Annotated in this window: 94 protein-coding genes, 3 tRNA genes, 1 pseudogene and 1 CRISPR repeat array (1 of these 99 running past the window's edge); of the genes and pseudogenes, 31 read left to right on the forward strand and 67 right to left on the reverse strand. The window is 51.4% G+C overall.

What is annotated here, in order from left to right; translation table 11 throughout:
- From I2D94_RS01730 to I2D94_RS01790, 13 genes are all read right to left on the reverse strand, one after another.
- Window positions 1-409, reverse strand: partial view of an SDR family NAD(P)-dependent oxidoreductase gene (locus I2D94_RS01730; protein WP_200798802.1) — the 5' portion only. Its footprint begins 359 nt before the window's first position; the window shows 409 of its 768 coding nt (coding positions 1-409); it begins with the start codon at window positions 407-409; the stop codon falls past the left edge of the window.
- An 80-nt stretch (window positions 410-489) separates the two neighbouring features.
- Window positions 490-2,097 carry a mannitol dehydrogenase family protein gene (locus tag I2D94_RS01735; protein WP_195395403.1) on the reverse strand — a complete coding sequence of 536 codons (1,608 nt, stop codon included), beginning with the start codon at window positions 2,095-2,097 and terminating at the stop codon, window positions 490-492.
- Window positions 2,088-3,167 carry a mannonate dehydratase gene (gene uxuA / locus I2D94_RS01740; RefSeq protein WP_195395404.1) on the reverse strand — a complete coding sequence of 360 codons (1,080 nt, stop codon included), beginning with the start codon at window positions 3,165-3,167 and terminating at the stop codon, window positions 2,088-2,090. The genes I2D94_RS01735 and uxuA overlap by 10 nt, the downstream gene beginning before the upstream one ends.
- A gap of 61 nt (window positions 3,168-3,228) precedes the next feature.
- On the reverse strand, window positions 3,229-4,293 hold the full coding sequence (locus tag I2D94_RS01745; RefSeq protein ID WP_195395405.1) for an iron-containing alcohol dehydrogenase family protein: 1,065 nt from the start codon (window positions 4,291-4,293) through the stop codon (window positions 3,229-3,231).
- A gap of 3 nt (window positions 4,294-4,296) precedes the next feature.
- Window positions 4,297-4,974, reverse strand: coding sequence for an RpiB/LacA/LacB family sugar-phosphate isomerase (locus I2D94_RS01750; protein WP_195395406.1), 678 nt, complete (start codon window positions 4,972-4,974; stop codon window positions 4,297-4,299).
- Between the two features lie 258 nt (window positions 4,975-5,232).
- Entirely contained in the window at window positions 5,233-6,243 is a 1,011-nt protein-coding gene (locus tag I2D94_RS01755; protein WP_195395407.1) for an ATP-binding protein, read from the reverse strand.
- A gap of 19 nt (window positions 6,244-6,262) precedes the next feature.
- Window positions 6,263-6,460: a hypothetical protein gene (locus I2D94_RS01760; protein ID WP_195395408.1), complete on the reverse strand. Its 198-nt coding sequence runs from the start codon at window positions 6,458-6,460 to the stop codon at window positions 6,263-6,265.
- Window positions 6,461-6,661: 201 nt separating this feature from the next.
- Window positions 6,662-7,546 (reverse strand): class II fructose-bisphosphate aldolase, encoded by an 885-nt coding sequence (locus I2D94_RS01765; RefSeq protein ID WP_195395409.1) that lies wholly within the window; start codon window positions 7,544-7,546, stop codon window positions 6,662-6,664.
- Between the two features lie 60 nt (window positions 7,547-7,606).
- Window positions 7,607-8,701, reverse strand: coding sequence for a PTS fructose transporter subunit IIC (locus tag I2D94_RS01770; RefSeq protein ID WP_072684993.1), 1,095 nt, complete (start codon window positions 8,699-8,701; stop codon window positions 7,607-7,609).
- Between the two features lie 18 nt (window positions 8,702-8,719).
- The gene (locus I2D94_RS01775; RefSeq protein ID WP_072684992.1) at window positions 8,720-9,031 is read right to left on the reverse strand and encodes a PTS fructose transporter subunit IIB; all 312 of its coding nucleotides are present in this window, start codon (window positions 9,029-9,031) and stop codon (window positions 8,720-8,722) included.
- A 143-nt stretch (window positions 9,032-9,174) separates the two neighbouring features.
- The gene (locus I2D94_RS01780; protein WP_072684991.1) at window positions 9,175-9,627 is read right to left on the reverse strand and encodes a PTS sugar transporter subunit IIA; all 453 of its coding nucleotides are present in this window, start codon (window positions 9,625-9,627) and stop codon (window positions 9,175-9,177) included.
- A gap of 40 nt (window positions 9,628-9,667) precedes the next feature.
- Window positions 9,668-11,635, reverse strand: a complete 1,968-nt coding sequence (locus I2D94_RS01785; protein ID WP_195395410.1) for a transcription antiterminator — start codon at window positions 11,633-11,635, stop codon at window positions 9,668-9,670.
- A 278-nt stretch (window positions 11,636-11,913) separates the two neighbouring features.
- Window positions 11,914-12,666: a DeoR/GlpR family DNA-binding transcription regulator gene (locus I2D94_RS01790; RefSeq protein ID WP_195395411.1), complete on the reverse strand. Its 753-nt coding sequence runs from the start codon at window positions 12,664-12,666 to the stop codon at window positions 11,914-11,916.
- Between the two features lie 75 nt (window positions 12,667-12,741).
- On the opposite strand from I2D94_RS01790, the gene I2D94_RS01795 reads away from it, so the two are divergent.
- The 5 genes from I2D94_RS01795 to I2D94_RS01815 all read left to right on the forward strand — a co-directional run bounded on the left by I2D94_RS01795 (window position 12,742) and on the right by I2D94_RS01815 (window position 19,327).
- Complete coding sequence (locus I2D94_RS01795; RefSeq protein WP_195395412.1) at window positions 12,742-13,530, forward strand: 5-deoxy-glucuronate isomerase; 789 nt, start codon at window positions 12,742-12,744, stop codon at window positions 13,528-13,530.
- A gap of 167 nt (window positions 13,531-13,697) precedes the next feature.
- Window positions 13,698-14,753, forward strand: coding sequence for a transaldolase family protein (locus I2D94_RS01800; protein ID WP_195395413.1), 1,056 nt, complete (start codon window positions 13,698-13,700; stop codon window positions 14,751-14,753).
- Between the two features lie 12 nt (window positions 14,754-14,765).
- Window positions 14,766-15,917 (forward strand): iron-containing alcohol dehydrogenase, encoded by a 1,152-nt coding sequence (locus I2D94_RS01805; protein ID WP_195395414.1) that lies wholly within the window; start codon window positions 14,766-14,768, stop codon window positions 15,915-15,917.
- A 93-nt stretch (window positions 15,918-16,010) separates the two neighbouring features.
- On the forward strand, window positions 16,011-16,970 hold the full coding sequence (locus tag I2D94_RS01810) for an aldo/keto reductase (protein ID WP_195395415.1): 960 nt from the start codon (window positions 16,011-16,013) through the stop codon (window positions 16,968-16,970).
- Window positions 16,971-17,536: 566 nt separating this feature from the next.
- Window positions 17,537-19,327 (forward strand): flavocytochrome c, encoded by a 1,791-nt coding sequence (locus tag I2D94_RS01815; RefSeq protein WP_195395416.1) that lies wholly within the window; start codon window positions 17,537-17,539, stop codon window positions 19,325-19,327.
- Between the two features lie 395 nt (window positions 19,328-19,722).
- On the opposite strand, the gene I2D94_RS01820 is transcribed toward I2D94_RS01815, so the two are convergent.
- Complete coding sequence (locus tag I2D94_RS01820) at window positions 19,723-20,091, reverse strand: inorganic diphosphatase (RefSeq protein WP_195395417.1); 369 nt, start codon at window positions 20,089-20,091, stop codon at window positions 19,723-19,725.
- 264 nt (window positions 20,092-20,355) lie between these two features.
- Between I2D94_RS01820 and I2D94_RS01825 the strand changes: the two genes are divergently transcribed.
- The 6 genes from I2D94_RS01825 to dcd all read left to right on the forward strand — a co-directional run bounded on the left by I2D94_RS01825 (window position 20,356) and on the right by dcd (window position 26,400).
- Window positions 20,356-21,792, forward strand: a complete 1,437-nt coding sequence (locus tag I2D94_RS01825; RefSeq protein WP_195395418.1) for a tagaturonate reductase — start codon at window positions 20,356-20,358, stop codon at window positions 21,790-21,792.
- On the forward strand, window positions 21,789-23,264 hold the full coding sequence (locus I2D94_RS01830; RefSeq protein WP_195395419.1) for a UxaA family hydrolase: 1,476 nt from the start codon (window positions 21,789-21,791) through the stop codon (window positions 23,262-23,264). Before I2D94_RS01825 ends, I2D94_RS01830 begins: the two co-directional genes overlap by 4 nt.
- Window positions 23,265-23,879 (forward strand): hypothetical protein, encoded by a 615-nt coding sequence (locus tag I2D94_RS01835; RefSeq protein WP_195395420.1) that lies wholly within the window; start codon window positions 23,265-23,267, stop codon window positions 23,877-23,879. It abuts the gene before it with no gap.
- Between the two features lie 136 nt (window positions 23,880-24,015).
- Window positions 24,016-24,195 carry a hypothetical protein gene (locus I2D94_RS01840; RefSeq protein ID WP_072684976.1) on the forward strand — a complete coding sequence of 60 codons (180 nt, stop codon included), beginning with the start codon at window positions 24,016-24,018 and terminating at the stop codon, window positions 24,193-24,195.
- A gap of 137 nt (window positions 24,196-24,332) precedes the next feature.
- Window positions 24,333-25,694: a hemolysin family protein gene (locus tag I2D94_RS01845; protein ID WP_195395421.1), complete on the forward strand. Its 1,362-nt coding sequence runs from the start codon at window positions 24,333-24,335 to the stop codon at window positions 25,692-25,694.
- A 166-nt stretch (window positions 25,695-25,860) separates the two neighbouring features.
- A complete protein-coding gene (gene dcd, locus I2D94_RS01850; protein WP_072684974.1) occupies window positions 25,861-26,400 on the forward strand; it encodes a dCTP deaminase in 540 nt (179 codons plus the stop codon).
- A 187-nt stretch (window positions 26,401-26,587) separates the two neighbouring features.
- On the opposite strand, the gene I2D94_RS01855 is transcribed toward dcd, so the two are convergent.
- Both I2D94_RS01855 and I2D94_RS01860 read right to left on the reverse strand, forming a co-directional pair.
- A complete protein-coding gene (locus I2D94_RS01855) occupies window positions 26,588-27,937 on the reverse strand; it encodes a four-carbon acid sugar kinase family protein (RefSeq protein ID WP_195395422.1) in 1,350 nt (449 codons plus the stop codon).
- Window positions 27,934-28,596: an aspartate/glutamate racemase family protein gene (locus I2D94_RS01860; RefSeq protein WP_195395423.1), complete on the reverse strand. Its 663-nt coding sequence runs from the start codon at window positions 28,594-28,596 to the stop codon at window positions 27,934-27,936. Before I2D94_RS01860 ends, I2D94_RS01855 begins: the two co-directional genes overlap by 4 nt.
- 274 nt (window positions 28,597-28,870) lie before the next feature.
- On the opposite strand from I2D94_RS01860, the gene I2D94_RS01865 reads away from it, so the two are divergent.
- The 7 genes from I2D94_RS01865 to I2D94_RS01895 all read left to right on the forward strand — a co-directional run bounded on the left by I2D94_RS01865 (window position 28,871) and on the right by I2D94_RS01895 (window position 32,924).
- Window positions 28,871-29,020, forward strand: coding sequence for a hypothetical protein (locus tag I2D94_RS01865; protein ID WP_195395424.1), 150 nt, complete (start codon window positions 28,871-28,873; stop codon window positions 29,018-29,020).
- A 275-nt stretch (window positions 29,021-29,295) separates the two neighbouring features.
- Window positions 29,296-29,982: a TM2 domain-containing protein gene (locus I2D94_RS01870; RefSeq protein WP_229056717.1), complete on the forward strand. Its 687-nt coding sequence runs from the start codon at window positions 29,296-29,298 to the stop codon at window positions 29,980-29,982.
- Between the two features lie 101 nt (window positions 29,983-30,083).
- Window positions 30,084-30,173: transfer RNA gene (locus tag I2D94_RS01875), tRNA-Ser, on the forward strand.
- A 135-nt stretch (window positions 30,174-30,308) separates the two neighbouring features.
- Complete coding sequence (locus I2D94_RS01880; protein ID WP_072685064.1) at window positions 30,309-30,839, forward strand: phosphatase PAP2 family protein; 531 nt, start codon at window positions 30,309-30,311, stop codon at window positions 30,837-30,839.
- Window positions 30,840-30,892: 53 nt separating this feature from the next.
- Window positions 30,893-30,979: transfer RNA gene (locus tag I2D94_RS01885), tRNA-Leu, on the forward strand.
- 358 nt (window positions 30,980-31,337) lie between these two features.
- A complete protein-coding gene (locus tag I2D94_RS01890) occupies window positions 31,338-32,081 on the forward strand; it encodes a hypothetical protein (RefSeq protein ID WP_195395425.1) in 744 nt (247 codons plus the stop codon).
- Between the two features lie 348 nt (window positions 32,082-32,429).
- On the forward strand, window positions 32,430-32,924 hold the full coding sequence (locus tag I2D94_RS01895) for a CarD family transcriptional regulator (RefSeq protein WP_072684968.1): 495 nt from the start codon (window positions 32,430-32,432) through the stop codon (window positions 32,922-32,924).
- Between the two features lie 9 nt (window positions 32,925-32,933).
- Here I2D94_RS01895 and I2D94_RS01900 read toward each other — a convergent pair whose 3' ends face one another.
- The 12 genes from I2D94_RS01900 to I2D94_RS01955 form a co-directional block, all read right to left on the reverse strand.
- Window positions 32,934-33,254 (reverse strand): helix-turn-helix domain-containing protein, encoded by a 321-nt coding sequence (locus I2D94_RS01900; RefSeq protein ID WP_072684967.1) that lies wholly within the window; start codon window positions 33,252-33,254, stop codon window positions 32,934-32,936.
- A 797-nt stretch (window positions 33,255-34,051) separates the two neighbouring features.
- Window positions 34,052-35,275, reverse strand: coding sequence for a phosphopentomutase (locus I2D94_RS01905; protein ID WP_195395426.1), 1,224 nt, complete (start codon window positions 35,273-35,275; stop codon window positions 34,052-34,054).
- Between the two features lie 17 nt (window positions 35,276-35,292).
- The gene (locus I2D94_RS01910) at window positions 35,293-36,393 is read right to left on the reverse strand and encodes an aminotransferase class V-fold PLP-dependent enzyme (RefSeq protein WP_195395427.1); all 1,101 of its coding nucleotides are present in this window, start codon (window positions 36,391-36,393) and stop codon (window positions 35,293-35,295) included.
- A 10-nt stretch (window positions 36,394-36,403) separates the two neighbouring features.
- Window positions 36,404-37,372 (reverse strand): amidase family protein, encoded by a 969-nt coding sequence (locus tag I2D94_RS01915; protein WP_195395428.1) that lies wholly within the window; start codon window positions 37,370-37,372, stop codon window positions 36,404-36,406.
- A 6-nt stretch (window positions 37,373-37,378) separates the two neighbouring features.
- A complete protein-coding gene (locus I2D94_RS01920; RefSeq protein WP_072684962.1) occupies window positions 37,379-38,548 on the reverse strand; it encodes an alanine racemase in 1,170 nt (389 codons plus the stop codon).
- Between the two features lie 3 nt (window positions 38,549-38,551).
- On the reverse strand, window positions 38,552-39,463 hold the full coding sequence (locus tag I2D94_RS01925; protein WP_195395429.1) for a phosphotriesterase: 912 nt from the start codon (window positions 39,461-39,463) through the stop codon (window positions 38,552-38,554).
- 57 nt (window positions 39,464-39,520) lie between these two features.
- Window positions 39,521-39,901 (reverse strand): DUF2620 family protein, encoded by a 381-nt coding sequence (locus I2D94_RS01930; RefSeq protein ID WP_072684960.1) that lies wholly within the window; start codon window positions 39,899-39,901, stop codon window positions 39,521-39,523.
- 24 nt (window positions 39,902-39,925) lie between these two features.
- A complete protein-coding gene (locus I2D94_RS01935) occupies window positions 39,926-41,239 on the reverse strand; it encodes a YhfT family protein (RefSeq protein ID WP_072684959.1) in 1,314 nt (437 codons plus the stop codon).
- 35 nt (window positions 41,240-41,274) lie between these two features.
- Window positions 41,275-41,649, reverse strand: coding sequence for a hypothetical protein (locus I2D94_RS01940; protein WP_072684958.1), 375 nt, complete (start codon window positions 41,647-41,649; stop codon window positions 41,275-41,277).
- A gap of 5 nt (window positions 41,650-41,654) precedes the next feature.
- A complete protein-coding gene (locus I2D94_RS01945) occupies window positions 41,655-42,023 on the reverse strand; it encodes a hypothetical protein (protein ID WP_139248634.1) in 369 nt (122 codons plus the stop codon).
- Between the two features lie 308 nt (window positions 42,024-42,331).
- Window positions 42,332-43,255, reverse strand: coding sequence for a GntR family transcriptional regulator YhfZ (yhfZ, locus tag I2D94_RS01950; protein WP_072684956.1), 924 nt, complete (start codon window positions 43,253-43,255; stop codon window positions 42,332-42,334).
- Window positions 43,256-43,525: 270 nt separating this feature from the next.
- On the reverse strand, window positions 43,526-45,022 hold the full coding sequence (locus tag I2D94_RS01955) for a CdaR family transcriptional regulator (protein WP_195395430.1): 1,497 nt from the start codon (window positions 45,020-45,022) through the stop codon (window positions 43,526-43,528).
- Between the two features lie 159 nt (window positions 45,023-45,181).
- Here I2D94_RS01955 and I2D94_RS01960 point away from each other — a divergent pair, with 159 nt between their 5' ends.
- Window positions 45,182-47,398 (forward strand): FAD-dependent oxidoreductase, encoded by a 2,217-nt coding sequence (locus I2D94_RS01960; RefSeq protein ID WP_072684954.1) that lies wholly within the window; start codon window positions 45,182-45,184, stop codon window positions 47,396-47,398.
- Window positions 47,399-47,617: 219 nt separating this feature from the next.
- Here I2D94_RS01960 and I2D94_RS01965 read toward each other — a convergent pair whose 3' ends face one another.
- The 4 genes from I2D94_RS01965 to I2D94_RS01980 all read right to left on the reverse strand — a co-directional run bounded on the left by I2D94_RS01965 (window position 47,618) and on the right by I2D94_RS01980 (window position 51,655).
- A complete protein-coding gene (locus I2D94_RS01965) occupies window positions 47,618-48,526 on the reverse strand; it encodes a DNA alkylation repair protein (RefSeq protein WP_195395431.1) in 909 nt (302 codons plus the stop codon).
- A gap of 45 nt (window positions 48,527-48,571) precedes the next feature.
- Entirely contained in the window at window positions 48,572-50,239 is a 1,668-nt protein-coding gene (locus tag I2D94_RS01970; protein ID WP_195395432.1) for a M14 family metallopeptidase, read from the reverse strand.
- Window positions 50,240-50,372: 133 nt separating this feature from the next.
- Window positions 50,373-51,299 carry a CPBP family intramembrane glutamic endopeptidase gene (locus I2D94_RS01975; protein ID WP_195395433.1) on the reverse strand — a complete coding sequence of 309 codons (927 nt, stop codon included), beginning with the start codon at window positions 51,297-51,299 and terminating at the stop codon, window positions 50,373-50,375.
- Window positions 51,296-51,655, reverse strand: a complete 360-nt coding sequence (locus tag I2D94_RS01980; protein ID WP_195395434.1) for a VOC family protein — start codon at window positions 51,653-51,655, stop codon at window positions 51,296-51,298. Before I2D94_RS01980 ends, I2D94_RS01975 begins: the two co-directional genes overlap by 4 nt.
- 411 nt (window positions 51,656-52,066) lie before the next feature.
- Here I2D94_RS01980 and I2D94_RS01985 point away from each other — a divergent pair, with 411 nt between their 5' ends.
- The 7 genes from I2D94_RS01985 (at window position 52,067) to I2D94_RS02015 (ending at window position 58,738) form a co-directional block, all read left to right on the forward strand.
- On the forward strand, window positions 52,067-53,845 hold the full coding sequence (locus tag I2D94_RS01985; protein WP_195395435.1) for a MutS family DNA mismatch repair protein: 1,779 nt from the start codon (window positions 52,067-52,069) through the stop codon (window positions 53,843-53,845).
- Window positions 53,846-53,896: 51 nt separating this feature from the next.
- Window positions 53,897-55,060 carry an amidohydrolase gene (locus I2D94_RS01990; protein ID WP_195395436.1) on the forward strand — a complete coding sequence of 388 codons (1,164 nt, stop codon included), beginning with the start codon at window positions 53,897-53,899 and terminating at the stop codon, window positions 55,058-55,060.
- On the forward strand, window positions 55,057-56,220 hold the full coding sequence (locus I2D94_RS01995; protein WP_072684947.1) for an amidohydrolase: 1,164 nt from the start codon (window positions 55,057-55,059) through the stop codon (window positions 56,218-56,220). The genes I2D94_RS01990 and I2D94_RS01995 overlap by 4 nt, the downstream gene beginning before the upstream one ends.
- A gap of 476 nt (window positions 56,221-56,696) precedes the next feature.
- Window positions 56,697-57,014 (forward strand): PadR family transcriptional regulator, encoded by a 318-nt coding sequence (locus I2D94_RS02000; protein WP_072684946.1) that lies wholly within the window; start codon window positions 56,697-56,699, stop codon window positions 57,012-57,014.
- Window positions 57,007-57,597 carry a DUF1700 domain-containing protein gene (locus I2D94_RS02005; RefSeq protein ID WP_072684945.1) on the forward strand — a complete coding sequence of 197 codons (591 nt, stop codon included), beginning with the start codon at window positions 57,007-57,009 and terminating at the stop codon, window positions 57,595-57,597. The genes I2D94_RS02000 and I2D94_RS02005 overlap by 8 nt, the downstream gene beginning before the upstream one ends.
- Entirely contained in the window at window positions 57,591-57,809 is a 219-nt protein-coding gene (locus I2D94_RS02010; RefSeq protein WP_072684944.1) for a hypothetical protein, read from the forward strand. Before I2D94_RS02005 ends, I2D94_RS02010 begins: the two co-directional genes overlap by 7 nt.
- A 20-nt stretch (window positions 57,810-57,829) precedes the next feature.
- Window positions 57,830-58,738 carry a CPBP family intramembrane glutamic endopeptidase gene (locus I2D94_RS02015; protein WP_195395437.1) on the forward strand — a complete coding sequence of 303 codons (909 nt, stop codon included), beginning with the start codon at window positions 57,830-57,832 and terminating at the stop codon, window positions 58,736-58,738.
- Window positions 58,739-59,180: 442 nt separating this feature from the next.
- On the opposite strand, the gene I2D94_RS02020 is transcribed toward I2D94_RS02015, so the two are convergent.
- Entirely contained in the window at window positions 59,181-60,422 is a 1,242-nt protein-coding gene (locus I2D94_RS02020) for an AraC family transcriptional regulator (RefSeq protein ID WP_159432808.1), read from the reverse strand.
- Between the two features lie 130 nt (window positions 60,423-60,552).
- On the opposite strand from I2D94_RS02020, the gene I2D94_RS02025 reads away from it, so the two are divergent.
- Complete coding sequence (locus I2D94_RS02025; RefSeq protein WP_195395438.1) at window positions 60,553-62,466, forward strand: FAD-dependent oxidoreductase; 1,914 nt, start codon at window positions 60,553-60,555, stop codon at window positions 62,464-62,466.
- A gap of 263 nt (window positions 62,467-62,729) precedes the next feature.
- On the opposite strand, the gene I2D94_RS02030 is transcribed toward I2D94_RS02025, so the two are convergent.
- The 6 genes from I2D94_RS02030 to I2D94_RS02055 form a co-directional block, all read right to left on the reverse strand.
- The gene (locus I2D94_RS02030) at window positions 62,730-63,518 is read right to left on the reverse strand and encodes an HAD-IIB family hydrolase (protein ID WP_195395439.1); all 789 of its coding nucleotides are present in this window, start codon (window positions 63,516-63,518) and stop codon (window positions 62,730-62,732) included.
- Window positions 63,519-63,652: 134 nt separating this feature from the next.
- Entirely contained in the window at window positions 63,653-64,135 is a 483-nt protein-coding gene (pssE, locus tag I2D94_RS02035) for a PssE/Cps14G family polysaccharide biosynthesis glycosyltransferase (RefSeq protein WP_072684940.1), read from the reverse strand.
- Window positions 64,135-64,605 carry a PssD/Cps14F family polysaccharide biosynthesis glycosyltransferase gene (pssD, locus tag I2D94_RS02040; RefSeq protein ID WP_072684939.1) on the reverse strand — a complete coding sequence of 157 codons (471 nt, stop codon included), beginning with the start codon at window positions 64,603-64,605 and terminating at the stop codon, window positions 64,135-64,137. Before pssD ends, pssE begins: the two co-directional genes overlap by 1 nt.
- Before the next feature lie 54 nt (window positions 64,606-64,659).
- Window positions 64,660-66,366: a phosphoenolpyruvate--protein phosphotransferase gene (gene ptsP, locus I2D94_RS02045; RefSeq protein WP_195395440.1), complete on the reverse strand. Its 1,707-nt coding sequence runs from the start codon at window positions 66,364-66,366 to the stop codon at window positions 64,660-64,662.
- Between the two features lie 11 nt (window positions 66,367-66,377).
- A complete protein-coding gene (locus I2D94_RS02050) occupies window positions 66,378-66,605 on the reverse strand; it encodes a phosphopantetheine-binding protein (protein ID WP_006059269.1) in 228 nt (75 codons plus the stop codon).
- 32 nt (window positions 66,606-66,637) lie between these two features.
- Window positions 66,638-66,970 (reverse strand): MG284/MPN403 family protein, encoded by a 333-nt coding sequence (locus I2D94_RS02055; RefSeq protein WP_195395441.1) that lies wholly within the window; start codon window positions 66,968-66,970, stop codon window positions 66,638-66,640.
- A 235-nt stretch (window positions 66,971-67,205) separates the two neighbouring features.
- Here I2D94_RS02055 and I2D94_RS02060 point away from each other — a divergent pair, with 235 nt between their 5' ends.
- Both I2D94_RS02060 and I2D94_RS02065 read left to right on the forward strand, forming a co-directional pair.
- Entirely contained in the window at window positions 67,206-67,856 is a 651-nt protein-coding gene (locus I2D94_RS02060; protein WP_195395442.1) for a hypothetical protein, read from the forward strand.
- A 171-nt stretch (window positions 67,857-68,027) separates the two neighbouring features.
- A complete protein-coding gene (locus tag I2D94_RS02065) occupies window positions 68,028-71,048 on the forward strand; it encodes an EAL domain-containing protein (protein WP_195395443.1) in 3,021 nt (1,006 codons plus the stop codon).
- A gap of 244 nt (window positions 71,049-71,292) precedes the next feature.
- Here the strand turns inward: I2D94_RS02065 and nudC are convergent, their stop codons facing one another.
- The 8 genes from nudC to I2D94_RS02105 form a co-directional block, all read right to left on the reverse strand.
- Window positions 71,293-72,123, reverse strand: coding sequence for an NAD(+) diphosphatase (gene nudC / locus I2D94_RS02070; protein ID WP_195395444.1), 831 nt, complete (start codon window positions 72,121-72,123; stop codon window positions 71,293-71,295).
- A 53-nt stretch (window positions 72,124-72,176) separates the two neighbouring features.
- Window positions 72,177-72,620 (reverse strand): hypothetical protein, encoded by a 444-nt coding sequence (locus tag I2D94_RS02075; protein ID WP_195395445.1) that lies wholly within the window; start codon window positions 72,618-72,620, stop codon window positions 72,177-72,179.
- A gap of 152 nt (window positions 72,621-72,772) precedes the next feature.
- Window positions 72,773-73,120, reverse strand: coding sequence for a DsrE family protein (locus I2D94_RS02080; protein WP_195395446.1), 348 nt, complete (start codon window positions 73,118-73,120; stop codon window positions 72,773-72,775).
- 77 nt (window positions 73,121-73,197) lie between these two features.
- Complete coding sequence (locus tag I2D94_RS02085; protein ID WP_072684932.1) at window positions 73,198-73,737, reverse strand: ClbS/DfsB family four-helix bundle protein; 540 nt, start codon at window positions 73,735-73,737, stop codon at window positions 73,198-73,200.
- A gap of 349 nt (window positions 73,738-74,086) precedes the next feature.
- Entirely contained in the window at window positions 74,087-75,538 is a 1,452-nt protein-coding gene (locus I2D94_RS02090) for a glycoside hydrolase family 1 protein (RefSeq protein WP_195395447.1), read from the reverse strand.
- A gap of 21 nt (window positions 75,539-75,559) precedes the next feature.
- Window positions 75,560-75,928, reverse strand: coding sequence for a PTS lactose/cellobiose transporter subunit IIA (locus tag I2D94_RS02095; protein ID WP_229056718.1), 369 nt, complete (start codon window positions 75,926-75,928; stop codon window positions 75,560-75,562).
- Window positions 75,929-76,013: 85 nt separating this feature from the next.
- A complete protein-coding gene (locus I2D94_RS02100) occupies window positions 76,014-77,258 on the reverse strand; it encodes a PTS sugar transporter subunit IIC (RefSeq protein ID WP_195395448.1) in 1,245 nt (414 codons plus the stop codon).
- Window positions 77,259-77,280: 22 nt separating this feature from the next.
- Complete coding sequence (locus I2D94_RS02105) at window positions 77,281-77,610, reverse strand: PTS sugar transporter subunit IIB (RefSeq protein WP_195395449.1); 330 nt, start codon at window positions 77,608-77,610, stop codon at window positions 77,281-77,283.
- Between the two features lie 195 nt (window positions 77,611-77,805).
- On the opposite strand from I2D94_RS02105, the gene I2D94_RS02110 reads away from it, so the two are divergent.
- Entirely contained in the window at window positions 77,806-79,701 is a 1,896-nt protein-coding gene (locus tag I2D94_RS02110; RefSeq protein WP_195395450.1) for a PRD domain-containing protein, read from the forward strand.
- A gap of 343 nt (window positions 79,702-80,044) precedes the next feature.
- Here I2D94_RS02110 and I2D94_RS02115 read toward each other — a convergent pair whose 3' ends face one another.
- The 14 genes from I2D94_RS02115 to rimO all read right to left on the reverse strand — a co-directional run bounded on the left by I2D94_RS02115 (window position 80,045) and on the right by rimO (window position 95,470).
- Window positions 80,045-80,629, reverse strand: a complete 585-nt coding sequence (locus I2D94_RS02115) for an AAA family ATPase (RefSeq protein WP_195395451.1) — start codon at window positions 80,627-80,629, stop codon at window positions 80,045-80,047.
- A gap of 134 nt (window positions 80,630-80,763) precedes the next feature.
- Window positions 80,764-81,267, reverse strand: a complete 504-nt coding sequence (locus tag I2D94_RS02120) for a MarR family winged helix-turn-helix transcriptional regulator (RefSeq protein WP_195395452.1) — start codon at window positions 81,265-81,267, stop codon at window positions 80,764-80,766.
- Between the two features lie 65 nt (window positions 81,268-81,332).
- Window positions 81,333-82,031 (reverse strand): RNA polymerase sporulation sigma factor SigK, encoded by a 699-nt coding sequence (gene sigK / locus I2D94_RS02125; RefSeq protein WP_072684925.1) that lies wholly within the window; start codon window positions 82,029-82,031, stop codon window positions 81,333-81,335.
- A 1-nt stretch (window position 82,032) separates the two neighbouring features.
- The gene (locus I2D94_RS02130) at window positions 82,033-82,773 is read right to left on the reverse strand and encodes a sigma-E processing peptidase SpoIIGA (protein WP_195395453.1); all 741 of its coding nucleotides are present in this window, start codon (window positions 82,771-82,773) and stop codon (window positions 82,033-82,035) included.
- A gap of 257 nt (window positions 82,774-83,030) precedes the next feature.
- Window positions 83,031-83,564, reverse strand: a complete 534-nt coding sequence (locus I2D94_RS02135; protein ID WP_195395454.1) for a VanZ family protein — start codon at window positions 83,562-83,564, stop codon at window positions 83,031-83,033.
- A 161-nt stretch (window positions 83,565-83,725) separates the two neighbouring features.
- Entirely contained in the window at window positions 83,726-84,262 is a 537-nt protein-coding gene (gene hpf, locus I2D94_RS02140) for a ribosome hibernation-promoting factor, HPF/YfiA family (protein WP_072684922.1), read from the reverse strand.
- Window positions 84,263-84,398: 136 nt separating this feature from the next.
- The gene (locus I2D94_RS02145) at window positions 84,399-85,340 is read right to left on the reverse strand and encodes a dipeptidase (RefSeq protein WP_195395455.1); all 942 of its coding nucleotides are present in this window, start codon (window positions 85,338-85,340) and stop codon (window positions 84,399-84,401) included.
- On the reverse strand, window positions 85,327-86,871 hold the full coding sequence (locus I2D94_RS02150) for a DUF2779 domain-containing protein (protein WP_229056719.1): 1,545 nt from the start codon (window positions 86,869-86,871) through the stop codon (window positions 85,327-85,329). Before I2D94_RS02150 ends, I2D94_RS02145 begins: the two co-directional genes overlap by 14 nt.
- Window positions 86,872-87,094: 223 nt before the next feature.
- A CRISPR array of direct repeats spans window positions 87,095-87,590; the repeat unit is 20 nt; unit sequence ATTTCAATCCACGCAAGCAT.
- A 156-nt stretch (window positions 87,591-87,746) separates the two neighbouring features.
- The gene (locus tag I2D94_RS02155; RefSeq protein ID WP_195395456.1) at window positions 87,747-89,462 is read right to left on the reverse strand and encodes a DUF2075 domain-containing protein; all 1,716 of its coding nucleotides are present in this window, start codon (window positions 89,460-89,462) and stop codon (window positions 87,747-87,749) included.
- Window positions 89,463-89,475: 13 nt separating this feature from the next.
- Window positions 89,476-89,790, reverse strand: coding sequence for a nucleotide pyrophosphohydrolase (locus I2D94_RS02160; protein WP_195395457.1), 315 nt, complete (start codon window positions 89,788-89,790; stop codon window positions 89,476-89,478).
- A 120-nt stretch (window positions 89,791-89,910) separates the two neighbouring features.
- On the reverse strand, window positions 89,911-91,149 hold the full coding sequence (locus I2D94_RS02165; protein WP_195395458.1) for an aminopeptidase: 1,239 nt from the start codon (window positions 91,147-91,149) through the stop codon (window positions 89,911-89,913).
- A 23-nt stretch (window positions 91,150-91,172) separates the two neighbouring features.
- Entirely contained in the window at window positions 91,173-92,072 is a 900-nt protein-coding gene (locus I2D94_RS02170; RefSeq protein WP_195395459.1) for an ROK family protein, read from the reverse strand.
- Window positions 92,073-92,376: 304 nt separating this feature from the next.
- Complete coding sequence (locus I2D94_RS02175) at window positions 92,377-93,750, reverse strand: alpha/beta fold hydrolase (RefSeq protein ID WP_195395460.1); 1,374 nt, start codon at window positions 93,748-93,750, stop codon at window positions 92,377-92,379.
- Window positions 93,751-94,147: 397 nt separating this feature from the next.
- On the reverse strand, window positions 94,148-95,470 hold the full coding sequence (gene rimO / locus I2D94_RS02180) for a 30S ribosomal protein S12 methylthiotransferase RimO (RefSeq protein WP_195395461.1): 1,323 nt from the start codon (window positions 95,468-95,470) through the stop codon (window positions 94,148-94,150).
- Window positions 95,471-95,701: 231 nt separating this feature from the next.
- Between rimO and I2D94_RS02185 the strand changes: the two genes are divergently transcribed.
- Window positions 95,702-96,046, forward strand: a complete 345-nt coding sequence (locus tag I2D94_RS02185; RefSeq protein WP_195395462.1) for a nucleoside triphosphate pyrophosphohydrolase — start codon at window positions 95,702-95,704, stop codon at window positions 96,044-96,046.
- Window positions 96,047-96,132: 86 nt separating this feature from the next.
- Here the strand turns inward: I2D94_RS02185 and I2D94_RS02190 are convergent.
- The 6 genes and pseudogenes from I2D94_RS02190 to I2D94_RS02215 all read right to left on the reverse strand — a co-directional run.
- Window positions 96,133-96,209 (reverse strand) — tRNA-Pro (locus I2D94_RS02190).
- A 113-nt stretch (window positions 96,210-96,322) separates the two neighbouring features.
- Window positions 96,323-97,135, reverse strand: coding sequence for a PHP domain-containing protein (locus I2D94_RS02195; RefSeq protein WP_195395463.1), 813 nt, complete (start codon window positions 97,133-97,135; stop codon window positions 96,323-96,325).
- A gap of 172 nt (window positions 97,136-97,307) precedes the next feature.
- A complete protein-coding gene (aroQ, locus tag I2D94_RS02200) occupies window positions 97,308-97,751 on the reverse strand; it encodes a type II 3-dehydroquinate dehydratase (RefSeq protein WP_072684913.1) in 444 nt (147 codons plus the stop codon).
- An 11-nt stretch (window positions 97,752-97,762) separates the two neighbouring features.
- On the reverse strand, window positions 97,763-98,611 hold the full coding sequence (locus tag I2D94_RS02205) for a prephenate dehydrogenase (protein WP_195395464.1): 849 nt from the start codon (window positions 98,609-98,611) through the stop codon (window positions 97,763-97,765).
- 1 nt (window position 98,612) lies between these two features.
- A complete protein-coding gene (gene aroA / locus I2D94_RS02210; protein ID WP_195395465.1) occupies window positions 98,613-99,881 on the reverse strand; it encodes a 3-phosphoshikimate 1-carboxyvinyltransferase in 1,269 nt (422 codons plus the stop codon).
- Window positions 99,881-100,071, reverse strand: a pseudogene (locus tag I2D94_RS02215) (3-deoxy-7-phosphoheptulonate synthase); the annotation flags it as partial. The pseudogene I2D94_RS02215 and the gene aroA, both read right to left, overlap by 1 nt.

Below are 100,071 nucleotides of genomic sequence, written 5' to 3' on the forward strand. Positions count from 1 at the left end.
CCTGCTTTACCATCTGGTTGGCTGCACTTTGTGAAAGCAAAAAGACCTGCTTCAGATTCAAATTCAGCGTGTAATCCCAATCCGCTTCGGCGTATTCCAGAAACGGTGCGCGGCGGTTGACGCCGGCGTTGTTCAGCAGAATATCCAGATGACCATAAACGTTGACGACTTCCGCGACGATCGCATCGGTCAGCGCTTTGGTCGGCTTCGATAAATCTGCCTTCATGTAATGATAACCGCGGCCGATCTTTTCAATCGCTTCCCGGATATTCGCATCGTCGCCATGGCCGATGTTGAAAATATCCGCGCCGTTTTCCGCCAGACCAACGCACATCGCATAGCCTAAGCCTCGATTTGCCCCGGTCACTAATGCGACCTTGCCCTTTAGCAATCCTTCTTTATAAATCATATTCATCCTCCTCACTCGTTACCCTAACAATAGCACAAATTCCGTGTTTTGTATCCTTCATTTATTTTTTCACAAGTCGCTCAATCCAACTGTTCATGCAAAATCCGCCGCACAGCGCCCGGACCTTGCAGCATTGCGGTCAACAAATCTTCCACCCGTTCGATAAGACCTGCATCTTCCAGATCCAGTCCGAAAATCGCGGAATTCTTTAAAATAGCGCGAACGCCGGTAAGCGGCGGGCAGGTCTGACCCAGCGTAATGCCTTCCAGCAGCGGCCGCAGCGTGTCCAGCAATGGGTCCGGGCTTAACGACATCGGCTGCCCCTGATCATCAATCCCCAACAGATAACGCAGCCATCCGGCATAGACCAACGGGATCGCCTTTAAATCGGAAAGCGGGCGGCCTTCCTTCATATACGCCTTGACGGTTTCGCCAAACCGCACGCCCAGCTTCTGTGAGGTATCGGTCGCAATTCGCTGCGGCGTATCCGGCATAAAGGGATTCGGGATGCGCAGTGTCAGCACTTCGTCAAGAAATTGTTCAGGCGCCAGAATTTTCGGGTTTGTCACAACCGGCAGCCCTTCCACCCGGCCGATCCGTTCCGCCAGCCGCTTTAAATCCGGATCCTGCATTTCCGCACTGATCTTGGTGAAGCCGAGCAGACAGCCGAACACCGCCAGACCGGTATGCACCGGATTCAGACAGGTCGAAACCTTCATCCGCTCCACCTGTTCCACCGTCTGCCGGTCCGCGAACATCACGCCGGCTTTTTCCAGCGGCGGACGGCCGTTGGGGAAGCGGTCCTCAACGACGAGATACTCGCACTCCTCGGCGTTGACAAACGGCGCGATGTAGGTATGCCTGGCCGTGACGATCGGACTGACATCCTCCACCCCATCCTGCTTCAATAACGCTTCAATCGCCGGATCCGGCCGCGGCGTAATCTTGTCGATCATCGTCCATGGGAAACTGACCTGGCCTTCATCCTGCACATAGTCCAGAAAGCCCGCTTCAGTCTTGCCTGCGCGCGTCCAGCCTTCAGCCATTGTCACAATCGCCTGTTTCAGCTTTTCGCCGTTGTGCGAACAGTTGTCCATACTGACCAGCGCGATCGGCAGCGCCCCGTTTTGATACCGCGCGGAAAGCAGCGCGGCGACTTTGCCAATATAGCTGAGCGCCGCCTGCGGCCCCCGTTCAAACTCAGCAGCGATCTCCGGCAGAATCTGGTCCTTTTCATCGCGGACACGATATCCTTTTTCCGTGATCGTAAAGCTGGCCAGCTGCAGGCTCGGCTGGATGAACAAGTTTCTTAACATCGTGAAATCCGCGCTGGCCGGATCGAGCTTCAAGGCGGCGGCCAGACTGCCGATCACCGTTTTTTCCACGCTGCCTGAGGCTTTCAGCGTGACCAGAATATTCAGATCATCGTGCGGATTGAGCATTCCGTCGACGATTTCATCATCATATCCTTCCGCCGCGATCAGACCTTCCGAAACTTCCCCGTCTTCAATCAGCTGCTGCATCAGCCGCGTCTGATACGCGCGGAAGATATTCCCGGCGCCAAAGTGAATCCAGCGCGGCGTTGCCAGCGTTGCCTGACGCATCCGCTCGCGGTCGTATTGCGGCAGCGTGTAGCCATGATCCAGCCAGCCTTGCCGGTCTTTCAGTCCTTCATCAGTTAATCGCATACGCATCCCTCGCTTTTGACAATCGCTTCCCACAAACCGTTAAGATAAGCCGCACCCAGCGCCCGGTCATACAGACCATAGCCCGGCATCGCTTTCTCGCCCCAGATCATCCGGCCATGGTCCGGACGGATCGGACCGTCGAAACCGATATCGAACAGCGCTTTCATAATTTCATACATATCAAAGCTGCCGTCGCTGGACAAATGGGCGCTTTCCTCAAAATCATCCGGCGTATTAAACTTCAGGTTGCGGACATGCGCGAAGTGAATCCGACCTTTTAACGAGCGGATCATATGCGGCAGATCGTTTTCCAGATTTGTTCCATAAGAACCGGAACAAAACGTCACGCCGTTGTGCGGATTGTCGACCATCTTCATCATCCGCTGAATGTTGCCCTCGTTAATAATAATCCGCGGCAGACCGAACACGCTCCAGGCCGGATCATCCGGGTGGATCGCCATGTTGATATCATACCGGTCGCAGACAGGCATGATCGCTTCCAGGAAAATCCGCAGATTTTCAAACAGCTGCTGCTCATCGACGCTGCGGTACAGCGCAAACAATTCCTTGATCCGGTCCATCCGTTCCGGTTCCCATCCCGGCAGGATAAAACCGTTGGTATCCGCGCCGATCGAAGCGAACATCTTTTCCGGATTCAATTCGTCCACCGCTTTCTGCGTGTACGCCAATACCGTCGAGCCGTCCGGACGCTTGCGGGCCAGTTCGGTCCGCGTCCAGTCAAAAACCGGCATGAAATTATAACAGACCATGTGGATGTCCGCTTTGCCCAGGTTTTCCAGCGTCTGAATATAATGATCGATCATTTCGTCGCGCCGCGCCGTTCCCGCCTTGATCGCATCGTGAACGTTGACGCTTTCAATTCCGCTGACGCGCAGTCCGGAAGCCTCGACCTCATCTTTCATCGCCGCGATCCGCTCCGGCGTCCAGATTTCACCCGGCAGCGTGTCATACAGCGTCGTGATGACGCCGCGGACGCCCGGAATCTGACGGATTTGTTCAAGCGTTACGGAATCGTAGCCGGTCCCATACCAGCGTAATGTCATTTCCATAGGTTTTATTTCCTCCTTTACCTAAAAGAAAAGGGACGGCTTGTCCCTTTGTTCAGACTGTTTAGCCTGCGTAGTTTTCAAGATCGTCGATCGCCTTGCGGATCAGCGCCTGGGTGACCGGATACGGAACATGGTTGAGTTCCTGATTCTTTTCCGCCATTTCCAGCACGTCGCTTAACGGATCGTCCTTGCTCAACTCTAAATCCGCCAGACAGACCGGCAGCCCGATTTGACGGTGGAAGGCGTAAGCTTTTTGAAGCATTTCCTTCTGACCGTCCATCATCAGCTGCACCAGCGTGCCGTAGGACACAACCTCGCCATGCAGATGGTTCTTCTCGATATGCTCGCGCACCGTCAACCCGTAGAACAGAGCGTGCGCCAGTGCGGAATTGTAATTGGGATGGACAAGCAGTGAAACGCTGCCGGTGGAAATCAGGATATTCTGGATGATCTGTTCGAGATCGTCGCTGACTTCCTGATTTTTCGCTGCGCGCAGCGCGCTGACGCCGTGGGCGATCACCGGCTCAAAGCACATCGCGCTGATCGTACGGCCCAGTTCGCTGGCATAATCCAGTGAATCGTTGCGGGCGGAGAACGTACACTCCACATGCTTCGCCATCGTATCGCCGATACCGGCCCATAAATACTGAATCGGCGCTTCGGCAATGACCGAAGTCGGGATCAGACAGTGTACCGGCGCGGCCTTCAGCTTTGGAATATCCTTGAACGAACCGTCGGCGTTATACATGATGCTGATCTTGGTTACTGCCGCGCAGGTGGAGGCGATCGTCGCAATCGTGACGACCGGCTTTCCCAGCTGATCGCCGGCCAGCTTCACCGTGTCCAGACATTTGCCGCCGCCGATGCCGACCAGCACGTCTGCCCGCCGCACATCCGGATCCTCTGTCAGCCTGGCGACGTTCTCATAGGTTGCCTCATGCCCATAGCAGACTTCTCTGACAACGTCCAGCGAACCCAGCGCCGGGGTTAACAGCGCCTGACAGGCGGCATAGGCTTTCGCACCATGAATCAGCGCCACTTTGCGTCCGTAAGCGGAAACGACACGTTCCAGATCATTCAGTGCGTCCGGGCCGATCGTATAGCGCGGAAGGGTCACGTTTTTCATACTTTATTTGCCTAAGACTTCACGTACATACGCTTCCAGCTCGGCGTTCTGGCAGCCGGCAAAGAAGCAGTCCTGGAACCGCTGCGTCAGCGCTTCCTTAACCATGTTCTGATCAAGCGCCTTCAAGCCATCCAGAACCGGCTTGCCCACCGCGGCCTTCACTTCGTTTAACAGCGCGGCGTTGCGGTTCTGCGATTCCTTGCGGCCCGGCTCATTCGGATAGCCCATGCCCTTCGGAGAACCAAATGCTTTTTCAAAAATCGTGTGGATGTTCAGCTCGCCGCCCCAGCCGAAGCCTTTGGCATAAGGGATCGACAGTGCGTTGCCGTTGTTGATCTGCAAGAACAGGTAGGCGTCTGACGGTTCGATGCAATAGCCGCAGACAACGCCCGGATACGCGTTCAGCGACATCAGCGCGCCCTGGCCGGTGCCGCAGCCGGTAACGACGAAGTCCACCGCGCCGCTGTTAAGCAGCAGGCAGGCCTGAATGCCCAGATGCAGATAAGTCAGACGTGGATTTTCTTCCGTATACGCTTCCGGAACGTCCTTGTCCAGCAGCGGTTTTGCCATCGCGGTGTTATAAACGGCATGACCCATCGGTTCGACGACGTCTTTCAGCTGTTCCAGAATAATCGTGTTTTTCGGGGCCTGGCTGAATTCATTCATTAATGCAATTTTCATGTGTTTGTTTCTCCTTTTCTTCTTTTTAACAGGAACATCAATTTCCTGTTCCTGTCTATAAAAGTATCATAAACGATTCGTTCCGGATTATCAATCCTCGTCATTTTAATGTGGTAAATTGTCGTTTATCCGCCCTGCCAAAATGGAAAAGCAAAATAATGTGATCCAATAAAACTTCATTCTGTAATTTTTCATCCTGTTTTCCAGCTAGGGTGATCCGATCAATACCCCCTGTCCAGGTCATTGTTTTCAGTTTGACTACAGTACTGATACAGGACAGTACCAGGACTGGCGGTTAAACGGAATCAGCTCGTCGCTCAAACATAGAATGATTCCCGGCTGAACGTCGAGATGAAACTGCTGCAGAACATTAAAATTCTTATCCGGTTTCGAAGGTTCCTTGCCTTTCTTAATCTCGATCGGCGTGATCTGATCCCCATTCACAACAAGCAGGTCGATCTCCTTCTTATCCGCATCCCGGTAATAGAACAAATCGACAGGTTTGCCGGCATTGTAATAACTCTTAACAATTTCCGTAACGACATAAGTTTCAAAGAAGACACCATCCATCGCACCGTTCGCCAAGGTCTCCGCATTCGGCCACCGGCATAAATAAGCCGCAAGTCCTGTATCCATAAAATAAACTTTAGGAGTTTTGACCAACCGTTTGGAAATGTTGGAAAAATAAGGACGCAGAATAAAAATCACGCCGGACCGCTCCAGAATGGATATCCAGGATTTAGCGGTCGGCAAGGAAACGCCAATCGTCTTAGCGATTTCATCATATTTCAACTCCTGCCCCGTCCGGGCAGCTACAAAGACTAGAAAATCATAAAACTCATTCAGTTTTCCAACCTGCGCCAAGTCTTGAATGTCACGTTCAAGATAGGTATTGATATAATCCATATAGTAACGATCGTTGTCAAGATCACTAACACGCAATTTAGGCATGCCTCCACGATAGATATCCTCATAAATCGTATGGATATCCTTCTTCACGCTGGTTTTCAGGCGTTCCCGCAAAGATTTTAGATCCGGCTGAAAAAGTCCGACGGGACGTCCCTCGATCTCAGCCGCCGACAATCCGGCCATATCAAAAACGGCAACCCGGCCTGCCAGAGATTCAGAAACACCCTGCATCATTTTAAATTTCTGCGATCCGGTAATCCAAAACATCCCGTTGTTATCTTCGCCCGCAAGCGCCTTCTCATCGACAATCTTTTTCATTTCTAAAAGAAGCGAAGGAACACGTTGGATTTCGTCGATCAACAGCGGTGATCCATAAGTTTCAAAAAAAAAGGGCAGGATCCTGAATTGCCAGTCTGCGGGCATTGCCGTCATCCAGTGTGACATAGCGCCGATCCGGTTCCTTGATATGATTCAGCATTGTAAGTTTTCCCACCTGACGCTGACCGCAAACCATGATGACAGGATAATAGCGAGAGGCATTTAAAATCTGATTTTCTAAGTGTCTTTGAATATACATGAAAGCACCTTCTTTCGATATTTTTAAAGTATAACTTTACTTTATCCGTATTTTCCGAATAAATCAAATATAGAAAATTGTATTTTCATCTGCTTAATAACCTTCATTAGATATCGACTCCTGGTCATATAAAAAATCACACAAACAACAAACGAGCACCTTGGGTAAGATGCTCGCTTATTTACTTATAAATGGGAGAATTTATTCGTTGCCGGTCGAAACCGATTCACCGTAGAAATACTGGTTGTTGGACCCGATCACCCGGATATATTCCTTCACGAACTGCTTCACAGCGGCTTCCGCCGTCATGCACAGTTCCAGATAATCCGCGTTCGGTTTGCACTCCAGCTTCTTTAGCATCGCGTTTTTCGCGGCATGGAAAGCGTCGGTGCAGACGTTGATCTTGTTGATGCCTCCGGCGACGGCCTTGCGGATGTTCTCTTCGCCGCTGCCGCTTCCGCCGTGCAGAACCAACGGCATATCCAGCGCCTTTTTCAGCTCGGCCAGACGTTCAAAGTTCAGCACCGGCACATAGCCCTTCGGATAATCCCCATGCGCCGTGCCGATCGCCACCGCCAAAGCGTCGCAGCCGGTGTCTTTCACAAACTTCTTTGCTTCTTCGACGTTAGTATACAGGTCGACCTTACTGTTGTCGCCGTCCGCCGCCTGCCCAACATGACCCAGCTCCGCTTCAACGCAAATTCCGTGCGGATGCGCCAGCGCGCAGACAACCGAGGTCCGCTTGACGTTTTCTTCATAAGGATAGGAAGAAGCGTCGATCATCAGGCTGGTGAAGCCGTTGTGGATGGCCGTGACCATATCTTCCAGCTTTCCGCCATGATCCAGGTTCAACGCGACCGGAATGCTGGCGCGTTCAGCCAGTTCCTTCACCAGTGGAACGATCTCCGTCAGATGCGCATGCTTGCCGATCTGACCCGGACCCATCTGGACGATAATCGGGGAATGTTCTTCCTCGGCGGCGCTGATCACCGCGCGGGCCATTTCCATATTGATGCTGTTGACTGCCATCACCGCGTAATTATGCTTGTGCGCGTGCTGCAGAATATCCTTCATCGAAACTAACATAGGACTCCTTCTTTCTTTCCTTAATATAATTGCGAATGTCTTAGAAATTGAGGGTGAAGCTTACAGGTTGATGTCCAGGTCGACGATTTCTTCTTCCTCTTCCTGACCTTCCTCGCTCGGCTTCTTGATCGCCGAATAGATGACGCCAGTCGCAACCGAGCCGACAATCAAGGCGATCACCGCCCACATCCAGTTGGTCATCATCGGGAAGACGAAGATTCCGCCATGGCCGGCAACGGATTCAACACCCATCGCTACGGCGATGCCGCCGGCTAACGCTGAACCGATCATGGAAGCGGGGATGAAGCGGGCCGGATCTGCCGCCGCAAATGGCAGGACACCTTCAGTAATGAAGCACAGGCCCATCGGGAATGCGGTTTTCGCGGTTTCTTTTTCCGTCAGCGAGAATTTTTTCGGTGTTAACAGAGTGGAAACGAAGACGCCGCATGGTGGCGTCATGCCGCCGATGATCTTGGCTGACATTGGTCCGTAGATGCCATCAGCACCCAGCGCATTGGCTGCCATGGAAGCCGTCTTGTTGACCGGGCCGCCCATATCGAAGCCCATGCCCGCGCCGATAACCGCGCCGATGATGAACTTGGAACCACCGTTGAGGCTCATGATCCAACCCTGCAGAGCATTCATGGCAATCGCCATCGGCTTCGCCACGATCGCGAAGAAGGCCACGCCGCAGACAAAGGTCGCGATGACTGGAATAATCATAACCGGCATCAGGCCGACCATCCACTTCGGAAGCTTCCAAGTCTTCATCCACTGGATGAAATAACCGATCACAAACGCCATCAGCAGACCGCCTAAGAAGCCCGCTTTCGACTGGTTTGCCGCATAACCGATGACGAAGCCCGGCACGATGCCCGGACGTTCAGCGATCGAGTAGCAGACGCCGGCCGTCATGACCGCAACGCCGAAGCTCATCGCGTAGTCAGATAATTTGGAAATCATCCACCAGAACTGTTTCCAGTCGAAGCAGTTCAGGTTGCTGAAGAGGGTCGCGCCCGCTTCCGGCGCATAATTGCCGACTTCCCATCCGCCGAAGCCTTTCGCTAAGGCGCCCAGGATACCGCCGGCCACGATCATCGGAATCATGTACGAGATGCCGGTCATCATGTGTTTTTTAAAGTTCAACTTTTTCATGGATTCATCTACCCCTTTTTATTTTTGGATTTTCTTTTCGATCGTGGCGATCAAGCTTTTTGGATTCTTCATCGCGACGCTGATCGGAATGTCAACGGTCGGCTTGCCGGCGAAACGTTCCATTCCGCCGACAGCGATATCATGCGCGATGATGACAACATCCGCCGCGGCGATATCTTCCGCTGTCAGTTTGTTCTGTGCGCCGATCGTCCCCTGCGTTTCGATCTTGCACTGATGGCCCGCGGCCTCCGCTGCGTTCTGAATCTTTTCCGCAACGATATAGGTATGCGCGATGCCTGCGGTACAAGCTGTAATTCCTACAATCTTCATTTGGGTTCACCTCCCATCCGTCTTTGTTCTTTTGGCATGATCATAATTTATCATGTTGCAAGCGCTTTAGTTTAACAACTGCGGGAACTTTATTACGGTAATTTTTTGATTAAGTAACGATTAAATTACGGTAATTTTGGTCATTAGTTGAGGAATAAATTAATCAACTCCTGCTTTGTTGTAACCTTCTGCAGCTTCTCCACGCGTTCGTCGTTGCCCAGCTTGCCGGCCAGCTCCGCCAGCAGCATCATGTGATTGGACGCGAAATCAGCGTCGTCGCTGACGCAGAACAGGAAGACCAGATTGATCGGCTCATCGTCGTAGCTTTCCCATTCGATCTCATTTTCGCAGCGGCCGATCGCGATCCCGATCTTTTTGACGGCATGACTTTTGCCATGAGGAATCGCGATGTGGTTGCCCATGCCGGTAATCCCCTCCGCTTCCCGGACATAAATGTCCTTGACGAACTGTTCGATGTCTTCAATGTAGCCCGCTTCCAGCAGGTGCGCGCTCAAATCATGGAGCACTTCGTCTTTCGTCGTGCTCTTTAAATGCAGGTCGATGATGTTTTCATCCAGAATATCCGCTAATGCCATACGTTGTTTTCTCTCCTTATCGTAGCTTTGCTTACTGAAATTACTTGATTAAATATTTGTAAAAATCGACGTTGGTCTGAAAATTCCGCAGGACGTTGACCTGCTCGTCGGTTCCGACCAGCTTGATGTACTGCTTATAGAAAGCCTGGGTGCGGCGGATCTCAAAGTCATTGGTCATTTTCACGACTAACAGAAAGATCACGTCGACCATTTCGCTGTCCCACAAGATCGGTTTTTCCAGCGTGGCGATGACGACCCGGGCTTCGTTGATCTCGTTCTGATCGCCATGAGGAATCGCAACGCCGTTGCCGATCGACGTCGGCGTAAACGCTTCACGGTCCAGGACCGTCTTGACATACTTGCGCGTGACATAGCCCTTGCGGACCAGATGATCGCACAAATACTTCAGCAGCGCCGGCTTGTCGTCAATTTTCAGATGCGTAAAGATCAGATCCGGCTCAAACAGCTGGTGGCAGTCCGCGTCGAACTGCGCCTCGCTGACCTTGTTGAGAATCGTGTTGCGGATCCAGTGGTTGATTTTCTGAATCGAAGCGTCGGACAGGAAATCGTCGATCTCCACGATCCGCGGGTCATTCAGCTGCAGCTCGCGCGTCGTCAGAATCAAATCGACGTCCGTGACTTTTTCAATCTTGAAATCATGGACGCTGACCACCTTCACCGAATGAATCAGGCTGGACGAGCGGCAGATCTTGTCGCACAGCATCTGGTTGATGCCCATGCCCGAAGCGCTGACCAGCATCGTCCGGACCGGATTCTCATTGCGCTCCAGAGCGGATTGGATATACAGCACGATATAGCCCAGCTCATCCTCGCTGACCTTCAGATCGAAATATTCCTCAAACAGAACGGAGATCAGCCAGGCAACCCGGAAGGTCTTTTTATATTCCGTTTTGATATAACTGGTCAGTCCATTGGTATGTCCACGTTCATAGCGCAGCCGAAACAGCGTGGGCCGCATGTGAATCAACAGGCCGTGATAGAGCGCGTCGTCATGCGTCAGATCGACGTTGAGAACGTTGCTGACAACGGAGATGATCTTGCGGACAAATTCCTGCAGCTTGTTGTCATATTCCCGCAGCACCTCGCCGCTGTCGGCGCTGTAGCCGCTGTCGATCAGCTTGGAGCACAGGATCTGGATTGACAAAAACGCTTTTTCCTCAGTCGGCAGCGTCATGTTGAAATGCGCCCCAAGCTTTTTAAAGATCGCTTCGGCAAAGCTGTATTCGTTGTACTTCTGAAGCATTTCCAGTTCCTCGTCTGAAAATTTCAGCTTGCGGCCATTTCCCTGCTGGTTCTGATAGATCGCCAGCGATGCGTAAACAAGCACCTCGTTGAAGGATTCCTCGGCGAACTCAAAGCTCCATTCCTTTTCCGTTTCCATGATTCCCCGCCGGATCGCATCAAGATCCAGTCCCGGCATAAAAAACAGGATGCTTTCCTCGACGTTGGTCTCGGTATCGAATTTCAGAATGAAATGCTTCAATGCCAGGCGGTAGGACACCTCGTTGTACGCCAGTTCCAGACCCTTGTTGCGCACAACGTTCAGCTCGATGTTAAACAGCTTCAGCCAGCTGCGGCAGTCGTTGATCACCTTGAGCGTCGTCGGTACGCTGAGATAGAGCTGGGAGGCCAGCTGCTTGGTCGTCAGCGTGTTGTTCTTCGTGCTTTTCAAGATCAGCTTCAGCGCTGTTGCGGTGCGGACCTGATCGTTTTGCAGTACGTCCATATTCGTCGAGTTGTTGATCAGCGAATTGAGCTTCAGCCGCTGCTGCGCATCCGCGTTCAGCCAGATCCCGATCCGGGGTTTCTTGCATATCTCGCCCAGCTGGTTGTCCAGCAGCATGTTGTTGATCACTTCCACTTTAGTGCGGATCGTTTTTTCTGACAGTCCAATTTCTTCCGCCAGCTGGCCCGTGGTCACCATCTCTTTATTCAGCAGCGCCTTCAAGATCAGCTGGGTGTAGTAATTAGACTTTTGATCATTCATTTTGTCACCGCCCTTCCCTCGTCAATAAAATAGCATACTTTCCTGTTCCGGCTGAAAGAAAAACGGGAACAGAAATCCGGTAATTTTTTGCTTGTTGTTTCGCGAAGCTGGGGAAAAAGCATGAATATCCCTTTTATAAAAGCTTTTTTAATACTTTTCTCGAAGAATCACAAGTTGATCAAGTTAACCAAGACCTTCTCAAAACCAAGTTGACAACCTGATCAACAGACACTATGATAAGCTTGTCCAGGCAATCAAAAAGCCCGGCTTGTCCGGACTTAATCAATCAACTGGATTTTGAGATTTTTGAAGTATTGTCGGTATTTTTCACTCGGTTCTTCATCGGTGATAATTCCGGTAATGCCTTCAAGATCGAAAAACTTGTTAAACGCCACCGTACCGAATTTCGAGTGATCGGCGACGATCCAGACCTCCGCAGAATTCTGGATCACATGCCGCTTGATCACCCCTTCATTGAAATCGGTATTCGTCAGCCCCTTGGAAATCGACAGGCCGACCGTGGAAATGAACGCTTTATTATAGTAGTACGGATAAAACGAGGTATCGGAGAAGAAGGTCTGGGTTTCCCTTCTCAGCTTCCCGCCCAGGCAGATGCCCGTCAGATTCTCTGTTTCCGTCAGCGCGTTCATGACATGCAGGCTATGGGAGATCACTGTGATCTCCTGTTGATGAAGATAGGGGATCATGGTATAGGCGGTGGAACCTGAATCCACAAAAATTACGTCGCCGTCCTGCACCTGCCGCGCCGCCAGCTGACCGATCCGATCCTTGGCCGCCGCGTTGGTGCGCAGCCGGGAAGATAAAGTCGGCAAAGTCGCCGCGCTGATCTTTTCCGGTTTAGCCAGAACGCCGCCGTACACCTTGGTGATCACATTGCGGTCCTCCAGTTCCTTCAAATCCCGGCGCAGCGTCTGCACGGAGATATTGAACAGCTGCTGAAGCTCCTCGTTGCTCACCGAGCGGTTTTTGCGGATATAGGCTTCCATTTCCTGCAAACGATTGTATTTCATGGTTTTTCCCCGACCTTTCAACTTTCTCCATTATAGACAAGTTGAATCCCTGTGACAAGCAGAAAGGAGTTCACAATGCTAAGAAAAAATGAGGATCTGCATCCCGGTTTCAATCAGATCTGCGACAGTGAAAAAGACCGGATGTTCATGAACGTTCAACTGTTAATCGCCCATAAAGGCGAGTCCTGGCCGATCCAGTCAAAGGATCAGGAAACAGCGCTGCTGCTGCTGAGCGGAACTGTCGTCTATCAATATGAAGGCAAAGCGGTCAGCGCCGTGCGGAAGGATTGCTTCCACGACGACGCGACCTGCCTGCACGTCTGCCGGAACACGCCGGTGACGCTGGTCTTTGAGGAAGATGGCGAGGTGCTGGTCCAACAGAAGGAAAACCCGCGGATCTTCCCGGCCGTGCTGTATGACAAGTCCAACATCGACAAACAGTTCTTCGGCGAAGGCAAGCTGGCTGCCACGACCAAGCGCCAGGTCACGACGATCCTGGATTACCAGCGCACGCCATATTCCAACATGGTGCTGGGGGAAATCACCAACTTTCCAGGCATCTGGAGCAGTTATCCGCCGCATCATCATCCCCAGCCGGAGGTCTACTTCTACAAGTTCGATCATCCGCAGGGCTTCGGCAGCTGCTTCATGGGCGAGGAGGTCTATAAAATCACCCACAACAGCGTCGCGATGATCCCCGGCGGTCTGACCCATCCGCAAAATGCCGCGCCGGGCTACGCGATGTTCTATGTCTGGATGATTCCGCATCTAAAAAACAACCCATGGATCAAGACGCGCACTTTCGACCCCGATCATGAATGGGTCAACGATCCGGATGCCGAATTCTTCCAGCTTGATCAATAAGCCATAACCCCTTCATTCCTCAGGTCCGCTCAGCCATCGCGCAGAATTCCGTCCGTCTTCGAAAAAAAGGACAGCGGCAAATGCCTTGCCGGGCAGCGGTCCTGCAAAACAACGCCAAGTCTTGTCAAGGCGGTCAGCCTGTTAAAGTAAAGGAGAAATAAAAATACATGAATAAATTATACGAAATGGTCACCCGCTTCCCGCAGACGGAAGTGTGGAACGACTCCTGCAGCTGCAAGGAGCTGCAATACGCAATCGACAACGGCGCCAGCGGCGCAACCACCAACCCGGTCATCGTCGGCAACGTCTTAAAGAAGGAACTACCCGAATGGGAAGAGATCATCAGAGAAATCATCAGCACCCATCCGGCTTACACCGAGGATGAGGTCGCCTGGGATGTGATCAAGGCGTTAGGCGCCAAAGCCAGCCGGCTGCTTTTGCCGATGTTTGAGGAAAGCCATGGTCAGAAAGGCCGGATTTCGTTTCAGACCAACGCCAAGTTCTACCGCAGCAAGGACAAGATGGTCGAGCAGGCCTGCAAGCTGGCGGCCACCGTGCCCAATTCCCAGATCAAAGCCCCGACCTCCAAGGCCGGCATCGAAGCGTTTGAGGAATTAACCTACCGCGGCGTCAGCATCAACGCGACAGTCTCATTCACCTGCGCCCAGGCGATTGCGGTCGCCGAAGCCGTGGAGCGCGGCTTGGCGCGGCGGGAAGCGGAAGGCTTGTCCACGGCGGAAATGCATCCGGTCTGCACGATCATGGCCGGCCGGACCGACGATTACTTAAAAGCCTGGGTCAAGCAGCACGACGTGATGATCAGCGCGGAAGCGTTGGACATGGCGGGCGTAGCGGTCGTCAAAAACGCCTACCGGTTATACAAGGAACGCGGCTATCGGACAAAGCTGCTGGTCGCGGCCTTCCGCAATCAGCATCATTGGGAAGAATTCATCGGCGGGGATATCGTTCTGACGATCACCAGCGACTGGCAGCGCAAATACAACGGCAGCGACGTCGTGATCCAAAACAACATCGACACGCCGGTCGCAGACGAGCTGATCAACGAGCTGATGAAGCTGGATGAATTCAAAAAAGCATACTTTGAGGATGGGTTAAAGCCGGAAGCGTTTGAGCACTACGGCGCGTTTTTGGCGACGATGAATCAGTTTCTGGGCGGCTATGACGATTTAGTCAAACTCATCCGCGGCTACATGATCAAATAAGGAGGAACGACAATGGCAAATCTATTTTTAACACCCGCTAAAATCATCAACGGTTCAAGCGCTCTGGAAATGGCCGGTCCCGCATTGGCCGCGTTAGGCAAAAAGGCGCTGATCGTCACCGATTCGATGATGATCAAGCTCGGCAATCTGGACAAGGTGCTGAGAGTGCTGAATCAGCATCATGTCGGATATTCGATTTATGCTCAAATCAACAGTGAGCCATGCGATACGATGATCATCGACGGCTTGAAGCAATATCAGGCGGAACACTGCGACTTCTTGATCGCGCTGGGCGGCGGTTCGCCGATCGACTCGATGAAGGCGATCGCGATGATGAGCGCCGATCCAAACCGGCCGTTGAATTCCTACATGGGTCAGCCGGTGGAAACGCCGCTGCCGAAGAAGGTCGCGATCCCGACGACTGCCGGCACGGGTTCGGAAGCAACCCAGTTCACGATCATCACCGACACGGAAAACGACGTGAAGATGCTTTTAAAAGGCGGCAGTCTGATTCCGGATCTGGCGATCATCGACCCGCAGTTCACGATGACCGCGCCCAAGGGCGTGACCAGCGCGACCGGCATCGACGCCCTGTGCCACGCGATTGAAGCCTACACCTCCCGTCTGGCCCAGCCGCTTTCCGACACCTTTGCGCTCAGCGCCGTCAAGCGGATTTTCAACAATCTGACAAATGCCTATGAGCATGGCGACAATGAGGAAGCCCGGATCCAGATGTCGCTGGCGGCGCTGGAAGCCGGGATCGCCTTCAACAATTCCTCGGTAACGATCGTCCATGGCATGAGCCGTCCGATCGGCGCGCTGTTCCATATCGCGCATGGCTTAAGCAACGCCGTGCTGTTGGAAGTCTGCATGAAATATGTTAAGGATGGCGCAGTGGCCCGGTTTGCGGATCTGGCGCGTTATTGCGATATGACACAGTGTGAGGATGATGAACAGGCGGCCGATCTGTTTATTGAAAATCTGTCCGCGCTGTTAGCCCGGCTGAACGTGCCAACCTTGGCGCAGCTGAATGTCGATCGGGATCAGTTCATGAATTCGCTGGAAAAAATGGCCCATGACGCCAACGTTTCCGGCTCCCCGGCCAACACCCGCAAGCCGATAACGGAACAGGCGATGATCGAGCTGTATAAACAGCTGTGGTAAATTCTTCAGATCTTTCTTAGCCCCTAAGTTTCTCCCCTGCCCCGGGACTTCCCGTTTTTTTCCGGCATCAATGATGAAAGGATGATCTAAATTATGCGCATGACTCATTTTAAAAACGCCAACGTCGACGTCAGTCAGCTGGCCGTCGGCACCTGGGGGCTGGACAGCCTGCGCTGGAACGGCGCGATGAGCGAAACCGAAGCGATCGAAGCAATCCGCGCGATGATCCAGGGCGGCGTCAACCTGATCGACACAGCACCCAACTATGGCAACCACAGCTCGGAACAGATCGTCGGCAAAGCGATCCAGGGTCTGAACCGGTCTGAGATTTTAATTTCCACGAAGTTCGGCACGCACAATGATTTATTCACCGGCGGCGTATTCCGCGACGCCCGTTTCGGTACGGTCATGGAGGAAATGGCCAGCTCGCTGCGCAACCTCCAGACCGATTACGTCGATTTTTATTTCCTGCATTGGCCGGATACGCACACGCCGATTGCGGAAACGATGTGTGCCCTGAACTTCTTAAAGCAGCAGGGAAAAATCCGCTATATCGGCTTGTCCAACTGCGATCAGCCGTTATTGGAGGAAGCGATGAAATACGGTCAGATCGACGTCGTTCAGCCGCCCTTCTCGATGATTGATCAGCGTTATAAGCCATTGATGCAATGGTGTGCCGCACATGGCATCGACACGATGACCTATGGTTCCTTAAGCGGCGGGATTCTGACCGGCCGGTTCCACGAGGTTCCCGACTGGCCGGCCAACGATGTCCGGCTGTCCTTCTATAAGGGCTTTAAGCCGGAGATCTTCCCCCGCGTCATGGAGCTGATGGCAACGCTGGATGAAATTGCCCGGACACATCAGGTTCCAGTCAGTCAGGTTGCGATCAACTGGTCGACGCAGAAAGCATTCGTCTCCACCGCGTTGGTCGGCGTACGCAGCGTGCGTCATGTCGCGGAAAATCTCAATACGTTCACATGGCAGCTCAGCGATGCTCAAATGCAGCAAATCGACGCGGAAATCGCACGGCTGGGATTGGATCAGCTCTGATTCCCTGCTCACCGCCGTTGTATCACGGTTCTTCTTCCTTAGAGAAAAATGAGGGCTCCGTAAGGAAGAAGGATTTCAACGCTGAAGCTCAACGTTGAAGAAAATTACGCAAAACGAAATGTTTGTTGATAGAAACGCCGGGACCGGATTGCCCGGCGTTTTATTTTATGTCAAAAAAAACTCAAAAGAGTTGTTTAATTACCATTCTTGAGTTATACTGAATATGGAAAGCCGGGACGCTCTTTGCTTTACAGGAAATTTGATTATCGTCTTTCCTGAAAGCTCCTATCGCTGAAGATTCTTCCAACTTTCTGCCAATAGATTCCGTCCCGCGTCTTTCCGCCTGTTGATCATAAGATCCAGCGCATAAAAACAGAAGAATCCGATTGAAATTAACAGCCATGAGAACACCTGTCCCTCATGGATTCGGTTAACTCCCTGAAAAAATTTTGTTTAAATTATCTGTTTTTGTGCACAAATGGACAATATTACAAAAAATGCAGAAGATAATCCATTCAAACCTTTCGGCCGGTTCTATAAAATAAGAATCAGGAGGAAGGAAAATTATGAAAAAAATCGTTAAACTGATGCTTTCCGTCATGATGATCGCTTCGATGGCTGCGTGCAGCTCGGCACCGAAGAATGATCAAGGCGGCGAAGGCAAATTCAAAGCAGGAACTTACACAGGCACCGCCCAGGGCAATAACGGCGACGTTACCGTCGAAGTCACCTTGAGCGCCGACAAAATTGAAAAGGTCGAGGTCACGGAACACAAGGAATCGGCCGGCATCTCCGATGCGGCGATCGCCAACATCCCGGCTTCGATCGTTGAATCCCAGTCGCTGAACGTCGACACGGTATCCGGCGCAACGCACACATCCGACGCGATTCTGGACGCTGTCAAAGCGGCGCTGACAGAAGCCGGCGCAGATATCGAAGCGCTGATGAGCGGCGAGGGCGCGGCGAAGACGACCGTTACTTTAGAAGATAAGACCTATGACGTCGTTGTCTTAGGCGCCGGCGGAGCGGGCTTGTCTGCAGCGATCGAAGCACAGGCAGCAGGAGCAAATGTCGTTGTCATTGAAAAAATGCCATATGTCGGCGGCAACACGATTCTGTCCTATGCCGAACTGGCCTGCCCGAACAACTGGCTGCAGGAAGAACAGGGCATTGAAGACAGCCCGGAACTGATGGCGAAGGAAATGTGGGAAGGCGGCGGAAAGGTCGCGAAGAAGGAAATGGTCGATATCGTCGCGAACAACGCGACGGCGGCCGCGGAATGGCTGCGCGATGAGATCGGCGTCAAATATCAGGATTACCTCGTTTGGGAAGGCGGCCACAGCGTAGCCCGTGCCGTTGAACCGATTGATTTAGGCCCGGGCATGATCAATCCGTTAAAGGAATACGCTGAAGGTCACGGCGTTGAAATCATGCTGAACACCAAGGCTGAAGAACTGATTCAGGATGAAACCGGCAAGGTTGTCGGCGTTAAGGTCTCTCAGGGCGATCAGACCGCGACGATCTCCGCGAACAATGGCGTCGTTCTGGCCACCGGCGGTTTCGGCGCGAACGTCGAAATGCGCGAACATTACAACACACGTTGGGAAACACTGGACGAATCGGTTAAAACGACGAACTCCCCGGCGATTGTCGGCGACGGCATCGTCATGGCTGAAAAGATCGGCGCTCATCTGATCAATATGGAACACATCCAGCTCTATCCGTTCAACAATCCGATCACCGGCGTCTTCTATGGGATCGAAGCACCAAGCTGGTCGGGTGAAGGTCTGATCTATGTCAACAAAGACGGCAAGCGTTTCGTCAACGAAGTTGCAATGCGCGACGTTCGTGCTGAAGGTATTCTGGCTCAGGGCGGTTTAGTCTACGCGATCTACAATCAGGAAGTCGCTGACCGGCTGAATCTGGAAGAAAAATTCGCCGATGAATATGCCCGCTGCCTGGAAGACGATGTCTTCTTCAAAGCCGACACGCTGGAAGAAGTCGCGGAACACTACGGCATCAACGCTGAAAACCTCGTTGAAACGATGGATAAGTACAACGAAGGCATCGAAAACAACAACGATGAATTCGGCCGTACCACCAGCATGGTCACGATGAAGGAAGGCCCTTGGTTTATTCTGGAAGGCGTCGTTTCTGTCCACCACACAATGGGCGGCGTTGAAATCAACGAAAATGCAGAAGTTCTGGATACTGAAGGCAATGTCATGCCAGGTCTGTTCGCCGCAGGCGAAGTTACCGGCAGCATCCATGGCAACAACCGCGTCGGCACCTGCGCGATCGCCGATATCACCGTCTTCGGACGGATCGCCGGCCGCAACGCAGCCGCTGCGAAATAAATCAAGTTTCCTCCAAGGAATCCCAGTCTGACGGCTGGGGTTCTTTTTTTCTTATTTTTTCCATGTCAGCGGATTGTAACACCTTGTTTAACGAAACTTAAGGATTCTTTCAAAGCAAATGGATACCCGCAGACTCGCTGGGAAAATGATCTGGCGACCATCGCCATCCGATTTTCAGCCTGATCGCCGCAATCGAAGTGCCGGATCAGAGCGTTGAGGTCATCTTGTTATCATGACTTCGCTGAGTCCAAGACGGGACTGGTTTACCAGTGCCGATCTATCCCCTTATAAAAGGATGTCTCTGAAACAGAAGATCTCTTTTTAATGATTCAGGCAAAGAGTCCAACGCTTCACGAAATTGTGTCTCATAAAAACATCCCCTGTAAAAGGATCGTTCAGAACACTTTCAGATCAGATTTTTTCGGTTGATCAATCAATTTCTCCATTTCAATGACAATATCAAAATATTGTTCCTGAAACTTGACTTGCTCCATGATTTCTTCTTTGGATAAGGTTTGTTCCCTGGGAACCACAACCCATTTTTCTTCCACATCGTCTTTTCGGTGAATGATCGCGATGATTTTTCCCGTAAACACATTCACAGGTTCATCAACGCCTAAAATGTACGCGTCCTGGTCTTCCCCGTCGGGCGCGGGGATCCCCTGGATATAACCATAATTTACCGGATAGATCAGATCCGGATACTTTGGATGGCGCGTTCCCATTTTTCGATCGACTGTGACCGTGACAATTTGTCCAAGCATCTTTTTCTCCTGTTCTGATTTTCTCATTCTTACGTTAATGATTTTATTATAAAGGATAAAGAGGGACTTTTGATCATTTTTCTGATTATTCCGCAGCGGCTGCCCATTTGTTCATTCTCAAGACTTCATCAGAATGAAAACAAAAATCAGGCAAAAAACTTCGTTAAAATGAAAACATAAAAAATTACCGGAATAAACTGCCTGTTTGCCTGCCGTGGACGCTTGTTAAACATGATAAAATGGAAAAAAAGAATGGAGTAATCAATGATGGAATCTTTAAATCGTCAAAATCATCCCCGGCCGCTGCGGCCGGTGCGCATTCTTCAGTTCGGCGAAGGAAACTTCCTGCGGGCCTTTGCCGATGATTTCATTTCTCAGCTGAATGAGAAAACCGATTTCAACGGCGGCGTCTGCGTCGTTCAGCCAAGGCCGCATGGGCGGGTCAGAAACTTAATGGAACAGGACGGGTTATACACGCTGCTTTTAGAAGGAAAAAAACAAGGCACGGCAACGCGTGAGATGCGAATCATCGACGTGATCGAACAGGGCATCGATCCCTACACCGATTACCCAGCGCTTTTACAGCGCGCGGCGGATCCGCAATGCCGCGTGATCATCTCAAATACCACCGAAGCGGGAATCGCCTATACAGACGAAAACGTGACCCTGGACGTCTGTCCGCAAAGCTTCCCCGGCAAAGTTCTGGCCGTGCTGAAGCATCGCTTCCAGTCGTTAAAGGGCACGCCGGAAAGCGGCATGGATATCGTGTGCTGTGAGCTGATTGAACGCAACGGCGACACGCTGAAAGAAATCGTCTGCCGCAAAGCCCGCGAACAAGGCGAACCGCAGGCTTTTCTGGACTGGATTGAGAACGCCAACCGATTTTACAATACGCTGGTTGACCGCATCGTACCGGGCTATCCGAAAGATCAGGCGGCGGCGCTGGAAGAACAGCTCGGCTATCACGATGCCTGTCTGGTCAAGGGTGAAATCTATCACAGCTGGGTAATTCAGGGCGATCCCGCGCTGCGCTCCGTGCTGCCGCTGGATCAGTTAAATCAAAACATTATCTTTACCGACGATCTGGCCCCTTACCGCGACCGCAAAGTCGCGATCCTCAACGGCGCGCATACCGCGATGGTTCCCTTAGGATTACTGGGGGGACTGGAAACCGTAAAGGAAACGGTTGAAGATCCGCAGATTCGCCGTTTCCTTGAAGCCTTTTTAAAGGAAGAGGTATGGCCTTCGCTCAATTTCAGCGAAAGTGAATTAAAATCCTTTACTCACGACGTTTTTGAACGTTTTGAAAACCCGGATATCCGCCACGAGCTCATGAGCATTTCGCTCAATTCAATCGCCAAGTTCAATACCCGCGATCTGCCGGCGATGCGGCATTATTACGATACGCATAAAGCGCTGGCCCCCCATGCCTGTTTCTCGCTCGCCGCGCTGATCGTCCTTTTGAGCCGGCGGAAATCAGACGGCACGCCGTTGATCAGCGAAAGCCCGGAAGTCCTGGCCTGTTGGCAAAACTGGGATGAGCGCCAGCCGCAGGCAACGATCAGCGCGCTGCTCCAGCTGCCGCTTTGGCAGGGCAAATTGGCAGCGATGAACAACATCACGGAACGTTTGACTGAAATCATCCGTTCGCTCACGACGCTCGGCCTTCGCGAAGCGTTAAAAAAGGAGGGACTTGCATGAAGAAAACGCTGCACATCCAGCCGAACGACAATGTGATCGTCGCGCTGGAACCGTTATCCGCCGGAGAAATCATCAACGGAATCACCCTGCTGGACGACATCCCCTCCGGTCATAAATTCGCTTGTGCAACAATTCCAGACGGTCAGCCGGTCATCAAATACGGCCAGCCGATCGGTCAGGCCACCGGTGACATTGAAGCCGGACACTGGGTCCACAGTCACAACCTGAAAACCCGGCTGTCCGGAACGCTTGATTACCAATATGATCCGGTCTGTGACCCGATTGTCAAACGTCCCCAGGGGCGTTCCGTCATGGCCTACCGCCGCGCCAACGGCAAAGTCGGAATCCGCAACGAGCTGTGGGTGATCGTCACGGTCGGCTGCATCGGCGATACCGCCCGCAACATTGTCAACGCCTTCCGCCAGCGTCATCCGTTGGATGATATCGACGGGATCTTCACGTTTAATCATCCGTTCGGCTGTTCGCAGATGGGACAGGATCATCGCAACACTGTAAAAATTTTACAGGACATCGTCACCCATCCCAATGCCGGGGGCGTGCTCGTGCTTGGTTTGGGCTGTGAAAACAATCAGCTGAAACCGTTTTACGACACGCTGGAACAGATCGATCCGGAGCGCATCCGCTGCCTGAACTGCCAGGACGTTGAAAATGAGGTTCACAGCGCCGTGGAGCTGCTCGAGCAGATTTATCAGGTCATGCGCCATGATCAGCGCGAAGCCTGCGATCTCAGCGAATTCTCCTTCGGTTTGAAATGCGGCGGTTCCGATGGCTATTCCGGGATCACTGCCAATCCGCTGCTGGGGCGGTTCTCCGATCTTCTGTCCAGCTACGGCGCGAATATCGTGCTCAGCGAAGTCCCGGAAATGTTCGGGGCGGAACAGCTGTTGATGAATCGGGCCGCTGACCGGGAAACGTTTGATAAACTCGTCACGATGATCAACCGCTTTAAGGATTATTTTCTGTCCAATCATCAGGTTGTCTATGAAAATCCATCCCCGGGCAACAAGGCTGGCGGCATCACGACGCTGGAGGAAAAAAGTCTGGGCTGCATCCAGAAAGCCGGAACCGCGCTGATCCGCGATGTGCTCGACTATGGCGAGCCGATCCAGAAAAAAGGTGTCAGTCTCATGTATGGGCCAGGCAACGATCTCGTGTCAACCACGGCGCTGGGCGCCAGCGGCTGCCAGATCGTGCTGTTCACGACCGGCCGGGGTACGCCGTTTGGCGGGTTCATTCCAACTTACAAAGTTTCGACCAACTCCGAACTGGCGGCGAAAAAGCCGCACTGGATCGACTTCAACGCCGGAATCCTGACGGAGGGCGTCACGCTGGACGAGGCGGCAAGCCAGCTGGTCGAAGATCTGATCGCCGTGCTGGAAGGAAAGAAAACACGCAATGAAATCAGCGATCTGCGCAGCATCGCAATCTTCAAACAGGGGGTAATCTGTTAAATGGATGTCATTCTGTATGGCCTGATCACCGTTCTGTTGGCGTTGGCTGTGTTCCAGGCGTTCCGGCTGCACAAGCATTATACCAAAACGCTGTATCCGGCGTTATTCGCTAACTATCTTGAATACTTCTGGCGCTATCAATTCCGCCAGAACCTGTCCGTCAGCAGCTGGCTGAAACAGGAGCTGGGCTTCCACCGGCTGCTTTACAATTCCGTGCTGGATCAAAATGGACATGTCGCCCAGACCTATGTTACCCTGTTGTGCACCCGCGGCGCCTTCGTAATCCGCGACGTCCGCAGCGAAGGTCAGATCAGCGGCAAGCCGAACGACAAGCACTGGATCGTCAGCCGCCCGCAGACGGAAACGACAAAAAACTTCCGGATTCCCAATCCTGCCGACGGACTGCGTCAACATTGCCAATATCAGCGTCAGGCATTGGGCGGCGTGGACTGCGCCGGCCTCTGTGCCTTTCCCGACGCCGCGGATCTGACGCATGCCCGAAGCGAGTTTGCACTGCTGCATTACAAAGACGTCGTCAGCTGGATCAAAGACCAGCCGGAACAAATGAGTGAGCCGCAGATTCTGACTGCATTTGAAAACGTATCGAAGAAATAAACAGGACTGCGCGGACAACGCGTTTCGTGTTCCGCTTGCTTCTGTCAACCACGCCGGCCGTGGATCAGCCTGATTGCCTCAGGTTTTCGTCTTGGCCGTATGGTTCATCGGAATAGTTTAAAAGGAGAAAATACACATGGCATTTATTTTACTGGGCCTCGGTCTGGCGTTGGTGATCGCTTCCAAGATCTTCTATAACAAGCGCTGCGTCGCCGGTCAGGGCATCCCCTATAATCAAAAGGAAAAGCTGACGCTTTACTGTGGTTACCTCCTGTTGGGAATCGCATTTCTTCTGGCGGTATTCAATTTAGCTTAACCTTCCGTGTCTCTTCAGGACGTTCCCGCACCGCTTGGGAAACGTCTTTTTTTGTCTGAATTAGACAAACCGGCTCCGCTGTATTTGCGGTTTAGCCGCAATTCTGATATACTGGCTATCAGTTTAGGAGGATGATTATGGCATCAGATCCCGGCGGTAACGCCATCGCCATGCAGCTGTTGCTGCTGGTACTTCTTACGTTAGTCAACGCGTTCTTCGCAGGCGCGGAAATGGCTATCGTTTCCGTGAATAAAAACAAAATTAAAATGCTGGCCGAGAAAGGAAACAAAAAAGCCCGGTTGATCGAAGGACTGTTTGACGACTCGACGAAGTTTCTGTCTACTATTCAGGTAGCGATCACCTTTGCAGGCTTCTTCTCCAGCGCCTCCGCCGCCACCGGCATTTCGCAGGTGCTGGGCGGATGGATGGCACAGTATGGCATCCCGTACAGTTCGACGATCGCGGTGGTGCTGGTCACGATTATTCTTTCCTACTGCACGCTGGTCTTCGGTGAACTGGTGCCCAAGCGCATCGCACTGCAGAAAGCGGAGCAGTTCAGTTTGATGTGCGTACAGCCGATCTTGGTGATCTCGCGCGTACTCTCGCCGTTTATCAAGCTGCTTTCCCTGTCGACCAACGGTTTCCTGCGGTTGTTGGGAATGAAGACGGAAAATCTGGAGGAAGAAGTCAGCGAGGAAGAAATCCGTTCGCTGGTCCACAGCGGCCGGGCCAGCGGCGTCTTTGACGACACGCAGACGGAAATGATCGATTCGGTTTTCACCTTTGACGATAAAACCGCACGCGACGTCATGGTTCCGCGTCAGGAAGTCGTGATGCTCGACATGGACGAGCCCGTTCGTCCGCAGTTGAAAGCCCTGCTGAGCACGCGTCTGAGCCGGTTTCCGGTGTACCGCGAAAACAGCGACAACATCATCGGCATTTTGAATATAAAAGATTTAATGATCGCGATCAGCGAAGGCGACACCGATCAGTTAAAACTGGAATCGCTGCTGCAAAAGCCTTATTTTGTCCCTGACAGCAAGCCGACAGCCGAACTGTTCCGGGAAATGCAGAAGACGCAGTACCGGATGGCGATCCTGATTGATGAATTCGGAGGATTCAGCGGAATTACGACGACGGAAGATCTCGTCGAGGAAATCGTCGGCGATCTGCATGACGAATATGAACAGGAAGAACCGGAGCTGATTCAGTTCAATGCCAACGAATATCAGATCGACGGATTGATGAATCTGGACGAACTGAACAAAGCACTGGGCTTCAAGCTGGAAACCGAATATTACGATACAATCTCCGGTTATCTGATCGAGCAGCTCGGGCAAATTCCGCAGCCCGATGAACATCCGCAAATCCAGATCGGCAATCTGCGCTTCACCGTACAGTCGATGGAAGGCAAGCGGATCGGCAAGATTCATCTGACACTGTTGTCCGATTCAAAGACGGAAAAAACCGCCGCTGAATCAGAAAAAGAAGTTCGCTGAACAACGGCGGACTTTTTTATTCCGCTCATTGCATAAAACCAATCCGCATTCAATTTCCAGAAAGTCAGACATTTCGAAAAAAACAGGTCAAAACTCCCTGTTCTCTGTGCTATGATGAATACAATCGGAATTCAGATTGAAAACCGTAAAGAAAGAGGGTTAGCCAATGATTCTGTCCGACAAAACATTGCAGGCCATGCTGAGCGCCGAAACATTGAAAATTACACCGCTGGATCCCAACCAGATTCAACCCGCCAGCGTGGATATCCGTTTGGGAAATACTTTCAGCGTCGTTGAGGATTCCCCTTCCGGGATGATCAACATGGAAAACGAAATCCGTTATAAAACGATCACCTGCGACACCTACATCCTGCTTCCAAATCAATTTGTGCTGGCGACGACGCTGGAGTTTTTCGATCTGCCTGACGATCTCACCGCTTTTGTCGAAGGCCGCAGCTCGTTAGGCAGAATGGGCCTGTTCATTCAGAATGCCGGTTGGGTTGATCCGGGCTTCAAGGGTGAAATCACGTTAGAGCTGTATAACGCGAACCGCTGCGCGATTGAATTAAAGGCCGGCAGACGGATCGGGCAGCTCGTGTTCGCGAAAATGGATGCGCCTGCACTGAATCCGTATAACGGGAAATACCAGGGGCAGAAAGGCGCAACCGGATCGCGCGTGTTCCTGGATCATGAAAATCGTTTTTAAATAAAGCAGAGCTCGGGAAAAACGGGAATCTAGCCTGGAGGAGTTATCCGGCAATTCGATTCCCGTTTTTATTTGTTTTCTTGTTTTTTTGTTTATGGAAGGAAGAGGCAGCGGCTTCTGATCGAGAAATCTCCGCATTGCTTTTTTCCCGCAAATGCGAATGATCCGAAGAACGGGAACAGAAGGCTTATGCCTGCGCCGTATTCAGCTTTGCCACGATCTTCGCCAGCGTATCGTCTTCCCCGACATTACCGGGAAAGATCACAACGGGCAGCTCGGGAAACCGGCTGGCACGATCACAGCGAATCACGCCGATTCCCGGTTCAATCTGGCCTGATACCCATTCCCGCCTGACCCGAAGTCCCCGCGTCAGACAATCGCTGGACGTAATCCCGCCTTTGGTGATCATAAACCGCGGCCGCACATTCAGCTGTTCAACAACCCGGATGAACTGATCGTTGATCGACTGCGTCAGCCGCAGCTGATCCTCCGCGCTCCCCTGCGGCAGATCCACGCGTTCCCGCCGCGTCTGCAAAACTACCGTGATTCCCTCCGCCAGTTTTTGGTTTACAAGTCTGGCGCAGCGCTCGCTTTCTTCCATCAGCGAGCCCTGCAGGATCTGATGTTGATCAAAGACGATCGTTTCCAGGCATAAATTCTGGCGCAGCACTTCCAGCTGACGCGACGTTTTCTGGACATGCGAGCCTGCGACGATCAATCCGCCGTTGTGATTCTGCGGCTGCACGCAAACCCGCGGATCCAGCAGCGGTTTGTCATCCTGCTGTGCAAAGAGTTTACAGAAAGACGCCGCGGTCCGAAACAGGAATACCTTCTCTTTCAGCACCGTCTTTAATGGTCGGATCAACGCGCGCAGATCGTCATCCGTTTCCGCGTTGACAATGATCTTCTGAAAGCCGTGCGCCTGCCGCAGAATTCGCATAATTGCCGCTTCATCATGATTTCGCAGTATTTCCAGGGAAATTGACAGGCAGGAGACAGCCGGATAGCGTCCCTGGGTCTTTTCTTCCACATACACTTTGAGATCGCTGGCATGAAATCCAAACGTCTTATCCTGGGCAAATTCACTTTCCCCGACGGGCAGCCATTGTCCTCCCTGTTTCAGATAATGGATATCGTTCCGCGTGATTCGCATCCCCTGCAGATATGGACACAGAATTTCTCCCTCCACCTCAATTCCATGCTCGCTGAGTCCTGCGCGAACCGTTTCGGATTCCAGCGGATAATGCCCCCGCAGGGTTGAATCCGAGCGCAGTACCAGCCAAAAAGGAATGTTGCTTCGACGGGACGCCGTGATCAGATTCTGCGTCAATTCCCGCAGCAGGCAGCGCGCGGCTTCCGGCTTGAGCGCACGGGTGTTGGTCAGGATATAGACCATCGCCTCACTCTGCTGCAGGAGGTTTTCACAGGCTTCTTCCTCCCACGATGTATATACCGCGACGTCATGAACCATCTGAATCCCGGTCGGATCGTCATCGAGCACGACGATCTTAGGTGCTTTGTCAACGAAAGAACTCATGCCTGCTGCGCCAACATCTGCTTGACGCGTTCCACCGCTTTACGCGGGCTGGTCAGCACCGGCTTGGAAATTCCCTCCAGATAGGGAAGCATCACCGTCATGCTCCCCTGAGCCAAAACGATCACATCGCACTCCTGCTCGGCCTTTTTAATTTCTTTCAGCACGAGTTCATTATGTTTTTCCTGATTCTTCTCCTTCATCAAAATATCCAGTGCCCCGGCAACCAGATACTCCTTCATTTCCACGGCTTTGCCTGCTTGCCGTGCTTTTGTACGAATCAGATTGCAGCTTGGTTTCATCGTTGAACCCACCGTAGCGATCACGCCGATTTTCGTTCCCAGCTGCACCGCTTCCTCGGCCATCGGCTCGTCGATCTTAAGCAGCGGGCAGGTTACAGTCTGCTTCACAATATCCGCGCTTTCACCCACGGATGAGCATTGGTTCAGAATCAAGTCCACGCCCATCGACTGCGCCGCCTGACCATACAGGCACATCCTTGAGACGATGCCCGGCGTGATTCCATTATTGCGCTTGACCTCCTCCAGTAAACTGTCGTCAATGATGTTGATCATCTCCACCTCCGGCAGCAACTCCGCAAACAAGGCTTTCAGCTCGTTAAGCGAAACCGGACTGGTATGAATAACTGCGACTTTCTGCATAATAATCTCCTCCTTTATGCTTTGTCTTCATTTTACAGGAAAGCTGAATTTTCAGAGTAAAACAAACGGTCAGAATAATCATTGCTTTTTTCACTTGTTTTGGTTTTTTTATGTTTCTTGCATGGCGAGCAATGGATTACTGAAAACCAGGCGCAAAAAATCCGGCAGATGAAAGACAACCTGTTTTTCATTCCTTCCATTCCCGCGGCAATCCTGTTTAAGCATAAAATTATCTTCATTTTCCAGGGTTGAATTGTGTCTGTTTGAGCCGATTATGGAAAAACGAAAAGACGATTCTATCGGAACGGGCATCCGCAATGTGCCGCTTTCCATGTGTAAGTTGGCGCTGAAGATCAATATCCGCCTAAAGGAAATGATAAAAAGATTATTCGCAAAGCTAAAAGAACGCGAACAGTTCTCTTAAGGGTCTCTTGCGGAAATCAACTTTTCTTTGTCTGTGGTCTTTTTAACCCTATCTGGCGAAATCAGGTTTTGTTTCTGTTTCCAGTAAAGTTCAATCCAAAGAAAGGACAAATGGATTCAGTCACGGTTGTCTCAGCGAACAACGCTTTTCTTCTTGCAGCTTCGCCGAAAAGTCACTTTCTTACGAAATTCTTCATAAGTTTTTCCGATTGTTTTTAAATAAATCTGATATACTGTATTTACAAACGCAAATATGCTGCACAGGAGGTTTACCTTATGAATGATCATGAAGAATATGATCCGATACTTATGTTTTTTATCACCTTCTTTTTTGGAGTCTTTGGCGTTCACCACTTTATTCGCCGCCAATATGGCTTGGGAGTTTTATACTTCTTTACATTTGGGGTCATGGGAATCGGCTGGCTGATTGATACGATCCGCGCCTTCATTACAATGTTCAAAACAAACAGCGAACCGCAAAATGACGGAAGACATTGCCGTCAGTGCGGACGACGTCTGGAGCCGAACCGCGAATCCACCTTATGTCCGCATTGCGAGGAACAAATGGAGCAGGATTATTTACAAATCTCCAAACACTTCACCCGCGTCATCGACGAAGTGGAAAAAGGCCAGCCGCATTTAGAGGATTACCTGCGCCGTTTTGATATTCTGAATAAAGACGTTGAACAGATGTGGGATCTGGCGCAGGACATTGACGTTGAACCTCCGTTTCATCAGAGCGATCTGCGGCAGGCGATGGACCGCAAATTCGCTGAAGCGGTCAGTACGCGGATCTCCATGGCCTTGGAAAAATCCCAGATCACAATGGATACTGTCAAATTGAAACAGGAGCTGATGACGCTGACCGAGGAATTGATCGACTGCAAATACCATTTTCCGAAATATGCCGGACTGATTAATCCCATGATTGAAAAGACGAAGGAAACGTTGAACAAAATCTGAAAGACAAGTAAGAAAGACGGCTGCTGAGTCGTCTTTTTCTTATGAATTTTGCTAAAACCTTTGACATCCCGATATGGATCCGCTATAATATAAAAGCACTTGGAGAATTGGCCGAGTGGTTTAAGGCACCATCTTGGAAAGGTGGCGAAGTGGCAACGCTTCCGTGAGTTCGAATCTCATGTTCTCCGCCATGTGTAAATAAAGGCTTAACCAAGCCTTTTTTCTTTATTTTCTTAAGTTTTTTTCAACAACTCTTAAGAATCAGTACCGCCCTTTTGTGTTATGCTAGGGATAGTTTCAAGAAGGAGGGATTCCCTTTGGATTTCATGATTATGGAATGGATCACACAGGTGTTCCAATCTCCGGCCATGACGGCGGTCATGCGCTTTATTACCGGCTGGGGAAATTTAGGCGCATTGTGGATTTGCTTCGCATTTTATTTTTACTTTATTAAGAAGGATCGTCAGACTGCCGCCTTTCTGCTTCTGGCCATCGTGCTGACCTGGTCGTTAAACGATTTAGTAATTAAACAGCTGGTCGACCGGCCGCGGCCGTTTATGACGCATGCCGAACTGCCGGCTCTGATTGCGATGCCGACGTCCAGTTCGTTTCCATCAGGTCATACCGCGACTTCCTTTGCGGCGATGATGATTCTATTCGCTTATGGCGGCCCTTATAAATGGATGGGATTAGGCGGAGCTGTTTTAATCGCCTTCTCACGGATTTACCTGCACGTGCATTACCCCTCGGACGTTCTGGCAGGCTGTCTTGTCGGTCTGTGTATCGGCGCCTGGCTTGTCCGATTGATGAAGCAACGCAGCGTTAAGCTCACACCGGCCGACGGGGAAAAGTGTTAATTTCTACTTGATTTCACTCTGGGGATCAGATATAATAAATAAGCACATGAATTCCCCAGGTGGCGAAATTGGTAGACGCAAACGACTCAAAATCGTTCGGTAGTGATACCATGCCGGTTCGAGTCCGGCCCCGGGGACCACGAAAAAGACAATCAGACGAAAGTCTGATTTTTTTGTATTTGAACCTTAGCGGTGATAACTGACGATTTTTGAGCTTATCCAGCACCTGCCTCGGCAGAAAAGGAAATATCAGATGCAGGAAATAGCCATCTTCATAAATAGAAAGTCCAACAGGATGATTTCAACGTCAGAATCACTATTTTTTTCATGAATCACATTTCAGATCAGCGTCCTCTAATCTTATCAATTTAACGTTCTTAATATGACTAATGTTATCCCTGTTTTCTTAACTTTTTATGAACTTGGATCCCTTCCCGTCTTATTTTTGTTATACTTTAGATAAATAATGTATTCTGCTTAATTTCAGGAGGTGTTTCAATGAAGAATTCCGGTACTGTTCTCCTCTGTGCATTTCTGCTTGCTGCTTGCGCCGTCGACAGGAATAACGCCGCCCCTCAGGTTCAGCTTGACGAATCTTCCGCTTCTGCTGATCTGCAGGCTTGTTCCTATACCGACGCCTATGCCCAACTGGATCCGGATTCGATTCAAATTCAGAATCTGCTTTTGGAATTTGTCCCTGACGCGCTGGATCAGGATACGCTTATTCAGGCCAGCACCGATGTCGTTTTAGCGACAGTTTGTTCCATTGAGGGAGGAAGCACCGTTCATGAGATCAAACATAAGATTGTTCTGCCTTATACTTATGGCACTCTGACAATTCTCAAAAGCCTGAAAGGTGATCTTTCTGCCGGTCAAACGATCCATTTCACACGTTCTGGCGGTATCATCGCTTACGAAGAATATCTTCAAACCTTAGAGCCCAGTCAAAGGAACGCTGTGGCATCAGCCACTGAAAAACCTGCTTATATCAAGCAAAAAGTTTCCGAAGATATCGACATTGAAGTTGGAAAGTCCTATTTAGTTTATCTGTCTGACGATTCATATCAAGTAAAACCCGATGCTTATGCGATCCTTGGCTACCAAGGCGGTCTGCGGGAAGTCCGGACCGCTAGGGATCTGCAGATTACGCCCGAAACTCCGTTTTCCGAAATTGAAGTTTATCAGTTTATTGACAACAGTTGGGAACCTTTAACACTTATTTTTACCGATTCCTCTCAATGATGAAAGGAAATAGAGGCGATGAACAAACTTAAAAAATCAGATTTTGAATTTGTGCTCTGCCTGGTTATTATCTTTCCTTCCGGCTGACTTTGATTCTTTGCGCTATGACATTGGAAAAAATCATCCCTGATGTCTTTTTGCTGAATGTATTCATTTTTCTTCTTCTGATCATCCTGCCGCTGGTTCTTATAAGCCTTATACTGCGATGCTTGGGCCGCTGTTTTCCACGCTTATTTTAACCCTGACTTTCCCCCTTCCGGATGCCGTTGACGATTTTACTTACGAAAATCCCTTAAAAATGGTAAAATAGAGGTATAGATTCACCTTTTGGAAGGGGGAATGAGCTTCATGTTTAAAGAAAAGGATTATGTACGTTATGGTGCGCGAGGAATATTCCAGGTTGATCAGATTGTCAAAAAAGAACTGAAACCGCGCCGTCCTGAAACGTGTTACGTGCTCAATTCCGTTTATGGCATCCATACGCAGATCGTAACGCCAGCCTCCAATTCACAACTGCGCCCGGTCATGAATCGGGAAGAGATTGAACAGATGATCAACGAAATGCCGCAGCTGGAATCCGCCTGGATTGATGATAAGCGCAAACGCGAGGAAACTTACCAGGCAATTCTGGCAGAAGGCGACGGCCGCAAGCTCGCGCAGATGATCATCTCGATTTACACTCAGAAACAGGACAAGCTGAAGGATCGTAAATCACTGTCCCGTGCGGATGCTGAAATGCTCGCCCGGGCAGAAGACCTGCTTCATGAGGAAATTTCATTATCGTTCAAAATAAAAAAAGAAGAGGTTGCCGATTACCTCCTCAGCCGATTTAAAGACAAATAAGTCTGATCGTTACGGAAGAACAGCATTTGATGCCGGCCTTTCCGTTTTTTTATGCTTTTTCAGCTCTGCCGGATTGATTATTTCTTCTTCCTCCTCAAATACATAATCGTTGAGTTCCGGAAAATCCAGAAATTCAGTCAGCGTCATATTAAAGCCCAGAGCGATGCGATGCAGCGTGCTGACACGCGGATCCTTGGTGTTGCCGCGGATAATATTATCCAGCGTCGATTGCCGCAGAGAAGACATTTTTGCCAGGCGATGAACGGTTATGCCTCCTCGCTGACGACACAGATCTTTAATTCGGTGGATAAGCATTTCAGAATATTCCATAGCCGACTCCTTTCATGATTTGATCCCCGTCTTCCCCATTTCTGAAAGACTTGATTCTTATCATAACAAGCAAAAGGCAGGTTTATACCCGAATTCGGTTAACCATCCCTTTTCTGCATCAAAAACAATCGTCTGCTCTGAAAATATTTTCAACAAAGTCAATGTTCGCAGGGAACTGACGCCGCGCATTCGAAAAGGCAAATTCTGTCAGAAATCTGCTTCTTTTCTTCCCATCCTGTATGCTTCCTTCTCTTACTCAGCTTGCTGAGTTCAAGGTCTGGGCAAAACTCTCTTCATCCAGATGCAGCGGGTTATGTTCCCTTCGTTTATCTCATGGCTTGCCCCGTTGTCCCACACGAAGCAGTATCATGGATTGTGCAGCCTCTCTGCCTGCTGTATTTTCCTGTCCCGCTCTCACTTGCAAAAGCACAATTCGCCGGATTATCCCCTCTTCTTTCACTGCATTCCAGATCTGACGCTTTGGTTGATCCTTCCTTCTCCCCTTAACGGCATCAAGCATTTTCTGTATTATCTCTTTCTCTGCAATAAGTATAGAACACCTTAGTTTTAACTGACCAAACTGCCAACATGATTTTCCTGAAACGAAAAGGATTGGCCTGTCTTCTTTCGAATCATGCCAATTCTATTCTTATTGAATGATCTTCCTTATAACTTTCTCTAAGTTCAGGTATTGGCTATTTTCAAGTTTTTCATATCGGTGCTCTCTGCCTGTGCCGATCAATCTTCCCGCCGATAAAAAAGTCAGCATATCCTCTTCGCAATATGCTAACTTCGATTTAACCTTGCGGCAGCTGAAGCAAATCCAGATACGAAGTCCCGTTTTCCGGGGCATCCGTGCCAAAGAAATCACAGCACGTCGCACCGTTGTCGGACATCGTGCGCCGTGTTCCGATTTTCACGCCTTTCAGACCTTTCCGATAAATCAACAACGGAACACATTCGCGGGTATGCCGGCTGCTGCCGATATCCGGATCATTGCCATGATCCGCCTGAACGATTAATATATCGTCTTCCGTCAGTTCCGGCAGGATTTCCGCCAGACCCGCGTCAGCCTGTTCCAGAATCCGCCTGTATTCCGCGCTGTCCTGTGAATGCCCTGCCAGATCAGTTTCCTGAACATTGGTGCAGATAAACCCGGTATCCATGCGGCGCACGGCGTCCAACGTCAGCCTCATGCACTCCGGCGTCGGCACGCAGGAAAGACTGGTACCCAGATCGTTGGCGACAATATCCGCGACCTTGCCGATCAATACGCACGGAATTTTAGCTTTGGTCAGGATTGTTGGAACCTGGACATTCTTGTTGACGCCATACCCCAGATGACGGCATTGATAACCTTGTTCGTAGGATTTGGATTTTGCCGAAGCGATTCCGATAAACCTGCCCTGCCTGATTTCCTCAGCGTTATATAAATCCTGCATCGTATTGCCGGTGCCGCCGAATACGATCACCCGGCCGACCGTCACGACCTCGCGGACCCGCTCCGCGATTTCCACTTCTTTTTCAAAAGAAATCAAATCCAGCGGCGCGGTCACGTTGTAGCACATACCCAGATCTGCTTCCAGATTATCGGCGATCGTGACGAACTTGTCGCAGACCACATACCGCAGTCCCTGTCGTTCGATGATTTCAACTTGATGGCCGCAGTTTTTCAAGTGCGCTGCGACGACGTCGACTTTCTGCTGGAATGGATGGACTTCCGGCTGCTTTGGCAGAGTCCCCATAATTTCCTGATGCCCCATGAACGTATCCGCTCCGAAATGCATCAATTCGCTTTTGCCGAAATTGGCTTGAGGATTGAATTTCATCTGCGCACTTTCGCTGCCATACGCGTTCATCAACCCCAGCTTTTCCAGCGTCGGCAGCTTCAGATCCGGGTGATCGCGCAGGATGCTGCGCAGCGTGTTTGCCTTCTCATCGCCCGGACGCACCGCAGCGGCATCCTCCATCGCGCCGATCCCGAAGCCGTCCAGAACGACGATGATAAATCGCTTACTCATCCGCTTCACCCCCGCACTCAGGCTTCATTCGCTTCCTGAATGCTTTCTGCCAGAATCCTTAACACCGTATCCGCACCGGAGCGGTTGGGATTGATGCGGATCATATATTCACCATAGCGAGGGTCTGATTTTAAGAACGTTCCGGACACGCGGTAGAACATCGGCGCCAGTTCATATTTGGATTCCGCGCCGACCGGATTAGGCAGAGCGCCGCGTTTTTCAGCCGCCGCCAGCACCTTTTTCGCGATCGGCTCAGCAAATTCGACTAACAGCACCTTCGACTGAGCGTTGGCGATGCAGGCCTGCTTAATCCCTTTGACTTCCCCGGCCTGAATGCGTTTGAGCGCTTCTTTTGCTGCGGCATCCGTCAGCGCCAGCATCACCGGCGCGTAGGTCAGACCACGCAGAACCTCCAGCGCTTCCCAGCCCTGCGTCTGGCATCCGCCGGAATAGTGCATCTTCCGGATCCGGTCGATGATCACCTTGCGTCCTACGACACAGCCGATCCCTTCCGGTCCCTGCAGCTTGAACGTCGAGAAGCAGGAGACGTCCGCTCCGCATTCGCATCCGATCTTTTCCACCTTCATGACGCCATAGTTATCGTCGATCAACACTGGAATATCCGCCGTCTGCTTGATCGTGGCGATCACTTCCGCCAGATGATAGCTGTCGTCAATTTTCTGCCGGCTGTGCTGTACCAGCGCCCCGCGGATATCCGGATTTTCCTGCAGCGTTCTGACGATTGCCGACAAGTCGTTAAAGTTGGATGGCACCGGGACCAGACCAAACATTTCAAAACTGGTCTGGGTTGTCGAATAGGCCGGAGCTTCGTGAATCAGAATCTTCTGACCGCACTCCATCATCGCGCTCAAGCCATAGCGAATCGCGCCGGTTCCGCTGCCGCGGACCAAGATGCAATCCTCAGCACCGAAGAACTCCGCAATCGCCTGTTCTGCTTTCCGCGTCGTCACCGGCTGATTGCCCGGCTGATGGACTCCCAGATCCCCGCGCGTTAAACTTTCAGTGCCGCGAAAGTGCCGCGTAATGCAGTCGACCAGCTTAAACTGCTTCTGCATCGCCTGTTCCAAAGTCATATTTTTTAATGGGTAAACGTTCATTGTTGTCCTCCTATATTTCGTAACCTTCGATAAAATAGTTGTTCAGATCCAAAAAATACCGTTCGATCAGTTCGTCATGAACTTCCTCAATCTGTTCGGCCAGATAAAGCAGCCGCGCGATTTTTTCACTTTGACTTTCGCACATCAGAAGCGTCGCCATGCCCAAGCCGGACTGCGGCAGCGACAGCGCCGTTGCACCGGCCAGATTGCACACGCGGACATAGCCCTTCCCCGCGGCCTGCTGAATCCTTTGCGTCCGCGCATCGAAATGACCGAACAGCGAATCGCCGAAACCGTCCAGATCAATCGGCCCTTCGGTGATCATAAAGACGTCGCAGCGTTTCAGAAGCGCTTGTAAATACGCTGTCAGTACGGCGCGCGGTGCGGCCGGATCCTCAATCGCAATGACCTGCGCGTCGATTCCCGGATATTCCCGATCCGCCAGAACCCTTCCAACGCCGGAGGCCGGACGGATGCCGATGGCAGCCTGAATTGCCTTCATCAGGATCTTTTTATCGCGGGCCATAAAGCCGATCGAATTGGCTGATGTGATGTTGTCGGTGTTGGGTTTGAGCTGCTGCGGACGGTCGGCTTCGATCAGCCTGGAAATGAAGCTTAAAATATTGACGCTGATCGCCGGCGCCAAAACGCTGCCCCCGCCGTCGTTGCCGATGCCCAGATCATTGATGCCCGCGAATACGTTGATCGCGGTGCCGGAGGAGGAACCTGACATGAAACGGCCGCTGATCGGATTGATCAGCTCCGTGTCGACAGCCCGGCCGGCCAGCTGAGATTTCTTGTCGATTGTGTGCAGCGTGAAGCCCGCAGGTTCCAGTCTGTGCATCAGCGTATTCGGAATGGAACGCACGTTTTTGATTCCAACCAGAAGCTTTTCCGGATCGCCGTCCAATACCTTGACGATGGATCCATAGGGATTTAGCAATGCGGTTTTATGCTGCAGCGAATAGTTGTCTTTCATCCTGTTTTACTCCCAATTTACCTGAATTTTTCGGCCCTGACTGTCAAACAGCCCGCTGATCCGCGGACAGCCCCGGCTGAGTCCTTCGACGATCGCGACATGGCTGCGGGTTGTAAAAATCTGAGCTCGGAAGCACATCAGCGCGGTATCGGATACCGTGCAGTTGCGGTCGATTTCAAAATGATAGTCGATCGAATCGTCATCGGGCGCCTGAATGTTGAACATCCGCGCGTGCGCGAGATCTCGGCCGACCAGGACATGCGCCATGTGTCCGCGCCGGTAGTGTCCGCCGCCGAAGCAGTACGCCTTGTCCTTATAATTGTGCGAGATTTCCGAAACATAAAGATAGCCGATATTCTCCGGTTCGCGGCTGGCTTTGTGCAGCGGCGTCGTGCCGGTCAGCCCGTGGCCGGGTTCGCCGTTGTTGCCGCCTAACTGCCGGATTGTGGGAATGGAGGCGCAGCAAGTCGCGCTGGGGATGTTGATCAACAATTCATCCGACACTTTATCTTTCAGATAATCCACCGCCCGAAGCAGGCCGCTGACATTGCTTGTGGCTTCTATCTTCTGTGTTTTTTCACTGTAAAGCAACGCTGGAAACACGGTCACGCCGCCGATCCGCACGTGCCTGAGCGACTTGACTTTCGCCAGGATTTCCGGCAGCTGAGCGCTGGAAAAGCCGGCGATCTGACCGGAATACAGGCTGGCGTCGTCATCCGTAATCCGGATCATAAGCGGCTGTACCCGATTGATTTCCGCGGCTGCCTGATCGATCTCCGCAATCTTTTCAAGACTGTACACCGTCATCACATCCGGACGCGCCGCAATGATTTTCCTCAGCGCAGCCTTGGGCGTCTGAACCAGGTGACCGACGTTGCCCAGATGAATTCCATTCTCAATCATCACCAGCGCTTCCTTGTAATCGACCGCGACGCAGCCGGCAAAGCCCAGCTCCATCAGCCGTTTTGCGACGATTGGATTCCGGCCCAGCTGTTTCAGCATGAAAAACAATTTCACATCATTTTGACGGGCGGTTTCCAGCATTCGCCTTCCATTTTCAGCGATCGTATCGAGATCCAACAGATAGGTGTCGGGGAGAATCAGACCCTGCTGATGCGCATGAAAAGCAAATTCGATCAGTTTTGAATTATTCTGCAGGCATTGATTCAAAAACATAGTCTACCTCCACTCGTTATCCAGGATCCGCGCCGGATTATCCGTCAGACAGCGTTGAATCTGCCGCTCTGAGGCGCCGGCCTGCTTCAGAAGCGGAACGACCCACTTCATTACGCTCAAATACCCGTCTCCGCCATGACTTGTGAAATAAGTCCGCCGGGATATATCGTTGCTGAAAAGCAGATGATCGCCATAGCCGGCTTCCATGATCGCCAGCGCGTTGCGGGCGCGGGTTTCATCCGGCATGTACACTTTCTTGCCGCAGGTGTCAAACGCGAGATTCACGCCGTAATTCAACAGCTGGCAATGATACTTTGTGTCGTCGATCAAGTCCTGATGCCCGATGATGATCTTATCCGGATCGACCCCTTCCGCCAGCAGCGTTTCGATCGTTTCCACGGCGGTCGCGCGGCCGGTGTGCGTCGATACCGCCGCCCCGGTCAGCCGGGAAGCGATGCCGGCAGCCTTCAGAATCTTCTTTTCCTCCCCCTCGAAGCGTTCCGGGGACGAGGCGATCTCAGCGATGATCCCGGCCCGGATTCCGGTATCGTCGATGCCTTCGGTCAGCTCCCTGACATACACTTCTGCGATCTGCTGAGCCGAAGCTGTTTTCAGCCAGTCCGGGTGATACTGCGTTAAATAAAAACCGGTGGACGCCACGATCGTCAATCCGGTGTCCAAACTGATCTGTTTCAATTTACGGACGTCGCGGCCTAAATCAATCGTGCTGACCTCCACTGCCGCCTGAACGCCCAGCGCCATCATCTTTTTGATTTCCGGCTCGACTTCCGCCGGCGTTTCAATCATGCTGATGCCGTCATGACGGACCCGATCCAGATCCACAATGAAGTGTTCGTGGCACATCGTAACGCCCAGCTTTTCTTTTTCAATATCGTTTAAAACCGTACGGATCATGAAATTTCCTCCTTAAAAAGAAAGAGGCATCCGAAGATGCCCCTAAATGAATACCCGCTATTCAGGTTTTCCTTCAGATTTATCAATCAGAGCCTGCACCAATGCCGGAACTACTTGTTCAGTATGAGTTTTAACATAGCCAAACGCCTTATGATTTCCTGAATAAATGAGATGACGAATTTGTTTTTCATTCGGACAATTGCCTTGTTTGGAAACGGTCAGACAGTTCCCATAGCCCAAAACCATGATCGCCGTCGCAAGCGAGCCGCCGCCTCCGGTCATACAGCTTCCCAAGTAAAAATCCACATCACCGCTTTTCACTTTCCGCGCCGCGATCATATCCGGATCCAGCGAAGCTTCAACAAGCCCCGGGAATTTCTTCTCAATAATCTGTTTCGTTTGTAACGCGGTTAATCCGCAGCATTCAATTTTTAACATAAGCAATTCTCCTCTTTCATTCCATTACAATAGGACTAGTCCAAGAAAGATCATGATGTTGTACAGAATACCGACTGCAACGGCCGCTAACGGGCCGACTGCCGACTTCGGAATCCGCTGTCCGGTGACGTCGTTGAGGACGAAGAAACCACCGACGATCATAAGACCGACTGCACCCCAGGTTGCGTTTGCCGCCAGGAAAGAACCGGCAACCAACGCCAGACCGATGCAGGAAACCATCGCGTCACGGATATAATCGCCGCATTTGGACAGTTCCGGGAACTTCGATAACCCCTTGCCCAATAAGCCTAACAGCTGAATTTCAACAAATTCCGCAACAAAGCCGAAGACAGGAGCCAGCCACCAGGTCGGAGCCAGACAGCCGACCAGCATCACCGTCGTCAGACCGACAGCCTGATAAACGCCGGTTGCCAGCGCCGTGGAAACGATCAATGGGATAAACGCGATAATAACGCCGATCATCGCCAGTTCAAACGTGCCCATGTTGCCCGCTAAGACAGCTGAGGACAGGACATACGGCTGATAAGCCTGAGCCAGAACATGAATCCCCAACGCGTTCAGCGCGCCCTGGATGCACAGATAAACCCAGTTGCTCTTAATCCGATTGGCATTCTTCGTAAACAGGTTTTCGGTTTCCGAATCATTTTCCACGCTTTCCGCATTCTTGCTTCCATTAATGGAATAGACAAGCAGGCAGATCATGCCGGCCAGCATCGCGAAGGTGTACGGATACAGGCTGACGGAGATCGAACCGAAATTGACAGCGCCGACCACTGTGCAGAAAATGTAGACGATCGCTTCGATAAGACCGGTTGTGATTCCCTTTTTAGCCCCGAACTGGCTTGCGATCGCAACCGCTGGGAACATACAGAACACCGGCAGCGCCGGGGAGCTGATCTGTGTCAAATCATTTAAGAAGTTATACGGCAGCGCTGTGAATGCAGAATTGATAAAGCTGGTGCCGAAGGCGCACAGCGCGCCATACGCACCGCCGATGATTAACGCGACCCACTTGTTCGGCGACCAGGCGCCCAGGCAGTCGGTAGCGATTAACGTCAGATGACAGGCGATCAGGCCTGTGCCCAGCCACTGGCTGAAGCCGGCCAGAACCCAGCCGAAACCCATGCCGGTAACGACGACCGCAAACTCCGCCCGCGTCATCCGGCCTTCCATCAATTCTGGAAAAACCGGCCGCGCGCCGTCGTTGAAGTTGGAAATACATTTGTGCGAAAGCAGGCTCGCCCAGGCACAGATCGCAATCAGAACGATCGCGCGAAACGGCAGTGAAAATTCAAAATTAGTAATGATTCCTTCCATGTTTACCTCCTCTTACTAACATGATTCCCCTTCATTTAATCGCCGCAGCCTTCTGCCAACCGGGCGATTAAATTATTTATGTGAAGCAGCGCGTAATCCTGTTCGGTTTGATTGAAATGATTGCGCGTCGCCGCCATAACATCCTGAAGCATCTGCAGCGATTGCGGATAGCTGTCCAACCCTTCCAGCTCCGCCTTCACCTCCGGCGGCAGCGGTTCGATTTTCTCCCCCGTCGCATTGCGGCCAAAGGCCGCGCACAGATGCGCGATAAACGTATCGGCGTTTTCCTCCTGAAGCTGAATGTGATATTTCTGGTCAAACATCGCGATGATCGCCTGAATGTCGTCAACGTCGGCCGGCTGAATCATGCCGCCCTCCAGATACAGATTCAATCTTTCCGTAAAATCCATTCTCCTCATTTTCCTTTCTTTTTGTTTTTTACCGGCGCATTTTTCGCGGTTTCCACCGGCATGTACCGAAGTCCGAACAGCTTGTCCGTCAGCGCCAGACATAGCTGATCGGAAAACTGCGTAATCACGATCGCAATCGAACAGGTGACGATCAACGCGACATAGCTGGTCAATGTCCCCAGCCGGCTGCAGCCGTACATCAGCAGACTGACGACGACCGCGACGAACAACATGCGGATGTATTTCAGTTTGCGCTGTGTCGCAGGATCCAGCGCCATCACCGCGTGGCAATGCGTGCATTCCCATGACTTCCGCAGCTTCATCTCACTAACTTCATGGATCTTGCCACATCGGTAACATTTGATTTTTTTCATCTCATCCCACCCAATATACACTATTCCGTATTTACAAATTCAGTATAGCCCCGGCAAGTGAGAAAGTCAACAAGCAAAATACATTTTTATGTATTTTGAAGTTCGATTGATTTTTCTTACCTTTCCACTGCCGCCTTCGGCGTTTGACAACTCCTGTCGTTTTTCAATTCTTCTTGAATTTCTCACCTTTCCATTCTGATTCCCGAGATTTAAAGCAGGGCAAGACATGGGCCGCAACAGCCTTGCAGACATAAAAAAAACCAGTTTCTTCCGTCCGCGTCAGAATCTGACAGACGATCGAAACCGGCTTAATAGCTCGGTGTTATTTTTTCTTCCAGAACCAGGCGCTGGATGTTCAGCACCGTTTCCACGTCGACCAGTTCTTTGATCAACGTCGAAATTTCATTCTCTCGGGCAACGACCAGTACGGCCTCGGTGTTGTCTTTGTTGACCTGCTGGATTGATTTCGTATGGATTTTGACATGTTTATCGTTGGCTTCGTCGATATTCATGACCGTCGCGTCGATATCGCCGGAAATCACGCGCTCGATGATCCGCGAATATTCGATCTCAATAAATTCGACGTTTTTGCCCTGACAGACAAACTGCGTCAGCTCTTTCTGGTCAATCGAGGCAGAATCAATGCCGACCTTCATCCCGTCCTGAATTTCCCGAATATTCGGATTATGGAACATGATTACGTGATTGCTTAAATAAGAGCCTGCGCCGAAACCGACGACGATCTCAATTTTATCCGGATATTTTTCGATGAAATAATTGGCGGCGTATCGGGAAACGACCGCGAAGTCGTAACGTTTCTGCAAAACCATGCTGATGCGGTTGACAGAGCCGCGCATGTAGGCAAGATTGATCGGCAGGTCGTAATTATTTTCCATCGACGCGATCAAACCGGAGGCCAGTCCCTCATAACGGCGGCTGTAAGGCAGCGGCATCGTGCCTAACAACATCCGCACGCCTGCAAATTTCAGCAGCACCCGCATGTTCTTTTTCACCAGATAGGAACCCAGATGGCCCTTGGATTCAATCCGCACCGCTTCATGATCCACCAGCGTCTTGATCGCGTTTTGAACCGTGCCGCGGGCCAGACTTAATGAATCCACAAATTCGCTGACCGTCGGGATTCGTTCTCCCACTGAATATTTCAGCAGTTCCTTGGATACTTTAATCGTCGCAATCGCATTTTTCCCCATTAAATCTTCATAGTACATCATAGTTTATCTCCGTTTGCTGAACCTTGCGCGCCAAAACCGGCCGGCGCTCTCTTTCCTGTTATTTTACCATCGAACCGGATAAATTCAAAGCCAGGTTCACGCGGCCGATCAAAATTCCCGACTTTCCGCAGATTCCCTGAAAGCTTCAAAATCAGCGTCTTTGCGGATCGAAAAAGAAACGGTCCGTTAAGATTAAGAAGAGAGCGGGAAAATATTCCGATTGACTTCTCAGAGATAATCCGGCGTGCAGAGGCTGAGCGGCGCTGAAATTCATGGGCCGAGGTATTCGTCAATCTGGATCGACAACAGAAAATTCTGGCAATCCTTGGGATTCTCACTGGCAAATCCGCTGATCTGGCGGGCTTTCTGAATCCGGTAAGCCAGGGAGTTGCGGTGCAGATGCAGTGCGGCGGCCGTGTTTGTCGGACTGCACTGGGATTGCAGATAGGTTTTAAACGTCGCCAGAAAGTCTGTCTGATGCGTCTGATCAAAGTCTTTTAAGCGCTGAATTCCAGGATGGACAAAATCGTGCAGCGCTAACGCGCTGTGACAGGACAGAGTGTGCAGCAGCGTCTTAAAATAAAGATCGCGGAAAGCAACCAGACCGCTCAGGGCGTCCGTCACCGTCAATCCCCCCTGAAGCATCGCTACGACGATCGGACAGCTGGCGAGGTTTTCGATCGGATCGCTGACGATCATCAACGTCTCGGATTGCAGCGCCAGCGTATTCAGCGCTTCCTGCCGGTCTTCGTTCCAATCCTGCGGATCGAGCAGAAAATACAGATCGTTCTGATGTTGAAAACTTTCAATGACCTGCACGCGGCGGTTGATTTCCTCATTGTAGTATTTCAGCGTGCAGGTTTTGCTTTTTGGAATCTGGCTTAACAACAGGCAGAAGCTGCGGTTCAGCAAGTGCGGAAACGCCTGCAGCCGCGAGCGCAGAATTTCGGGATGGAAAAACCGGCCGTGCAGAATATCCTGAATCAGCAGTTCAAATTGCGTATCCGCCTTTTCCGCCGCATTGTTCGCTTTAAACAGCTCGATCTGTAAAAGCAGCGCGAGCTGATCGACAAGACGCACGTCGGTCTGTGTAAACGGACGGTTCAGCTGCAATACCTCAATGCCGCCTAACAGATGCGGCAAAGCGCCGATCGAGCAGCTGATCAACTTGAGCCGCTCTTTGTTGTAATCGACCAGCTGAGCGCAGCGGATATGGTGCTGGCTGAACCGCATGATCGCTGTTTCGACATGGCGCAGATATTCCGGATGTGGTTCCTTGTGAATCAGGAAATAATCGTAAACCGGATTGCCGCAGGGTTCATCGGGCCAGGAACAGATCAGGGAAAACATTTTATCCAGAACGTGGATCGGATTCTGAATGTATTGACAGGCGGTTTTCACCAGCGCAGTAATGCCCTCGCCCGAACTCGCCGCCCGTCCCAGCGCGGACAGCGCCTGCGCGTACACGTCGGTGTCGGTCAGCAGCGCAGAGAGCGTCTGGTATAAATCCAGCGCGCTGCCGGTATGATAAACCGCGGCGTTAAAGGCTGGCGCGCTGGCTTCCATCAACAGAAAGAAGCATTGCGGATAGGCCGAAGGATCCAACGTAAACGGCTCAGCCTGGATATACAAGGTCGCGGGCGTCAGCACAGCCGGCAGCTCAAAGATCAGCTGACAGCAGGTGATCGGCATTTCGCCCAAATCCCGCGGGATGGATATGGCATAACCGCCTGCGACAGCGGCGATCAACGCCTGACTCTGCATCATTAATTCTCCCCTTTCAGCGGATGTCCCGCCTGATTTCCCCTTATTTCCCGGTTTTTCGGCATTTTGCACGAAATACTCTGTGAATAATCTAGCAATCGGATGATGAATACGGTTCCATTGCCTTGTTAAAATTATAGCATAAGAGGAGGATCAATACCTATGGTTAAAATTTCAAGACGCGACTTCTTAAAAGGAAGCGGCGCCACCGCATTAACCCTCATGGCAGCCGGATTAGTCGGCTGTTCGGCTGAAAATGAAAAAACCCCCGATGCCCCTGCGTCTTCGCCGGCTCCGGAAAACGACAAAATCGCCGCAGCTTATCTCAATCCGCAGCGCGACGACTACCGCAGCAACACCAAAGAATTGAAAACGTTGTTCTCGCCGCTGACCATCGGCTCGCTTCAGCTCAGCCACCGGATGGTCAAATCGGCAGCCGGATCCGCAACCTATCTGGCCGGATTAACGGATGAACTGCTTCAATATTATATCAATTTCGCCAAGGGCGGCGTTGAGATGATTTATGTGGAAGGGATTTCCGCTTTGGAAATTCCTGCCGACGGCAGCGGCTACGACGCTGAAACTCTGGCCTTCGGTCAGAAGCTGGTCGCAGAATGCGCGAAGTATGGCGCCAGCCTGGGCTATCAGTGGGCGCAGTTCGGCGCCGGGGAAAATGAAATGAGCGTCGAACAGATTCAGGCGATCGAAGACCGCGGCGCGCAGATCGCCAAGGGCATGCAGCAGCTGGGCTTCAAAGCGTTTGAAATCAACGCCGCCGGCTTCAATATGGGCGAACATTTCCTGTCCCGTTTCTACAACGTACGCACGGACGAATATGGCTGCACCAGTCTGGAAAACCGCGCCCGTTTCGTCACGGAGTGCATCGCCAAGATCAAGGAAGCCTGCGGTGCGGACTTCAATGTTCAGATCTTAATCGACGCGATTGAGGAAAACGACAACGTCGCCAACAATCCGACGTTAATGACGTTGGACAACGCGGTCACAACGCCGCGCACAAAAATCACGACGGTAGAGGAAGGCATCGCTTTCGCGAAGCTGTTTGAGGCCGCCGGCGCGGATTCCATGCATTTGCGCTTAGGTCCGCTGGGTCATCACGTCGCGCAGTTCGGCAGCGATCTGTACTTTATCTTAAACGGCATCGAAGGCGCGTCCGGCTTCGGCACGCAGTATGATTTCAAAAAGCACTGGCAGGGCCAGCTGATCGGCGATACGCAGGGCGCCGGCATGCTTCTGAACGTCGCGGCCCGCTACAAGGCCGCCGTCAGCATTCCCTGCGGCGTCGTCACTTACATGGACCCGGCGCACGCTCCGGATTTCTTCGAACAGGCGCTGGAAGACGGCAAGGCAGATTTCTTCCTGATGACCCGGCCGTTAACCGTCGATACCGAATATGTCAATAAGCTGCGTGAGGGACGGATTGATGAGATCGCGCCGTGCACCCGCTGTCTGCATTGCCATATCGGAAGCAACGAAGCCAACGCGATGGCCGGCTATTGCCGCGTCAACGCGTTGACCCAGCGCGTCATGCGTGAAGGCGGACCTGCAGCGTATGAACTGCCGCCGATCGAAAAAGCGAAAAAAGTCATGGTGATCGGCGGCGGCCCGGCTGGAATGGAAGCAGCCCGGATTGCGGCAGCCCGCGGCCACGACGTGACCTTGTATGAAAAGAAAGGGACGCTGGGCGGCCTGCTGGATTTCGCGCATACCGTCAAGGGTCCGCATGAAAACTTGCAGGATTTCAAGAACTATCTGATCCGTCAGCTGGAAATTACCGGCGTCAAAGTGGAAACCGGCGTGGAAGTCGACGCCGCCAAGATCAACGCGGAAGCACCGGATGCCGTTATTCTGGCTGCCGGGGGGCTGCGCGACACTTTGCAGGTGGAAGGCGACGGCAGTGCTCCGGTGATCGACATGGAATCGTTCATGTTTACGGAAATGGGGGAAAACGTCCTCATCTACGGCTCCAATGCCCAGGCCTTCGACGCCGCTCTGTGGCTGACCGTTCACAAAAAGCACGTCACGATGATCACGCCGAATACAGCCGCGGAAATGGATATGCAGCAATCGCAGCACGCAATGCGAATGATGACCACGGCGTTGTATTCGCTGGGCTTCAGCGCCTGGCCGCAGGCTTCATTAAAATCGGTCAATCAGAACAAAGCAGTCATCCTGACCGAAACCGGCGTGGAGATGGAAATCGCCTGCGACGCGATCGTCAACGCCGCCGACATGCTGCCGAACACCAGCCTGCTGGAAGGATTGACCGTAGCGGAAACCTATGCCGTCGGCGACTGTGCCAATCCGTTCAATATCGCCAAGGCGATCCATGCGGGCAACGACGCCGGCCGCGCCGTCTAAGCGCCTAATTTTTTGATGAATCTGAGCCAGAATTGAGGTTGATTCCAGTTCATTCTGAAATCTGACCGGCTCAGGAAGATGAAATAAAAACAGGAATCAAGCCAAATCTGCGCCGCTATGGCCCGGATGAAGCTTGTTCCTGTTTTTTTTATCGTTGTTGCTTAGACAACCTTGCTGCGATCTCTTCTGAATGGAAAATGGTCGGGAAAGACGTTTTGGTTATTCTGCCGCTGTGACCTCAAAATCGCGCGTTCCCTGCGGACAGCCGTTGATGATCAGGGTGACCGAATGGCGTCCCGGGTAATGTTTTCTGACGCTTGTGTCGGCAAAGTGTTGTTTTTTTACATATTTCCGTTTCTCGCCTGCCTTTAAGGTAAGCTCGGATATTTTATAGTTTTTCCGACTGCGTTTCCCTTTGGCCTTCATGTAGTCAACCGCATATTCCAGCCGCGCCCGAACGTCGGTTTCCGCGCTGAGCACAAAGGAAAAAACCAGATCTTCACCAATTCGCACGACCGGCGTCATCACAGTGAATTCCGCCGTCTTTACACTGGCATTCTCCGCCAGTCCAAACAGCGCCAGCGCTTCCGGATTTCCCTTTTTCAGCAATGTCCGGCAGCCATGTTTGAGGATTGCGTCTGTGATCGCGTTCTGCCCCTGCCAGCGGCGCGCCGTTTCCAGCACAAGCTCGGGATGCGTCTTGGAAATATCGTTCAGGTTGTTCGCCACGCTTTTCTGAACATACGGCGAGGGATCCGCTTTCAGCAGCTCGAGAATTCGCAGCACCGGCAACGGATTCTGCTTGAAGCTCGCTAACGCCTGGCCCCAGGGCAGCTGCGGACGGCAGCCCTCGCTGGCCAGCCGCCGCACATGCTCACTTTTGTGCTCAGCCCAAACCGCCACCTGCTCAAGAATCGTCACCGCGCGAGTGTAATCCGCCGGCAGATATTTGCCCAGGGCAAGCGCCATCTTCCGGATCCGGGCTTTCAGCTGAAGCGACTCCCACTCCGCGTCCAGAACCTCGCTGACAAACGCCTCGTTTAAAAACAGGGGATAGACCTCTTTGATTCTGCGCGCCAGTTCGCCGAGCGAGTCAGCGTTAATTCTTGCTTTCATTAATTCCGCCATTCATTTCTCCTTTGCCGAAATAAGCGCACAGAACCCCAAAAGAGTTCAATCGATCACACAGCAGGCTGACGCCTGTCCAGCCTGAGCGCAGCGGACGTTTAACCGCACAGTCGTTCCTGCAGGTGCACGAACAATCCATTCTATTTTCTTCCGCAGCGCGGCTGTCTGACCATAGACGCTGGAAAAGGACAACTCTGTTTGATCCTGACCATAGCCTTCCAGCGCTTCCATTTCACTGCGCGCCTGTCCCTGCACAATCTTTGCGCCCTCCAACGTAATCTGAATGGGTTCCGCCAGCTTCATCGCCTGGCGCTGCCGGCTGATCCACGTCGGCAGATAGCCGCGGTTGACGATCTCCGCCGTCACTTTCACGAAGTCATGCCCCAAAGGTTGAGCCTCAAAACGCAAAATCGCCAGTCTTGGCAGCAGGCAGACCTGACGCAGCGCAAACCGCGTGGCTTTTTCGCATTCTTCGCGCAGATACGCCGGCGGGCAGTTTTGGATCGTAAACTTATAATCCAGCCCGCCGATCTCCACCTCGCCCAGCTGCGGATGCTTCAGCGGCGTCCACGGCTTCCAGGCTTGCGGACAATGAGCGTCGATCCAGGCCAACGTTAATTTCTGCTGCTGCAACTGCTGCGCCTCGCTCAAATCCGGATCCAGCTGATCTTCCACGCTGATCCCGGCCCGGCTCTGCAAATCCCACAGCTCGGCCGTCACTGCGAAAATTCCGCGGTTCAGATAAGCCCAGTCATCGCCCGCGCCGGCCGCATAATCGGTTTCCGTACAGTGAAAGCCATCGTATAAATTCAATAACGGATAACCCATCTCTTCGGTTGCCAGCGCGCCAATCGCATGATAGATTTTCCGATCCAGCGGATCCTGTTCAGCTTCCGAAAACGGTCCCGGCGGATTGAGAATCATACCGCCGCTGGTATGATGAGTAACCATCACGCCGATATTGTGATGAGCGATCAGAAAATCCGCCACCGCACGGGTTTCCGGATTATCCAGCGGATAGTTTCCCGCTCCCGGCTGCTGCGGCTTCCACCAGCACGGATAATTGCGGTTGAAGTCCAGCCCCCATTGGGCTGGGGCCGCTTTAAGAATTTCCCCCTTCTCCCCACGCAGCATGCCTTCCGGCATCACTGTATAGAACACGCCGTCCATTTCATCCGGCCGCCGCCGGCGCAATAACCGCGGTTCTTCCTCATCCGCCGCCCACGCTCCGGTTTCGTCGGGAATCCGCATCCAGCGAATCACACCGTCCTGATCCAGATCCTGCCGGACGACGCCGGACTGTTCTTTCCCTGAAACCCGGTTGACGGAGCGCAGCAGCTGGGGCGTTTTCAGATAAACCTCCGCGCCATCCGGAGAAATCCGCGGGATAAACGTAAACGTATAAGCCCGAAGCAGTTTTGCGATCTGCGGTTCAGCGTGTCCGGTCAACAGCACATCCAGCTGATGCAGCGCGGCCATCGACCCCGTCACTTCCCCGGCATGCGTGTTTCCGTCGATATGCTGCGCCGGTTTCTCATCGAAATCCCCGCAGCTTAAGTCCGTCACCTCCATCGCCCACAAATCGCGCCCTTCCGGGGTTTTTCCCAAGCTCCTTAAGCAGGCAAAGTCCGGGTAATGCTCACTAAAATAGACCAGCCGCGCCGTCAGCTCGGCATAATCCGCATAATGATCATAAGTAAAAGTCGTTTTCATCCCATCAACTCCGTTTCTGATGAAATCAGTGTAGCACCGTTTTTCTCCATCCGCAAAACAAATCCGCTCCCCTCCTTCGTGTTTCGCATTTCCCCGCTGAAAAAACAAAAAAACCGGACAGGCCGGTTTTCCCTTACAATTTTAGCGTCAGGATGTTCAGTACGCCGTAGACGATCAGCGTGATCACGATCGCCCAGGACAGGAAGAACTGCTGGATTAAAATCCACGGATTTGCTTCCCGGCGCACGATGATCCGCTTATGCCGCCGCCGGATCAGCGCGATTAGCGCCAGGGCGTAAATGATGACGCAGCTTAATCCGATCACCCATGAATACTGCACCGGCACCAGCTGTAAAGCGACCGTCTGCAAATTGATTGCGATATGGATGATCACCGCCGGCAGAATTGAATTGAAGCGCATCGTCACAACCGCCAGAAAAGCGCCCAGAAAGAATGAGGGCAGAATGTTGATCAGATTACCGTGCATCAGAGAAAACAACAGCGAGCTGGCGAAGATCGCGAAATAATTACCCATCCGGCCAAAACTGCGCAGGCAGACGCCGCGGAAAATAAATTCCTCGCAAAAAGGGAACACGACTGCCGTCTGGATCACATTCAGGATGACCGCCGGTAATTTTCCCTGCAGGATCAGCTGTGATGATGTGAACTGAATATTGGACCAGCTGAGCACCAGCGAGAGAATTCCGACGATAAAAGTCAGAAGCAGATTCAGTGCCAGACCGATCAATGTCAATTCGAGAATATCGCGCCACTCGCCCTGACAACGCCCGAAAAACCGCCCTGTCTTCATTTTCTTTATCGCGGCATACGCTTGAAAGGGAAGAAGCATGACGATCAGCGTCACGGCGATCCGGATTCCAGCTTCCGCTGCCTGACGGTCAACCGTTTGATAATACGGCTCCAGCAGCGGAACGAGCCGCTGATAGCCAAAGGCCGCGCCGACGGCCAGCGCAAAGACAACCAGAAACGTCAGTCCGACGCCATTGAATTCCCGGCGCAGCTGACGCGGCGTTACCGTCTGAATAATCCGATCACTCATTGTTTCCCCTCCTTTTCAATCTTCTGAAATTCCACGGTGTAGCCGTCCGGATCCTGAATAAAAAAGGAATACACGGCAAACTGCGGATGCCGCCGGGGAGCGGAAGCTCCCTTCATGTCTTTGAATTTTTCGTACAGCGCGTCGACTTCAGCCTCATCGGCGCAGTTAAAGGAAATGCACGAATAGGCCGGAAGCTCAAAATCCACGCTTTCCACAAAGCCCAGATAGCCATAACCGCTGTCGTAAATATGACAGCCCGGCTGCGTATGCCAAAGTTTCAGCCCTAATTGCTGAATATAAAAAGCATCGGTTGCCGCCAGACTGCGGCAACGATGAAAGACGACCATTGATTCCATAGTGCATCGCTCCTGTTCTCTGATTCAGAACTGTATTGTTTCCATCCCCCGTTTATTAACCGGAGTACGGCGGTCTCTGCTAAAGCGGCAGGATTGGATCTCATGTCCGTGAAGACACCCGATTTCTCTGTGCGCTTCACAGTAAAACTTGTTTTTGACGATTTCTCCCCTCGGCCACAGTGGTCGGGGAAAAATCACTTGCTGCGCTGAATGCTTTTTTATTATCGCATATTTTTTTAAGAATGGAAATAGCGACCCTTGCCGCTTTGCGTGCAGATTTAGAAATTCTGCGGTGATTTTATTTCCATCCAAGGTTTACCTGAGGTGCGAACGAGGCTTTCCTACTTTGATTTTCAACGACATCTGGCTTATACTAAAGCTATTGCACAGAATTAAAAAAGGAGGAATCCGATGCACAAACAACAATGGGAAACGCAGCTGGCTCAGGCGCAGCGACGAAGCGCTCAGCTCCATCGCAAAAACTCACAGATCGCCGGGGTTCGCTTCGGTTTATTTTTAATCGCGGCATGGGCTTTTTTTCAAGTCGTCGACGGTCGGAGGGGCTATGGGCCGATCCTGATCCTGAGTCTGACCGGGTTTTGTCTGGCGATGCTGGCGCATCAGAAAAACAACCGGTTCTATCTTGAAGCGCAGGCGCAAATCGAAGTGCTCCATCGCTGTCTGGCGCGGTTTGACGGCCGTTGGCAGCAGGCGCCGGAAACCGGCGCGGAATTTTTAGACGACGATCAGCCCGCGCTGGCCGATCTCGACGTGTTCGGACCGCGTTCGTTATATCAGTTCTGCTGCATGGCGGTCCTGCCGCAGGGGAAGACGGCGCTGGCGTCCTGTTTTAAAGATTCAGCCGCGGCCGAAACGATCCGCGAGCGTCAGGAAACCGTGACCGTTCTGGCGCAGAATCCCGATTTCATGCTTGCGGACTGGACCTGCACGCACGGTCTGACGTCAACGACAGCCGCCGCAATGGCTTCCGACAAGCTGAATGAGCTTGTCCAGCCGATCACACTGCTGATTCCCGGCTGGTTTATCCGCTGGATGCCAGCGGTGACGCTGACGTTATTGGGGCTGACGCTGCTACGCTGGATCTCGCCGCTGTGCTTCATCCTGATCTTTTTTGTCCAGTCCGCGCTCGCCCTGTTTTCCCTCGGGACCGTGCACAGCCGCCTGCAGACCGTCGCAAAGGTCCGGCAGGGGCTGCAGAACTGCCTGACCCGTTGTCAGAAGCTGGATCAGTCGGAATTGTCCAGCCCCTTGATCGACACGCTGAAAACCCGGATTCGCCAGCCGCAGGGACTGCTTCAGGGCGTAAAGCAGCTCGACGGGCTGTTAAACCGGCTGTCGCTGCAGGCCAATCCGTTTCTCTACCTGCCGGCGCAGTTATTGCTGCTGTGGGATCTGCAATGCGTGGGGGCCTGGAATCAATGGCAGGCTCAGGCCGGGCAGACGTGGATCGCCGTGATGGAACTGCTGGGACAGCTGGAATCGCTGGAATCGCTGGCGCTGATCGCGCTGACGCATCCGCAGACCTGCATGCCGAAGCTGCATGAGGAAACGACGCCGGTTCTGGCATTTACGCAGCTGACTCACCCGCTGCTGGATCCCGATCAGGCAATCGGCAACGATTTCACCCTCGATCATTCGCTGACACTGGTCACCGGCTCCAACATGTCCGGCAAGACGACGTTCATGCGCACGATCGGTCTGAATCAGATTCTGGCCGCAGCCGGCGGTCCCGTCTGCGCGCAAAGCATGGATACGTCCGGCTTTACCGTTTTAACCTCGATGCGGATCCGCGACGACGTCAACGAGGGCATCTCCACCTTCTATGGCGAGCTGTTAAGAATCCGCAGGATCATCGACGCCGTGCCTCAGAAAAAACCGCTGCTGGTGCTGATCGACGAAATCTTCAAGGGCACCAACTCGCTGGATCGGATCGACGGCAGCGCTCAGGTACTTCGCCACCTGAATCACCCATGGATCCGCGCGATGATCACGACGCACGACTTTGAGTTGTGCGCCCTGCAGGAACAAACGGGACTTTCCTTAGTCAACGTTCATTTTGAGGAACATTACCAGAATCAGAAGATTTTCTTTGATTACAAGCTCAAGCCGGGCCGCTGTACGCAGCGCAACGCTCGATATTTAATGAAAATGATTGGGATCACGGATTGATTTTCACTGGTTTTACGATACAATGAGTTCATAGAGATTGGGGGACATACAATGATAGCTATTACACACGGCAAGCTGCTGACCGTCGTCAACGGTACGATTGAAGACGGCACGCTGCTTCTCGACAACGGCAAGATCACAGCGATTGGCAAGGATCTCGCGATCCCGCAGGGAGCTGAGGTCATCGACGCTTCCGGAAAATGGGTGACTCCGGGCTTGATCGACGCGCACACGCACATTTCTACCTTTAACGAACCGCACTGGATGCCGCACATCGGCGATGGCAACGAGGTCACCTCACCCGTCACCGCTCAGATCCGCGGCATCGACGCGCTGAATCCCTTCGACATGGCGATCGGTGCGGCGCGGTCGGCCGGCTTTACGACCTGCTACACCGGGCCGGGCAGCGCCAACGTCATCGGCGGCACCGGCTTGAGCTTCAAGCTGAAAAACGCGGCGACCGTTCAGGAAATTGCGATCGAAGGTTCGGAAATGATGAAAATGGCGCTGGGCGAAAACCCGAAGCGCTGCTACGGCTCGGAAAAGAAAATGCCGATGACCCGGATGGGCACCGGCGCGGTGCTGCGCAAAGCGTTATTCGACGCGAAGCAATACAGCGACGCGCTGGCTGCGGGCAAAGACGTCAAGCGTGACTTTGATTTAGAAGCGCTGGTTCCGGTCGTCCGCGGCGAAATGCGCTGCCGGATCCATTGCCACCGCGCTGACGACATCGTCACGGCGATCCGGATTGCCGAGGAATTCAACCTTGATTACACGATCGAGCATTGCACCGAAGGGTATAAGATTCTGGATTTCTTAAAGGCGAAAAAGACCAAGGTTATCATCGGTCCGCTGTTAATGGGGCCGCAGAAATTTGAGATCTGGGGCTGCCGTCAGGATACCCCGGCCGTCTTTGAAAAGGCCGGAATTGAGGATTTCTGTCTGATGGCGGACGATTCCTCCGCCACGAAATGGCTGCCGGTTCACGTCGGCATCGCAATGCGCAATGGCCTCAGCTTTGAACAGGCGTTAAAATGCGTGACGATCAATCCGGCGAAGCTTCTGAAGCTGGACGATCGGATCGGTTCGCTGGAGGTGGGCAAAGACGCGGACATCGCGATCTTTAACGGCATGCCGTTCTCCAATCTGACGCTGTGCGAACAGGTCATCATTGACGGAAAACCGGAATTTGTCCGGCAGGAGGGTGATTTATGATCGCCATTATTCATGGAAAGCTGCTGACTGTCACGCAGGGCGTCATCGAAGACGGCACCCTGCTGATCGATCAGGGCAAAATTACGGCGGTCGGTCAAAATATCGCCGTTCCGGAAGGCGCGGAAATTCTCGATGCTTCCGGCAAATGGGTGACGCCGGGGCTGATCGACGCCCACAGCCATCTGTCGGGGTTAAACGAACCGGCCTGGATGCCTTCGACGATGGATGCCAACGAAATTACCGATCCCGTCACCGCGCAGGTGCGGATGCTGGACGCGTTCAACCCGTTTGACGAAGCGATCCCGAAGGTCAGAAACGCCGGCTTCACGACCTGCTGCACACTGCCGGGCAGCGCCAACGTCATCGGCGGCGTCGGTTTTTCCTTCAAGCTGAAAAACGCGGCGACCGTTCAGGAAATGATGATTCCGGGCACGGAAGTCATGAAAATGGCGCTGGGCGAAAATCCAAAGCGCTGCTATGGCCCGGATAAGAAAATGCCGATGACCCGAATGGGGACCGGCGCCGTGCTGCGGGAAACGTTATTCAAAGCGAAAGTCTACTCGGATAAATTAAAAAAAGCGGAAACAGACTCCAGCTTTTACGTCGAACCGGATTTCCGGCTGGATCCGCTGGTCCCGGTTGTCCGCGGTGAACGCCGCTGCCGGATTCACTGCCACCAGGCGGATGATATCGTCACCGCAATCCGGATCGCTGAGGAATTTAAGCTGAGCTATGCCATCGAGCATTGCACGGAAGGCTATAAGATCAAGGAATTCTTAAAAGAAAAGAACATCACGGCAGTTGTCGGACCGTTAAAAATGGGACCGATGAAATTTGAAATCTGGGGCTGCCGCCAGGACACGCCGGCGGTCTTTGAAAAGACGGGCATCAACTTCTGCCTGACCGCGGACGGCGCTTCCGACACCGTCTGGCTGCCAAGCGATATCGGCATTGCGATGCGTTACGGACTGAGCTTTGAGACCGCGCTGGAATCCGTGACGATCCGTCCAGCCCGGCTGCTGGGATTGGAAGACCACGTCGGTTCGTTAGAAGCCGGCAAAGACGCGGACGTCGCGATCTTCGACGGCATGCCGTTTGAAAATCTGACATCCTGTCTGACCACGATCATCGACGGGAAAATCGAGCACTGCACGCTGTAACAAAATTGCAGAAGGCGCTGAGAATTTCCCTCCGAAACAAATCCCTGCCGTATACCGATCAAAAATGGAACAGAACTCCATGGGAGCCTGTTCCATTTTTTTTGTGCGCGCAAATGGCGGCTGTACAGGCTGCATCATCCCGGTTGGCATGGTTAAAGGCTGCCGGGGATTGTTCTTTTTGATTTCCAAAAAGATTAATTTTCCTTTACCGATAAATTCCCGTTTCAGGGAGTATTCAACTTGCTTAAACATCATTTGTTTCCGTCAATCTGACGCAGGATTTTTCAGATAATCCAGCTCGTGCAGCCGGTCCTCCAGGGAAGCAACTTTCCGCTCCGCGGCATCAGTCTGACTTGACGCCACTTTATGACGTTGAAAGAAAAAGGCAGCCGAAAAACAAAATAGTCCAAAAATTCAAAATACTGCTTGACGCATTATACTACGCGATATATAGTATAACACGTAAGGAGGTAATCATGGATAGTCAACTAAAAAAGGGATTGTTGGAAATCTGCGTGCTGGCCGCGCTGGCAAAGCAGGATTCCTATGGTTATCAAATCATCAAAGACGTTTCCCAGGTCATTGAGATCTCTGAATCCACATTATATCCGATTCTTAAACGCCTGGAAGCCAGTCACGATCTGGAAACCTATTCCGTCGAGCATAACAGCCGGCTGCGTAAATATTACCGGCTGACGGACAGCGGCCGCCGGCACATCGCTGATTTTCTGGATGATTGGAAAGCGGTGATGACCGTGATCGATTTTATAAAAGGAGAAGTTCACCATGACTGAAAAAGAATATCTTGATGCTTTAAACAAAGCGCTGAAATGGCTGCCGAAGCCGGAAAAAGAAATTTGTTTCAACTACGCCCGGGAGATGATCGAGGATCGAATCGAAAACGGCTTCTCGGAAGCCGAGGCCGTCGCTCAGCTGGAAACGCCCGGGCAGATGGCGAAAGCTTTTCTCGAGGACCGCGGCAGTCTGAAATTTAAATTTTCATTGCCGTTGAACAGCGGACTGACCGTCATTCTGCTCGTGCTGGGTTTCCCCCTGTGGGGCGCCCTGTTATTGGCGGGATTGATGGTGTTGCTGGCAGGCTTTCTGATCGCCGGCTGCGTGCCGTTTCTCTGCGTCGTGCTGACGGTCAGCCTGTTATTCGTCGCGCTGGTCAGCGTCAGCGCCAGCCCGTTTGTAATGGGAACCGTCTCGTTCACGGCCGGCATCATTCAGTTCGGCGTCGGAATGATGGCGCTGGGCGGTTTAATTCTGGCGGCATTAGGCGCGTCGCTCAGTATTCCGTGGTTTAAATCCGCGGTGATGAAAACAGCGCAGAATCTGCGTTCTCTGTTTTTCCAGGAGGTAAAAAAATGGTAATCCGAAATTTTAGAAAAAAGGCGTTGATCGCCGGCCTGTTCTTCGTTCTGACCGGTTCGCTGATCGTGGGCGCGGGCTTGGCAGCCGGAGGTCGTGATGCGTTAGCCGCCGGTCCCTCGAAGCCATGGTACCAGACGATTTGGATTGAAGATGGAAAGATTGTCGTCAGTCTGGATTTCCTGAACGGTTCGTTGTTTCACATCCGCTTTTAAACAGAAAGGAGACTATCCTCATGACACAATTTACTGCATATCAGAAAAAACAGCTCGGCCTGTTCGCCATGCTGACCCTCGCCTTTCTCAGCCTGTTTACCGTTTTATACGCCCGCAATCGCGATAACACGCTGCTTTCGCTGCTGATGCTGACGCCGGCGCTCAGCGCGCTGATCGTCAACAGGCTGACGCATGAGCGCCGCTCCTTGTTTCTGCGGCCAAAATTCAAGCGCAACCTTTCCCGTTATGCGTTGAGCTGGTTTCTTCCGCCCCTGCTGGCCTTTGCCGGAGCCGGACTCTACTTCCTGATTTTCCCATCGCAGTTTCAGCCGCTGGCCTCGCGCTTTGCGGTCAATAACGGCCTTGCGGAGCCGGGTGCGTATGGAAGACAGCTGCTTCCAGTCGTGCTGCTTGCGGTTCTCGTCAATCCCTTCGGCGGACTGATTCCGGCGTTGGGCGAGGAACTGGCCTGGCGGGGCTGGCTGCTTCCCCGGCTGCGCGATGTCCTGGGCACGCGGAAATCCGTCGTTGTAACGGCTTTGATCTGGGGCTTATGGCATGCGCCGATCATCCTGCTGGGCTACAATTATGGAACCGATCATCCGCTGCTCGGCGTGCTGATGCAGCTGTGGCTCTGTTTGATTCAGGGGATCATCCTGGCCTGGCTGCAATTTCGAAGTGAATCTGTGTGGACCTGCGCTCTGTGGCATGCGTCCTTAAACGGGATTGACCGCTACGCCGCTTCAGCCCTGCTGAGCGCGGGCAGCGTTATGCCGTTAGTCGGTCCGGATCTGACGGGGTTGATCGGCGGACTGGGGTTTGTTCTGGCGGCGGTCCTCTGTTGGCGCGGGATTTGCCAACTGCCGAAGCGTTCCAGTACTGCGAAGTCTGACGCTTTCCTCAATTCCGATTTATCCTTGATCCAATAACGTTTGACCGACTGCCTCCAAATAAAAAAATCCGGACAGGAAATGATCTTCCCCGCACCGGATAATCCTGATAGAACACAAGAGCAACGTCTTCCGGCACCCGCCGGAAGCGTTTTTATTTTACTAAAATTGTCCGTTTTTTCCATCGAGAGCCCCTCTTTATCCAGCACCGTGCAGCGCGAACGGGTCATAATCGTCTCGCATGGGAAATCGCATTCCCCACAGGCTGTCAATTCCTGATGAAGCACACCGTCGCGGGTAAAACCATCCTCCGGCTTATGCGCCATCACACAGTCAGGACAGATTCCCTGAATACAGGTCGGACAGCTGCCGCAGTAATAAGCCGCATTTCCCCAACACCGCTCATCCATGGCCCGAATTCTTTTTCATCGTTTCGATTTGTTTCCTTCCTTGTGTTAATCGGAGTTGATCCATCCCCCGCTTATTCTCTAAAGGGCTCACTTTCCTCCATGTTCAGCTGCGCGCGATACTGGATCGGCGTTTTCCCGCAGCGTTTCTTGAAGATCTCCGTGAAATACCGCTCGCTGCTAAAGCCCACCTCGCGGCTGATCTGAGCGATGGTCAGCGTGGAATTCTTCAGATAAAAACGGGCTTTTTCAATCCGCAGGCCGGAGATAAAATCGGGCAGGGAGCTGCCGGTCTGGCGGTTGAATTCGCTGCTTAAATGACTGACGTTGGTATTGGTGTACTCCGCGACCAGCTTCAGCGAAATATCCTTACGATAATTCTCATGGATAAATCCCATCGCCAGCAGCACCTCGGGCGAATACCATGGCCCGCCGTTTCCGTCCTTATACAGCCTGCGGATCTGATTTTCCAGATGCGCCTGATATTCGCTGAGTGAGAAAAAATCCTGCGGTCCGAAATTCAGATCCAGCGTTATCCCGTACACCTTGACAAACAAGCTCAGCGTCGCGATCACAAAGGTGTGCGCCGCCCGGCAGCAGTTCATATCGAGCGAGCTGCGGACAAGATGATCAAACACATAATTCACCTGTTCCAGCACTGCCGGCAGATTCCCCGTACACAGCTCGTTGCGTAGCCGCCGGCCGTTTTCATAGATCGCCAACACCCCCGGATCAATCCGCTGCTGCAGCACCTGCTCGGTAATCACCGGACACGCGACCTCAAAGAAACGCAGATCGTTCAGCTGCCGGGCTTTTAAATAAGCCGGATGCATGCCTTCATAGCCGTGGTAAGGCCCGGCCATCGACGTCGCGATAAAACGATGATTTCCCGGGGCATAAGGCGGACGCGCGATAAAATGCCGGTGAAGCTGTTCACACACCTGTTCCGCACGGATCGTGCAGTCTGAATCCCGGCTGAACAGCACCGCCATTTGTTTGGAATTATCGACCTTGATCAAAAAGCTGTTTCCCCGGCAATGATTTTCCGTTAACAACGCCTCGATTTCATCATAGATGACGTACGTATTTTCCACCTGCCGCTGAAAAATTTCAGAATCGTCGATCAGATTATATTTCTTGTCAATCCCTGTGATGCAGAAATAATAATCAGTCAGATCAAACCGCAGCGGAATCCGGTTGTTTTTTACAAAGCTTTCGATCAACAGCTCATTGTCATCCCACAGACAATAGTTGATCAGCATGTTGTCGCGGACAAAGTCCGTCGACGCTTTTTCCAGCAATCTTTTCTCTTCCATGGTGTAATCGTACCATGATTTCAGGAATTGCAGAAGAGACAAACGGAAATTTTTGCCAACGCAAAATTTTTCGCAGGTCATGTTCAATTTTTATCATGATAAAATATGAACATAAAGGGAGGAAAATGAAATGAAAAAGCTGTTAGCACTCGCAACGGCGGCCTTTTGCGTTCTTAGCTTAGGCGCCTGCGCAACCACCAACGGCGGCACGTCTGCCCCGGCAGCCGGCGGTTATACCTTCGCGGATACCGTGAAATGGGATGCGGAATATGACGTCGTCGTCGCCGGCTTCGGAGCGTCCGGAGCCGTAACTGCCAAGACGGCCGCAGAGAACGGCGCATCCGTTCTGATCGTCGAGAAATGCACCGAGGGGGAAGCTGGGGGCAACTCCAAGGTCGCCGGCCAGCTGTTTGCCTATGGCAACGGCAATGTGGAAGAAACGAAGAAATATTATCAGGCGCTGGCCGGGGATACGGAAGTTCCGGAAGCCTCGCTGGACGTCATCGTTAACGGCGTCGCCAACATGGCGGAAATTCTCGTCAACGATTTCGGTTTAAACAAAGACGATTTTGTCGACTGGACGGGATTCCCGGTCATCGGCGTCATGTCCCCGGAATATCCGGAATTTGAAGGTTCCGAGACGGTCGGCTTATGGACGACGCATATGGGAACCAGCGATTCTCATCTGTATCAGATCTTAAAAGAACAGGTCGTTAAAAACGCAGACAAGATCGACGTCTGGTTTGAAACACCGGCAACTGAACTGATTCAGGATCCGATGTCCGGCACGATCATCGGCGTGAAGGTAACCCGTGACGGCCAGGAAAGTCATATCCGCGCCCTCAATGGCGTCGTCTTATGCACCGGCGGCTTTGAAGACAACAAAGAAATGGTTCAGAACTATATTGGTCTGACCGACTATGCCCCGATCGGCGGTCTATACAACACCGGCGACGGCATCAAGATGGCGCAGGCCGTCGGCGCCGATCTGTGGCACATGCATGTTTACGAAGGCGGCTTCGGCTTAGGCGGCGTTTCTTTCAACGTCGAAGAAGGCCAGCGCGCTTCGCAGATTCAGGTCTTAAGCCAGGGGCCGCTGAACACCGGCGCGCTGGTTCTGCTAGGCATGGATGGCGACCGGTTCGTCAACGAATCCGTTCCAGTCCGGCATGGTCATGTCTACATGAACGGCACATGGCATAACCCGACGTATCCAGATAAAATGTGGACGGTTTACGATCAGACGCAGGCCGATCTGATTGCGGAAGCGGAAGCCATTCCGGAACAGTTCCGTGCTCAGGTCGTCGAGGCTTCCTCGCTGGAAGAGCTGGCGGAAAAGACCGGCATGAAAGTGGATCAGCTGAAAGCGACGATCGCGAATTTCAACGATTACGCCAAGCAGGGTGTTGACGAACAGTATCACCGCGATGGGGAAACGATGCGGCCGTTCGACGGCACAAAGTATTACGCCTTCCCGGTCAAAGCCGAAATTTTGAACACTCAGGGCGGTCCGAAGCGCAATGAAAACGCCGAAATTCTGGACGTCAAGGGCAACCCGATTCCGCATCTGTATTCCGCGGGCGAAATGGGCGGCATCACCTCTGAACATTATCAGGGCGGCACCAACCTGGCGGAATGCATCATCTTCGGTCAGATCGCAGGCAAGAACGCTGCAGCGGCCAAGGACGCACTGCCGGAATACACGCTCGCGCCGAAGGTGGAATCCACGCCGACCAAGCTGGGCGAAGTCACCGATCTGAACAAAGAAACCAGCTACGAAACCAAGGATAACGAATATATCGGCGAAGGCACCGGCATGGGCGGCAAGCTCGTCGTCAAAGTCACGATGGACGGCGACAAGATCGCTAACGTTGAAATCGTTGAACATTCCGAATCCGAGAATATTTCTGATCCGGCTATCGAACAGCTGCCAAAGGCGATCGTTGAAGCTAACGGAACAGAAGTCGATACGATCTCCGGCGCGACGGTTACTTCCAAAGCAATCATCGAAGCGGTCAACAACGCTTTAGCTCAGGTAAAATAAGTTTCAGCTTCTGATCTTGTTCCAGGAAGCAAAGCAGCGGTCTGCATCAGGCCGCTGCTTTTTTTATCTTAAGATTCAAAACGTTCGCTCAGCCTGCGCCTGCAGGGCCTTGTAAACGCATACTATCCCATGTCTGAAATCGCTGAGGCCCTTAAAATACACGTCCTCGCAGTATTCGTTGTCCGCTCATTCATGGAGTGAACACAAAGATCTCCCAAAAAAAGACCGGATTTTGATCTGAATGATCAGCTCCGGTCCGGAATTCAATTTGATCGAGACGGACTTTCCAGATAGTCCAGACATGCGTCAACGGTATCGAACAGTCTGCTTGCGGCGGCTTTGACTGCTTCCACACCCGAGCTCATCGCAAAGCCGTTCAATCCTTCAATCATCGGAAGATCGTTATAATCGTCGCCGATGACATACACTTCGTTTGCTTTCAGCCAGGCTGCCGCCGCTTCAACGCCGGTTTGTTTCGATACACCCCGGGCGACGATATCCAACGTGCCGCGGTTGAGATAGCTTTCCACCGCGTCGCCGAACTTCTCCTGAATTTCCGCCTGCATCTCCGCCATCCGGCCGCGGTCGCTGATCCAGGCCGCCATCGAGATCATCCGGCCTTTCGCCAGCACCATGGCCTCGCTGATCGTTTTGGCGAAAAACTTTTCCCGCCGCTCTAACGAACGCGGACTCTGCACGATGTGCTCGTTGACATGATAACCGCTGTCCTCGCCATTACAGAAGGTAAATGATTCAAAATCCGATTGTTTCAGATATTCAATTAAAGCGCAGGCCCGGTCAAACGGAATCCAGTGCGCCGCTAAAATGTTCTTTTCACGATCCGCAATCAGCGCGCCGTTGGAACAGATGAAGACGTCCGGGTCGACCTGATTGTGATGCGCTTCGTCAAAAATCGTATTTAACGCGCGGCCGGTCACAATCCCGAAGCGATGTCCATGTTCCTGAAACCGGGCGACCCGCGCGGCGGTCCCCGGGTCCACCTGCGGCGCTAACCGCAGCGTTCCATCATAATCCGATGCTAAAAATTTCATAAAAGTTTCTCCCCCTGTCGTTGAATTTTTACAGTCTTCGCCTGCCCGATCGTTTTCTTTAAAATGGTTGAAATTCACATTTCATTTCCACCGAAGGCCGCAAAAAAACAACGTTCTACCGTCCTGTTTTTTGCTTACGCGTTTGTCTGAATCCAGTTGTCGATCAATTCGATCATGTTCGCGGTGTTGCTGACAACGGGCTTCGGCTGAAATGTCTCAGCCTGCTTCAGCACCTCGCCCAGCCGGTCGAAATCGTGCAGCGCCAGCAGATACCCCTGCCGCTCAAAGCTCGACACAATCTCCGTCTGATGGTCGTTGTGGTGTTCGTGATATTGTGCCAGCCGCGGCGCGGCGATGATCTTTTTTCCCAGCCGCAGTCCGGCCATAATTGTCCCCACTCCGCCATGCGTGATCAACAGATCGCATTGGGCCAGCAGCTGATCAAACTGTTCCATCGGAATCAAATCAAACAGCTTCATCTGTTTGGATTCAAAGACCGTGCAGCCGGCCTGGACGATGACTTCATCGTTGATCGTCCCCTTCTCCAGCTGTGTTTCAATCGCTTCCAACAATCGCGGGAAGGCTTTGTCCTGCGTACCTAATGTTACTAATATCATTAAAAAATCCACCCTCCCATCACAGCGTTCGGATACAGCTGCAGCATTGATTCCCATTGGACGACAAACAGATCGGCGATCGGATAAACCAGCTTGCCGGCTTCCGTCTGCGTCGTGGAATTGGCGAACGTCTCAATCCAGATCACTTTCTTTTTGAAGAAATGTGCGATAAAACACATCGGCACCGCGGTATGCGTTCCGGTCGTAATCACGACGTCCGGACGGATGCGGATAAACAGCGCGAAGCTTTTGAGGATATTCCACGCAAAAATAAACAGATACGGCAGCAGATGCTGCTTTGTGCCGTAAGCCAGATAATGCATACGTTTTCCATATTTTTGTTTTAAGGAAGCATTCGATTTTGTCTTTTCCGTAACTAACGAAGCTTCGTAGCGTTGAAACAGCGGCTCCAGCTGCAAGAGCTCGGTTAAGTGGCCGCCTGTTGAAGAAATAAAGAGGACTCTTTTCATGGTCTATCACCTGCGCATAAAAATAAAGAGTGGAGTTCCACTCTTTATTTTACATTATTTTAAGCTGTTTTTCACTAATTCTGTAACTTCTTTGAGATTGCTGCACTGCAGGGCCTTTTCCGCCATGATTTCCATTTCCTTTTTGGACAGGGAACGGATCATCTTGCGGGTGCGCAGAATGCTGGAAGCGGACATGGAGAATTCATCCAGGCCCAGGCCTAACAATACCGGCGCCGCCAGCTCATCGCCGGCCATTTCGCCGCACATGCCGACCCACTTGCCTTCCTTGTGCGCGCCGTCGATCGTCATCTTGACCAGACGCAGGATAGACGGGTTCAGCGGCTGATACAGGTAAGAAACCTTTTCCGACATCCGGTCGGCCGCCATGGAATACTGAATCAGGTCGTTGGTGCCGATCGAGAAGAAATCGGCTTCCTTGGCGAACTGATCGGCCAGAACCGCAGCTGCCGGAATTTCAACCATCATTCCGACTTCGATATGATCGGAAACGGCAACGCCTTCGCTGACCAGCTTCGCCTTTTCTTCTTCAAACAGGGCTTTGGCCTGACGGAATTCATCCAGCGTCGCGATCATCGGGAACATGATGCACAGCTTGCCGTAGACTGAAGCGCGGATTAAAGCGCGCAGCTGAGTTCTGAAAATATCAGTTCTGTCCAAGCACAGCCGAATCGCACGGTAGCCTAAGAACGGGTTCATTTCTTCCGGGAACGTGAAGTATGGCAGCTTCTTATCACCGCCGATATCCAGCGTCCGGACGACGACCTTCTTGCCGCCCATGCCTTCCAGAACCGCTTTGTACGCTTCAAACTGTTCTTCCTCGCTTGGGAAGTCCAGTTCGCTGTCCATGTATAAGAATTCCGTGCGGTACAGGCCGACGCCTTCGCCGCCGTTGTTCAAAACGCCTTCAACATCCTTCGGCGTTCCGATGTTGCCGGCCAGTTCAACTTCATGACCGTCCATCGTCACGCTCTTGGCGTCTTTGAGAACCTTTAACGCTTCTTTTTCAGCCTTGAACGCTTCCGCCTTGGCTTCATATTCTTTGACCTGTTCCGGCGTCGGATTCAGAATAACCTGACCCGCAACCGCATCCAGAATCAGCAGATCGCCCTGGCTGGCCTGTTCCATGATGCCGGCGCAGCCGACAACAGCCGGAATTTCCAGGCTTCTCGCCATGATCGCGGAATGCGACGTGCGGCCGCCGGTCGCCGTGGCGAAGCCTAATGTATACTGCTTATTCAGCTGGGCGGTATCGGACGGCGTTAAATCTTCCGCCACGATGATGACTTCTTCATCAATCGTCGTCAGATCCGGGATGACCGCGCCGACGATGTTGCATTTCAGACGGAATGTAACGTCTTTGACATCGGCAGCTCTTTCCTTGAAATAATCATTGTCCATTGACTCAAACATGGAAATCATCATGTTCGCGACGGTTTCCGTAGCGAATTCCGCGTTGCAGCTTTCATTCTTGATCATTTCCTCAATCTGTCCGGACAGTTCCGGATCGTTCGCCATCATCAGATGAGCGTCGAAAATCGCCAGCTCTTCCTCCGAAAGTTTTCCTTCCGCTTTCGCCTTGACCGCTTCAATATCTGCCTGCGTCTTGACCAGGGCAGCCTGGAACTTCGCGACCTCCGCCGCGCTGTCACATTCCTTCTTCTCGATATTCAAGACCGGCTGTTGGAGCTTATACACTTTTGCGATAGCGATTCCTGACGATGCTGCGATACCTTTTAACATACTGCTTCCTCCTAATTTGATATCTCTTGCGACAAATCCAGCACATCCTGAACGGTACTCAGTTTCAGCATGGCTTCATCCTCAAAGGTCAGGTTCATTTTTTCCTCGAAATTTAAGAGAATTTCCACCAGATCCACGGAATCAATGCCCAGCTCTCTGAGGTTGGTCCGGGGTGTAATTTCGGCGTTGTCTTTCACCTTTTCAGCCAACAAGGACCTCAACAGTTCAAACGTTTCCATCTTTCCACCTCTACAGGAAATGATATCATTTTTTACACGTTCAGGCAATCCATAAATTCATGGATCGCCCGCTGGCGAAGCCGGTAAAACGTGCTTTTCGGATAGTAATTATAGAACCAGCCGTCAGCGCTTTCATCCAGAAATTCCCGGACGATGATTTCACGATAGGTTTCCGGCATCGCTTCCAGCGCGCTTTCGTACAACGCAACGGTCAATTCATCGCATTGCTGCTGGTCTTTATGCTCCTGCTTCTTCTCCGGCGCAAGAAAACGGTTCAGTCTCAGGCGCTGACATGATTTGCGGTAACATTGGGTCAGATATCGGATTACCCCTTCCTGTTCGCGGCTTTTGAGCGGTTTGTTCATGGCGTATCCTCCTTCCGGGATTTTATGCCCGCTATTATACTTATTCGCGCAATTTCGCGAAATTCCTTGTTTTTTCTCGTTTATCGTAAATTTTTTTATTTCCTGCGGACTTTTTCACTGATTTTCCAGCTTAAACTTTACAAATTGCCGATTTTCCGGCTCCTGTACAGTTTACAATACGGTTTCATCGTGACAATTATTCCGGTTTAGATTACAATAATGACGGAGGTTTCACATGAATAAAACAACGATATCCATACCTAAAATACTCATTTCCTTAATCGTTTACTTCACCCTGCCGCTCAGTGCGGCCTGGCTGAACCAGTTCGTCGATTCCATGACGATCACGTATACGTTAATCTTCAGCGCTGCCGCGTTGGTTTTAGTCAGTCTGAACTGGGATGTTTTCAGTCTGCACCTGCGCCGGTTTACCGGAAATATCAAAGACGGCCTGTTGTTTACGGTCATCTGCTTCATCGCAATCGTTCTTCTGCAGTTTGCCTCTCGTTTCGTCCTGCATCCGGGACCAGTAGAGCTGGAACGCGAAATTCTGCTTCACTACACCTTCTTTATCCCAGTGATGGTCCTGGCCTATTCTGTCTGTTACGCCCTCAGCTTTACGCTGGCATTTAAGATTTTTGTCGACCGGATTCACCTGCAGGTCAGCGAGTCGATGACAATTCTGATCTCCGGCTTCCTGTTCGGCTTTCTGTGCACGGCCAGTCTGCTTCCTGCAACCTTCGATCTGTTTGTGCGGCAGTTTGGTTATTTCTTTTTAACCTCCACGCTGGCTTCCTATGCGTACAACCAGACCCATTCGATCATCCCGATGACGCTGGCCTATTCGCTTGTTCTGCTTGGGAACATTCTATTGATTTTGCTCTAATTTACCCTCGTCTTGCAAAGCAGCGGAATTTCCGCTGTTTTTTTATTGTCCGATAAAAGAAATACGCTGAAATAAGCACAAATAAGGAAGCGTGAATTGTTAGGAATTCCCCTTTTTCAGGGAAATTTGCTATAATGAAACCAGTCGTATTGATGACCGGAGGGCTTGCTCATGACAACATCCTCTTTCAATGATGAACACCGTTTACCCGCCTCCATTCTTAGCGTGGATTGGAACGATTGGATCACGTTTCTGCACGCTCAGGATGCGCCCGCAAAACTTGCGGCGCTCCAGCGGATGCTCAAACCGCTGGTTCCTGATGAAATCACGCTGTTTTGCCGTTCAGATTCCGTCTGGACGTGCTGTTGGGCAGGGGCAGACAGAAAATCCTGGCCGGACGAAATCACGCCCGATAACGCCTGGAATACCTTATCCGATTTAACGCTGCTTCCCGGCGGTAAAACGATCTGGCTGAAATTGTCACAGACGCCGCCGACGCTGCTCAAGCTTTGCCGCACGCAGCCCTGGTCAGCCGCTGACTGCGCCTGGATTGATCCGCTGCGCTTTCTCGCCTGCGCTCATGCCAACGCCTTCGGGCAGCTTCAAAGCCGGCATCATGAAATCCGCGTTTTTCATCAGATCCTGGATCAGATTCCCACGCACTTATGGATCGCGGATGCCAAGACGTATGAAATTCTATTTATGAATCGGGCGATGAAAGCAGCTTTTCAGCTGGATTCTCCCGAAGGTCAGCCGTGCTGGAAAATCCTTCAGCGTGAAATGAATGGCCCCTGCCGCTTTTGTCCTCTGCCGGATCTGCTTTCTCAGTCAAAGACAGCCCTGCCGCAGAAACAGGGGGATCAGATAAACACGCTAAACCAGCGCATCTATTGCAATCATGATAGTCTGATCCCCTGGATCGACGGACGGCTTGTCCATTTTCAGCATGCGATCGACGTCACGGAATCCCACCGTCTGCGATTGGACGCCGATACCGACGCCTTGACACTGATTCCCAACCGGCGGGCTGGTCTGCGCAAGCTGGAAGAACTGCTTGAACAGGTCGGACAAGGCGAGCTCAGCATGACGGCGGCGATGCTGGATATCGACCAGCTTAAAATGGTGAACGATCAATTCGGCCATTTGGAAGGCGATCTTTTAATCTGCCAGATCAGCCGGACGATCGCGTCCCTGCTTCCCCAGGAGGATTTGTTTTTCCGGCTGAGCGGCGATGAGTTTATCCTCGCTTTCGTCAATCAGACGACGGATATCGGATCCGCCTTACTGAATCAGGCTCAGCAGCGGCTGCGTCAATGGGGAGAAACGGAAAAGAAAGCCTACCGCTGCAGCTTCTGCTTTGGATTGATTCCGGTCAATGCCGGCACCCAGCTATCCTGCAGCACGCTGCTCTCACAGGTTGACGACGCGATGTATACGCAGAAGCGGCTGCTTCACATCCAACTCAAGGAATCGGAAAAAGCGCAGATGCAGCTTGCCGATTATCATGGGGAAGTTTCATTCCGCTACGATTCCGCTTATTTATATGATGCGCTGGTGGAAAGCACCGACGATTATATCTTTATCAACAACATGCACGACGATGTGTTTCGTTATCCCCAGGCGATGGTTGAAGAATTCGGCCTGCCCGGTCAGATTGTACGCAACGCCGCGGCGGTGTGGGGTGAAAAGGTGCATCCCGACGACAAAGCGGCATTCTTGGAAGCCAACCAGATCATTCTGGACGGCCGCGCCACCTCGCATAATGTCGAATACCGCGCCCTGAACCAGCGCGGGGAATGGGTATGGGTCCGCTGCCGCGGCAAGGTCATCTTTGATGATAATGGAAATCCCGTGCTGTTTGCCGGGTTGATCTTCAACCTGAGCCGGAAAAACAAAACTGATCGGATTACCGGTCTGTTCAATAAAATGGTCTACCGGGAGGAAGCGCAGCGGCTGTTAAGCCGGCGCCCGGATACGCCCTTAGCGATCATGCAGCTGGGATTGGATGATTTCAGGCACGTCAACGATTTATACGACCGCAGCTTCGGCGACGAAGTCCTGCGCATCAGCGCTCAGCGGATCATGAGCCTGCTTCCGGAAAACGCCGAAGTTTACCGGCTGGACGGCGACGAGTTCGGCATTTTGATCAGCGGTTGTCAGACTGAAGAAATCCGCAAAATCTATAAAAAACTGCAAACTGCCTTTGATCAGCAGATGATCTACGAAGGCCAGCGCTACTATTGCACCCTTTCAGCCGGCTGCGCGGTTTATCCACAGGACGCCAAAGTTTTTTTAGAGCTGGTCAAAGCGGCCGGCTACGCGCTGGAGCAGGCCAAGCTTAATGGAAAAAACCGGCTGGAATTTTTCACCCGGCAGATCCTGGCGCGCAAAATCCGCTCCCTGGGCATCATTGAAAAGATGCGCGAATCCATAGCGCAGGAATATGCCGGATTCTTTCTCATGTATCAACCGCAGGTCAGCGTCACAACCGGCCAGTGGATTGGCTTTGAGGCGCTGGCCCGCTGGCAGAAGGCGCCGTATGGCTATGTTCCGCCTGACGAATTCATCCCGTTATTGGAAGAAAGCGGCATGATCGTTCCAGTCGGCCGATGGATTTTCCGGCAGGCTTGTGAAAAATGTGCACAATGGTCCAATCGGGAACCGGCGCTGACCATGAGCATCAATTTATCCTACCTGCAGTTGACGGAACCCGATTTCATTGATTATATGCAAGAGACACTCGCCGCAACGCAGGTCGATCCGCACCGGATCATTGTTGAAATGACGGAATCGGTGATCGCCTCGCGCGCTCATGCCTTAGAACATCTGTTCCAGCGAATTCATGATCTGGGAATTCGGATTGCGATGGATGATTTCGGTACCGGATATTCCAGTCTGGAAATGCTGAAGAAGATGCCGGCGGATATCGTGAAGATAGACCGGGCCTTCGTGCACGGCGTCGACGCCAGCAATTTCGATGAATCGTTTATTCAGTTCATCGTGGCAATCTGCCACAAAGTCAACATTGAGGTTTGCGCCGAAGGGGTGGAAACGGAAGCCGAATTCCAGATCTTATATCCGATGAACGTCGATACGATCCAGGGGTATTATTTTGGCAAGCCGATGCTTGAGAATGAAGTCGAGCAAAAGCTCCGTTTGATGGAAAACGCCGAATCCGGCGGGATGCGGTAAGAACGGCCGATCCGGGCTGGACGATGTGCGGACGGATTGGTAGCCAGGCGGAAGCAACGCTTCCATTCTGTTTTGCTTTCGTGCCCGGCAGGAGTATGCTTTTCTTAATTCAGGTGGCATAATCGAGATAATGAAAACAGGGTTAAGTCCCTGTTTTCATTTGCGGTCGTTCTTCTTTTCCGGATCAATTTCCCCTGGCGATCAAGCGGGACATCGTAAACTGTCCGGCCGCCAGTGTCAGCGTCTATAATCGTCCCTGACGAAAAGTTTCGATCATCTGATGACCAAGACTTAACGGATCCGGATTTTCCAGAATTTCTTCCGGTTTCATCCAGCGGGCAGCGGCAATTTCCTCCGCCTGCAGCGTAAGCTGCGGACTGCCGTCCAATTCAGCGGTAAACGCCATCATCTGCGTCGAGGAAAACGCCCAGGGTTGTGAACCATAATAGCGCAGGTTCTTCACTCGCAATCCGACTTCCTCCGCGACTTCCCGCACTACCGCCTGTTCCAGCGTTTCGCCGATTTCAACGTAGCCGGCAACCAGGGCCATCCGCCGCCCTGTCGAATGGCCCTGCACGACAAGCAGCCGGTTCTGGCTGCGGTCGATCACCGCCGTGATCACACAGGGCGAGATCTGCGGATATTCGACATGGCCGCAATGCGGACAAACGCGGGCCCGTTCCCGCTGACTATCGCATAACGCGTAGCCGCAGACACCGCAAAAGCGCCGGCTTTTCCGCCAGCGCTGCAGCTGAAGCGCGGTAATCCCGGCCATTGCCAGTGAATTCGGCTTCAGCTCACGGAATCGGGCTGCAGGGATCCACTCCAGAGAAGGCAGCTCTAACGCAGCTTCATTTAAAAAATAGGCCTCTTCATCAATTCTGAACAGATAAACCAACGACTGCGCCGCCGCTGCTGAAAACGGCAGTTCCGCAAACTGGGGAAAGTCCAGCCCGGCTGGCCGCCGGATCATCGCAGCCTGATCGTTCTGAAACGTCAAAATTCGGTCGGTTGCCCGGGGCGTCCGGGGTTCGTATTGATTGTAAAAGTGATGCGGATTGATTTCTTCGATCATGATTGCCTCCTGAGTATCATCAGGATTATATCATATTCATCCCAAAAAAGGCGTTACCACCAGAAAAAGACCCGCGGGCCGCGCAGCTGCAGCGTCGCGGCAGACGCCAGATGCAGCGACAAACGAAGCTGTTCCGCCCCCGCCGGGATAGGGCGGCTGTGATATTTCCATTGCCAATCCGGGCCGGCGATCAGGGAAATTTGTTCTTCCTTCACCAACTCTCCGTTCTGTTTCTGATACCGCAGCCTGATCTGAACCGGCACCCTGCGGTTCGCCCGCATCCAGGCGCTCAAATGCAGCTCGCTGCGGTCTTTGACCCAGATCGGCAGCGCATAGTTCAGCTGTGTGTTTCGGTTGCGTCGGGTATGCGACATCACGCACGCATGATAGCCCTGAGTTGCCGGGTCCTGCCAGCGGACATTTCCCTCATGCGTGAAATATAACAGGGAATCGTCAGGACCGGGACGAAACTGCGCGTTGTGCAGATGATTCATCATAATGAGATCCTCCTTTAGAAATCCATGATTTCCTATCCCATCGTATGATCGCCGGATCATTCCTTCTAAGCGATTCGCCGTCCGCCAACAGAAAAAGATCGCGAAGTTCCGCGATCCGTTCTTTCTTCCGTTTTTCCCAGCGGACGATGGCGCTATGGCTTGATATAGGCAAAACCGGCCTGCTGCTTTTGAGCTAGCTCAATAACCCCGGCGGGAACCACCAGCGTCTTTTCTATCAAATCCTTTGGGTCCAGCGCCTGAGCCCGCAGAGCGATATGACAGGCCGCAAAGACAACGCCTTCCGCTTTAGCCTGCGCCATGATGACATAGAGCGAATCAGACAGAATCCCTGGCAGATATCCCCGAACGGCCGGGCCGTTGGCCAGCACCTCAATTTCATAATCCTTTTGATTGTGCTGCAGCCAGTCCAGCATGTTGCGGACATTGCCCAGCGCCATCGCCCAGGCCTCCATCGCATCGACATGATAAATCACTTTCATGCTTTCGCCTTCCTTCTGTGTTCTATTGTATCACAGTCGAAGTCAAAGCCGGCAAAGTTGCATTCCGCAAGGAAAAATCAAGCCTTGCAGTTTTTGATATGGGCTTTCAGCTTCTTCATCGCCCAGTCGTAATGGCTGGACGTACAGCTGATGAAATAGGATCCCAGCGTGCTGCCGCCGACCCAGGCATAGATGCCTTTGGCAAACAGTTGCTCGTTGGTGAAGGTTTCGGCCAGCGCCATGACGGCCTTATGCGACTGATCCAACTGTTTCCTGGCCTGTTCCAGCGTCGTTGCCTGATGTTTTTTCCAGAAGCCGACATTCATCACGCCGTAGGTTTTCCAGTTATAGGGTTCAGGGATAAACGGCCTGGCCTCGCCTTTTTGATTTGCGTCAACCCAGTTTAAGAGCAGCTGATGCCATTCATAGAGGTGAATCAATACATCTTTCAAGTTCTGATCCCGTTTCCAGTGCGCTTCCTTTTTCTTTTCGTCATGCTCAAAATGGAACGGCGTATTCAATTCAGTTTCCGTCATGGTATCGATCAGGTTCAGCAGCTTTTCATAATTGGTATCCGCAGCGAGAATCAAGTCTTGTTTCGTTGTTGGCCGGCTCATCGTATTTCCTCATCCGTTCCTGCCCTAAAGCTCAGGGAACGCTTTCTATTAGTAAGTTTATCATACAATATGAAAGTTGACATCTGTCTGTCAGATTCAAATGAAAATCAGGAAAATTTATCCCCCGATTCTTTATTCTTTCATTCGGCCGTTTATTTCGGATTTTTCTTAATCCGATTTCTTTCATCCCGCAGTTCTGTTTCTTTTCAAATTCATTGACTGTCAGCTTGAAAAAGGAAAGACCCTGCGGTCTTCCCGCAAGTTGTTTCTGCTGGGCAGCCTCACGCCGCCAATCTCGGTTTCCTTTCCTTCTTTTGTCAACAAAAGGCCTTCTTTTATCTGAAAATTATCACAGCTCCGATCCCCGGCTGGCAATCACCTTCTGATACCAGGCAAAGGAATCCTTTTTAAACCGGTTGCCCGTGCCTTTTCCGTGATCGTCCAGATCGACGTAAACAAAGCCATAGCGCTTGCTCATCTCCGCCGTTCCGGAGCTGACCAGATCGATCGGTCCCCACGGCAGATAGGCCAAGACCTTCACCCCATCCTGCAGCGCTTCGCCGACCGCCTGAATATGCTGACGCAGATAGTCGATGCGGTAATCGTCGTGCACCGTCCCATCGACAAAAACATCCTCATAGCCGAAGCCGTTCTCTGCGATCATGATCGGTTTCTGATACCGGTCCCAATACTGGCTGATCGCGTTGTACATGCCAAGCGGATCGATCGTCCAGCCCCAGGCGTTCGCCTTTAAGTAGGGATTCTCGCTGATCGAAGCCGGGTCCATCGTGTTCTTCTGCGAATCGAGTGTGCGCGAATAATAATACGAGAACGCCAGGAAATCGAGCGTATTTTCCTTTAAAAGCGCCTTATCCGCTTCCGTGATATCCACGTGAATGTCGTTCTCTTTAAAGTATCTCAGCATGAAGCCCGGATACTCCCCGCGCAGCGGCACATCGGCATAGAAATACTGCATCCGGACCCGCTTCATTGCAAACACAATGTCCTCCGGCCGGCAGGTCGCCGGATAGTAGGTGCAGTCCGCCAGCATGATGCCGATTTGAATTTCGGGATTGATCTTCTTCGCATACGCTTTAATCTGAGCATTGCACAGGAACTGATGATGAATCGCGATATACTGATCCTCAATCAGATTCTCAGTTTTATCCCGCAGAATCCCCAGCGACTTAAACGAACAATACTGAACCAAGTTCGTCTGGTTAAACGGAATCCAGTATTTGACAAGATGACCGTAGCGGTCTAACAGCACCTTGGCGTAGCGGACCATGAATTCGATCAGCTGCGGATTCTTGAAACCGCCGTATTCTGTCAACAGCGGCAGCGGGATATCGTAATGAAACATCGTGACGATCGGTTCCATGCCGGCGTCGATCACCTCGCGGATCACCCGGTCGTAAAATTGCAGGCCCTTTTCATTCGGCTCCCGCTCATCCCCGCGGGGAAAAATCCGCGGCCATGCGATCGAAAACCGGAAGCTGTTCATGCCCATTTCCTTCATCAGCGCAATGTCTTCCTTATAGCGGTAATAGAAGCCGTTCCCATAACGCTTCGGATAGTACCCTTCCTGATCGGCAACAGCCGCCGCCAGGGTCGCGCTGGTATGTTCGTTTTCCACCAGCTTCTTCCGGTAGCGGATCCGGTCCAGCTGATCGTTGTATTGATGGATGTCCGATGTGGACAGACCGCGTCCGTCTACATCGTAAGCCCCCTCGATCTGACAGGCCGCCGTTGCGCCGCCCCACAGAAAGTCCTGTGGAAACTTATATTTCTCTTTTTCCATCGGGTTTCCTCCTGTTTTGAATTACTGCGGACCAACGATCAGTTCGTACAGCTCGATCAGCCGCTTGATCTGGCTGACCTCGCACATCGTCGTCATCAAATGATCCTGGGCGTGAGTAAACAACAGCGACGGCACGTGCGCCAGACCGCGGGCTTCCTCCTGAATCACCAGCGTCTGAGCCTGGTGCGCTTTCAGGATGCCTTCGGTTTCCGCCTGTTCCATTTTTGCGTAGGCTTCTTTGAATTTCTTTTCTTTGGCCAGCTGAAACGCTTCGTCCGCCAGGGTTTTCGCGCTGCCCGAATGCAGGATGATCTGCATCGCCACCTGATTTAAGTCAATTTCTGAAACCTCCGTCGGTTCCAGCGGTTCCTCGTTTGAATATGTCATCATGTCGATCCTTTCTTTATGAAAATAGTCGGAGCTTGAAGTTATATCAGCCTTCCGGATGAAGGGATTGCCGGTCAGTTCCGCAGATTTAACCGTTGAGCGCTTCACTCTGTTCCTCGGCAATCCGCTGTTTCTCATAGACCTTAAAGAACGGATACCAGGTTGCCAGATAGATCAGGAATAATACGACGTAGACCAGAATCGCCCGCAGATCCTCGGTGATCATCACGCTTGAAAGCGGCGCAGGAATCTGACCGACCTGAATCATTTTGGACGGGATATTCAATAACCCGCTGCGCATCGTAAACCACACGACCAGCGGCCCGGTGATCGAATTGATCCACATCGGCACCATCAGCAGCGGGTTCATGACGATCGGGGCACTGTACATGATCGGCTCGTTAATATTGAAGATCGAAGGCAGAATTGTCAGCCGGCCAACCGTTTTCAGACTCTTGGATTTTGAGAAGCACATCAACAGATTCAGCGTCAGCGTTGCGCCCATGCCGCCCATCGTGATCAGACCGGCCGTAAACACCGCTTCGTTGGTTGCGATGTTCATCGGCGCCAGCCCGGCTTCCACCGCGGCAATGTTAGCGGCGATGCCGGCCATGAAGATCGGCGTTTTCACACCGTTCCACAGCCAGTGCGAAATGCCCAGCGTATAGAAGAACGTCATTAAGAAGATCAGCAGGACGAAGCCCGGCAGCGTCTGACCGAAGTTCTGAATCGGCGAGAAGGCCAGCAGCACCAATGCGAACAGATCAATATTCAGATAGAAGGTTAAGAAGACGGTCAGGCCGATCGAGGTGATGATCGGAATGATATTCTGAACCCAGCCGATCACAAAATCCGGCAGGCTGGAATCGCCCAGCGGATTGAGTCTGCCGACCAGGTGAAACAGAATCGACACCATGTAGCCGGCCGCGATGCCGACGATGATGCCGGTTGGACCGAAGCGGTTGAACTCAACGCTAAACATGCCGTTGGCGTCGATGACCGGCTTGATAAACATGATGAACACGGAAATCGCGGTTAATCCGGCATTGATCGTATATTGGGTATGGCCGAGCTTCTCCATCATCTGGTTGGCGACCATGAAGGCGGTCAGCAGCCCCAGCATGCCGAAGGAGAAGTTGATGATGCGGATGAAGTTCGGCAGCGCCGGAATGGTCGAGCGCAGAACATTATACAGATGGATGCAGGATCCGGTCAGAATAAACGGGATGATCTTCTGCATCGAACTGGATAAGGCGGCGACGACTGGTTTCTGTGAGAACTTGTTCATCGTTGGCGTAAAGGAATTGGTCAGCCAGTTCATAAAACGTTTCATAATCTTTCCTCCCCTGGTGAAATCAATGGTTTTCCTGGCGGCTTTGATGCAGCTTTATCGCCAGCTCGATCAGCTTTTCGCCATCCAGACTGCCGTAGACCTTCTGCGGAATGACGCCGACCGCAACGTTGTAGGGCTTAGCCAATTCCGTGAATTTAGCCTTGAAGTTTTCATAGTGCGGGGCCAGCAGCAGGACGTTGATCTTCGGCAGATACAAAACCGCCTCGGTTTCGCTCTTGGCTTCAATTTTTACGTTAAGGCCTTTTTTCTTGGCGACCTTACGCGCGCCCTGAGCCAGAAAGCCGCTGGACAAGCCGGCGCCGCAGCACAATAAGACTTGAATGGGTTCCATATTTTTTTCTCCTTCCCTCACTCGCAAATTCATTATAATTTGTCTGTCCTTTCCCCTCAACCAGTCCTTTGCCCGCTGAGGTGCATGTCCGACAGCTCAGGCCAGGACCTCTGCACCCTGCGGTGAAGGGGAATGAATTGAACAAGAATATCTTTACCTTTATAATAAGATCATAGGAAAAAGGCCGGTGAGAGTGTGACGATCAACAAAAAGAAAAATCTGATTCTTTATTTATGGGAACAGAACGTCCCCTGCACGGCCGCCGAGCTGGCCGACGTCTTAAACGTCTCCGTCAGGACCGTTAAAATGTACGTCAAGGAGATCAACGCGCTTGCGCATCAGAAGGTTGTGCTTTCCTCCAACAAGGGATACACTGCGTTAAAAACTAGCGATCTGTCATTTCTGGATGAACCGCAGACCTTCGCGATGAGCTATGCGGAGCGTTCCGTCTATATCATTAAGAAAATTCTGATCGAACACCGGCCGCTCAATACCTTTGATCTGTGCGACGAATTGTTTATCAGCTATTCGACGCTGAAAAGCGACCTGGCGAAAATGAACACGCTGTATCAGAGCTTTCACGTGCACTTTTCGACGCAGAACGATCTGATTCAGATTCAAGGCTCAGAGAAAGACAAGCGCACCCTGCTTTCAAGCATCATCCGGCAGGAAACGCACAGTCGGATTCTGGATCTGGACACGTTGAAGCAGTCGTTCAGTCCCGCGGAAATCGAAAAGATCTCGCAGATTCTCAACGACTTTTTCAAGCAGGGGACGTACAATCTCAATAACTTCTCCTATACCAATCTGCTTCTGCATTTTGCGATTCTGATCGAGCGGGTGAAAACCGGCAATTCTTTATCGGAAATCCGCGAGATCATGACGAAAAATCCGGACGAGCTGGCGTTGGTCAGACAACTTTCCGACCGGATTGAGCAGGATTTCAGTATCACGCTGAACGCCTGTGAAAAAAATGAGATTTATATCTTTTTTAAGACGAATATCAATTATCTGGTCGATTCCAATTATGACAAACTGCGGGAAGTAATCGGCGAAGATGTGCTGGACGTGATCGTGAAAATCATGGCGGAGGTTTCGCAGCTGTATTCGATCGACCTGAAGCATGAGAGCTTTATCATCCCGTTCGGCCTGCATATCAAAGCGCTGATCACGCGGGCTTCCTTAGGAAAATATAACCGCAACCCGCTGTCGGAGAAAATCAAGCAGGACTGTCCGATCATCTATGACATCGCTATTTTCATCGCGCTGCGGCTATCGGAGATTTACCAGGTTGCGATCGCGGAGGATGAGGTCGCCTTTATCTTCCTGCATGTCGGCACGGAAATCGACCGCCAGAATTCCTCGTACGATAAGCTGAAATGTGTCCTGTTGTGTTCCGATTATCTGGGCCTGGAAACGAAGATCTATGATCAGTTGATGCAGGACTACGCCGATGAGATCACGATTGACGCCGTTGTTTCCAGCTATGAAGAACTGGAAAGACAAACGTTTGATCTGTTGATCACGATGATTCAGGATGAGCGGAATTATAACTATCCTTCGCTGTTGATTCTGCCGTTTCAGCTTGATAAACAGAAAAATGAGATTCGGGAGAAGATTTATGAAATCCAGCAGGCGAAAAAGAAAGAGCTGATTTTTAATCATTTCGATCATTACTTCCATCCGGAGCTGTTCTTTGTGACCGAAAATGGAAGCCGGGAAGACGTCATCCAACAGGTCTGCGATAAAATGGAGGCACTCGGCTATGTTTCCGCTTCGTTCAAATCGTTTGTCAAAAAGCGGGAAAACGCGTCATCCACAGCCTTCGGCAGCATTGCGATTCCCCATTCGGTGCACATGGACGCCTATCAGACCAAGATCGGCGTGGCGGTCAGCCGCGGCGGAATAACCTGGGGAAGCAATCTTGTCAACGTCATGCTTCTGATTGCGATCAACAAGTATGACAAGCAGATTCTTCTGACGATCAATGAATCGATTTTGTCCCTGTTTGAGAACCCGGAAATTCTCAGCCGGGTAAAAAATACGTCCAGCCTGGCGGAGTTCAAAGCAATCCTCCTGCCGAATCTCTAGAAACCGAAATTTCAGGCTGATGAAAACACAGAGAGAAGAATGAGGGTTATTATGATCATCTGAACAAATTTCATGAAAGTCCGGCAGCGAAGAAAAATCCCGGCGAAAAGATCTCTGGAACTTTTTCAAGAAAATAAAGTTTCTTTCGCCACCGAGATCGCGGCTCGAATCAGACTATTCAAAGAGATGCCATTTCGATGATTCACCCATGACTGTCTGGAGGACAACTGCGATTTCCGGGCTGATGTCATCTTTTTCCAACGCAAAAAAAGCGAGGTAAAAACCGGAAGCTGGCTCCCTGTTTACAAGCAGGAATTCCATGCCTCCGGCATTTTAAACGATATTATTTTGTTTGCGAGCCATGCCAGTTTTGAGCGGCGAGCACAATCAGATCTTTGGCCAGATCCAGACCGATCGAACTGTTGATCATCAGATCGTAGGACCCGCTGTCGCCCCAGTTTTTATCCGTGTAATACTCATAATAAGCCTTGCGCTCCTTATCCGTCCGCAGCACCAGCGCTCGGATATCGCGTTCCTTGCGGTTATAAAACGTCTTGACTCGCTCGATCCGGTCCGGCAGCGGCGCATTGATAAAAACGCTCAGAATCTCCTTGTCCCGTAAAACATAATCTGCGCACCGGCCGACGATCACGCACGGCTGCACCGCCAGCTGCTGGATGATTTCGGACTGCGTCATAAACACCTGAACGTCAATCATCTGCGTTAAACTGAACAATGGATTGCTCAGCACGGAACGCTTTCTTTCTTCATTTCTGACGACTTCCTCTGAAAATCCCGTCTGCGCCGCGGTCATCGAAATGACCTCTTTGTCATAATATGGAATTTCCAGCGCCTCCGCCACCTTGCGCGCAACGTCCCGTCCTGCCGATCCATATTGACGGCTGACGGTGATGATAGGTAATGTCATGCCTCTCTTCCTCGCTTCCCTCACTCTTGATGATTTCATTGTAACAGGGAGGCAATGATTGTCAACAAAAAGAAAAGACCCGCTTTGCAGCAGATCTCCTGTGATCAATCAGACATTTCTGAAGCTGAACAAATTTACGCCGGATCTTTCGGTTTTCCTTTTTTTCCCGCAGTTGGACGACGTTTTGGCTTCTCGTTTTTTTCCAGTTCCTGGCGGAAGTAATTCAGAATCTTCTCCAGACTTTCAATCATGACTTCCTCTTTTTCCAGATCCAGATCGACGATGCAGCTGTCGACCATTTCCTCATGGAACCGATGATGAATCCGCAGCACCTCGTTCGCCTTGGCCGACAAAAGCAGCCGCACGACGCGCTTGTCCTGCAGATCCTTGCATTTCATGATATACCCTTTGCGCACCAGCGAATTCACCGCAACGCTCAGCGTGCCCGGCGTGACCATCTGCAGCCGCGCGACATCGCCCAGTGTCTTGGTTTCGCTCTTTTCCACATTCTCCAGAATATGAACTTCCGTCATGGAAAGCGTGACACCCTGATGCTTCATATACTGTTCTTCAATAAATAAAATATGGTTAAATACTTCAACCAGCAAACCATTAACTGTCTCGCGAACACGATTCATGATGCCACCCCCGTCGTGTTCATTGTAGCCTTTTCATTTAGTCTCTGTCAAGGTTTATCCGCGCTTTATTCCTGCTTGATCAACTGATTTCGAAGCTTTTGGATAATTCGTTTTTCTAACCTTGAGATATATGACTGCGAGATTCCCAACTGATCGGCAATGTCCTTCTGCGTCAGTTCCTCATGGTTGATGCCATAACGCATTTCCAGGATCATCCGCTCGTTTTCTTTTAACTTGCTCATGGCTTTTAACAGCTGGCGCTTGTCTTCCTCGGCATAGAAGCTTTCCGCAACGATATCGCCTTCCGTTCCCAAAATATCGGAGAGCAGCAGTTCGTTGCCATCGTAATCGACGTTGAGCGGCTCGTCGAATGAGATCTCGGTTTTCCGCCGGCTTTTCTTGCGCAAAAACATCAAAATTTCATTTTCAATGCAGCGCGAGGCATAGGTAACCAGCTTGATATTTTTATCCCGCTTAAACGTGTTGACGGCTTTGATCAGACCGATCGTCCCGATACTGATCAGATCCTCCATGAAAATCGGATTGGTTTCATAACGCTTGGCGATGTAGACGACCAGACGCAGATTGTGCTCGATCAGCGTATCGCGGGCCTGTTGATCGCCATTTTCCAGTGCGATCAGCGCGGCTTCCTCCTCATCGCGGGCAAGCGGATGCGGCAGAACGTCGTTACCTTGAATAAAGTGAACCTGACGACTTCGTTTTCCGAACAGAAAAGCCTTTAATTTGAATAACCAACGTTTCATTCTATCTGTAACCTGTAAACAGCGTGACGTTCAGCAATGTATCGTAACCGCAGCCATCCAGCGCTTCGCTGGATGCCAGCCAGACCGGCTGGGCACATCCGCCCTGAATCTGCAGCGAAGCGCTGATCGCCGCCACATCCCGGACACCCGCAACGGTTTCCACCGGCAGCGGGCGAGCTGGATCCCAGTTGAGCTGCCCCTTGACTTCGCGGGTGCAGAAAATCAGCGGGCGGCCTTCGATGACGGCGCTGTTGCCCGAATCCAGATAACCGGAGAGCGCCAGTTCACACGCTCCCGCCTGCAGCGTCACCGGATACAAAAACGCGGTTTCCGCTAACCCCCGGCCCAGTTTACGCTGAAGGATAAAATCCCACGCCAGCAGCATCCCGGCCGCAATCGTCCATTGCCAGCACGAAGCAGGCAAAAACAGCTGGAAATGCACAAGCGATCCTTGCCACAGCTTCATTAATCCGAATTCGATCAGAAACCGCATGCCCCAGGCAAAAGCCGCCGCCTGCATTCCAAATGAGAAAACGATCAGAACGCTGATCAGCTCGCTCAGGGCGCAGAGCCAGACCGCGCCGTCAAACCAGCACAGACAGGCAGCCAGCGGCGCCAGCGGGCACAATATCAGAATTCTTCTCAGGCGGACCGGACGCCGGCACAGCCACGCCGAGGTCAGCCAGACTGAGCCGTTCAGGATCGTTCCCAGAATCACGGTTACTTCCACATAACTGTTCACGCTTTTCTCCTTTCTCTACGTTCTATGATAGAAAAAGCAGCAGGCAGTTTTTGTCGTTTTGCACGCCCCGTCTGTGAAAGTTCATTTCGCTTTTATGCCGATTGACGAATTGTTCAGCACTTGTTCTTCCTCCTGAAAGCAGCGGCGGTCGGCAAATCCATCCGATTCATGCCGCCTCGCTGCGTGTAATGCACAGCCCTGACTGGACGATCTGCGATTGATGCGGCCGCCATTCCAATTCCATCCTCCAGTCTCCTTCAGCAATTTTTCCCTGCCCGCGTGCGCTGTACCACGCAAAAGATCAGCCAGCCCAAAATTCCGCCCAGCGTATTCATGATCAGATCGTCGATATCGGCAGACCGGCCGATAAAATACTGCAGGATTTCAATCGTCAAAGAATACCCCATAAGCCAAATCAGACAGACACGCCACTTGCGGAACTTCGGAAAACAGACCGGCGCCAGAAATCCGAGCGGAACAAACATTGCGATGTTCAGCAATAATTGTTCGATCATCCGGGCAACCCCCATCTGATACGTTTCCTGAATCCAGACAAAGGGAACGACGTTGATCAAATGCACTGGCGGATGAAAGGCAGAGGGCCCGAATAAAATAAGATCCAGTCCTACCGTCGCAAAGAATACCAGAAGAGCATAGGATGCCCCTGCCCAGATCAATCCTTTGCGCACCTTTGTCAAATCCTTGCGCTGACGAATGCCGCGCGTCAGAAAACCGGCGATCAGGCAGGAAAGCGGCAGGCCGATTATGGTGATTCCAATGACCATTCCCATAGTTCTCAAATCCCTTCTATAAACATAATTCTGAAATTTTAGTATACCCTGAAAATCAAGATTTGAAATGACGGACAGCTTGAATAGAAAGTGACAGTTTATTCACTTAAGACCCATAGCGAAAGCTGAAAAAAGGAACGGTGCTCACCGTTCCCTGTAATCTATTCTTCGTCTTCCGTTTCCAGCAGACCATAACCTCCGCTGTTGCGCTTATAAACAACGGCGATGCTGTCGGTTTCTTCATCAGTATAGATAAAGAAGGAATGACCGAGCATTTCCATCCGCATAATCGCTTCTTCCAGATCCATACGCTGCGCCTTGACCGTCTTGGTTCTGACCGCAATATCGCCCTGATCCAGCTTTCCATTGTCCTGTTCGACAAAGCTCAGCGCCAGCTTTTCACGATGCCTGCGGGACAGGCGGGTCTTCTGACGACGAACCTGATCTTCCAGCTTATCAATCGCCAAATCGATCGCCGCATATAAATCTTCATGTTCGACTTCTGTTCTCAAGATCCCGACTTTGGTAGGGATCGTGACTTCAATTTTCTGTGTGAGAGGATAAGTGCGGACAACAACACGGGCTCTTGTTTCAGGATCGATCAACAGGTATTTGTCCAGAAAGGACAATTTCTTTTCGATCTTCTGCCTCATTGCTTCCGTGATGCTGACATTTTTTCCGACAATCTCAAATTTCATGGATAATTCCTCCTTTGATGTACCTTTAGTATAAGCGGATTCAAAGAAAAAAATCAGTCTTTAAACGCCGGCTCTTTCATGTTATACTGAAAGCAGTAAGGGCTGATTTCAGTAAATCAGCCCTTTTTTTAACATTCTATTGTTTCAACGTTTGCCGTAAGACCCGCAAGGCGTTGTCATAACCGATCGCCTGACATTCCGCTTCCGAAAAGCCCTGTACCCGCAGACCCTGAATCAGATTCTGTGCCTGAAGGGCGCTGGTCAGATCGCGGCCCATCGACGTCGCGTGATCCTCAAAGAAATCCATGAAATCAAAGCCGACGGCCAGATGCTCTACGCCGACCAGATCGGCAATGTGACGGCCGTGCGCCGCCAGATGCAGGGCATCCTGATGTTCTGGATTGGAATCAATGAAGTTCCTCGCGGCATTCAGGCCGATCACGCCTCCCTTCGCGGCGATCGCCATGATCTGTTGATCAGTCAGGTTGCGGTGTACTTCGCACAATGCGCGGGTGTTGGAATGAGTGGCAATCATCGGACCGCGGACCACTTCCACCATATCCCAGAACGTTTTCTCATTGGTATGCGATACGTCGAGAATCATCCCCAGCTCGTCCATTTTTTGAACAGCCTTGCGGCCTTCCCCGGTTAATCCGCGGGTAACGGTACCTTTCACGCCGGTCGCCAGTGCGTTTTCATCATTCCAGCACAGCGAGGCAATGCGCACGCCCTGATCATAGAGCCACTGAATTTTTTCTTCAGCCTGATCCCGGATTCCGCACATGCCTTCAACCGTCATCACAACCAGCGGCTTGCCGGTTTCTTCCAGATCAGCTTTGGATTTTACCCAGGTCACGGCATCGAGGTTTTCTTCAATTTCCTGCCGGACTGCGAGCACCATTTTCTGCATCCGATCCCAGTCCTCCGAGCCTTCAAAATAACTGGCGATCCCAACGCCGAGCACTTCGCCCTTCAGCAACTTCGGCAAATGTTCTTCTCTCAATACATGGGTTCTTCCTTGTTCGTGCTTGCGCAGAATGTCCCAGCCAATATCGGCGTGCAAATCAAAAATTTTCATCTTCAATCCCCTTTCCGGCGGCTGTTGCCGCTTCTTTTTGTTGATGACGGACTTCCCATTCCGCCAGTTTCTTTTTCAATCCGTTCATAACGATAATCATGGAATAGGTGTCCAATCCGCAGTATTGAAGCAGATGATCACGAATCGCCCGATGATCGGACTGATCGTTATTTTGATCAAGATTCCGCCATTGGACGACGGCGTCCATGCCTTGATGGATGTCGAGATCCTGATACGTCAGGTTTTCATCAAACAGCGGCAGCAGTGTTTTCAAGGAATAATAGCCGCGCATCCGCGTGTCGTAGAACAGACCGGCCTGGAAGGGAAAGGCCAGATCGACCATGCGGGCATAAATCTTCATCAGCGGTTTCGCGCGTTTAGGAAACCGGGCGGCCAGCTCCTGAAGCCGGATCTTTTCCGCGCCTTCGGCATTGTAGGCGATCACGCTGCCCTTTGGCGGCAGATCTTGCAGCAGCTTCTCGACAAAATCTTCCCGGCAGTCGTGCACGCCGATAAACTCGCGATGGGTCAGCGTCCCGTCTGCTTCTAAAATATGCAGCGAATACTGAAAGGGCAACACCTGATAACTGCGCATTCCTTCATACGGCGGCACAGCATAGGTTTCCCACTCAAAGTCGAGGAAGCAGTATGGGTATTGCAGTGCGCCGTCGAGCCAGGTTTTCAACCCAAAATAGTCAATGTAACAGCCGCCATTCTGAGCGGCTTTGATCTGAGCGAATTGTTGGCGGGTCCCTTCAATCCGATCAAGGTCTGCGTCCTGCAGTGTTAACCGGCCTTCCGCTGCCATCTGATTTTTATATTGAGATGAAACCAGCGTCAGGATTGAATCAGGATCGAGTTCTTTTTCTTCCGGGAAGCAGCGTTCATAGTAAACGCATTTATTACGGCGCGTGCAGCGGTTGGTTTTCACAGATTCAGGTTCTTCCAGCTCAAGCATCCGCTCCATTTCGTCAAGCATAGGCTGGACTTCAATCTTCTGCTTTTCGATTGCTTCTGAAAGCCTTCGGGCCGGACGTCCGGCTTCGTTATAAAACCGATCGGAAATAATAAAGAGTTCCTGGGGATCTAATTCTTTCCCCCGGATATAATCGGGATTGAGATGGATCACAGAAAGGGAATTCACCGCAAGGCCAAGGTTTTCCAGCACCCAGACGCTTAGCATATAACTAAATGCTTCGTCTTCTTTAGGCAGATGGCCGCCATACAGAAAATAGACTTCCCAGCCGGCATCTGTTTTGTGAAGAAAGGGAATTTTGACACGCAGCTGATGGAATTCAAAGCGGGCGGATACCAGCCATTCTGATTCTTCCAGCGCTGTCATAGCCCGCTGCGGATCATCGCCGCGAACCCCCTGAAAGTATTCTTTAATTTCTAATTTCCGGCAGGCCAGCGCCGTTAAATCCTCATCCATCCTGACATAGGGAGAGAATGGCGGCGTCGGTTCTTTTTTAGAAAGCCAGAAATATTTCTGACATCGTTTAAATTTTTTACAATCGGAAGTATGAAACATGTATAATCACCTTTTTGATTATACCATTCCCCTCCGTGCAATCCAAGAAAAGTTGGATAAATCCCAGGTTTTCACAGATTTATTTCATTCCGGAATTTTCTCGGGAATTTAATCATTTAAGAGATGAGCTTAATAAATGTTTAAAATTAGCTTAAACGTCCAATCAACAGTAAAAAAGCACGGCTCCTCAGGCATGCTTTTTCTACTACAACAAAATAATAATGTTTCAATTCATGCAAGCATATAGTTTGCGACGCTGGTAGAGCAATTCATTCGTAATGAGTAGGTCATTTCAACCCACGCAAGCATGTAGCTTGCGACGGAAAGCGCTAAGCGCTCGCTGGATAGCGAATGGAATTTCAATTCACGCAAGTGTGTAGCTTGCGACGTACAAATCGACAAGACCAAAACTCAGGCCGAGATTTCAATCCACGCAAGCATATAGCTTGCGACGTTTAAAGACAATCAGCGTGTCATACTGCTCGCCATTTCAATCCACGCAAGCATATAGCTTGCGACTTGTATCAGTCAGAAAAACAGAAACACAGCAAGGTTTATTTCAATCCACGCAAGCATGTAGCTTGCGACGTTTTTATAATGATGGACATTGCGGCCGGAAAAATTTCAATCCACGCAAGCATGTAGCTTGCGACCACTCACAAATAACCACGCTGTCAAACACTTGGCATTTCAATCCACGCAAGCATGTAGCTTGCGACTGCAAAAAAGTAACATTATGCTAATTGGATGTATCTTTAAAAAGAATCTATCATCAGATTAGTAAAAATTCTGCCCTTTTACCATACTATTTTACTATAATCTAAACAATTTTACAAAGTCCCCGGTGCGAACCTCCCAGGGATTTCATGTTCACTTCAGGTTCGCACCGCATCCGCAGAAGCTATCCAAGTTTTAAAATAATTTCTCAATGCAGGATCACAAACGTAAACATAAGTTCCCCTAATGGCTCTCGTTAGTAAAACCTTATAGATATTAAGAATATATTTCTTCAAAATTTCTTCATCATGAATCGCGGCTTTACCAAAGCGATCAAAATATTGATCCGAATGAACTACAATTTGCTGCGCTTGCTCATCATACCCCAGCTCCGGACCAATGATCACTCCCGCATAGTTAAGATCATAACCCTGAACCGTATGAATACACCCAACTTCATTAATTGCGTTCGCAGAATTAACCCAGTCTTCATTGACTGAATTCCAAATAAACCGCTCATCTTCAATCTCAATATCATAAAGCTGCTGATCACGAATCTGATCCAACGAATGATTCTGTGTTTTCCATTTCCAGGCATATCCTGCCACCAGGCGGCACAAACCCACTTCTTTCTCCTTTTGCTTCAGCACTGCCGTTAAATCCCGGATGTGATCGTACAAAAGAAATTCATAATTTTTAAATTCCTTTTTCTTTGGATTTCCATATTCATATAATATATTCTCGATATAGGCAATATAATCTTGTCCGGCCGCGACACGCATTTGTGACGTTAAGAAATATTCTTCCGTATTTTGTTTCTGAACCAGATTCTGAAACACGGACTGATCGATATCCGTTGGTTTTATCGACTGTGTGTCATCGTAGAATAAAATCTGATAATCGCTGCAGCGCTGAATCCAGTCCAGTTCATTTCCGTCAGTTAATCCCAAACTCGCATTAATCCGGTCAAAAACTTTGTGGTGTCCAGGCATGATATTTTTCTTCTGACGAAGCCGGTGTGCCTCATCCACAATCAGCACATCATAATGCGATTTAATCACATCTGAAGGTCCAATCACCATGGAAGACCGAAGACCTTGGACTTGTCTAAAGACTCTTTTCAATGTTTTCCGCAGCGAAGTCATTGGGATGACCAGACCAATTTTTAAGCTTCTGACATTTTTTAAATAATACAAGCTCTGAAATGAAAACTCATCTTCTGCTTCTTCTATCTCCTCCTCCATTTCGTTATGTTCAGCCATGATATCTGACATCAATTTCATCAAATAAACAGCCAGCACAGTTTTTCCGGTTCCCGCACCGCCATGCACTAAAAACACAGCTTCTTCGCTTTTGCGCAAATGCTGAAGCAAGGAATCAAACAAGCTTTCAGCAGTTTTATATTGATCATCTGTTAATGATTTATAGGGAGAAAACTTAAAAAGATCGCTGTTCTCAATCTGTATCTGATTGTGCTGCGCAATCCCCTGCTTGATCAGCATCCGCCATATTTCCTCAAATTTTTCTTTATACCTGTCTTTTTGATAATAATTATAATCCCGGATACCGGCATTTCCATTTTGAAGCCTGAACTGGCCATCAGCCGACAGATATTTAATTAATGAAGCCTCGATATCCGTTGTCGCGGATTTATTAAACTGTTTGTCCATGATCACTCTGAGCTGATCCAGCCGGCGGCGGTCGGCGTTGCGGATATGCTGCTGCAGCCGATGGGCGATATTAATTGTTTCCCCGACATAGGCTTCATTTTTGCCCGACAGAATATAAACTGAAGGGTATTGAATTGCCTGAGTGATGCCTTTAGCCGCTTTCAGGGCCTGCTCGTTAAATGGAATTGTTTTGATTCTGACCATTCAGGTTTCCTCCTTACAGCTGATCGTATTTGGTGCTTTTTCCCTTAGCCTTTTCTACCGGATACTTTTTTCGATTCTGTTCAAGCTTCTGCAGGATGATCGTTTCGGCGTCTACCCCGAGTTTATCGCTCATCAACAAGCAATAATTCATGACATCCGCTAGTTCTTCGCAAACCTTCTGATGATCATAATCCGGTCCCCATTGAAAACATTCCAACAGCTCGCCAGCCTCGATTGCGATCGACTTGGCCAGATTCTCGGGACTGTGAAATTGATCCCAGTCGCGTTCTTCATTAAATTTAATAATTTCTGTCAATGCCTTTTCCATACATCCACCTCAATGTTTCCAGTATATCACGGATATTATCCCCTTGAATATCCCGGATCTGTCTTTTCTTGTGAAAAAGGACGCCGCCAGGCAACGTCCTTTCTCATATTCAACACTTCTTTATTCAATACAAAACTGGCCGTCGCGAAAGAAAACAACTTCGGAACCGTCCGCATGCACGCCGGTGATCTGCATGTCGTCGCTGCCGAACATGAAATCGACATGGACCATTGAGAAATTGCAGCCCTTCGCCTTCATTTCCTCTTCGCTCATCGACTGTGAGCCTTCCATATTCATCGGGTAAGCCCTTCCCAAAGCCAGATGACAGCTGGCGTTTTCATCAAACAAGGTGTTGTAGAACAAAATCCCGGATTGTGAGATTGGCGTATCGACGTCGATCAATGCGACTTCTCCGAGATAAGCGCTGCCTTCGTCAAACTGGATCAGACTGGCTAAGGCGGCTTCTTCTTCCTCGGCATGCCAGCGCACCGCTTTGCCCTCCTCAAATTCGATCCAGAAATTCTGAATCAACTTTCCCTGATAGCTGAGCGGCTTTGTCGCCTGAACTTTGCCGCGCACCCCGGTTCTTTTCGGCATTGTGAAATTTTCCTCGGTCGGCATATTGGGATTAAAGACCACACCGCTTTGCGATTTTTCACAGCCGCCTTCCCAGAGATGGCCCTCGGCCAGCTCTACAATAAGATCTGTACCTTTCTGATTCTTAAAATGCAGCGCCGCAAACCGCTGGCGGTTCAGCCAGTCGTTGCGCTCAGACAACTGCCGGTTATGTTTTTCCCACAACGGGATCGGATCTTGTTGATCCTGAATCCGAACGGAAGCCAGGATCGCATCCCACAGCATTTCCACCGCGGTGTCCGGCTGTTCCTGCGGAAAGACTTTCAGCGCCCATTCCGGATTTGGAATCGCGACGATCGACCACTGACCGAGATTGGCCATCGTGTAGTTCTGGAATTTTTCCAGAGCTTTGCGGCGCGCGGTGACGACCTGCTGGACCTTGTCCTGATCGACATCCTTCATGATGCCCGGGATACTCGAGTCAATATGCAGAATGCAGTAACCGCGGTCGACAAATTCCTGTTCCCGCGCCATCAGCCAGTCTGGAACCCGCTGCAGCACCGGCGTTTCCGCGTACTGATAGTCCAGCTTGGTGATCTGATCATCGAGCCACTGCACGATGACCTCACCCGCTCCGGCACGATAGCCTTCTTCGACGCACATTCTGACAAACGGCGCTGAATCGACCTGCGCCTTAATTACCAGCATCTGCCCTTTCTGAACATTGACGCCCAGCCGAACTGCCAATTCGGCATATTGCCGCAGGCATTTTTCTGAAACCAAGGTTATTCCTTCTTTCTATGATGTTAGTTTCCGTGGGAGATCGGCAGCATCGCCGCGCCGATGATTCCTGGTTCTTCCAGCTTTGCCACTTCAAACAAGGTATCGCGCATCGGTATATGGACCAGATTTTTGAAATTAGCGACAACTTTATCTAGGAAGACATCCTTGGACTGCATCATGCCGCCGCCGATCACAAACATCCATGGGTCGGCGACATGGGCGATGACCGAGAACATTACAGCCAGATCGTAGGCCATATCGTCAACGACAGCCTGGGCCTGCGGATTGCCCTGCTTCGCCAAATCAAATACATCCCCGGCATGGCGAATCTGATCGCCGAACAGCGCTTTGCCCTTGCGGGTAATCGCAACACCGCTGGCTTCATTCTCCACCGCGCCGATGTTCAAATGATTGATTTTCTGACGATTGCGGTCAATGATGATATTCGCAATTTCCCCGGCATGACCATGCTTGCCGCTGACAACCTTGCCGTCGACGACTAACGCGCCGCCGATGCCGGTAGAAATCGTGACGTAATAGACGACGGGCAGGCCTTTTCCAGCGCCGACCAGCGCTTCCGCCAGACCGGCGACATTAGCGTCGTTATCAACGTAGGCCGGCATGTTGAAATTTTGCGTCAACTCCGCGGCAATCGGATAAAGCTCAAACCCCGGCAGATTCGTTGCCATCAACATTTTTCCCTTGATCGTATCAACCGGCCCCGGCACGCCCACGCCGATCCCCTCGCATTCAGTATACCCCGGAATCTCCCGGATCATTTCCATCATGTTGTCCATAACTCTGCGAGGTCCTTCCTGCGCCAGCGACGGATGTTTTACTTCAGCTAAAACAATCCCGTCGCGCGTCACTTTGGCAACGCGGACGTTCGTTCCCCCTAAATCAATTCCTAAATATGTTTTCATACTCTAGGTCCTCCTTACGTTTAATTATATCGAAAGCTGCAAGGGGTTACAACCAAAGACCGCCCGGAAACCATGGAATTTCACGCTGGGTTTCAAAAGGACTTCGATCATGAAATAGATGAACGATCTTTCTCAGCGGTCAACTGGCTTTAACCAAAACAAAAAGCGGAGTTTACCGGATTCAGAAAGCCGCGGTCATCCCGGGCGGTCTGATCAGTTCATCTCCGCTTCATTTGCATTCTTTCTCATCAACTGAATCTTCAAGCTTTTTGCATCCGCTTACGATTCTTGACAGTTTGAAGCCTTATTTCTGTGCGTGGATAAAGGCTGCGATATCGTCCGTCACCCGCGGATCGACGACCGCTTTCTGCATGTAATAGGTGTTTGGATTGGCATTGTAGTCGCCCGGCATCATCAAATGCGACAGCCCGGAATAGCTATGAAATGTCCAGTTAGCCTTTTCGCCATAAGCCGTTTTCCACGTTTCAAATTCCTGCAGCGGCACCTGATAATCTTCCTCGCCCTGCAGCACTAACACCGGTTTGGTGATCGTTTCCGCGGTTTTGATCGGATCATAGGACAACAGATCTTTCCAATAGGCCGGATAGGCGCCAGCCACCGCTTCATCCTCCGGCAAAGAGTCCAGCTGCTGCAGCTTGTCCAGCTCGGCAATCATCGCATCCATCGACGCTTTTTCCTGATCTGTATTCATGAACTGCGCCAAATGCTCATACTGCATCTTCATTAAGGAAGCCAGATCCGTTACCGGTGCGGCCATCATGATATAGCCCGCTGCCTCCGGAGTTTCCGCGGCGATCCGCGGCATGCATAAGCCGCCTAAGCTGTGGCCCAGAACATAAATCGCTGACGAATCAATCTCCGGCTGTTTGGCAATCAGGTCAACGATATCTGCGGCGTCCTGGATGGTTTCCTGTTCCACTGTAAACTGTGTGTCCCCGGCGCATTCAGCGCCATAAACAAAGGTCCGTTTGTCATAGCGGACAGTCGCGATGCCCTGCTCGGCCAGCCGGTAGGCGATATCCTGAAATACGGTGTTTCCATACAGTGTTTCGTTGCGGTCATTCGGTCCTGAGCCATGTACCAGAATAATAACAGGCGCTGGCTGATCGCCTTGGGGCAGTGTTAAGGTGGCAGGTAAATCCTTGCCATCGCGCATCGTCAGCGTCAGTTCCTGCTCTGCAGTCCCTTCCGGCAGCGTCAGCGCCGCGACGTTGCTCGGCTCAATGTATTCGGAGAAGTTCACGCCTGCGATCTGATCCTGATCGTCAAACACGACGTTCACACACAGGTTCTGATTTTCAAACAACACGGGAACCTGAACGATGATATAGCCTCCCTGCTTAATTTCATTGACAATCTGGATTTCTTTTAATGCCCCCAGCTGCTTCAGCGAAGGTTCCAGCGAAGCCTGCAGCTGCGAGGATGCCTTCTGCATCTGTTCATCATAGGCAAATCCCTGCAGCAGCTTGTCAAAATCCCCGGCCCCCAGTGTTTCCACATACGCTTTGGCGATCTCCTCCCGGCTGCCCGTCACCTTATCCTGAACGTCTGTTCCCGATTGATTGCTTTCGGCGGGAGCCTGTGTTTTCTGACAGCCGCTCAAGACAACGGACATCAGTAAAAGTCCGATAAATCCTTTTTTGATTGATTTGTTCATTTCTGTTTTCCTTTCTGATTTCCATATTTAGATGTTGATCTAAACGTATTATAGGAGTGTCTTCCATCTTTGTCAATTCTTATTTTTCTTCTTTTCAATCCCAGCGAAGGCTGTCACGATATCCTCTTTTCCTCCCCTATCCTCGCCTTACTTTAACTGGCCTTGATTCCTTTTCCTTTTAAGACTAAGATGAATTCCATTCAACGGATATTGAATGTCTGATTCTTCAAAAAGCTCAAGTCTCTCGCAACTGATTTTCTCAATTTTTCACCATAAAAAAACTCCGGCTGAACGAAAACGTCAGGCGGAGTTTCTATGACATTCATCTAATCACGGCAGGAAGAATCGAATTCTCCTCGATAGCAATGAATTGAATTATCAGATTGAAAAATCCCAGCTAAGCCGCGATTTCTTCAGCGTCTAAAACGTCAACGCCAATCAAATCGTGATGTTTTGCTTTAGTAACCTTCACCCAGGCGAAAGTGCCCGGCTGATAGTGATGCGAGCTTTTAAATTTGATCAGCCCGTCGATGCCGTCCGGCGCGCTGTGGATGCCGCGGCCATGGTAATAGCCGGTTAATCCATCCTGATTTTCAACGAGCACTTCCAGCGTCTTGCCGATCAATGCTTCGCCGTTTTCCTGTGCAATCTGATTTTGCACTGTCATTAAGCGTTCCAGCCGTTCATCCATAATTTCCTGGGAAATCTGTCCATCCATGGTATAGGCCGGCGTATCCTCCTCGTTGGAGAAGGTGAAGGCGCCAAGCCGGTCCCAGCGCACTTCCTTGATGAAGTCGATCAACATCTGGAAGTCTTCTTCTGTTTCCTGCGGGAAACCGACGATCATCGTCGTCCGCAGCACCGGCATATCGTAATTCGCTCGAATCAGCTTGACAGTCCGCAGAATGCTTTCCACGCTGCCGCGGCGGTTCATCAGCTTCAGCATTTTATCGCTGCCATGTTGAACTGGAATGTCGAAATATGGAATAACCTTTTTTAGATCCTTGATCCCAGTGACAAACTCATCGTCAATCTCATCCGGATACAGATAAAGAACACGAATCCAATGCAATCCGTCGATCGCATTCAGTTCTGTCAGCAGATCCCAGATCCGCCGGCGGCCATACAAATCGGTTCCATAACGGGAAGTATCCTGCGCGATGACAACGAGTTCCTTCACCCCTTCCGAAGCCAGCTGCTTCGCTTCGGCAACCAGATCCTCAATCGGAAAAGAAACATAACCGCCCCGGATTCCTGGAATTGCACAATAGGAGCAGCGGTTGTCGCAGCCCTCGGCGATTTTCAGATAAGCTGTCCACGGCTTGGTCGAAACCAACCGGGTGTTTTTTCCATAGCCATCCAGCACCTTTTCGCCCAAGACCTGGGTCAGAATCTGTCCCATCTTTGGATAATCGCTGATTGTCAAAAAACAATCGACCTCCGGCATTTCCGCTTCCAGATCAGCTTTGTAGCGCTGAGCCAGACAGCCGGCTACGATCAGTTTCCGGCAATTCTCATTCTTATATTCTGCCATTTCCAGGATCGTATTGATCGCTTCCTCCTTGGCCGGCTCAATAAATCCGCAGGTATTGACGATAATCGCTTCCGCTTCGTGAACGTCGCTGACAATTTCATGTCCGGACTGCCGCAGCAGGCCCATCATTCGCTCACTGTCGACTAAGTTCTTGCAGCAGCCTAAAGATACTACACCTATTTTCATATTCAATTCCTTTCTTTTCGTATATTTTTTCTTGATAGAGATCGCTGACATTATAACACAAAAGCCCGGAATTGCCATTTCCAGATTGTACCCGAAACCGCGATCTCCAACGGGATATCCGTTAAAGCTCTGGCCTTCTTTTTCTGTTGAACCTTTCCTTTCCAATCAGAATGGAAATTGTCCATGCTTCATCATTCTGATATAATCAAGTTTAGAATGGAGCGTGATTCCATGCGTAAAATTTACAATAAGCTTGTCCGCGACCGCATTCCGGCGATCATTCAATCCGAATACCGCGATTGCCAGACGCGGCGTTTAACGCCAGCGGAATATCAAACCGAACTCAAAGCCAAGCTGGTCGAGGAAGCCCGGGAAGTTCAGGAAGCCTCCGATCGAGAAGCGTTCATTGAAGAATTGGCCGATCTGAGCGAAGTCCTGGACGCGATGATGGATTTCTTTGAAATTGACGCGACTGAAATTCAAGCCGTTAAAGACGCGAAGGCGCAGACCCGCGGCCGTTTTAAAGACCGGATTTTCTTAGAGTTTACCGAGGATGAAGATGAACCTTCAGCATGAAAATGAACGTTTCTTTCGCAGGCTAAATCGTTCATCCTCAACATCTGATATAAACAAAAACGGCCTTTCAGCCGTTGTTTTTAAAATGGTCGGGATGACAGGATTTGAACCTGCGACCCCTTCGTCCCGAACGAAGTGCACTACCAAGCTGTGCTACATCCCGATACCTTTTATATTATATGCTAATTTCAAATTTTTGCAAGACTTTTTTCTAGGTTCTGGTAAAAAGTTCGTTTTCTGTCATTTTTTAGCCTGTGCTCAACAAAAAGCATCCGCTTATATCCAATGTTTTAAAACCAGCTGAGAAATGGGAATTTCCAGCTGTCCGATTTGTGTTTTTTCAAAGCTGCCATGACAATCCGCACCGGAAGTCATCATCAGATCCCGCTCGCGGCAATAATTTACGCAGATCTGCGTTGTATCAGGATCCTGCGCCGGGTACCAGCATTCGATCCCATCCAGTCCCTCCGCCATGACCGCGGCCAAGACTTCCGACAGCTTAGTTGCCGGAATCACCTTACCGGGATGGGCCAGAATCGCTTTTCCTTTCGCGGCATGAATCTGCCGGACAACCTCTCTGACCGGCGGAAAGCCGACGCAGCAATAATCATGATGATAGCGGGCATACATCAAAAAGCCCTGCTTAAAATCGGCGACGAGATCTTTCGCCGCAAAGTAATGCAGCGCCTTCCAGCCGCCTAAGCGCCGGTCATAGGAAAACTGACGATATTCATCAAGACTGACCGGCTCCCCGGCATGTTCCATTTTTTCGATCAACAACTCGTTCACCCGTTCCAGCCGCAGCCGATTCGCTTCCACAAACGCCTGAAACTGCCCATTCTCCAAATCGACGCCGTAGCCCAGAATGTGAAAATTGATTTCGAAGTCCTGGGCGTCCAGCTCAACCCCGGACAGACACCGAATTCCGGTTCCCCGCGTCTTTTGAAGACACTCCCGGCTTCCCGACAACTGGTTATGATCCGTGACGGCAATCAGGCCGACCTGCCGGATTCGGGCTTGTTCAACGATTTCATCCACGGACATCGTTCCGTCGGAATACCACGAATGAATATGCAGATCAGCGTACATCGTTACTCCTCTCTTTCCGCAGTTCATCTACTGAAAATCATGGTTCTGCCTGACGTCCTTTTCTGCCTGATGGCCGACGTTTTGATTCTTTCCTTATCAACGAAGACGGACAGGCCGGACAGTCTGAAACGCAAAAAACAGCCCGAGTCCTTCCCGGAGCTGTATTTCTATTTTATTTTTTCGCGAGGTGCTGAATCAGCGCGTCCATCGCCATCACATAGCCATAATCCCCGAAACCGCACAGCTGACCGAGACAAGCCGGCGCTGTTTTCGATTCATGACGAAAGCTCTCGCGCGCATGGACGTTGGAAAAATGAACCTCTACGGCCGGAATCGGCGCAATGCTTTTGATTGCGTCATGCAGCGCGTAGCTGGTGTGCGTATAAGCGCCTGGATTGATGATCAGCCCGTCCATATGCTCGAAATAACACCGCTGGATCGCATTGATCATCTCGCCCTCGATATTGCTTTGAAAAACCTCAACCTCGATCCCGCGCTGCTTAGCTTCCGCGGCGATCATCGCCATGATTTCGGTATAATTGCGCGCGCCGTAAACGCCTTGTTCACGAATTCCGGTCATGTTGATATTCGGACCGTTGACCACTAAAAATTTCATTTTCTCCCCCCTCACTTGTCAAAGCATTTCCGCCGCTGCGTCGACTGGCGGAACAACCGTTTCATTTCCTCGGTGTCTTCATTTTCCAGCACGCTGCGGAAATGGGCCAGCTCCGCAGCGAACTCGTCGATTTCACGGACAAGATTCGCCTTGTTCATTAAAAACAATTCCGTCCATAACGATTCGTTAATCTTCGCGATCCGCGTCAGATCGCGGAAGGAATCGCCGGTATAGTCCACCAGATGCGTGTTGTCGCTGGTATTCATCAGCGTCACTGCGATCACGTGCGTCAGCTGGCTGAGAAACCCGACCATTTTATCGTGTTCAGCCGGACTGAGCATGGCAATGTGCCGAAAGTTCAGCGTTTCCGCCAGCGCTTTCACCCACGCGATCCCCTCCGGCGTATTGGCGGACGTCGGCGTAATGATAAAATTCGCCGGTTCAAAGATCGAACAGTCGGCATACTGCACACCGCTGACCTCCCGGCCCGCCATCGGATGACTGGCGATGAATTCCACATCCGGACGCAATTTTTCCTGCACCTGCGCTACGATCTGTTCCTTGACGCCGGTCACATCGGTGATCCGGGTTCCCGGGGCAAAGCTGTCCTGGTATTGATCAATCCACTCCAAGAGGGCCTGCGGATACAAGCCGAACACGATACTGTCCGCCTGGCGGACCAGCGTTTCGTCAAAACCGACAGCGCCTTCGTCAATCCAGCCTTGCTTTAAAGCATAAGCGATGCTTTCCGGATTGATGTCCAGCGCGCTGACATGGAAGCCTTTGCGCTTCAATCCCTGGGCATAGCTTCCGCCCAACAAGCCCAGACCGACGATTAGAAAATGCGATTCCTCCTGCATGTTATTTCTCCTTTACTTCGATTCCCAGCGAGCGCAGATCCCGGAAAAACCCCGGATACGACTTGGCGATCACTTCTGCGCCTTCAATGGTCACCGGAGCGTCGGCCATCGTCGCGCCGATCGCCAGCGCCATCACGATCCGATGATCCTTGTGCCCGTCCAAGGTGACGCCGCCCTTCCAGGCTGTCGGTCCCTGAATCCAGACTTCACCCTCGCTTGAATGAATCGGCACCCCGACCTTGCGCAGCTCGGTTTCCATCGCTTCTATTCTATCACTTTCTTTATACCGCAGGCGAGCGGCATTGATCATTTTTGTTTCACCGCGCGCGAAGCTGGCTAGCACCATCAGAATCGGTCCGAGATCCGGGCAGTTCTGTATATCCAGTTCACAACCGGACAGGGAAGATGGATAAACGATCACTTCTTTATCCTTAACCTCTGTCCTTCCACCCATCTTACGGACAAAATCCAGGATCTGACGGTCGCCCTGACGGGAATCCGGCCGCAGGCCCTGACAATGGACCTCATGGTTAACGCATCCCAGCGCGGCATAGAAACCAAGCTGGGAATAATCGGATTCGACGGTCGTTTCACAAGCTATATACCGCTGGCCGCCGGGAATTCGCAGCGTCAGTTCGTCTTCAAAATAAGCATGAACACCGAAATCCTGAAGCATCTGCAATGTCAGCTCCACATACGAATGCGACTCAAACGGCGGTTCAATATGCAGCGTAGAATCCTCCTTGCGGCAGACCAGCGCGAACAACAGACCGGAAATGAACTGTGAGCTGATGTCGCCGCGCAGCGTGATGTCGCCCGGCTGCAGTGCACCTTCGATTTCAATCCATTCAGCGGTTTGCGAGTAATGGAATCCCTGCGCCTCAAACAGCTGTTGGTAGACTGTCTGGGGCCGCTGCAGCAGACGGTTCTGCCCGGTAAAACGCACCCGCTTGCCGGTCAGCGAAAAAATCGGGATAAAAAAGCGCAGCGTGGAGCCGGATTCCTTGCAGAAAATTTCCTCGCTTTGCAGCTGATTAAAATCAGGAATGCCCTGCACCCGCACGTCGCTGCCTTCCAGTTCAATGTGCGCGCCCAGCTTGCGCATTCCCTCGATCGTCGTCAGGATATCGTCGGAATAATCGACGTGATGAATCAGACTTTCACCTTGGGCCAAAGCGGCGCAGATGATCGCCCGGTGGGCCATCGACTTGCTCGGCGGAATCGCCACCGTCGTTCGGGTGCAGCGTCCCGGGATGATCGTCGCCTGCATTACAGTGATCTCCCAACCACCTGAGCAATCGCGCGGCCCTTTTCGATCAGGGAGGCGAACTTCGCCGGCTTCAGCGACTGCGCCCCATCGCTCCACGCACATTCCGGACAGGCATGGACTTCGATGATCAGACCGTCCGCTCCGGCCGCAATCGCCGCCAGGGACATCGCTTCCACCAGCTTCCAATCCC

The sequence above is a fragment of the Holdemania sp. 1001302B_160321_E10 genome (genome assembly GCF_015552275.1).
Taxonomy (GTDB): Bacteria; Bacillota_I; Bacilli_A; order Erysipelotrichales; family Erysipelotrichaceae; genus Holdemania.

Coding starts and splice junctions, on each gene's coding strand:
- I2D94_RS01790 (WP_195395411.1), bottom strand. CDS start 12,666: ATGAAATACAATCGTTTGCAGGAAATGGAAGCCTATATCCGCAAAAAC.
- pssE (WP_072684940.1), bottom strand. CDS start 64,135: ATGATATTAGTAACATTAGGTACGCAGGACAAAGCCTTCCCGCGATTG.
- I2D94_RS01865 (WP_195395424.1), top strand. CDS start 28,871: ATGGAAAAACGAAAAGACGATTCTATCGGAACGGGCATCCGCAATGTG.
- I2D94_RS01940 (WP_072684958.1), bottom strand. CDS start 41,649: ATGGATTTTACGGAAAGATTGAATCTGTATCTGGAGGGCGGCATGATT.
- nudC (WP_195395444.1), bottom strand. CDS start 72,123: ATGATCGAAGAAATCAATCCGCATCACTTTTACAATCAATACGAACCC.
- I2D94_RS01965 (WP_195395431.1), bottom strand. CDS start 48,526: ATGGCGGAATTAATGAAAGCAAGAATTAACGCTGACTCGCTCGGCGAA.
- I2D94_RS01830 (WP_195395419.1), top strand. CDS start 21,789: ATGAAGAAAACGCTGCACATCCAGCCGAACGACAATGTGATCGTCGCG.
- I2D94_RS02150 (WP_229056719.1), bottom strand. CDS start 86,871: ATGTTTCATACTTCCGATTGTAAAAAATTTAAACGATGTCAGAAATAT.
- yhfZ (WP_072684956.1), bottom strand. CDS start 43,255: ATGATGTACTATGAAGATTTAATGGGGAAAAATGCGATTGCGACGATT.
- I2D94_RS02050 (WP_006059269.1), bottom strand. CDS start 66,605: ATGGAAACGTTTGAACTGTTGAGGTCCTTGTTGGCTGAAAAGGTGAAA.
- sigK (WP_072684925.1), bottom strand. CDS start 82,031: ATGAAACGTTGGTTATTCAAATTAAAGGCTTTTCTGTTCGGAAAACGA.
- uxuA (WP_195395404.1), bottom strand. CDS start 3,167: ATGGAAATGACATTACGCTGGTATGGGACCGGCTACGATTCCGTAACG.
- I2D94_RS02080 (WP_195395446.1), bottom strand. CDS start 73,120: ATGAAAGTGATTTATCATGTCGATGCGATGGAGGCCTGGGCGATGGCG.
- I2D94_RS01785 (WP_195395410.1), bottom strand. CDS start 11,635: ATGAATGATCAAAAGTCTAATTACTACACCCAGCTGATCTTGAAGGCG.
- I2D94_RS01780 (WP_072684991.1), bottom strand. CDS start 9,627: ATGGCATTAGCGGATATTCTGGATGAAAACATCATCGACCTGCATTTA.
- I2D94_RS01820 (WP_195395417.1), bottom strand. CDS start 20,091: ATGCTTGGACAAATTGTCACGGTCACAGTCGATCGAAAAATGGGAACG.
- I2D94_RS01800 (WP_195395413.1), top strand. CDS start 13,698: ATGAATAAATTATACGAAATGGTCACCCGCTTCCCGCAGACGGAAGTG.
- I2D94_RS01845 (WP_195395421.1), top strand. CDS start 24,333: ATGGCATCAGATCCCGGCGGTAACGCCATCGCCATGCAGCTGTTGCTG.
- I2D94_RS02145 (WP_195395455.1), bottom strand. CDS start 85,340: ATGAAAATTTTTGATTTGCACGCCGATATTGGCTGGGACATTCTGCGC.
- I2D94_RS02020 (WP_159432808.1), bottom strand. CDS start 60,422: ATGGAAGAGAAAAGATTGCTGGAAAAAGCGTCGACGGACTTTGTCCGC.
- I2D94_RS01980 (WP_195395434.1), bottom strand. CDS start 51,655: ATGGAATCAATGGTCGTCTTTCATCGTTGCCGCAGTCTGGCGGCAACC.
- I2D94_RS02075 (WP_195395445.1), bottom strand. CDS start 72,620: ATGATGAATCATCTGCACAACGCGCAGTTTCGTCCCGGTCCTGACGAT.
- I2D94_RS01805 (WP_195395414.1), top strand. CDS start 14,766: ATGGCAAATCTATTTTTAACACCCGCTAAAATCATCAACGGTTCAAGC.
- I2D94_RS01870 (WP_229056717.1), top strand. CDS start 29,296: ATGAATGATCATGAAGAATATGATCCGATACTTATGTTTTTTATCACC.
- I2D94_RS02025 (WP_195395438.1), top strand. CDS start 60,553: ATGAAAAAGCTGTTAGCACTCGCAACGGCGGCCTTTTGCGTTCTTAGC.
- ptsP (WP_195395440.1), bottom strand. CDS start 66,366: ATGTTAAAAGGTATCGCAGCATCGTCAGGAATCGCTATCGCAAAAGTG.
- I2D94_RS01855 (WP_195395422.1), bottom strand. CDS start 27,937: ATGAGTTCTTTCGTTGACAAAGCACCTAAGATCGTCGTGCTCGATGAC.
- I2D94_RS01840 (WP_072684976.1), top strand. CDS start 24,016: ATGGCATTTATTTTACTGGGCCTCGGTCTGGCGTTGGTGATCGCTTCC.
- I2D94_RS02085 (WP_072684932.1), bottom strand. CDS start 73,737: ATGAGCCGGCCAACAACGAAACAAGACTTGATTCTCGCTGCGGATACC.
- I2D94_RS02105 (WP_195395449.1), bottom strand. CDS start 77,610: ATGGAACCCATTCAAGTCTTATTGTGCTGCGGCGCCGGCTTGTCCAGC.
- I2D94_RS01910 (WP_195395427.1), bottom strand. CDS start 36,393: ATGAACGTTTACCCATTAAAAAATATGACTTTGGAACAGGCGATGCAG.
- I2D94_RS01955 (WP_195395430.1), bottom strand. CDS start 45,022: ATGATGCAGAGTCAGGCGTTGATCGCCGCTGTCGCAGGCGGTTATGCC.
- I2D94_RS01750 (WP_195395406.1), bottom strand. CDS start 4,974: ATGAAAATTGCATTAATGAATGAATTCAGCCAGGCCCCGAAAAACACG.
- I2D94_RS02060 (WP_195395442.1), top strand. CDS start 67,206: ATGAATAAAACAACGATATCCATACCTAAAATACTCATTTCCTTAATC.
- I2D94_RS01880 (WP_072685064.1), top strand. CDS start 30,309: ATGATTATGGAATGGATCACACAGGTGTTCCAATCTCCGGCCATGACG.
- I2D94_RS01920 (WP_072684962.1), bottom strand. CDS start 38,548: ATGTTTTTGAATCAATGCCTGCAGAATAATTCAAAACTGATCGAATTT.
- I2D94_RS01890 (WP_195395425.1), top strand. CDS start 31,338: ATGAAGAATTCCGGTACTGTTCTCCTCTGTGCATTTCTGCTTGCTGCT.
- aroQ (WP_072684913.1), bottom strand. CDS start 97,751: ATGAAATTTTTAGTGGTCAACGGTCCGAATATCAACATGACCGGAATT.
- I2D94_RS02010 (WP_072684944.1), top strand. CDS start 57,591: ATGGTAATCCGAAATTTTAGAAAAAAGGCGTTGATCGCCGGCCTGTTC.
- I2D94_RS01945 (WP_139248634.1), bottom strand. CDS start 42,023: ATGAAAAAAATCAAATGTTACCGATGTGGCAAGATCCATGAAGTTAGT.
- I2D94_RS01900 (WP_072684967.1), bottom strand. CDS start 33,254: ATGGAATATTCTGAAATGCTTATCCACCGAATTAAAGATCTGTGTCGT.
- I2D94_RS01990 (WP_195395436.1), top strand. CDS start 53,897: ATGATAGCTATTACACACGGCAAGCTGCTGACCGTCGTCAACGGTACG.
- I2D94_RS02195 (WP_195395463.1), bottom strand. CDS start 97,135: ATGTACGCTGATCTGCATATTCATTCGTGGTATTCCGACGGAACGATG.
- I2D94_RS01835 (WP_195395420.1), top strand. CDS start 23,265: ATGGATGTCATTCTGTATGGCCTGATCACCGTTCTGTTGGCGTTGGCT.
- I2D94_RS02120 (WP_195395452.1), bottom strand. CDS start 81,267: ATGAATCGTGTTCGCGAGACAGTTAATGGTTTGCTGGTTGAAGTATTT.
- I2D94_RS01925 (WP_195395429.1), bottom strand. CDS start 39,463: ATGATCCGTACGGTTTTAAACGATATTGAAAAAGAAAAGCTGGGCGTT.
- I2D94_RS01775 (WP_072684992.1), bottom strand. CDS start 9,031: ATGAAGATTGTAGGAATTACAGCTTGTACCGCAGGCATCGCGCATACC.
- I2D94_RS01985 (WP_195395435.1), top strand. CDS start 52,067: ATGCACAAACAACAATGGGAAACGCAGCTGGCTCAGGCGCAGCGACGA.
- I2D94_RS02090 (WP_195395447.1), bottom strand. CDS start 75,538: ATGGAAAAAGAGAAATATAAGTTTCCACAGGACTTTCTGTGGGGCGGC.
- I2D94_RS02175 (WP_195395460.1), bottom strand. CDS start 93,750: ATGAACAAATCAATCAAAAAAGGATTTATCGGACTTTTACTGATGTCC.
- I2D94_RS01915 (WP_195395428.1), bottom strand. CDS start 37,372: ATGAAAGACAACTATTCGCTGCAGCATAAAACCGCATTGCTAAATCCC.
- I2D94_RS02095 (WP_229056718.1), bottom strand. CDS start 75,928: ATGATGACATATTCAAACGAGGAACCGCTGGAACCGACGGAGGTTTCA.
- I2D94_RS01930 (WP_072684960.1), bottom strand. CDS start 39,901: ATGTTAAAAATTGAATGCTGCGGATTAACCGCGTTACAAACGAAACAG.
- rimO (WP_195395461.1), bottom strand. CDS start 95,470: ATGAAAATAGGTGTAGTATCTTTAGGCTGCTGCAAGAACTTAGTCGAC.
- I2D94_RS01825 (WP_195395418.1), top strand. CDS start 20,356: ATGATGGAATCTTTAAATCGTCAAAATCATCCCCGGCCGCTGCGGCCG.
- I2D94_RS01995 (WP_072684947.1), top strand. CDS start 55,057: ATGATCGCCATTATTCATGGAAAGCTGCTGACTGTCACGCAGGGCGTC.
- I2D94_RS01770 (WP_072684993.1), bottom strand. CDS start 8,701: ATGAAAAAGTTGAACTTTAAAAAACACATGATGACCGGCATCTCGTAC.
- I2D94_RS02170 (WP_195395459.1), bottom strand. CDS start 92,072: ATGAAAACATATTTAGGAATTGATTTAGGGGGAACGAACGTCCGCGTT.
- pssD (WP_072684939.1), bottom strand. CDS start 64,605: ATGAAAAGAGTCCTCTTTATTTCTTCAACAGGCGGCCACTTAACCGAG.
- I2D94_RS02185 (WP_195395462.1), top strand. CDS start 95,702: ATGCGTAAAATTTACAATAAGCTTGTCCGCGACCGCATTCCGGCGATC.
- I2D94_RS01960 (WP_072684954.1), top strand. CDS start 45,182: ATGGTTAAAATTTCAAGACGCGACTTCTTAAAAGGAAGCGGCGCCACC.
- I2D94_RS01905 (WP_195395426.1), bottom strand. CDS start 35,275: ATGAGTAAGCGATTTATCATCGTCGTTCTGGACGGCTTCGGGATCGGC.
- hpf (WP_072684922.1), bottom strand. CDS start 84,262: ATGAAATTTGAGATTGTCGGAAAAAATGTCAGCATCACGGAAGCAATG.
- I2D94_RS01895 (WP_072684968.1), top strand. CDS start 32,430: ATGTTTAAAGAAAAGGATTATGTACGTTATGGTGCGCGAGGAATATTC.
- I2D94_RS01765 (WP_195395409.1), bottom strand. CDS start 7,546: ATGTTAGTTTCGATGAAGGATATTCTGCAGCACGCGCACAAGCATAAT.
- I2D94_RS01745 (WP_195395405.1), bottom strand. CDS start 4,293: ATGAAAAACGTGACCCTTCCGCGCTATACGATCGGCCCGGACGCACTG.
- I2D94_RS02055 (WP_195395441.1), bottom strand. CDS start 66,970: ATGAACAAACCGCTCAAAAGCCGCGAACAGGAAGGGGTAATCCGATAT.
- dcd (WP_072684974.1), top strand. CDS start 25,861: ATGATTCTGTCCGACAAAACATTGCAGGCCATGCTGAGCGCCGAAACA.
- I2D94_RS01735 (WP_195395403.1), bottom strand. CDS start 2,097: ATGCGATTAACTGATGAAGGACTGAAAGACCGGCAAGGCTGGCTGGAT.
- I2D94_RS01815 (WP_195395416.1), top strand. CDS start 17,537: ATGAAAAAAATCGTTAAACTGATGCTTTCCGTCATGATGATCGCTTCG.
- I2D94_RS02115 (WP_195395451.1), bottom strand. CDS start 80,629: ATGACATTACCTATCATCACCGTCAGCCGTCAATATGGATCGGCAGGA.
- I2D94_RS01810 (WP_195395415.1), top strand. CDS start 16,011: ATGCGCATGACTCATTTTAAAAACGCCAACGTCGACGTCAGTCAGCTG.
- I2D94_RS02030 (WP_195395439.1), bottom strand. CDS start 63,518: ATGAAATTTTTAGCATCGGATTATGATGGAACGCTGCGGTTAGCGCCG.
- I2D94_RS01760 (WP_195395408.1), bottom strand. CDS start 6,460: ATGTATATTCAAAGACACTTAGAAAATCAGATTTTAAATGCCTCTCGC.
- I2D94_RS02205 (WP_195395464.1), bottom strand. CDS start 98,611: ATGCAGGAGGAATCGCATTTTCTAATCGTCGGTCTGGGCTTGTTGGGC.
- I2D94_RS02135 (WP_195395454.1), bottom strand. CDS start 83,564: ATGGGAATGGTCATTGGAATCACCATAATCGGCCTGCCGCTTTCCTGC.
- I2D94_RS02000 (WP_072684946.1), top strand. CDS start 56,697: ATGGATAGTCAACTAAAAAAGGGATTGTTGGAAATCTGCGTGCTGGCC.
- aroA (WP_195395465.1), bottom strand. CDS start 99,881: ATGCAGGCGACGATCATCCCGGGACGCTGCACCCGAACGACGGTGGCG.
- I2D94_RS01975 (WP_195395433.1), bottom strand. CDS start 51,299: ATGAGTGATCGGATTATTCAGACGGTAACGCCGCGTCAGCTGCGCCGG.
- I2D94_RS02160 (WP_195395457.1), bottom strand. CDS start 89,790: ATGGAAAAGGCATTGACAGAAATTATTAAATTTAATGAAGAACGCGAC.
- I2D94_RS02100 (WP_195395448.1), bottom strand. CDS start 77,258: ATGAAACGTTTTATGAACTGGCTGACCAATTCCTTTACGCCAACGATG.
- I2D94_RS02065 (WP_195395443.1), top strand. CDS start 68,028: ATGACAACATCCTCTTTCAATGATGAACACCGTTTACCCGCCTCCATT.
- I2D94_RS01795 (WP_195395412.1), top strand. CDS start 12,742: ATGCTAAGAAAAAATGAGGATCTGCATCCCGGTTTCAATCAGATCTGC.
- I2D94_RS02005 (WP_072684945.1), top strand. CDS start 57,007: ATGACTGAAAAAGAATATCTTGATGCTTTAAACAAAGCGCTGAAATGG.
- I2D94_RS01860 (WP_195395423.1), bottom strand. CDS start 28,596: ATGCAGAAAGTCGCAGTTATTCATACCAGTCCGGTTTCGCTTAACGAG.
- I2D94_RS01970 (WP_195395432.1), bottom strand. CDS start 50,239: ATGAAAACGACTTTTACTTATGATCATTATGCGGATTATGCCGAGCTG.
- I2D94_RS01935 (WP_072684959.1), bottom strand. CDS start 41,239: ATGGAAGGAATCATTACTAATTTTGAATTTTCACTGCCGTTTCGCGCG.
- I2D94_RS02155 (WP_195395456.1), bottom strand. CDS start 89,462: ATGGTCAGAATCAAAACAATTCCATTTAACGAGCAGGCCCTGAAAGCG.
- I2D94_RS02015 (WP_195395437.1), top strand. CDS start 57,830: ATGACACAATTTACTGCATATCAGAAAAAACAGCTCGGCCTGTTCGCC.